Source organism: Natrialba swarupiae, from assembly GCF_008245225.1.
In the GTDB taxonomy this organism is placed as follows: Archaea; Halobacteriota; Halobacteria; order Halobacteriales; family Natrialbaceae; genus Natrarchaeobius; species Natrarchaeobius swarupiae.
Genome location: NZ_VTAW01000005.1, coordinates 1 through 115,343, shown reverse-complemented (window position 1 = coordinate 115,343; position 115,343 = coordinate 1). Strand labels below are relative to the sequence as shown.

Genomic DNA, 115,343 nt, shown 5'->3' with positions numbered 1-115,343 from the left:
AGCGGTACGAGATCCTCGGTCACCCGCGTCGCCTCCATCTGCTCGAGACCCTCGACGAGCGCAGTCACCTCTCGCTCGCCGAGCTGACGACGGAGCTGATCGACAGAGAAGGGATCGACGGCCCCGTCGGAAAGGCACGCCACGAGGTCCGGATCGATCTCGTCCATAACCATCTTCCCCGTCTCGCCGAGTTCGGGCTCGTCGACTGGAGCATCGAAGACGGCGTCGAACTCGTCGAGGAACCCCCGATCCGTACCGGCGTCGCCGGAGCGTTGATCGAAGAGTACGGCGCCGAGTCGGTCGACCGGCTGTCCGATCCCGTCCGTATCCGTCTCCTCCAGAAGCTCGATTCGTCGGACCGGCCGATCTCACTCGAGCAACTCGCGTCCGCGCTCGCCGGCCACGGGACCGGGAGCCTCGGTGACACGACGGAGTCGAAGATCGCCCTCCACCACAATCACCTTCCCGCGCTCGCGGATCTCGGCATCCTCGAGTACGACCGCGAATCCGAACTCGTCAGCCTCTTTGAAGACGTCCCGTTCGACGCCTGATCGGCGGTCGCCGCCGTCTGGACCTCTGCGGACGAACGTCGCGGGTTGAATGCGCTTCGAACTCGAGCAGTCGCTGACACCCGGTGTCATCTCTCTGATAGCTCACCCGATCGGGAGGGAAACGCGTTTTAGGAACCGGTCGGATTGCATGAGTATGACCGATCTGGGCGACTTCGGCGATTTCGATGCCGGTTCGGACGGTTCGTCGCCGTCGTCGACCGCTCCCGCCGACTCGAGTGCGGGCGAGGAGGCGACGAGCGACGACTCGAACTCGGCCGACGTCTCGACGGAACGCGACGAATTCGAGCGGACGGCCGTCGAACCCCGCGGCGACGACGTCGGAATCGGCGCACTCTGTGTCTCCCAGGGCCTGCGCGTCGCTGAGGACGGCGAGGACACTGCGTTGCGGGCGTACGTCACCCGCGGCAACCGATCGTCGATCCGCATCGGGAGCTATCTGCTCGCCCCCTACCCCGACGGGGAGACGCTGTTCTGTCGAATTACGGCCCTCGAGTACGCCCAGCAGTATCACGCCGACGACGCGACGGAGATCCACGCCCGGCGAGCGATGCGCACCGACGAAATCGAGGAGGCCGACTACAAGTTCGTCGCCGAACTCGAGCCGGTCGCCGTCCTGTATCAGGATGACGGCGAACTCAAACGGCGGATGACCGACCGCGTGCCGAAACCGCAGACGGTGATCCGGACCGCCGACGACACCGAGAAGATCAAGACCGGACTCAAGATCCCCGACGAGGGCGTCTTCCTCGGCCACCTCTCGGTCGGCGGCGAGAAGGTGCGGACGGCCGCCACGCCGCCGACGATCGACTACCGGCTGAAAGACGACTACGACTCCGGCGATCCGCTCGTGTTCAGACACACGCTGATCGCCGGCGGCACCGGATCGGGGAAGACCCACGGCGCGAAGAACGTTCTCCGGCAGTTCCTCGCGGACGAACGGACCTACCCCATGCCCGACGGCCGCGAGGTCGGCCCGGCGGTCGTCCAGTTCGATCCCCAGGACGAGTACGCCCAGATGCACGACGACAACCCCGACCTGGACGACGCATTCGCTCGACGCCTCGAGCGCGAGGGGGTCGCCTACGGCGGCGTCTCGGAGACGACCGCGTTCGTCCCGAAGATCGGCTCGGCGACGTACTCGGCGGGCCACCACCGCGCGGAACAGGTCGAGTTCACCATCCCGTTCGCGATGGTCCACGACAACCCCTGGCTGGTCGCGGGAAGCGGGTTGAACGACAACCAGTACGGCGCGCTCGTGAGCGTGCTCCTGCCGCGATTCCGCAAGCAGTACGGCAGCGGCGCGACCTACGAGGAGTTCACGACGTTCCTCGACGACCCTGCCTTGCGCGAGGAGTTAGACGAGTCCGGGCGGGTCCACGAGGCGACGTTCGACGCCGTCCGCCGGCGCGTGCTCGGCTTCGGGCACGTCTTCGACCAGGACGCCCGGCCGATCACCGACCTGATCCACGAGTTCGTCCGCCCCGGCGGACTCACCGTCGTCCCGACCTACCATATCAACGACACGCGAGCGACTGAGGCGGTCGTTCTTGCACTCTCCTCGCTTTTGATCGACGAGAAGCTCTCGAACGATCCGAGCTACGACCGGATCAAGGAGACGCCGCTGATCCTCGGGATGGACGAGGCCCACAACTTCCTCACCGACGCCGACAGCGTCCAGGCGGGCAAGGTCATCACAAAGTTCACCGAGGCCGCAAAGCAGGGCCGTAAAGAGCGACTCGGTCTCTTTCTCATCACGCAGGATCCCCAGGACATCGACGACGCCGTCTTCAAGCAGATCAACACCACGATCGTTCTCAACTTAGGCGACGAGGACGCCATCAAGAGCGTCAACATCCCCAGTAATCTCGAGTCGAAAGTGCCGTACATGGAGAAAGGGCAGATGGTCGTCTACTCGCCGGACAACTCCGAACCCGTCGAACTGATCGGCCTCCCACACTGTCTGACCCGCCACGGGCGGGACTGACGATGCTCGAGGACGCGTTTCGCTACCCGTTTCGCGGCGACCCAATCCGGCGGACCGCTGTCGGGAGCTTGCTCGTCCTCGGTTCCGTATTCGTCCTCCCCGCGCTCGTCCTCGCCGGCTACGGCGTTCGCGTCCTCGAGACGACGCTCGAGGGCGAGGAGGGTCCCCCGGCGTTCGACTCGTGGTCCGAGCTCGCCGCGACGGGCGTCGGGGCAGTCGCGATCTCGCTGGTCTACCTCCTCGGGCCGCTCGTCGTCGGGGGGGTCCTGGGGGTGATCCTGGGTGGCGTCGGCTACTACGGGCTCCAGACTGTGGCACCGGTTCTCGCCGGTTCCGAAGCGCTCGTCTGGGGGACGAGCCTCGTCGTCGCACTCCTCACGGGAGTGGTGTTACTCGCGGGTACCGCCGTGACGTTCGCGATCTACTACGCCTTCCCGGCCGGCATGCTCAACTACGCGCGGACGGGTCGTTTCCGGGCCGCGTTCGATCGAAACGCGCTGTGGCCGGTCGTCACGAGCGGCGAGTACCTGCTCGCGATGGCCGTGTTGCAACTGCTCCCGCTCGCGGCTCCCGTCCTCGTCGTCGCCGCCGCGATCACAGTCGTCGGCGTCGTCTTCGTTCCCGCGATTCCGTTCGTCGCCGCCGTCGTCTGCCTGCGGCTGCTCGCCGTCGCCGCGGTCCCTGCGAGCACCGGAGACCGATCGGTCGAGCCTGCACCGATCGGCGGTCGTGCATCTCGCCCGGGGTGAGCGTCGGGGACACTCGAGTCGCCCGATCCGATCGGAGAACAGGTCGTCTCGAGACTCGAGTTCGACCGGAGCACACTTGCCGATCGAACGCCAGCCACAGGACAGTGATCGAGAGTTCGCGAAGCGAGTTCGCGTTCGAACTCCGTACCTGTCGGTGGGCAGAACGGAACTGGCCGCCCGACGGGTCGACCGAGCACACGGCATTCGTCGCCCGCCAGTTGGGGACGAAACGACGCCGGTGGGACACGCTCGTCCTCGAGTGCGATCCCGACGCCCTCTACGAGCGTGCGAACTTCGGCCCGGACCGCCTCGAGGGCGACCTGTTGCACGTCGTCCGAAACGCACCCGCCGACTGGGCGTACTACCGCGACGTACTCCCCCACCCCGGCTACCCCTGGCGGTACGTCCGCGAGGCGATCCACCGCGCCGACGAGCGGGGAGTTCTCGAGACCCGGCGGGACGGAAACCGCATTCAGATCCGCCGAAAGTGGGCGTATCCAGACTGGCTCGAGCGGATCGTCGCCATCGAGAACAAGCCGGATCTCGACGCGAGCGCTGCCCGCTCGCTGGGTCGACAACTCGAGTACGACGTCGCGACGGGGCTCGCCGACGAGGTCTGGGTCGCCACCCGAAAAACCGGTGAGCGCGTCGAACCCGTCTTGCTCGAGGATCTGCCGATCGAAGCCGGCGTGCTCGCGCTCGAGCCCGACGCGCTCGTCGGGGAGGTCGAGTGGTACCCTCGGACGCTTCCAGTCGAGGAACCCGGGACGCGAATCCTCGAGCGCCCGGAGGGCGACGGCCGGGACGCCTCCGCTGCTCGGTTCGAGTACGTCGATTCGGAGGAGAAACGCGAGAAACGCCTCGAGATCGCCGAGCGAGCCTACGAACGCGGCTGGCGATCGTTCGTCGAGACGATGCGTCCCGACTGTCGTCACTTCGAGCTCCGAGCCGTCGACGGGTCGCAGTTGACGCCCCACTGTAGAGCGAAGAATCAGACCCAGACCGCCGCCGAGTGCTCGAGCACCTGCCCTCACGTCGAACCGGAGCCACCCACCTGGCGGACGAAGGGGTGGCCGATCGAAGGCGGGCCGGGGAAACGCTGTCGGCAGTTACTCGAGAAGCGACGCCGGCGACGGCGTCCGGGACTGTAGCGACGCGGCGAGAATTCCACACGCGGCGTCAATCCGAGACGCTGACCTCGAGTTCGTCTCTCGAGACGGCGAGTCGGAACGTCGGAACGGTCCGGTACTCGACCTCGACGACGCCCTTGCGGCGGAGACTCTGGAGGTCCGAGCGGACGTCCTCGGCCTCGGCGTCGACGTCGAACTCGTCTCTGAGCTTGTGGAGGACCGAAACGACGCTTTCGGACTCCCCGTCGGGCCCGGCGAGCACCTCGACGATCCGTGCTTGCCGTTCCGGGACACGGATCTTCGACGGAGCGCCGCCCTCTTCTTCCCCGCTCTCGACGCCTGGTTCGACATCGACGAGATCCGCCGCCTCGGCCGTCGCGCGGATCAGGCTGTTGTCGTCGCGAAAGTAGTAGTCCCCCAGCTCCCCTTCCAAGTACTGGTGGACCTCGCTGCCGCTTTCCATCCCCCACCGTTCCTGTAACTCGGCGTTTTTCGTCGGCTGTAGCTCCACCACGTCGGCCAGCCGTTCCGTGGCCTCCTCCGAGAGCGTCATCGTCGGATCGTACGCGGATCCGCTACTTTTGCGTTGCGTCCCGTCGCGCTCGGCGAGCGATACGATCTCCGGTATCGCTCGCTTCTCCCTGGTCAGTCACCACCGACGATCGGGACTGACGCGCTGGTCTCGAGGGTCTCCTCGATCTGCGTGTAGACCAAAATCGCGCCAAGCGTCGCGAGGGCGGCCCCGAAGACGAAAGGTGTTGCAAAGCCGTAGCCGATCAGCGCGCCGGAGGCCAGCGGGCCGACCGCGATCCCGAACCCGAACGCCATCGTCAGGATCGACAGCTTCGAGCCCGACTCGCCCTCCCCGGCGAGGTCGCCCGCGAGCGCGAGTGCTGGGGCGAACACCATCGCGCCCGCGATTCCCTGGATCAGTCGCGCGAGAAACATCGTCTCCGAGGTCGGGACGAACCCCTGGGCGAGCGTCGAGGGGATCAACAGGAGCATGCCGCCGACGATGAACGGTCGCCGACCGTACCGATCACAGGCCCGCCCGATCGGCGTCTGCAACAGGATCTGGGCGACGATGAACCCGGCGAACTGGAGGCCGAACCAGGTCGATCCCTGCGCCAGGCGGTCGTTCACCTGCGGCTGAATCGTCGCGAGCAAGGCGATCGAGGCGGCCATAAACAGCGACGCGACGCCCAGCGTGAAGATCGGATCGAGCAGGTGGTTGCCCGACGGATCGCGGATCGCGATCGAGAGGTCTGCGCCGGCGTTCGCCTCCGTTCCCTCGGGATCGGCGATGAGGACGGTCACGAGCAGGTAGCTGATCGCCGCCGTGATCGCAGCGATGGCGAAGGCGGCCTCGAACCCGCTCACCGTCAGGCCCGGAAGCGAGTACGGGCCGACGGTCAGGGCGGGGATCGAGTATGGGCCGAGGTTGACGACGGCCCCGGCCGCGACCGGACCGGCCCCGAAGCCGACCAGCCGAAACGTGTTGTAGACGCCCATGTTTCCGCCCCGGTCGCCCGTCGTCGCGAGTTCGTTCACGAGCGCGATCGACGCCGGGACGATGAACGCGACACTCACCCCCTGGAGTCCGCGGATCACCACGAGCGAAACATACGACTCCGCGAACAGGTACGCCAGGTTCGTCGCCGCGAGTCCGCCGAGTCCGAGCAGGATGAACGGCTTTCGTCGGCCGATCCGATCCGAGAGCCGACCGGTAAACGGCTGGAAACTACTGTTGAGAAAGCCAAACAGCGAGAGGACGATCCCGATGATCATCGCCTCCTCGAGGCCGAACGTCGCACCGCCGACGACGTCGCTCGCGACGTACAACGGGATGACGATGATCAGAAACGAGTTGCCGATCCCGTCGGCCATCCGCGCGAACGCGAGCGCCAGCACTCGGCGGTCGACGACGAACTGCGCGACGACTCGACGGAGGATCTCCCGCATCGCCTCGTATCTGGGCTACCCCGCCCGATTAGTATTTCGAACCGAAATACACCCGTACCGTCCGCGGAGCGGACACTCAGTCGAACCGACGACGAACTACAAGGACTCCGCCGTCGTCGGTTGAGCCGTGACTGGGGAGATCAAACTCAACGAAGTCGAATCGGCGTTCGAACGACTCGAGTACCCCGTGACGAACGACGCGGCGGCGGCCGAGTTCGACGACGTCACGTTGTTGCTCGCAGACGGCGAGCGAAATCTCGGCTCGCTCATCGAGGCGAGCGACGCCGAGCGCTTCGAGTCGACCGACGACCTCGGGAGCGAACTCCACAACGTCTTGCCTCGCGAGGCGGTCGGCGAGCCGTTTCAGTCGGAAGGCGAGGGCTAGCGCTTCGGCACGCCTGCACTGGAGGGTCGAATTCGGTGGCGTGATCCGAGTCGACCCTGCAGCCGACGCTTGTCGAAGTACTAATCGCGACCCACGCCCGCAGTCGACGCGTGGGATACTGGCGTCGTCCACCGCAGCGATCACCGAAGCGGCCGGGACCCACGGATGGTCGACTCGAGATGGTAAACGCGTCTCTTAAGTTACCTGGCGGACGTATCCCGGATACCATGGAATTTTGCGACGAGTGCGGTTCGATGATGAAAGCCGAGGACGGCATCTGGGCGTGCGGAAGCTGTGGCTTTACGAAGCCGAAAGGCGACACTGACCAGTACATCGTCACGGACAGTCAGGAAGCCAGTGAGATCATCGAGTCCTCCGAGGAGACGTCGTTGCCCGAGACCGACGCCCACTGTCCGGAGTGTGGCAACGACCGCGCCTACTGGTACATGCAACAGATCCGTTCGGCCGACGAGTCCGAGACGAGGTTTTTCATCTGCAGCGACTGTGAGTACAAGTGGCGCGAGGACGACAACTAGAACCGAACTTTTTCTCTGCGTGCGGTCGCAGAGCGACCGCACTCGGAAAAATCTCGAGAGAGCGAAGCTCTCTCGGACCTCGCGGGATCGAAGATCCCGCTTAGCTTCGATGAAAAGCACTCCTCCTTCCGTTCCGTGACGCTTCGCGTCACTCCACATCAGTCGTCGGCCCGCTCGCAGCCTTGCGACTGCTCGCGGTCGGTAACGGCGTGATAGCCTGCCCTTCCCCGAGTCGCGGACGCCTCGTGATACTCGGCATCCGCTCCCGGCCGACAAGACGACAGTAAAACTGCTATTCGTTCCGCGCGAGTGTCAGATACCCCGTGTGTCCCACGGGCGCCGTCGACGGCCTCGAGCCGCGGTCGTCGAACTGCATCTCGCGCTGAATAGTCTCGCGCGTGCGGACGTTCGCGAGGCCGACTTCGCGGGCCGTCTCGACCACCTCGCGAGTCGACTCGATGAAGGGGCTGTAGACCGCGACGAAGCCGCCCTCGACGAGCAACTCAGGGGCGTGTGCGACCGCGTCGGCCGCATCGCCTGTGTCGAGTGTGAGCACGTCGAACGAGGAAGGCTCGAGGTCGGCGACGTGCTCGAGCAGGTCGCCGGTGCGGACGTCGACGGCGTCTTCGACGCCGCCCAGTGCCATGTTCTCGCGGGCGACGTCGGCGAAGTCGGCATCGCGTTCGTAGGTCACGACGTCGGCACCGGCGCGGGCCATCGACGCCGCGAGGACGCCCGTTCCGGTGCCGGTATCGAGGACGCGGTCGCCCTGCGCGATTCCTGTCTCGCCGATAACCAGTCCGATATCGCGGGGTACCATCGGCGCGCCGGTGCGCTCGAAGTGATGGAAGAGATCCGGTCCCCGCAGTTGGCGCACCTCGAACGCGTCGCCGAGGTGCGTCTCGACGGTCTCGCCGGCTTCGACGTCCGCGGGCACCTCGAGGACGCCGAGGTCGGTACCCATCTCCTCGCCGGGTTCGACGAGGAACTCGCGGTCGCCGTGGACGAGTAAGACGGGGACGCGGTCGCTCGGCGTATCGCCGTCGCTGTCGTCACCGTCGTCCCGAGTCGCCCCGGCATCAGTCTCGTCGCTCACGCAGTTACTCGAGGTCGCTGATTGCGGCGGCGAGGTTGCCGTCGTTGTCCTCGAGTGCTCCACGGGCCTCGTCCTCGCTGACGTCGGCACGGGTCGCGACGAGTTCGACGTCGTCGTCGGGGATCGCCGATCCGGCGTCGTCGGTATCTCCTCCGGCGCTTCCGGCCTCGACCTCCTCGGGCGAGCCGATAATCTGGTAGGTCTCCTGGCCGCGAGCGTCCATCTTGGTCACTTCCGGATCCCCGAAGACGAGATCGTACTCCTCGGTCCGGATGATGACCTCTTCGGCCTCGATATCGTCGACGTCGATTCCCATCTGTTGCATCATCTGTTCCATCTTGCGCGGGTTGAGTCCGCCACCGCCTCCTCCAAACATACCCGACACGTCGACACCCGCAACCTTTTACCCTGCGGTCTTCGCCGCAGCTATTTTACCTACAATTACTTATGACGAGAGAAAATTACTGTTGACGTTGGACGGATCATACGGTATACTTTAGTTCGTCGAGTTCTCGGCATTACTCGAGATGACGAAGCTGAGCCACCAGAGCCAAGATCATCTAGAACGAGCGTTACAGACCGACGATCCATCCGAGAAAGACTTCTACGTCCGGCAAGTGATACAAGCTGAGGGCGTAGACCACCTTCCGATCGAGCCCGCCGAAGAGTAAGGGAGGTCCCATAACAGCTCGGATCGGAGAGGTTCTTCTCGACGTCCGGAGCTTTCCCGTCCGTCGATCGGCACACGGTGTCGACAGAGACGCCACGATACGTCCGGTTGGCTCCTACTTCCGTATCCCAACCCGTCTCAGCCGCCTTCCGGTACGCCTTCCCGTACGTTCACGGCCATTCCCGTCTCGAAGTCCGCGATTGCCTCGGCGTCGAGTTGTGCCGTCCCGACCGCGAGCAACTCGCCGCGCTCGTGAACGACGAGGACCTCGTCTCCCGGCCGAATCTCCTCGCCCGCCTCGAGGACGAACTTCGAGAAGACGTTCTTTTCATCCCGGACGAACGGTTCGCTCTCGTCGTCGACGACCACGCGATAGGCCGGATGCTCGAGTACGTCGAGCAGCCGACGGCCACCTTCGAGACCGAGAGTGAATCGGCCGTCGACGCCGAAGGAGACGATTCGGCCGTTCTCGGAGTGGACCTGCTGGGGCCGGCCCGACGTCGTCCGTTTGATCGACAGCGACTCCTCCGGTGGAAACAGCGCCTCGCCGGTTCCCGTCCCGAACTGATAGTCGGCGACCGTCCGCAGACTCGAGAGATCCGCACGTCCGTCGGCTGACTCGTTCATCGCATAGGAGTTCACCCGGTGGGGCGAAAGCCCTTCGGTCGACTCCGCGCGTCGACCGTCTCGGCGGCCTCCGTGTGTCATACGGTCTGCTGTAAATCGTTACCGGCGAAACCACGAGCCGTCTGTGGTTTCGTCGGTAAACCGTTGCAGCAATCCGTATCAAGCCACGCTGTTCGTCGAACCTGTCACTGACCGTGGCGTTTGCCCGATCACCGTTATTATATAGGTCGGACAAGTAATCGCTACCAGATGGACGTCGCGCAGATCGGTCTCGGTCTCGGTCTCCTGGCGGTTAGCAGCCTGACTTTCCTCGAGCCCACTGTTCTCACCTCGAACACCGTCGCCGCGTTGACCGGCCTCGCGCTGGTGATCGGGACGGTCGCAACGTTTGCGAGCGTAGCGCGAGAGACGTAGACGAACGCGCCACGAGAGCGCAGCGAACGTGCCACGGGAGACCTGACGTAATTCTCGAGCCAGCTGTCACAGCAAGAAGGTGTCGGTCCGTTCGCCCAGATCGAGAAACGTGTCGGCCTCGTCGATCAGTTCCTCGGCGGTCGAGGATTCGAACGCCATCACCTCGACCCGGACGCCCTCGTGGCGGAGGTGCGAACACAGTCGGGAGAAGTCGCCGTCGCCCGTACAGAGGACGATCGTATCGACGTGGTTCGCGAGCGTCACGGCGTCTAAGCTCATGCCGACGTCCCAGTCGGCCTTTTTCGTCCCGTCGGAGAACGTCTTGATGTCCTTGATCTTCGCCTCGAACCCGATGTCGATCAGCGCATCGAAGAAACTCTCCTCCTCCGGCGCGTCCGCACGGATGACGTACGCGATCGCACGGGTTAGCTGTCGGTTCTGTACGGCCTTCTCGAGCAGCGCGGAGTAGTCGATATTACGGCTGTGGAGGCTCTGAGCCGTATGGTAGAGGTTCTGTGCGTCGACCAGAACGGCGACGCGCTGCCCCGGGTGAATTTCCGTCACGACCGATAATGGGTTGCCCTCCCGTAAAAATGCAACCGTGACCGGGCCGTGAGTGTGGGGTGGATCAGTACCGGAGTTTCTCGATTCGCTTCTCGGTCGGCGGGTGAGTCGAGAACACCTGCTGGAGCATGCTCCGATCGGCGTTGAAGATACACAGCGCGTTGACGCCGCTGTCATCGATTCGCGACTCACGCCCCTCGGCACCGCGGGAGATCTTCTCGAGGGCGCGAGCGAGTGGTTCGCCGTTACCGATGTACTGGCGGGCGGTGTCGTCGGCGACGTACTCGCGGTACCGCGAGATGGCCATCACGAGGATCATCACGAGGAAGTTCGCGACGATCGAGGCGACCCACGCGATGACGAAACTCGCGGGGTTGTTCTCGCCGATCGCCTGGACGGCGAAGAACACGGCGTAGCCGACGATGGTCGCGATCGACTGTCCGAGAACCATCATCACCGTGTCGCGGTTTTTCAGGTGGGCGAGTTCGTGGGCGACGACGCCCTCGAGTTCGTCTTCGTCTAAGATCTGCATGAGTTCCGTCGAGACGACGACGACGCCTGCACCCTTTCGGCCGGTCGCGAACGCGTTGGGGACGCCCATGTCGGCGACCATCAGCCGCGGCTTCTCGAGGCCCATGTCCCGCGAGAGAGATTCGGTCATCCGGTGAACGCGGGCGTACCGTCCCTGGTCGGGCATGTCCTCGGCACCGGCGCTTCTGATTGCGAGCCACTTGCCGAGTTTGTACTGCCCCGCCGGCAACAGGACGATTCCGAGAACTACGAGCGGTGCCAGCGAGACGCCGAAGGCCTCGACGAGAAACCACGCCGCGACCAGATAGAGGCCGAACAGGATGCTTCCGACGAACGCCATCCGAAGCTGCAAGCCGGTCTTGTTCATGTACGCTACTCGGACACTCGAGCCTATAAATATCGTCGAAAGCGGATTCGAGTGATAATCTATTGATGAGTAAGGGTGAAAACTGCCGATCCGAGATACACACCGATCGAGGTGATCGGCTGTCGGTCCCGGTCGCACCACGTCCCGATTCGGCGGGCGTTCGTCACAGATGCCGAGAGAAGTCACAACGGATAAGTTCGTTCGGGTCCCTCTCTCGAGTATGCGCCGCGTCGCTCGTCCGAACGTCCGCGCTGCGGTGAGCGACGCCGCCCCCCGTTTTCCGAAACGTAAACGCGTCTGATTGTGCTCGAGGCGGGAGTGGCACCCCCGTCGCGGGCGCGTTTCGACGCGAAACCGCTCGACCGATAACCACGACCGACCAGCGAACCCACAGCTAACCAGCAACCGACAACGCACCCACAATGAGTTCAGAAATTGACTTCACGGGCGTCTTCCCGGCGATGTGTACGCCCTTCGACGAGGACGAACGAATCGACTACGAAACGCTGCAGGCCGACGCACAACGACTCGAGGCGGCCGGCGTCGACGGGCTCGTTCCCGTCGGCTCGACCGGCGAAAGCGCGACGCTGACCCACGACGAACACGTCCGGGTCGTCGAGGCCGTCATCGAGGCCGTCGACGACGTCCCCGTCATCGCGGGCACCGGATCGAACAACACCCGCGAGGCGCTCGAACTCTCCGAGCGTGCGGCCGACGCGGGCGCCGACGGCCTCCTGCTCATCTCGCCGTACTACAACAAGCCCGAACAGCGCGGGCTCGTAGAGCACTACCGAACGATCGCAGACGCGGTCGACCTCCCACAGATCGTCTACAACGTGCCGTCGCGAACGGGTCGAAACATCGAGCCCGACACGGCCGTTTCCCTGGCGAGCCACGAGAACATCGCGGGTTACAAGGCTGCCAGCGGAGATCTCGGCCAGATCGGCGACGTGATCGAGCGCACGCGCGACGAGGAGTTCGCGGTGCTCTCGGGCGACGACGCGCTGACGCTCCCGATGCTCTCGGTCGGCGCGACCGGGGCGATCAGCGTCGCCGCGAACGTCGAACCAGAGCGAACCTGCGCCATGGTCGGCGCTGCACTCGACGGCGATTACGACCGCGCCCGCTCGCTTCACCACGAACTCGGGTCGCTGTTTCGCGAACTGTTCGTCGAGACCAACCCGATCCCGGTCAAAGAAGCCATGGCGATCCGCGGCTACGGCCCCGCTTGCCTCCGCCCGCCGCTGTCCCGGCTCTCCGAGGAGTACCGCGACGACCTCGAGGCCGTTCTCGCGGATCTCGAGGACGAGCCGGCGGAAGTCGCCGACGCGGCGGAGGGTGATCGATGACGGTTCGGGTCGGCGTCACTGGCGCGACGGGCCGCATGGGCCAGGAAGTGCTCGCCGCCGTCGCCGAGCGTGAGGACTGTGAGGTCGTCCTGGCCGTCAACCGCGATCCCGATGGTGAGACGATCGACGGCGTCGAGATCGAGCCTGCCAGTGAGTTCGACTCGCTCGTCGTCGACCGCGAGCCGACCGCAGTCATCGACTTCACGGGCCCCGAGTCGGCTCCCGAGTACGCCGCGGCCTGTTCCGAGGCGGGCGTCCCGTTCGTCACGGGTACGACGGGCTTCGAGGACGACGAACGCGAGGAACTCGAGGCCGCAAGCGACGAAATCCCCGTCCTCCACGCGCCGAACTTCGCCCGCGGCGTCCAGACGCTCGTCGACGTCGTCGGCGACGTCGTCCAGAGTCTCGCAGGCTACGACGTCGAACTCGTCGAAACCCACCACAATCAGAAGCGTGACGCGCCGAGCGGGACCGCAAACCGGCTGCTCTCCGAGATCGAGGCGAACGGCGACTTCACGGGACGAAAGCATGGTCGCGAAGGCTTCGACCCTCGAGAGGAGGGCGAGATCGGCGTCCACGTCCTCCGTGCGGGCAACGTGACCGGCGAGCACGAGATCGTCATCGCGGACAACCACGAGGAGGTTCGGCTCACCCACCGCGCCGAGGATCGCGGTGTCTTCGCCGCCGGCGCGGTCGATGCTGCGGTGTGGCTCGCTGATCGCGACCCCGGCAGCTACGACTTCGCGGACGTACTCGCTGAATAAGTCGGCTCGAGGCCGGCCCGAATGGATGGAATTTTAGCCTTGCACCCGCCATCCTCGGACAGCCATGAGTACGCTCGAGAGCGAAATCGACGAACTGTGGGCGCGAAAGCAAGACGGCGAGGTCGACGCAGAGTCGGCCGGCGAGGACGAACTGGCGACGCTCGAGGCCTTCCTCGAGGCGCTCGAGGCGGGCGAGATCCGTGCTGCCGAGAAGCGAGACGGCGAGTGGGAGGCCAACGAGTGGGTCAAGCAGGGTATCCTCCTTAATTTCGGCCTGCGCGAGAACCGAAGCTACGAGTACGGCGGCGTCGACCACTACGACGTGCTGCCGCTGCGCGAGACCGACGACCTGGGCGCTCGCGGGACGCGAAACACGCCCGACGGGACGACGATCCGCCGCGGCGCCTACCTCGGCGAGGACTGTATCATGATGAGCCCCTCCTTCGTCAACATCGGCGCCTACGTCGGTGACGGCACGCTCGTCGACTCCTGTGACACGGTCGGCTCCTGCGCGCAGATCGGCGAAAACGTCAAACTCGGCGCCAACACCCTCATCGGCGGCGTCCTCGAGCCGGTCGAGAGCGCGCCCGTGATCGTCGAGGACAACGTCTCGCTGGGCGCCGGCTGTCGCGTCACGAGCGGCTTCGTCGTCGGCGAGAACAGCGTTGTCGGCGAGAACACGCTCCTGACGCCCCGGATTCCGGTTTACGATCTCGTCGAGGAAGAAGTGCTGTACGGCGAGCTTCCTGCAGATCGACGTGCGTTCACGCGGTTCGTCGAATCCTCCGTCAGCGACCACGACCTCTTCGAGGGTGGCGCGTACAAGCCTGCCGTCGTCGCGACGGATGTCGAGGAAGAGACGCTCGAGGCGACCGAGCGCGAGGACGCGCTGCGGGAGTGATTTCGCGACAGTAGCGTTCGATAGGCGATACGTTTTAGCTGTGTACGTACATACACAGCAGTATGGGCACGAAAACAATCTCGCTGGCAGACGACGCCTACGAGAAACTCAAAGCGCACAAACGAGAGGGTGAGAGCTTCAGTGACGTCGTCCGACGGTTGGCGGGCGGAGTCACGCTCGCCGAGTATCACGGCACCCTCGAGGAGGATACCGCCGACGAGCTAGCGGCGATCGTGGACCGTCGTCGTGAGGAACGTGCCGACACGCATCGAGAACGCGTCTCGGAGTTCGCTGACGAACTGAACGAATGATCCTCGATTCGACGTTTCTCATCGACGTGTTGCGTGGCTCGAGCGATGTAGCGGAGTTGATCGAAGACGTTGATGCAAGCGGCGCGCCGTTCGTGAGCGCTGTAACAGTAATGGAACTCCATGAAGGGATCCACCTTGCAGATTCGACGGACGACGAACGGGCGACCGTCCGGAAGCTGCTCACAGACATCGACGAACTCCCGTTCGACCGCGAGTGTGCGATACGTGCGGGTCGGATCAACGCGGATCTCGTTTCGTCGGGCGAACCGATCGACGAGACCGACGTCATGATCGCCGCGACGGCGCTCGTCCACGACTACCCGGTCGTGACGAGGAACGTCGATCACTTCGAGCGGATCGACGGTCTGACAGTGCGTTCGTACTGACGTCGATCGCTCGAGACCGAGACGCTCGAGGCGGCCGACGCGAGGACACGCTTTGGCAGTGAGGTTCCAGTAATCTGTTGTACAGATAGTCCAGTGTAACCGCGACCATTCTCGGTTGAACCCAGAGGGAGGTACAACGTCCCTTTCAGTCGTCCCGCTCGAGTTCCGGCTCCCTCTCGGCGGCCGTCTCGTCGGCGTTCTGGTAGAACGTCTCCGCATCGTCGATTGATTCGGTCTCGAGGAGATGCGTGACGCGGCGCTCGAACTCGGGTTCGTCGATTTCGCCGCTGGCGTATCGTTCTCGGAGGGTCTCGAGTGCCTGCTGTTGCTGTCGTTGCTGTTGTTGTTGCCGTTGCTCTCGTTGCTGTTGTCGGTGCTGTTCACTGCTGGGAGACGATTGCGATGGTTGTAAATCGGCTGTCACACCCGAGGCTTCGCCCTCGTACCACTGAGCAAGCTGGACAGCCGCCGGGAGGACGAAGGCGAATCCGACCACGAACACGATCCAGAAGTTCGACCATCCGAGAAACAGCAACCCCATCGCGAGTCCGACGGTCAGCATGCTGACGACGCTGCTGACGACTGAGGTGAGCGGCTGTGTCACTCCTCGAGATGATGTCGGTACAGAAAAAAGTCTATTGCCTTGTAGTATTCACTCTGCCAGAGCAGGGTGGCACGGTCCTCGGACGTGGAACGGCGTTCAACAGCAGATGGGCCGAAACAGCAGGTGGGTCGATCGAGCGGCCGACCGCGACGACCCTGAACCCAAACCCTTGAATCCTCGCGGTCACTTCCAGTGGGTAATGACCGACCTCGCGGATTCGCCGGCCGTCCGCCGGCTCGACGACTGGGACCTCGAGCGACTCGAGACACTCGCAGACGAGTACGACACGCCGCTGTACGTGATGGATTGCGATCGCGTGAAGGCGAACTACACCCGCTTCTCCGAGGCGTTCCCCGACGCCCACGTGATGTACGCCGCGAAGGCCCATACCGGGAAAGCGGTGCTCGAGGCGGTCATCGAGGCCGGCGGGACGATCGAGTGTGCAGCCTGGGGGGAACTGCAGCGATCGATCGACGCCGGCGCGGATCCCAACGAACTGCAGTACACCGCGGTCAATCCGCCGGATCACGACCTGGATTACGCCGCTGACCTCGCCGCGGAGAACCCCGGATTGACGATCACCATCGGCGCGCTCGACACGCTCGAGCGGCTGGCCGAACGTGGCTACGACGGGCGGATCGCCATCCGCATCAATCCCGGCATCGGGACGGGACACCACGAGAAGGTCGCGACCGGTGCCGACGCGAAGTTCGGCATCCCCTACGAGCGCGTCCCCGAGGTGGCGGACCGCGTGCGCGAGGGGTTCGACCTCGTCGGACTCCACGCCCACGCCGGCAGCGGCGTCCTCACGGAGGGGCTCGAGGATCACTGCCGGGCGATCGAACGCGTCGGCGAGATGGCCCGCCGCGTCGGTGACGACGAACTAGAATTCGTCGACGTCGGCGGCGGCTACGGCGTTCCCTATCGCGAGGACGACGACCCGCTGAACCTCGAGAAAACCGCGGACATGGTCCGCGACGCTGTGGGGGAGCTCGACGCGCAGCTGAAACTCGAGCCCGGCCGCTACGTCGTCGCCGACGCGGGGCTCATCCTGACGACCGTAAACACGATCAAGGAGGCCCCCGACACCACCGTCGTCGGCGTCGATGCCAGCCTCTCGACGCTGATCCGGCCCGCGATGTTCGGCTCCTATCACCCCATGCTGAACGTCAGCGCGCCCGGTCGCGACACACTCGAGGCGACCGTCGGCGGTCCGGTCTGTACCAGCGCCGACGTCTTCGCCCACGACCGCCCGATCGCCCGCCCCGAGCGCGGCGACGTTCTCGCCATCGGCAACGCCGGCTCCTACGGCTACGAACTCGCGAACCAGTTTCACTCCCAGCCCAAGCCCGCGGAGGTCGCACTCGAGGACGGCGAGGCCCGCGTCGCTCGTCGGCGTGAGACGCTCGAGGACGTGACGCGACTCGAGCAGTAATGACGTTCGATATCCAGAGCTTCCACGCCGACGCCGTCCGGACGCCCTCCCACGAGGACGTCTCCGAAATGCGCGAGTTGCTGTGCGAGACGCTTCGCGACGCCGGTACAGCCCCCACAGTCGACGACCTCGGGAACGTCCTGGCGACTCGAGGGGACGAAGCTGCCGACGGCCCGCACGTCGTCCTGAACACCCACATCGATACCGTTGCGCCGCACGTCCCCTACGAGCGCTCCGGCGGCGGCGGGTCGGACGGCGAGGATTCAGACGCCGGAGACGTCGTCCGTGGTCGCGGCGCCTGCGACGCGAAGGGACCGCTCGCGGCGTTGCTCGCCGCCTTTCTGCGCGTCGAACCGACGGCCGGCAAACTGACGCTCGCGATCACCCCCGACGAGGAGACGCTGATGACCGGCGCGGCCGGGTTGGAAGAGGAACTCGAGGCGGATGGCTACGTCGTCGGCGAGCCGACCGGCCTCGACGTCTGCATCGCCGCCCGTGGCCAGTGTGAAGGAACGATCACGATCGAGGGTGAGAGCGGCCACGCCGCGAGTGTGTCGGCCGACCGCAATTCGGTGTTCGGCCTCGAGCACGTTCTCGCGGCACTTCATACGTACGACGAGGAGGCGGGACCTGGCGAGGATCCGGTTCTCGGGGAACCCAAGCTGACGGCGACGGCGCTTGCCGGCGGTGAGGCGCCCAACCGCGTTCCCGAGTCCTGTCAACTCACGTTCGACCGGCGAAGCGTCCCCCCGGAGACGAGCGAGTCATTCCGGGCCGATTTCGACGGATACCTCGAAGAGCACGTTCCCGACCCGCTGTCGGTGAGCGTGGACCTCATCCGCCCGGACACGCCGTTCCCGACGGCATTCGTCACCGACGGGGACGAGCGGCTGGTGCGGACGTTGCAGGCGGCAAGCGGCGGCGAGGTCCGCCCGTTCGGCGCGGCGACCGAGGCAGGCTTCTTCGCCGCCGACGCACCGACGGTCGTCTTCGGACCCGGCGTATTGGCCGACGAGGAGGGTGCTGTCGCTCACGCCGAGCGCGAGTACGTCCGCCTGTCGGAGGTCGAGGCCGCGGCCGACGCGCTCGAGGAAGCAGTTTCGGAACTGCTCGCCTGATTCGGCAAACGCGCCGAGCGTGTTTCGTCTCGACGTTCGAATCGCCGGAGTGTGGGCACTCTTTTCGCGTCTCGAAAATCAACACTGCTGGAGGCTTGCTCATCAACTTCGGCGTGAACTCACCCCACGGCCCTGGCTCGTAGTCTTCGGGGTCCGACGTTCCGAGTTCACGCATTCGTTCGACGGCGAACCCCGAATCGACGAGCCCGTTGTAAATATCGCCCACAGTGTGACGATATACGACTTGATCGACGTCCGGCAACACCGAAGATAAACCGACCGGTGACGGCCATCCGCCGTCCGTCTCGAGACGGTGGCTTTCCGCTCGAAAACGGAACGAATCCCGGGTGACACTGTACGAAGCTCTGGACGGCGGTCGGTCGGAAGTATTGGTGTCGACACCGACTCGAGTCGACTGCCTCGTCAGGTCACCGATTCTGTCGACTGGCAACGACAAACACCGACTCGATCACACCCGCGAATGCGAACCCGAGGAGGTGTCCGACGTGGGAGATATGGGTTTGTCTGCCGGCCAGAACCATGATGGCGAGAAGCGCGAACGTCGTCGGAAACAGTACCCCAACGAGTGTGGCGATGAGGGTGTCCCTCGAGACACCTCGCATCGCGTACCCCGTTGCTCGAACGAGAGTCGCCGCAACGACGGCGAAGACCGCACCGCTTAGACCCCAGACGGCCATCCCACCGATAGCGAGCACTAGGCTCGTCAACACGTTGGTCCCCACGACGAGTCCCAACACGTGCCTGTTGCTCGTCATCCACGTCAGGAGAATCGCAAACGGCATCCACAGAAGCATATTGGTACGGAAGTGCGACCAGTCCAGATGGAGAAACATGTTCGTAACGTAGTAGAACGGATTGAGTACGACCCACAGCCCCTCCGTGGCTCCGAACAGGTGGATCGCCCTGGTATCGGTATACTCGAAGAGTCCACTCACGGCGACGACTGCAAACGCCACCACCGGAACGTACGGAAGAGCCATCCTCCCCACAACGCGGGACGCTCGACGAAGATCTATCGATTGCACGATTGCTAAGCGTTTCGAACGGTTTGTTCTCAACGCACCAAATATGTTTTGAATTTGAATTATGCTGGTGGGAAATTGACCCCGTCGCGACCGTCCCGATTGATCTCTCCCAGCGGATCCTCGAGCGTCTATTCACTGTTCTCGACGTGACAGATGTAACGATGGTGCTCGTCTCTGAACTCGCCGTTTCTCTCGAGTGGCTCCTCACCACGGAGGTCGTCTTTCGGGAACGTGATGTCGTACGAAGACAGTTTGCGACGCTCGCGAATTTGCTCGCGTCGCAGAATGATGGACTCGCCGGGATTGAGCAAACGCGAAGCGGTTGCGATGTTTGGCGAGTCCACGCCTTCACGTCGCTTCGCTCGTTCAGGCGTGGATTCGCCGGGGGTGGCACCTCGAGAGACGACTGTTGCACGTGGGTTGGCCCGCTCCGAGAATCGTGATCGGTCGGTGCAGGTCGAACGAGAACGAGTGGTAGTCGTTTCAACTCTCATCTGACAATTCCCTCTCAGTTTATGAAATATTACGTATGGTAGATTTATACGGGGAGGAATGATGTGTTTGACTGTAATGTCGTCCCGAGACGACCAGGATACGAACGCGAGTTCGCCCTCTAGCATCCTGCTCGTCGAAGATAACCCGGGTGACGCGCGTCTCGTCGAAGAGGTGAGCGAGGACCGGGGACTCGCGGACGTGCTCGCTATCGTTACGACCGGATCGGATGCGCTCGATTTCGTCCATCAACGTGGCGAGTACACTGACGCGCCGCCGACTGGCCTCGTCATCCTCGACTGGCACCTTCCAGGCGTCACCGGTGAAACGGTGTTAGCGGAACTGAATAGCGATCCGGCTACCGATCACATCCCCGTTATCGTAACGACCGGGACGGTGTCCGAACGAGAAGTCCGCACCATCTACGAACAGAACGCGAACGCATGTCTCACGAAACCCACAGACCCCGAGGAACTCGAGGAGATCATTCGAGCGTTCGAGGCGTTCTGGCTGTCGGCGGCTCGACTCCCTCCTGTTGACACCGGGACCGAACGGTATAGTGATCGTTGACAGTCATTGTACTCCCACTCGCCAATCAGCGGCCAGCACGGCCGGTGTTGGCCACTCGAGTGCGAGCGGTGAGTAAATCGTTTCAACGATTACGATAGGATCGATCACTCGAAGTCGACGACGACCCGGTGTACGATACGCTGCCGGGAAAGCGCGGTCAGAACGGAATCCGGAGGAAGTTCCAGTACCAGAGCAGCCAGCAGAAGCCGGCCATGCTGGCGACCACGACCGCGTAGTGGATCCTCGAGAGGTCCCCCCAGTCCCCCTCACGCCAGGCGAGGACGGCGTATCCCGCGGCGACCACCGTCCCGGCCGCGCCTAGGATCGGTAACACCGAGAGGAGTTCGTAGACGAGCGGTGGCCTGCTGAACAGCGTGTACGGGTAGACGAAAAACGCCAGCACGACGACCCCGAAGACGAACCCGAACAGGCAGGCGATGGCCCCACCGGCGATCCACCGCGGGCGGGCTTCCGGCGAGGGCGTCACCCGCGAGCGCCAGTCGACGGTCGATTCGTCCGTCGCGTTGTCGGCTGGGACGTCACCGCCATCACCATTCTCGTCCGAGTTATCTCCGCCATCCCCACCCTCGACCAAGTCACCTCCGCTACCGCCGGCCGCCACCGACACACCGGAGGTAGCCTCGGCCGCCTGCGCACCATCGCTCGAGTCGAAGTCGTCGTCGACTGCGCCTCGCGTCTCTCGTTCGTGCCCCCTCTCGTCCGTGCTTTCGTCGACACCGGCTGGCGACTCGCGGTCGACGAATCGACGTTTCGCCCAGGAGAGCGGCCAGGCCGCGACGCCCGAGAGCATCCCGAGGGTCGTGACCGCCGCGAGGCCGCCGTGAGTGACGAGCGAGTCGAGACGGGAGACCCGCTCGAAGGCGTGAAAGCCCAGACAGAGATATCGGATCCCGCCGTTTCCCTCGCGAAACGCGAGCGTGTCCACGCCGTCGACCGCCTCGAAGACGAGGGGTTCACGTTCGACCCAGCGGTCCGAACCGCCGAAGTCGGTGACGAGATAGCCGTCCTCGTCGACGGAGACGTCGACCGACTCGGCCTGGATCGTCGTCGAGAGCCGTGCGTGGGAGGTCTCCGCCACTCGAACGGCCCGGTAGGTGCCCTCGAGTTTGGCGGCACGCTCGGGGCTTCCGTCCGGCTCGAGCGTGTCACCGTTCCCCTCGAGTGCGCCCTCGTCCGCTTCGGGTTCGCCGCCGTCTCCCGGTTCGACCTCGGTCGTAGAGGCGTACTCCTCGAAGAACGAATCGAGAAAGTCACCGGTCGCGAGCGCGCCCGTGTTCGTGTTCGTCGCGACGAACAGTCCGAGATCGTACGCGGGGACCACCACGAGGAAGCTGGTGAACGAGCCGGGGATCGCGCCGTCGTGTTCGAGCGTCCGGACGCCGTTTCGCTCGCCCTCGATCAGCCCGAACCCGACGCCGTCGACCGCCTCGTGGTGAGAGAACCACCGCTCGTGCATCGCGTCGACTGACTCGGGCGCGAGTATCCGTCTCTCGGCGTCCGACCCGTCCGACTCCTCGGGCGCGCCGTTCCCGGTATCGCCGGTGTTGCCACCGCCGATCGCGCCGCCCTCGAGGTGTGCGCGGAGGAACTGCGCCATATCGGCGGCGGTCGACGTGGCAGCGCCGGCGGGACTGATCTCGAGGAGAAGGTCTGGAACGGACTGGGTCGTTCCCGCGAACGCCGTGTATCCGGTCGCCACGGTCGCGTCGAACCCCTCGGGGACGGGCTGGTCGAACGTCGTCGACGTCATCTCGAGGGGATCGAAGACGTTCGCTTCGGCGTACTCCGCGAAGCTGGTGCCGGCGACGTCCGCGACGAGCTGGCCCGCGAGGGAGGTTCCGTAGTTCGAGTAGGAGGCGACCTCGCCCGGCGGCCGGACTCGCGCTGGCTGTTCCTTCGCCAGCACGTCGGGCAGCGGCCGCACGTCGTCGGGGTCGACGACCCAGGTGCCCCGGGCTCGCTCCTCGAAGCCAGCCGTGTGGGTCGCGAGGTGGGCAGCCGTGATCGGCTCGTCGTACGTCTCGGGGATCGAGACCGACTCGAGGGAGCTTCGAATGTCTTCGTCGGGGTCGATCTCGCCGTCTTCGATCAGTTGCATCAGGGCAGTCCAGACGATCGGCTTGGAGACGGACGCGATCCGAAAGCCAGTCTCCTCGGGGTCGACGGGGGTGCCGTCCTCGGCGTCGGCCTCGCCGTACCCTCCCAGGTGCTCGACGGTGCCGTCGTGGACGACGGCAACCGACGCGCCGACGACATCGTGGGTCTCGAGCAGGTCGTCCATCCGCTCGTCGACGAACGACTCGAGGCCCTCGAGGTCGAGGTCCTGAGGTGGCTGTCTGGCGATTCGACTGGCGGGGGGCGTCTCCGTCGCCCCCTGGGATTCGGGTCCGGGGGCCGTCCGTTCCGCGTTCGGCGACTCTGCGGCAGTGGCGGCCGCCTCGCGGGGAAGGCGACCGGCGAGTGCCGTCGTTCCGAGGAGGGCCGATCCCGCGAGCACACGTCTGCGCGATGGTCTGTCCGACATCGATCGTACGTCTCACTTCTTGAGGGAGGCGCATATGTATTTGGAGCAATAGTTTCCTCCTAACGGTCGTCACCGACCGACGGTTCTAGACGCCGCCGTTCGTCGACGACGCGACGACCGATCAGATCTCGTCGACTAACTGTGAGAAGGCGTCGGTGTCGACGAGCTCCATCGTCTGCCCGGAGAGACCGTGTCGACGCAAGGTCAGGGCGGACTTGAACGCCGCCTCGCGGTCGTCGGCCTCGAAGACGATGAGGAAGTCGTGCTCGCCGAGGATCGCGTAGGAGTCCTCGAGCGAGGCGTTGTGCTGGTCGAACTCCGTTTGTATCTCGCCCCAGATCGACGCGAGTTCCTGGGCGTTCTGGACGTCGCGGTCCTCGAGTTCGATCAGTGACGCGTACGTCGGCATGGCGTCAGCCACAACGGATGGACGGAAAACGGTTGGCGTGGCACGGGAATGGACTGGGATAGGCGACCATCGCGATCGGACGACGGCGACGGTCGTCGAAAAGATGTATTCGATATCGAGTAAGTCACACATCTTTTTGGCCGTGCTCGCGCTACCTCGAGCCATGAGAAACGCGAAGATCGTCTGTACTCTGGGTCCGGCGTCGAACGATCGCCGGACGATCGAGGAACTCGCCGACGCCGGCATGTCCGTCGCACGCCTCAACGCGAGCCACGGCAGCCCCGAGGATCGAGCCGACCTCGTCGACCGGGTGAGAGCCGTCGACGAGAGTCGGGAAGAGCCCGTCGCGGTCATGCTCGACATGCAGGGGCCCGAGATCCGGACGGCACCCCTTCCAGAGGGTGAGACGGTCACGCTCGAGACCGGCACCGAGATCCAATTCGTCGAGGGTGAGACGAGTACGTCGGAGACCGTCGGGCTCTCGTTGCCGATCGATCCGGTCGAAGCAGGCGACAGCATCTTGCTCGACGACGGGTTGATCGAGACGACCGTCGTCGAACAGGACGGCGACGTCGTCAGGGCTCACGTCGACACCGGCGGCGAGCTCGGCGGCCGAAAAGGGGTCAACGTTCCGGGCGTCGATCTCGACCTCGATATCGTCACCGAGAAGGATCGAGCCGATCTCGAGTTGGCCGCCGAGAAAGAGGTCGACTTCGTCGCCGCGAGTTTCGTCCGCGACGCCGAGGACGTCTACGAGGTCAGCGAGGTGTTAGAGGAGCTGGGCGTCGAGATTCCGATCATCTCGAAGATCGAACGCGCCGGCGCAGTCGAGAACTTAGACGAGATCATCGAGGCCTCCTACGGGATCATGGTCGCCCGTGGCGATCTGGGCGTCGAGTGTCCGATGGAAGACGTGCCGATGATCCAAAAGCGGATCATCCGAAAATCCCGAAACGAGGGACTGCCGGTCATCACGGCGACGGAGATGCTGGACTCGATGGTCCACGCCCGCCGGCCGACGCGCGCGGAGGCATCCGACGTCGCAAACGCCGTCCTCGACGGCACCGACGCGGTCATGCTCTCGGCCGAGACCGCGATCGGCGACCACCCCGTGGCCGTCGTCGACGCGATGGACAGCATCGTCACCGAAGTCGAGAACTCCACGGAGTACGCCGAGTTACTCGAGCAACGGGTTCCCTCGGCCGGTGAGGCGCGGACGGACGCCCTGGCCCGGTCGGCGCGATTTCTCGCGCGGGACATCGGTGCCGACGCCGTCGTCGCGGCGACCGAGTCCGGCTACACGGCGTTGAAGACGGCGAAGTACCGACCCGGCGTCCCCGTCGTCGCCTCGACGCAACGCCACGAGATCCGCCGTCGGCTCGCGCTCTCGTGGGGCGTGACGCCGCTTTACGCCCGCGTCTCCGACCAGGGAGCCGACGCCGTCGTGGAGAAGGCCGTCCAGTCGGCACTCGAGGCGGGCATCGCAGAGAGCGGCGACACCGTCGTCGTCCTCTGTGGCATGATGACCGAACTCGAGGGGGCGAACACGACGAACATGCTGAAGGTTCACGTCGCCGCGGAGGCGCTGACGACCGGCCGGGTCGTCGTCGAGGGTCGGGTCACTGGCCCGCTCGAGCACGTCGACCACGGCGACCTCGCGGACGTCCCGGAGGGGGCGATCCTCGCGCTTTCGCCTGACTTCGACGAGGAGTTCGCCGGCGACGTCACAAAGATCGGCGGCATCGTCAACGCCCAGCGCGGGATGACCGGCTATCCGGCGCTCGTGGCTCGCGAGATCGGGATTCCGATGATAAGCGGCGCAGACGTCGCGGAGACCGAGTCGGGGGCGACCGTGACGCTCGACGCCGAACGCGGCGTCGTCTACGGCGGCGATACTGGCGATCGAGTGTAACGCCGACGCACGACCGCGGATTTTTGTCGATCCGGCCAGTAGCACTCGGCATGGCAGACGACTCGTCCGGTGTCGACGACGAGACGGGCCCTCGAGGCCCCGATTCCGAGCCGGACGTCTTCGGATCCAGAACCGACACCGAATCCGGCTGGGACCGTGACTCGGAGGAGTGGGACGGTTCGACGACCGACGGGGACGAATCGGACGCCGAGCGTGAACGGATCCCGATCGATCTCTCCGGCGATCCCGAACCGGACGACGAGGAGCCAGCGGACGACGATCCGTACGAACCCGAGCCCAGTTCGGCCCCGGTCGAGTCGGGAGATCCGAGCCTCGAGAACGTGTTGTTCGTGTTGTTGGGGGTCGTGGCGATGGTCGTCGTAATCGTCCGCGTCGTCTCGCTTTTGGTTTAGTCTCCGAGCGTGGAACCTCGCGGTTCCGACCGTCGACCACGTCCCCGGTTTTTTCGTCGCCGGACACACCATTCGGTCGACACAGCTATACGCACGCCGTGTGATATGTTGTGCCGTAGGAATGAATTCGGTCCAGCCGGTTCTCGATCGATACGCCGACGACGTCCCGGTCGAGGAACTCGTCCAGCCGTTTCTCGAGTTCGAGCGGTGGACCGGCGACGATACCCGCTTGCTCGTCGCCGAAGCCGCGGCCGCGACGACCGGACAGCGGTTCGTCGACGGCATCAAACCGGCCGTCACCCGGTTTCGCGAGGCGTTCGTCGCGACCGGGCGCGTCAGTTCCGTCGCCGATATCGCCGCACTTTCACTCGAGGACGACGACCTCGTGGCGGCGTTCGGTGCACGACGGAACCGTCACGTCTTGCTCGAGGCCGCCGCCGTCCTGGCGAGCCGACCGGAGGACGACGACCTCGCCGCCTTGCGGGGGTGGGCGGCCGAGGCCGATCAGTACCGACACGACGAGGATCCGATCGGATCGATCTCCGGCGTCGGCCCCTCGAGTTTTCAGTATCTCCGACAGCTCGCGGGCGTCGACGCGGTGACACCCGACCCGACGGTCACGGCGTTCGTCGAGGCCGTCGACGAGGAACTCGAGCACTCGCCGCTCGAGACGGCGACCGATCGGCTGACGATCGCCTCCTGTGAGTGGCTGTCGCTCGTCTCCACGTATCGGCCCCTCGCGATCGATCGGATCGCCTGGTGGGCGTTCACCGACGACGAGGACCGGCGGCCGGCCCTCGAGGCGGCCGGTCTAACTCTCGGTCAACTCCTGTAGCTCCTCGAGTTCGGGTTCGATCTCGTCCAGTTTCCGGTGCTGGTGACCGGCGGCGAAGTCAAACGGATTATAGTCGTCCCGTTCGGACGTCGGGACGATGGCTATGGACGTCTTCGGTCTGCTTGGCAATCCGGTCGGTCACTCGCTGTCGCCACCGATGCACGAGGCAGCCTACGACGAACTCGGACTCGACGCGCGGTACGTCACGTTCGAACCCGCTCCCGACGACATCGAGGCGGCGATCGACGGTGCCGACACGCTCGGAATCACCGGGCTGAACGTGACGATTCCGTTCAAACGGGACGCACTCGAGATCGTCGAACCCGACGAGTTGGCCGCCCGAATCGGCGCGGTCAACACGATCGACTTCTCGGGGCGGGGCGCGCCGACCGGTCACAACACCGATGCAGTGGGCGCGTTGCGCGCGTTACGGGATCACGACGTCTCCCTCGAGGGTGCACACGCCGTCGTCGTCGGCGCAGGCGGCGCTGGCCGGGCGATCTCGTTCGGGTTGGCCGACGCGGGTGCGACGGTTTCGATCGCCAACCGGACCGTCTCGACCGCCCACGACCTCGCGGACGACGTTCCCGACGCAACGGGGTACGGCCTCGACGAACTCGAGGCGCTGATCGCCGACGCCGACGTGCTGGTCAACGCGACGAGCGTCGGTATGGAGGAGGACGCGACGCCCGTCCCGGCCGATGCGCTTCACGGCGATCTCGCGGTGATGGACGCGGTCTATCGCCCGCTCGAGACGCGACTGTTGTCCGACGCCGCGGCTGCGGGTGCGACCACAGTCGACGGCGCGTGGATGTTACTGTATCAGGGGGTCGAGGCGCTCGAGTTGTGGACCGGGGAGGACGCGCCGGTCGAGGCGATGAACGAGGCGTTGCGGTCGAGCCTGTAGCCTCTCGAGTCGGCCACGTCGGCGACTGCCGGACCGACCGCCACCGGTCGCACTCACGATCGAGTCGTCTGCGGGGGAGAATCCGTCGGAGTCCGGAGTGTAGCGGGCAGACGGATCGACGATGTTCCACATCGGACGATTTTAAGTGAAGCAAACGTGTATCTCTTCCCGATGGGAATCCTCCAAACGTTGAAATCGCTGTTGGGGATCGACGACTCGGGTTCGCAGTCACAGGACGCCCGAGACGTCGGAGTAACGGTCGAACGCGAGCGCTCGAGCGAGGGCGAGGTGGGAGGGACGCCCACGGAGACGCCGTCGCTGGACGAGGAGGCGGCCGCCGCCGGCTCGACGGCCGCCGGTTCGACCGACTCCGTCATGGATCCACCGGACGAACCCGAGGAAGCTGCCGAGCCGGCGGAAGCGACGGGACCGGCGGAGACGGACGCGACACCTACCGAAGAGACGACGGTGGACGAACCGCCGGCCGAGGACGTTTCGGAGCGCTCGCCCGAGGAGATGGGTGACGAGTCCGCCTTCGAGGAACCGGACGACGAGCCGAGCGAGCCGGTCGACTCGATCAAAGGAATCGGTCCGGCGTACGCTGACCGCCTCGCCGACGCCGGCGTCGAGACGGTCGCGGATCTCGCCGATGCCGATGCCGGTGTACTGGCCGAGCAAACAGATATCTCCGAAAAACGACTTCAGGGCTGGATCGACCGGGCCGAAGTCCGGTAGCCTCGATCGCGGACTCGAGTTCCTCCACCGGGCGGACGGGAAACGAGATCGGGTCGCGGTCGGATCGGCATCCCGGTGTTGTCGGCCGCGTTATACGGACCGCAATGCGTCGGTCGCGGTCGATCGCAGCCCGTATCAGACCGCGAGGTCGGCTTTCGCTCGAGTCACGCTGACGTCCTCGGCGTCGACGTGGTCGACCTCGAGGAAGTGTGGAATGTAGTTTCGGCGTTCGTACTCTTCGTACTCGTCTTCTTCGCCCACGGTACACCACAGTTGGACCTCCTCGGGACCGTTCCACTCCCCGTTTCGATTGATCCCGAAACAGACCACCTCTTCGCCCTCGTACTCGATGATCGCGCCCGAACGAATGCCGGGATCCCCGTGGATGATGAGCTGTTTCATACGGGACGGTTCGACAGAAGACGGATTAAACGCTTCGACCGCGCCCGGCGGCGACTGATACGGATTGCTGTCTCTGTGTACCGTCTCCCTCGAGTCCGTTCTCCGAGAGTGACGGTAATAACGTACAGCAATCAGTATGCTAACAACCCCCAAGCCGAACCATCGTCGGACGGCGACGAACCAAACGGGTTTTAAACAGCCCTACCTTAGCCCACCGCAAGTGAGATAACCATGCAGATGCCACGCAGATTCAATACGTACTGTCCGCACTGCCACGAGCACCACGAGCACGAAGTCGAGAAGGCCCGAACCGGCCGCTCCTCGGGAATGAAGTGGGACGCTCGCCGAACGAAGCGCAACTCCGCGTCGATCGGTAACTCGGGTCGCTTCTCGAAGGTGCCAGCCGGCGAGAAGCCGACCAAGAAGACCGACCTCAAGTACCGCTGCAGCGAGTGTGGCAGAGCCCACCTCCGCGAAGGGTGGCGAACCGGCCGACTCGAGTTCCAGGAGTGATTTCAATGGCAGGAAACTTTTACAGCGTCCGATGCGGTGACTGTGAGAACGAACAGGTCGTCTTCGGCAAGGCCTCTACCGAGGTCGCCTGCGCCGTCTGCGGTACGACCCTCGCCCGACCGACGGGAGGGAAAGCCAACATCGAACACGAGATCTTAGAAACAGTCGAGTCACGATGAAATTCACCGGCTGGCCCGATCCCGGCGACCTCGTCGTCGGCAAGATCGACGAGATCGAGGACTTCGGCGTCTTCGTCGATCTCGAGGAGTACGAGGACAAACGTGGGCTGATCCACATCTCGGAGGTCGCAAGCGGCTGGATCAAGAACGTCCGCGACCACGTCCGAGAGGGCCAGATCGTCGTCTGTAAGGTGTTAGACGTCGACGAAGGACACGAGCAGATCGATCTCTCGCTCAAAGACGTCAACGACCACCAGCGCTCCGAGAAGATCCAGCAGTGGAAAAACGAGCAGAAGGCCGACAACTGGATGGATCTGGCGGTCACCGAGGGGATCGACGACGAGGCGTACACCGCGATCGCGAACGAACTGATCGGTGCCCACGGCAGCCTCTACGACGGCTTCAAGCAGGCGGCGATCCACGGCGAGGAGGCGCTCTCGAGTACCGATCTCACTGACGAGGAGATCGAATCGATCGTCGAGACCGCCCGCGAAAACGTCTCGGTCCCGTACGTCAACGTCACCGGCTACGTCGACCTCGAGAACCCGTCGCCGACCGGCGTCGACGGCATTCGTGACGCACTCGAGGCCGCCGAGGGCAACGGCGGCATTCCCGACGAAGTCGACCTCGAGGTCAACTACGTCGGCGCACCCGAGTACCGCATCAAGGTCAAGGCGCCGAACTACAAGACTGCCGAGGCCCAACTCGAGGAGAGCGCCCAGCGAGCGGTCACCGCCATCGAAGGCCACGACGGCGACGGCGAGTTCCACCGCGAGCGACGAACCGACGACGAGTGACGCCTTCGACATCGACTCTCGAGGAATGAAATCAGATATCCGGGTGTGTTCGGCCTGGCGCGAGCGACACGACCGCCCGGTCTACAGTCTTTCGTCGGAGTGTCCGGTGTGTAGCGCCAAAACGGAAAACAGCGCCCCGGCCCCGTTCGATCCCGAAGATCCGTACGGCGAGTACCGACGCGCTCTTAAACGTCGCAGTCGCTGATACGGTATGGACGAACTCGAGATCGACGCAGTCGCCGAGGCCGACTTGGACGACCCCGTTCTCGTCGAGGGGTTGCCGGGTGTCGGCCACGTCGGAAAGCTTGCGGTCGATCACGTACTCGAGGAACTCGAAGGGGAGAGTACGCTGGTTCGCCGCGTCTACTCACAGGAGTTTCCGCCGCAGGTGACCATCGAGGACGGCGTCTCGGAGCTGACCTGCGCAGAGATCTACGCTATCACCGTTCCTGAGGGGCGTGACGTGCTCCTGTTGACCGGCGACAACCAGGCACAGACCAACGAGGGCCACTACGTGCTGACGACCGCCTTTCTCGACATCGCCGAGGAGTTCGGCGCATCGGAGGCGTTCGCACTCGGCGGCGTTCCGACGGGTGAACTCATCGACGAGTACGCCGTCGTCGGCGCGGTCAGCGACGAGTCGCTGCTCGATCCGCTCGAGGAGGCCGGCGTCGAGTTCCGCGAGGACGAACCCGCTGGCGGCATCGTCGGCGTCTCCGGACTCCTGCTCGGACTCGGCGAACGCCGGGGCTTCGAGTCGGCCTGTCTGATGGGCGAGACCAGCGGCTACCTCGTCGACCCGAAAAGCGCTCGCGCGGTCCTCGAGGTGCTCGAGGCGGTCCTCGAGTTCGACCTCGACTACGAGTCCCTGGACGAACGCGCCGGCGAGATGGAGGACGTCATCGGCAAGATCCAAGAGATGGAACAGCAACAACAGAACATGGAGATGCCGACGGACGACGACCTGCGCTACATCGGGTAACGAACTGTTTCGCGATAGCGGCCCCGATCGCACGACGTGAGCGCGACTGGTGCGCGATGCTCTTGCGGTCGTCAACTATCGAGAGTATTCGCCCGACTGTGACGCCGCGACCCAATAGCTGTTACTCTCAAGATTCGATCCGAAACGTCCGGCGTCCGGTATCAGCCCTCGAGCACTTCGTAGGTGACGTCGGCGTCGCGCAGCGTGTCGGTGACACGACCCACCTCGTCGGTCGTGACGACGACGGTCACCGCGAGACCGCGTTCGGCCCCTTCGGCCGCGATTTCGCCGGCCGCAAACGGGACGGCTGGATCGGTTCCGGCCTCGCGACAGGCGACGACGGCCTCGACGCCGGCCGCGACGATCAGGTCCGCGTCTTCACAGTGGTCTGCGACGAACCGCGAGTCGACGGCACGGCTCCCTCCGGTACGGACCGCCGGCACCTGGAGGACGGTGGCCGAACCCGGCTCGAGGTCCATGACGCCCTCGAAACTGGTGACGCCGACGTCGGTGCCGGCCTCGGCATCGGTCGTCGCGACGCCGGTCGCCGGCCCCTCGTCGCCGGAACGAGCGTGGAGCAGGCCGTTCTCGACGAACAGGGAGACGGTCTCGCCCTCGTCGATGTCGTCGGTGGCGATGTACGCCGCTTCGCTCATCGCGTCGAGGACGTCGCCGGTGACGTGGTCGGCGAACCGGCGGACGTCGTCTGCGGTCTGGAACAGCCAGTCGACTCCTTCCGGGGTGACGCGGTACCGCGATCGCCCCTCCTTCTCGACGAGGCCCTCGTCGACGAGTTCGCGGATATACTCGCTGACGGCCTGACTCGTGACGCCGACCTCCTCGGCGATCTCGCCCTGGCTGACGGCGGGCTGGCGCTCGGCGATCTGCACGAGAATCCGAAACCGCGTCGCGGCTCGCTTGTTGTCGAGGACGTCGACCATACCACTCCCTTCTCACCAGCGTCGCAAAAGTTCCGCGGTCGTGGCCTCCGAACGCCGGCTCGAGGCGATTCGAAACGGATCGTCGGGATCGGTCGGTCGGCTCGATCGACCGGATCCCCACGTATGCGTTCGATCGGATCTTCGATCCATGGCCAAGAACGAAGCTCGTGGCCGTCGTCCGTAACGTCATGCACCTGACCGAGCCGGCCAACCGATATCTTCGCTTTCAAGGGCGTCTAACGCCCCGTCTACCGGAAAACGGGGGCGCGACGACGACTGAACAAACTCATTAGGGTTCGACACAGTCTCGAGAGCATGAACGACCGCTACGACGTGGTGATCGCCGGCGCGGGTCCGGCCGGTGCCCAGTGTGCGCGTGACCTCGCTGCCAGAGGCTACGACGTCGTCGTGCTCGAGACGGAGTCAGAAGAGGGGTTCCCCCGCCAGAGCAACAAATCGACCGCGGGGACGTTCCCCTCGATGATGGCCTCCTTCGGAATTCCCGACGACGTGGTGATGCAGTATACCGACAGCGTCGTCCTCGAGTCGCCGAAAGACCACTACGTGCGCGAACAGCCGGGTGCCGTCCTCGAGTTCGCCGACTTCAAGCGATATCTCGTGGCCGACGGCGAGGACGACGGCGCGGAGTATCGCTTCGAGGCGCGCGTAACAGCGCCGATCACCGAGGGCGGCGAGATCGTCGGCGTCCGATACAACGGCGACGAGGAAGTGTACGGCGAGATCGTGATCGACGCGACGGGACCGGCGGCCCCCCTCGCGAAGAAACTCGACGTCGTCGACCTGAAACGCGAGAACCACGCGGTCGGCATCGAGTACGAGTTCGAAGGCATCGATATCGATCGTCCCGGCTTTGCCGACCTCCACGACGCGATGATGCTCCGACTCGACCACGCGATCGCACCCGGCGGCTACTCGTGGATCTTCCACACCGGCGAGGATACGGCGAAGGTCGGTCTCTGTTACATCCAGAACGACATCCACAGCCGTTACGCCCGTGATGGATTTACCATCGACGACTATCTCGAACACTGGCTCGAGACCGATCCACGCTTTCGAAACGCCGAGCGACTCGAGGGGAAACAACACCGCGGGTCGGCACACATCCAGCCGCCAGGACAGATGCACACCGATCGGTTCATGGCTATCGGCGATACCGTGCCGACGGTCGATCCGCTCTGGGGTGAGGGGATCAACAAGTGTATGCAGTCGGGTCGGATGGCCGCCGCCGCAGCCGACAGCTGTCTCAAACACGGCGATCTCGAGCCGACTGCGGAGAACCTCGAGGTGTACGACACCCTCTGGCACCAGGAGGTCGCACCGAACGTGCGAAACCGGCTCTGGATGACGAAACTGCTCTATCTCGCGGAGAACGACCGATACGACGCGTTCATGCGGGATCTAAACCGGATGGACGACGAGACGCTGTCGAAGGCCAACCGTGGCAGTCCCATCGCCATCGCGAAACTGCTCGAACTCGGTGATCTGCCGCTTATCACCAGGCTCGCCCGCTGGGAGCTCGGGCTCGGCGACCTGAACTGAACTCGGTGTCAGCGACCGATGATCTCGGCCGCTCGAGTGATCGTGGCGAACTCTCCCTCGAGGTGGGCCAGTGCGGTCCGGTGGACGACGTCGGCGTCGAACTGTTCGCCCTCGAACCGCCGGTCGAACGTCGCGGTCGCGTCCGCGACGACGGTCACGTCGAAGCCGCGATTCTCGGCCATCCGTGCGGTCGTCGAGACGCAGTGGTCGGTGGTCAACCCCATCACCACGAGCGTCTCGTGGCCGCGTTCTCGGAGCCACGCCTCGAGGTCGGTGTCGACGAACGCCCCGTTGACGGACTTGACGAACACCGGTTCGTCACCGCGGGGCTCGAGGTCGGGCTTGAACGCGAATCCCGGCCGATCACCCCGAAGCGGCGAGTCGGGTTCGGTCGAGTCGTGTCGGACGTGAACGACGGGGCGGTCGGTCTTGCGCCACCGCGAGAGCACCGTCGCCGCCCGCCGTTCCGCGTCGGGATTGTTCCGAACTCCCCACGACTCGTCGTCGAACCCAGACTGGAAGTCGATCAGGAGCACCACGGCACGCTCGAGCGCCGAATTCGCCTCGGGGTCGAACACCGACGCTCCGTCGCTCATGAGAATCGACCGGCGCGAATCGCCGGGTCTCGAGCCACCTTGGGCGCCGTTTTCGATCGTAACTCTCCGGGCCGAACTCGTTGAATGGGGGCTTCCTGGTCCATTGCCGTCTGGAATCCAGGCTCGTTCATTGCGTACGACTTGGCGTTCGTACCAATGTATGTTTAGCTTTTCTCCGGAGTTGCCTTTCACTCTCTCGCGGTTAATATCAACCGATATTCATGTCGTTAGCTCCGGTACGAATACGGCACGTCTTGGGGTCAAACCGGGAGACCGGGACAGCGGTCCGTATCAGACGTCTTCGGGGAGCCAGCCGCCGTCGACTTCGATGTTCTCTCCGCTGACGTACTCGTTGTCGGGGTCGAGGAAGAAGTACAGCGGACGGATCAAATCCTCGAAACTCGCGGGACGGTTTCGAGGCAACTCGTCGGGAAACTCCGCGGAGTTCTCGACGACGTACGGTGAGATCGCGTTGACCGTGATTCCGTCGTCTTGCGTGTCCGCCGCGAGCATTCGCGTGAACATCAGGACGCCCGCTTTCGCGGCGAAATACGGGAAGTTCTTCGGGCTCACTAGTCCCTTCTCCGAGGAGGCGTAGCCGACGTTGACGATCCGTCCGAACTCGCGTTCGCGCATCGCGGGCAGCGCACGTTTCGAACAGAGGTACGTTCCGTTCAGGTTCGTCTCGAGTACCCGGTTCCACCGATCGAAATCCGTCTCCTCCCAGTGTTCGGGTGCGAACTCTCCGACGTTGTTCACGAGAACGTCGACGGAGTCCAGTTCCGACTCGACGGCCGCGAAGAGGCCGTCGACGCTCTCGGGATCGGTGACATCTCCCTGGACCGTCGTCGTCTCCGACGCGCCACGGTCGGCCGCCTCGTCGGCGACTCGACTGGCCGCGTCGGCGCTCGTGTGGTAGTGGACCGCGGTCTTCGCGCCGCAGTCGGCGGTCGCCAACAGTAGTTCGCGCCCGACGCCTCTCGCGCTTCCCGTGACGAGGACCGTTCGCCCCTCGAGGTCAGGTCCGTTCATACGGATTCCTCGAGAACTGTGCCGAAAAATCGCTCGGAACCGGACTCTCCGACCGGTTTCGGACTTCGACTGTTCGAAAAAAGTCCTGAATTTAAGTAGGACCCGGGCGATAGCCGACCCATGACACTGGAAACAATCCTACTCGCGATCGGACCCGGCGACGCGGAACGGAGCGACGAACTGGCCGAAGCGGTCGTCGAGGTCGCGGCACCCACCGATGCGACGGTCGTCCTCGCACACGTCTTCACCGACTCGGAGTACGACGAAGTGCTCACGCAACTCGAGTTCGACGTCGACAACGACGAGATCGATCCGGACGAGGTCGCAGCGCGCCACTCGACGGTTCGAAACCTCCGTTCGGTCTTCGACGACCGCGGCGTCGAGTACCGGATTCAGGGCGCGGTCGGCGAACACGGTCCGACGATCGTCGATGTCGCGACCGACGTCGATGCGGATCGGGTCGTCGTCGGCGGCCGCCGCCGATCGCCGACCGGGAAGGCGGTGTTTGGATCCACCGCACAGGAGGTGTTGCTGTCGGCACCCTGTCCGGTGACGTTCGTCCGGAGCAGCGAAGCGGAGTAGTACCAGGCGTCGACTGCAGGTTGTGACGCCAGCAGTCGACCGCCCCCACATTTTGGGGTTCGTGCGTCCCGACCCGACGCCCCCACAGGACAGTCACGAGTGTCGCCGTGGTGGCCGGCGACGACGGTCCGAGACGCCGGTCGGTCGTTCGAGGAAATCTAAACTCGTCGGCGAGTACAATATGTGCAGTTAAGTGTCGCGACGGACGTCTTTCAGGTAGCATGGTCTACTATGCGGGCGTCGATCTCGGCGCGACGAACGTGCGGGCCGTCGTCGGTGACGACGAGGGAACGACGATCGGCCGAAGTCGCAACGCTACGCCGCGTGGCCCGACGGGGATCGACGTGACGGAAGGCGTCCTCGAGACGCTTCGAGCGGCCTGTGTCGACGCCGGCGTCGATCCCGAGGAGATCGTCGCCGCGGGAATCGGCTCGATCGGTCCCTTCGACCTCGCGGAGGGAGCCGTGATCGACCCCGCGAACCTGCCGGATTCGATCGATCGCATCCCGCTGACCGGTCCCATCGAGAAGCTGGTCGACAGCGACGAGGTCTACCTTCACAACGACACGAACGCGGGCGTCATCGGCGAACGGTTCCACGCGAGTCGCAACCCCGACGACATGGTCTACATCACCATCTCCTCGGGGATCGGTGCTGGCGTCTGTTGTGACGGCGAGATCATCGACGGCTGGGACGGGAACGCCGGCGAGGTCGGTCACTGCGTCGTCGACCCGCGCGGCCGGCTGACCTGTGGCTGTGGCCACGACGGCCACTGGGAGGCGTACTGCTCGGGCAACGCCATCCCCGACTACGCCCGACTGCTCGCCGAGGACGACCCGACGATATCGACCGGACTCCCGCTCGAGGGCCCGGATTTCACCGCGAGGGACGTCTTCGAACTCGCAGGCGACGACGAACTAGCCGACTACGTGATCGACCAGCTCGCCCACTGGAACGCGATCGGCGTCGCCAACGTCGTCCACTCGTTCGCACCGATCGTCATCTCCTTCGGCGGCGCCGTTGCACTCCACAACGAGGAACTGGTCGTCGACCCGATCCGCGAGCGCGTTTCCGAGATGGTGATGTCGAACGTCCCGGAGATTCGGGTGACCGACCTCGGCGACGACGTCGTCCTCGAAGGAGCACTCGCGAGCGCGATGACGAAGGGGACGGGCGATCGTCGACGACTCAGGGGCTGAGCCACGGTTCGGCTCGCCACTCCTCACGCTCGCACACGCTCCTCGAGTCACTGGCCATCCCTCACGCTCGCACACGCTCCTCGAGTTGTCGGATAGCCGCACCGACACTCTCCGGCAGAACGACCCCGTCGCTATTTATTCGCTGGTCACCTGGGATGGGTATGCGGCGCAGATCGTTTCTCCAAACGAGCGGCGTCACCTCGCTCGGCCTGACCGTCCCAGCATCGACGAGTGCAGCCGGTCGATCGGCGGGACCGTCCGACCGGTCGACGCTCGCGTCGGCCCAGGAATCCTACGAACCGCTTGGTCGCGTCTCCGTCGAGGGGGCCGCCGAAGCCGTCCTCGGCGACGACGGCGCGGTCGCGTACCTCGCCGCGACGACCGGCTTTGCGATCGTCGACGTGAGCGACTCCGAGGAACCCGAACTCCTCGCGGAGGAACGTGCCATCGACGTCGACGGCGCGCCGGTTCTCCAGATCCTCGACGTCAAAGTCGACGACGAGATGCTGATCGTCCCGGGGCCGGCGAACCGCGGCTCCGACGAGTTTTTCCACGGGTTCCTCCGGTACGACGTGAGCGATCCCGCCGATCCGAGAGCGATCGGCGAACCGTACGAGACCGGCACCCACATCCACAACTGCTATCTCGACGGCGAGGTGCTGTACGTCGTCGCGAACGATACCGACGAGAACCCGCTGGTCGTCTACGACGTCGGGGGCGAGGTCGTCGAGGAGATCGGTCGCTGGTCGCTTCTCGAGCGTGAACCCGGCTGGCGCGACGTCGACTGGCTCGCACGATACCTCCACGACGTCTACGTCCACGACGACGTCGCGTACCTCGCTCACTGGAACGCCGGTACCTACCTGCTCGACGTGGGCGACCCCGCCGAGCCCGAGTATCTCTCACACGTCAGCGATACCGACCTCGAGTCCCAACGCGAGATGGACGACGACCGGGACGCCCGGCTGGGGCTTCCGGGCAACGACCACTACGCCGCGGTCGACGAGACGGGCGACCTCCTCGCGGTCGGCCGGGAGGCGTGGGCGACCGGCGGCGACGAGCCCGACGGACCGGGCGGGATCGATCTCTACGACGTGAGCGACCCCACCGAGCCGGCGTTTCGGGCGACGATCGACGCGCCGCGGGCCGCCGACGAGCGCTACTACGGGCCGCTGTGGACGACCGCCCACAACTTCGAGCTTCGCGACGGCGACCTCTACGCCTCGTGGTACCAGGGGGGCGTGACGATCCACGACGTGAGCGACCCTGCCGAGCCGACGGAACGCGCCTCCTGGCGCGATCCCGAGACGGCGGCGTTCTGGACGGCACGCGTCGCCGACCCCGGCGAGACGTTCGTGGCGAGTTCGACGCCCGCGATTCCCCACGGGCTGACCGACGGCGCACTCTACACGTTCCCGATCCGGACCGGCGAGCAAGCCGACCAGCCGTCGCTTACGGACCTCGACGCCCTCGAGTTCGAGGACGATACCGGCGCTGGCGAAAACGAATCGTCGAACGGCAGCGGATCCGACGGCACCGGAGCGTCGACAAACAGTACCGACGGCTCGGCCGAAGCGAGCAGCAATGCGGAAGACGACGGCGCGTCCGGCGGCGTGGATCGGACGCCTGGGTTCACCGCCGGCGGGACGGTCGGACTCGTCGGTGGGGTCGCCGCTCTCGAGTGGTTTCGACGCCGTCCTCGGGAGAACGATCGGGGCCGGCCGTGATCGACGCTCGTCACCGCTTCCAGGGTCTATAAGGGTCGTTCCTGACGATTTCGGTCGCGTGACCAAACCTATTCACCGCTCGAGTCCGTACGAAGACCAATGACCGAATCCGACACCGACTCGACGCTTCGCGAGCGGGTCGAGACGTGGCTCAGCCGCGAGATGCCGATCATTCAGATGCACGGGGGGACGAGTGCGGTCCGGGAAGCCGATCCCGAGACCGGCGAGGTCATCATCGAACTCGGCGGCGGCTGCAAGGGATGTTCGGTCAGCGACATCACGACGAACAACATCGAGGCCGAACTTCTCACCTGGCCCGAGATCGAGGAGATCACCGTCCGCGTCCCCGATGCCCGCGAGAGCCTCGGCGGCCCGGACCAGGCCGAGTCGATCATGGGGGTCGATCGCACGGAAGGGGGACGCGGCGACTGGGGATCGTCGAACCCCGGCAAAGACCATCTGTGAACGTCCAGCCGCGGATCAAACGCGACGGCGGCCGAGTGGTGATAGTTGACACGGGCGGACAGTTTTGGGAACGCCTATATGCTTTTACGCGTCAATTGCGGAGTCGTACACAATGAGGACGCGTGGATGCCCCAAAGCAGGAGGTGATGACGATGGTTGACGACGCTGAGGAACCCGTCGAATCCATCGAGGATGCCGCAGACGAATCCGCGGACGAACCCGAGACGGACGGCGGCGTTCGCGCCTACACAGTCCGGCTCGAACTGGTCGACGAACCGGGCGAACTGCTCCGCGCGCTCGCCCCGATTGCCGACAACGGCGGCAATCTCCTGAGTATCCACCACGAGCGTGGAAACATCACTCCGCGCGGACACATCCCGGTCGAGGTCGACCTCGAGTGTCCGCCGGACCGATTCGACGGAATCGTCGACGCGTTACGGGATGCAGGCGTCAACGTCATCCAGGCTGGCGCCGAACACTACGGCGAGGAGGTAAGCGTCGTGCTCGTCGGGCAACTCGTTGAGACCGATCTCTCCGATACGCTCTCACGGATCGAAGACGAGGTCGACGCCGTCGTCATCGACCTCTCGTTGGCCGCACCCGAGGGAACCGAGGGCGTCGCCAGCGCCCGCATTCGCCTCGCGATCGACTCCGGACGCGCCGACGCGGCGCTGGGAGCGATTCGATCGATCGGCTCCGACAAGGAACTCACCGTCGTCGAGCCGCTTCTGGGAGGTGAGACGGCGTGAAACTCGCGATCCTCGGTGCCGGTGCCGTCGGCCGTTCGGTCGCCGACCTCGCCGGCGAGTACGGCCACGACGTCGTCGCGCTCGCGGACTCGAAAAGCGCCGTCGCGGACGACGCCGGCATCGACGTCGAACGAGCACTCGAGCGCAAAGCCGGCGGTGAGCCCGTCGGCTCCGGCGCGCCCGAGGACGTCTTCGAGACGGACTACGACGCGCTCGTCGAGGCCACCCCAACCACGCTCGACGACGCCAAACCCGGCTTCTCACACGCGAGACGCGCCCTTGAGGCCGACCGCCACGTCGTCCTGGCGAACAAGGGCCCGGTCGCCGAACGCTACGACGAGCTCCGGGCACTCGAGTCCGACAGTGCGGGATCGGTCCGCTTCGAGGCGACCGTCGGCGGCGCGATTCCGGTGCTATCGACGATCGAAGACGAGACCCCACAGGCCGTGACGGCCGTTCGCGGCGTCTTAAACGGCACTGCGAACTTCATCCTGACTCGGATGGCCGCCGAGGGGCTCGATTATGAGCACGTCCTCGCGGAGGCCCAGGACTTAGGCGTCGCGGAGGCTGACCCGACGTTCGACGTCGACGGCACCGATGCCGCGCTCAAGTTCGTCATCCTCTCGAACGTGCTCGCCGACGGCGGCTTCTCGCTTTCCGACGCGGCCGTCGATGGCATTCAGAACGTGCCGGGAAGCGCACTCGACCTCGCCGCCGAGGACGGCCGGACGATCCGACTCATCGGCGAGGCAACCCGCGAGGGCGTCCGTGTCGGCCCCCGACTCGTCCCCGAAAACGGCGCACTGGCCGTCTCCGGGACGCGAAACATCGTCCAGATCGAGACCCGCCACGCCGGCTCGCTCCACTCGAGTGGCCGTGGCGCAGGCGGTCCCGAAACCGCAACTGCCGTGCTCTCGGACGTCGGCCGACTCGAGTAGGTCGTCCGGACGGTCCGGGGCGGTCGTCTGCGGACTGTTTCTCGCAGTACGACCCAGTCGGATGCGTTTCACGCCGTCGTTTCTCTGCGGGGTGGGTGGACGATCTCGGTGGCCCACAGACGGTCGCGGTTACGCCGGAAACGATTTACAACAGCCCCTACCACCACTCGTATGGAGAGTATCACGATAATTTACGTGATCGCGTTCGTTCTGCTCGCGGCCGGCGTAATCAACGCCTGGCGACGCGAACGCCGCCGGAACGCGATCGGTCTGTCGTGTCTGTTCGTCTCGGTCGCACTCATCCTCGCCAGCAGTTCGATTTCCGGACTGGCCGGCTGGATGGACACCGTAGTCACGATATTGTCGCTCGCCTTCGCCGCCGTCGGTGGCTATCTCGTCGTCACGGAATAACCGAACTGCCCCACTACTCGGGGCCACGGAGGCGACGAACGCAGAGATCCAATCCGTGTGAAACAAACACAAACCGCAAGAGGGCACCGGGTTCGACTGAACGAGCTTTCGAAATGGTTTTAACCGCAACGGGCGAACAAGACCGATATAAGCGCCTCTGCGCGTGAGCTACAACAATGAGCGAACAACACCAGAACCTGGCCATCATCGGCCACGTCGACCACGGGAAGAGTACGCTCGTGGGACGACTCCTCTACGAGACGGGGAGCGTACCCGAGCACGTCATCGAACAGCACCGCGAGGAAGCAGAAGAGAAGGGCAAAGGCGGCTTCGAGTTCGCCTACGTCATGGACAACCTCGCCGAAGAGCGCGAACGCGGTGTCACCATCGACATCGCCCACCAGGAGTTCTCGACGGACGCCTACGACTTCACCATCGTCGACTGTCCTGGCCACCGCGACTTCGTCAAGAACATGATCACTGGCGCGAGCCAGGCCGACAACGCGGTCCTCGTCGTCGCTGCTGACGACGGCGTCGCACCCCAGACCCAGGAGCACGTCTTCCTGGCCCGCACCCTGGGTATCGACGAGCTCATCATCGGCATCAACAAGATGGACATCGTCGACTACAAGGAAGACACCTACAACGAGGTCGTCGAGGAAGTCACTCAGCTGCTCAAGCAGGTTCAGTTCAACACCGAGGACGCCTCGTTCATCCCGATTTCGGCGTTCGAAGGCGACAACATCGCCGAGGCCTCCGACAACACGGGCTGGTACGACGGCGAAATTCTGCTCGAGGCACTCAACGACCTGCCGGAGCCGGAGCCACCGACGGACGCGCCGCTTCGACTCCCGATCCAGGACGTCTACACGATCTCCGGTATCGGTACCGTCCCAGTCGGACGTATCGAGACCGGTGTCATGAACATCGGCGACAACGTCTCCTTCCAGCCCAGCGACGTGGGCGGCGAAGTGAAGACGATCGAAATGCACCACGAAGAGGTGCCAAAAGCAGAACCCGGTGACAACGTCGGATTCAACGTCCGCGGCATCGGCAAGGACGACATCCGCCGCGGTGACGTCTGTGGCCCAGCCGACGACCCACCAAGCGTCGCCGAGACGTTCCAGGCACAGGTCGTCGTCATGCAGCACCCGTCCGTGATCACGGCCGGCTACACGCCGGTCTTCCACGCCCACACCTCGCAGGTCGCCTGTACGATCGAGTCCATCGACAAGAAGATGGATCCAGCAAGCGGCGAGGTCGCCGAGGAGAACCCCGACTTCATCCAGTCGGGCGACGCTGCCGTGGTCACCATCCGACCACAGAAGCCCCTCAGCATCGAGCCGTCCAGCGAGATCCCCGAACTCGGGAGCTTCGCCATCCGCGACATGGGTCAGACCATCGCGGCCGGCAAGGTCCTCGAGGTCAACGAGAAATAAATGCAGCAGGCACGCGTTCGACTCGCGGGTACGAGTCCAGAGGACTTGGACGACATCTGCGACGACGTCCGCGAGATCGCGAACAACACCGGCGTCAACCTGAGCGGTCCGATTCCGCTGCCGACCAAGACCCTCGAGGTGCCGACCCGAAAGTCACCTGACGGCGAAGGCACTGCGACGTGGGAGCACTGGGAGATGCGCGTCCACAAGCGCCTGATCGATCTGGACGCCGACGAACGCGCACTCCGACAGCTCATGCGCATTCAGGTGCCAAACGACGTCTCGATCGAGATCGTCCTCGAGGACAACTGAGACGAATTGCGGTCCCGATTTGCCGGTCCGACCACAAGACGGTCGCGGTCGTGCCGGAACTGACGGACTGCAGACCGTATGAGGCCGATCACGATCGCCGGTTCGCACGGATTTTCACGTTTTCTCGAGGCTGCTACCGTTCTCTGTAGCGCCGCTGCACTCGATCGAACTCCGCACGTAGCGAGGTCACGGGGACTTTTGGCGTTCGCCGTCGCAGTAGCGGTATGGACCGGTCGTCGTCGAACTCGAGTGTTCGAACTCGACAGCCGTCGGCCGACCAGCCGGGGTCGGGCTCCTCGAGTCCGATCTTCGAACTGCTGGTGGTCTTCGCCGTGGTCTACGTCCTCCAGGGGATCGCCACACTCGCGGGCGTGATGGGTGGACTGTTCGTGCTCAGTCCACCAGTAGAGCACAACCCGTGGACCATCGTGACGAGTGTCTACGCCCACGGCGGCCTCTGGCACCTCCTCTCGAACAGCCTCGCGCTCATCGTCTTCGGCTGGCCGGTCGCTCGAGCGACGACACGGTTGCGATTTCACACGTTCTTCCTGCTCACGGGATCGATCGCGGGTGTCTCCCAGATCGTCCTGACGGCGTTCGCCGCGTCGGTCCCGATGCTCCCCGTCACGCCGTCGCTGGGCGTCCTCGGTGCCAGCGGTGCGGTGTTCGCCCTCCTGGGATATCTCGTCGCCTCGAACCGACTCTCCGCCGGTCTAGCGACGTTCGTCGACGTTCCACGCTGGCTTGCGGTCGTCGTTTTCGTCGCACTCGCCGCCACAGTTACGATCGCGACCGCTGCACCCCGAACGGCGCTCGTCGCACATTTCGTCGGATTTCTGCTCGGGTTGATCGCGGGTCGTACTCGGCTCTTATCCGTTCGATCGAAGTCGACCACCGATCGACGGGCGGTCTGATCTCCCGATCCGAAATCATCAGCTAGGTCACAGCCGCCGGTTCGGTAGCGCCGACCGCAAGCGTATTGCAGTCTGTATTCTCGTCACAATCCCGTCGGAACCGCCGTCGCTATCGAGCTGTCACCGATGGGGCGTTGAGCCACACGAAAACGCTCGAGCCAAAGATAGTACCGTACGTTCCGTGGACCGCCACCGGCGTCGCTGCGATGTGTGCCGTTCTCGCGGTAAACGGCATCCGGAACGGACAAGTCTTTACCATGCGACGAATACGTTCGTTCACTCTGATTGGGCACAGTTCTCCGGGAACGTTCAGTTGTGGCCCCCGTTCGCTGCTGTCTTGGCTTGGCTCACGAGCGACAAACACGTCCCCGGTGAACGCGAACGCGAGGATCGAGCTCGCGACGTTCCGCGAGGAATCAGTCGATAACCTGACGCTCGAGTGTAGGAAACCCCGCTCGAACGACCCGACCGCTCGGATCTCGAGAAAGCCCCGCACGCCGTCGTTGAAACACAAGCTACAAATACAAACCGGAGTTAGAAGTGGTCGAGGGCTCGTAGATCAGTGGCAGATCGCTTCCTTCGCAAGGAAGAGGCCCCGGGTTCAAATCCCGGCGAGTCCACTCCTTCACGTCGCTTCGCTCGTTCAGTCGTGGACTCGCCAAACATCGCAACCGCTTCGCGTTTGCTCAATCCCGGCGAACGCATTCCCGCTGAGCTAACGGTCTCACGGCCTATCAAAATGGGTGAGCAACGTTCGACAAACCGCTTTCGTTTGCTCCGAGCGGTTTGGGTTGCCCGTTCTGTCAACCGACGTATTGGATTCTGTGCAAGTGCTATTATGTATAATTGATGGCGGTAACTCGTTCTGGGTCCTACGTGTACTGTTTCGGTCGAAGCTATACGGATTGTGTTTGATAGGGGGCTGATAGGTTATTTTTGTATAACATCTTTTCTCCAAAGTAATTGGGGAAAGAGTGAAAGAGAGACTCTGTCGTAGAGATACTCCCATGATCGAGGACGGCGTCGACGGGTTCTTCGAGGTCACCACTGACTGGCGATACGGTTACGTCAGCGAGGGAGGCGCGCGACTGGCTGGTCACCCCGGTGAGGAGTTGAGGGGTGAATGCGTCTGGGAGATCTTTCCCGAACTCGAGCAGGCGGAGCTTGCCGACGCCCTACGGACGGCGATGGACGAACGTGAACCGAGTACACTCGAAACGTACTATCCTCCACACGACACCTGGTACGACGTGCGGGTGTATCCGACGGAAAACGGCCTCTCGATATACGTCCGAGACGTTTCAGATCTCAAACACCGCGCCCAACAGTTCGAGGCGATCTTCGATAATACGTATACGTTCGTTGGACTGCTAGATCTACAGGGAACAATCGTCGAGGTAAACGATACCGCACTCGAGTTTGGAGACCTCGATCGAGAGAACGTAATAGGCAAACGTCTCTGGAACTCCTACTGGGTTCAGGAGAATCAAGACGCACAAACGGCTGCACGCAACGCGGTCGAGACGGCTCGACGTGGCGAGCTGTTTCAGGACGAAATCCGCATCCAAGGCGGGGACCGAGAAGCCACGATTGATTTCACTGTCAGGCCTATCACCAACGGGGACGGTGAGGTTACCCACCTCCTTCCGGAGGGTCGTGATATCACCAGGCGCGAAAAGTTGACACGAGAACTCCGGCGTGAACGTGATTTTATCGAGAAAGCGCTCGATACGCTCACCGACATCTTCTACGTCGTCGGCACTGGGGGCGAGATTCGTCGGTGGAACAGCCGAATGGCCGAAATTCTCGGCTATTCGAGCGAAGAGATCGCTGACATGGAGGCCATGGATTTCTTTCCGGACGACCAAACAGATCGCGTCTCTGACGCCATCGAAGAGACGATGAAGACCGGTGGAAGCGTCGTCGAAGCCGAACTACTAACGAAAGCAGGAGACCGCATACCGTACGAGTTAACTGGAGCACGGCTGACCGACCCCGAAGGCGAGCTAATCGGTCTCGTTGGTATCGGGCGGGATATCACCGAGAAAAACGCTCGAGAACGAGAACTACAAACGCAGCGAGAGCATCTGGAAGCACTGAACAACCTCAACACGGTTGTCCGAGAGATTACCGACGCGGTAATTCAGCAGTCGACTCGAGACGAGATCGAGGGGGTAACCTGTGACAAACTCATCGAATCGAATTCGTATGTATGCGCCTGGATCGCTGACGCAGATCCGCATACGGAGGAAGTTCGCCTCCGAACCAAGCGAGACGACGACAGTAGCGGTACGCATTCTGAACGGTTGGTCGAATTACTGCACCCTCTCGAACAGAGTCCGATACGAGCGACGTTCGAAACAGGAACGGTACGCGTCTGTCGAGACGTAGACGACAGCCCGAATTTCGAACCGTGGCGTGACGTAGCCAGAGAAGGCGAGTTCAATTCGTTCATGGCGGTGCCGCTCGTCTACGGCAACACACAGTTTGGCGTACTGGGGCTCCACTCCACTCGGACGAATGCGTTTGGCCGAGACGAACGCGAAATCATAGAACAGTTGGGTGAGGTCGTCGGCTACGTCTTCTACGCAATCGAGCGGAAAGAGATGCTTGACTCCGCCCTCGAACTCACGTTCCGCTCGGAGAAACTCGCGGACCCATTCGCTCACCACGGAGACGAGGACATCGAACTAACACTCGAAACGGTCGTCCCGCTCGATACAGACGAGAATAGATTCATCGAGTACTGGCACGTGAACGACGATTTCGTCGACTCTTTCCGGGACGCGGTCGATCAGCACGATCCGAAACTGGACGTTCGCCTCCTAAGTACCGTCGATGGGCTGGCTCGGTGTGAAGTGTCTGCTGGAGCAAAATCGATGAGCAGCGTCTTTGCGTCACAGGGTGGAAAACTTCGAACGGCATCGATAGACGACAACGCAGTGGAGATCGTCGGAGAATTTCCAGACGATGTCGACCCCGAACAGGTTACGAGCGGGCTCCGCGACGCGTTCCCAGATATCGAACTCGTCTCACAGCAACGCATTTTGACGCCACAGTATCTCAGACAGATCGTCGACGAAAACCTAACGGAGAAACAAAAGACGGCACTGCAACTCGCGTATTTCAGCAGTTACTTCGAACAGCCGCGCTCGAGCACCGGCGAAGAGCTGGCAGACAATATCGGTGTTACAAAACAAACATTTCACTACCACTTGCGAAACGCCGAAGAAACGGTGTTCGAAATCCTCTTCGAAGAGCCCGAGGACCCCCTCATCTGACGAGTCAGACGGGGGATACTTTTTCAACAATCTCTAGATTAGCATATATGGCCGGCTCCGTTTGGGACGACGAATCCTGGAACTCTCGCCAGTTCAATGTAGAGAACTGTTCACCGACGGTAGCAGTTATAAAGACAGTCTCTCAAGCTACTGGCAAATGTCCGACCGACCTTTCCCCGCTCGCGGATTACACCGAACCGGAAGCACTCGATCAGTTACTCGGGGCCACCGAAGCGGTGACGGTCCAGTTCGAATACGACGGAATCGACGTCCTGATCGTTGGCTCCGGTGTGTCCATCACGGTTCGATGTAACCCCTAAACGCGTGTCAAACCAGAACTGCCGAGCGAACTCATGCGGTGGGTGTCGATTTCGCGCAGCAGTCGACCTATATAGTAGCCTGGTCGTCGTCGGTGGCTTTCGAGATGGGGCCCGATCCGACGCGTCGAACCGGCGGGCCGTTCTCTCGAGAGTCGCCGCGACTCTCGGTGTCGGACTCGCAGGCTATCTCGACCGCGGCGAACAGTCGGTGGAGCGTCCCGATTCGACGGGCGTCGAGTGTTCGACCGATGCAACGAAGCGTACGGATCGACCGAGGTTCGGGTACCGACGCCGGGCGGCGAAAAACTGGGTTCGGTGTCGGCGGCGGTCGCCGACACGCCCGAACGGAAACAACTCGGGCCGAGTGACACCGAGTCGTTGCCCGAGACGTGTGCGATGCTGTTCGTCTACGACGACGTGGGCGAGCGCACGTTCGTCATGCCGGAGATGTCGTTCGGGATCGACATCGTCTTCGCCGACGATGAGGGCGTCATCACGGAGGTTCACCACGCGCCGGAACCCGGGCCGGACGAGGACGGACTCGAGCACACGTCTCCCGGGCGCGGACAGTACGTACTGGAGACCGTCTGCGAGTGGACCGCAGATCCCGATGTCGAGGAGGGGGACGTCCTGCGGTTCGCTCGGTAGAATTGGCGAAGGGATCGCCGGTGTGAACGGCGCGAATCCGCGACCCGTCGCAATAGAAATCGTTAAGTAACGGACAGAAGCTGTTCAGCATACGATGGTCGCTCTCTCCGGTTGGCGTCGGCGGGTCCCAGGGAGAGCGACCAGTGTCGTGTCTTCGAGGTAGTCGAGCCTCACTCGGCAACCCCGGCCGCGATGCTCCCTCGCTTTCTCGCTCGGATCGCCTTCGAATATCCAGCGACGACGACAGCATGTTATCGAACTGCAACACCGGAGAACTGACTCACAGAACCGCGAGAACCGACGCCGACATCCGTGAATCCCTCGAGCACCGTTGTCTCTCGACCGAACGGACGGATGGATTGACCCCGACGTGTGAACCGGATTCGCCTCGAGCAGGAGAGCGGTAGAGTGCCCGGCGCGTTGTTCCTCGCCGGCGAGCGAGTCGAACTGCGAACGATCGAATCCGAGGACATCGAGGCCGTCAGGCGGTGGATGAACCACACCGAGATCCGCCGGTACATCGACGAATTTCGCTACCCAACCTCCCGGACGGAGTACGAGGAGTGGGCGGACGACGGCGTCTCGAGTGGCCGTGTGGACCTCCTGATCTGTGTCGACGGCGACCCCGTGGGCCGAATTCGACTGGTCCCACTCGACGAGACACGGGGATGGGGGAACCTCGGGTTCGTGATCGGGCCCGACCACTGCCACAACGGGTACGCGACCGAAGCCGCGGACCTGATCGTCGAGTACGCCTTCACCGAACTTCGATTACACCGCCTCGAGGGGAAGGCCCTCGCGCCGAACGAGGGATCACAGCGCGTACTCGAGACACTCGGATTCGTCCGGGAAGGACGACGACGGGAGGTCGCCGTCGTCGACGGCGAGTACGTCGACGAGGTGTGGTACGGCCTCCTGCGTGCCGAGTGGGCCGATACGTCCGGCGATTCCGACGGCGCGTGATCGGGTTCGGTCCGCTGCTCTCGATCGCTCGTTCGGCTCGATTACCGGTCGGGAGCCAACCCCGCCAGATAGGGGTCCATAGCCGCTCGGGCGTCTTCCAGCCAGTCGGCGTCGTCCTCGCACAGCCGGAGGATGAGCGCCCCCTCGAGGAGGAGAAACAGGAACGCGGCGGTCGCTTCGGTCTCCGTCTCGCGGACGGAGCCGTCCTCAATTCCGGCCTCGAGTAACGTCGCGATCCGCTCGCGGATCACCTCGTCGGTCCGACTGACGTACTCACGCATCTCGGGATTTCGGATCGCCTGGGCGCGCATCTCCATGATCGTCGCGACGTACCCTGGCGCGAACACCTCCTCGAAGGTGACGCCGTCGTCGGTCTCGCCCAGAAAGACGAGATCGAGCAATCGATCGAGACTCTCCCGGGCGTTCCCCTCGCGCTCGAGTAACAGTCGGTCGATGTACCAGGTGAGCAACTCCTCGGAGAACTGCATGAGGAGGTCGTACTTGTCGTCGAAGTGGTAGTAGATCGTCGACTTGCTCAGCGAGGTCCGGTCGGCGATGCGCTGGATCGATACTCCGACGTAGCCGTGATCCCGGAGGACGAGGTACGTCGCCCTGAAAATCTCGTCCGTACTCGCCTCCGGCTCGGCAAACGGTTCGTCGAACGTGGTCATCCTGACCGACTGTTCGGTCGACTCGAATATAAAGGCAATCCGAACACTTAAGAACAGACCGAATGTTCGTTCAGTCATGTACCGAACGTTCGTTCAGTCGAGGACAACTGAGTTTGTCCCCCCGATCGAATCGCGACTCATCGATGACTCGAGGTTTACGCCCGACTCGAGGGGGAGGATGCGTCGCCGATGAGCAGCAAGGTTCCACGCCGGGAGGACATCCTGCGTCCGACTCGGCGGACGACGGGGGCGTTCTACCTCGCGTTCTGTCTCGCGTCGATCGCTCTGCTCGCGTGGCTCGTCGCGTGGGCGTATCAGCTCCAGCAGGGACTAATCGTCACCGGCCTCTCCGACTGGGGCAGCGGTGGCGGCGTTACGTGGGGACTCTATATCGGCGCGATGATCTGGTGGGTCGGAATCGCTCACGGCGGGATCATCCTCTCCGCAGCGGTCTGTCTGCTGGGCATGGACCGGTACATGCCGGTCGCCCGACTCGCGGAGATGCTGACGCTGGCCGGACTCTCCGCCGCCGGTTTCTACATTCTCGTTCACATGGGTCGACCCGACCGGATGGTCACGAGTATCCTCGGCCACTACCACATCACGGTGAACAACTCGCCGCTGGTGTGGGACGTGACCGTCATCACGGCGTATTTCGTGTTGACGGCGACCTACCTCGGGCTGACGCTCCGGTACGACATCACGCGGCTGCGTGACCAACTTCCATCGTTCGCGCCACAGGTCGGCGGCGTTCAGCTTCCGGACCTCTACGGGACGGTCTACGACGTGTTGACTCTCGGCTACACCGAGAGAGAGGACGAAGTGATAGAGCGGATGGTCTGGTGGGTCGCACTCGCGATCATCATCATGGCGCCGCTGTTGCTCCACGGTGGCGTGATTCCGTGGCTATTCGCCGTCCTGCCGAACTATCCGAGCTGGTTCGGTGCGGTCCAGGGACCGCAGTTTCTGACGATCGCGCTGACGTCGGCGATCAGCGGTGTGATCCTGGTTTCGTACGCGTTCCGTCGGGCGTACGACTGGGATCACATCATCACCGACGACATCTTTCGCGGTCTCCTGTTGTGGCTCGGCTTCTTCTGTCTGCTGTTCCTCTGGCTCCAGCTCCAGCAGCTCACCGCAGGCAGCTTCGCACCGACCGTCGATCACGCGGCTGCGACCGACTCGAAGTTCTCGCACCCGATGTACGTCGTCCCGATGCTGATGGTCGTCACCGTCCTCGCGTTCATCTTCGCGACGGTGCTCCGCCCGTCGCTGTTTAGCAAGATTCGGGCGATCGTCGCCAGTGTGTTCGTGCTGATGGCGACGCTCGTCGAGAAGACGTACTTCGTCCTCTCGGGCTTTTGGTATCCGACGTTTAGCATCTACGAGGGAACGCCGGGGGAGTACTTCCCGAGTGCGATCGAACTCCTCTCGCTGGTCGGCACCGTTGGGCTGGTTTCACTGTTTTTCCTAATCGTCTCGAAACTCGTTCCGGTCGTCGAACTCCACGCCGTCGAACACCTCCAGGAGGATGGGTCTGCCCAACACGAAGAATCGTAACTCTCGCCCGTTCGGCCGGACTGCGCCGCCCCCAGACCATCGGCTTCGCCACGTTTTTGGCTCGAGCGCGCGTGTCCTCGGCCATGGACGGAACGCTCGACCACGTGATGCTTCGCGTGACTGACCTGGACGAGTCTCTCGAGTGGTACCAGACCCACCTCGGGTACGAGGAGAAAGATCGGTACGAGGGTGACGGCTTCACCATCGTCTACCTCGGGCCGGAAGACATGCACGAGGACGGCGCGATGCTCGAGTTGACCCACAACGAGGGCGCAGACGACCTCGAGGTCGGCGACGCCTGGGGGCATATCGCCGTCCGCGTTCCCGAAGACGAACTCGAGGAGCGCTACCAGCAACTGATGGACGACGGCGTCGAGGACTACCGCGATCCCGAGTCCTGTGACTACAACTACGCGTTCGTCACGGATCCGGACGGCCACGAGATCGAGATCGTCAAACGCGATTACGGTGCGGAGTGGTCGATCGATCACACGATGATCCGCGTCGAGGACGCCGACGAGGCCCTTGGCTTCTGGACGCGCAAGTTCGAGTACGAACACACCGGCCGCTGGGAGGCCGACACGTTCTCGAATTACTTCGTGAAACCCGACGGGGCAGCCGACGAAGAGATGGCCGTCGAACTCACCTACAACTACGACGGCCGGAGTTACGAGATGGGCGACGCCTGGGGACATCTCTGTGTCCGCGTCGACGACCTCGAAGAAGACTGGGACCAGCTGCTGATCCGCGAGGCAGCGGACTATCGTGACCCCGAGAGTAACGACCAGATGTACGCCTTTACGAAAGATCAGGACGGCCACGAGATCGAACTGCTCGAGCGCGACCCCGACGCAGAGTCGTTGTTCCCGTTCTGACGCCGTCCGAAGGCGCTTCCGACCGGGTACGAGTCACGGCCGTCCCCAATCTCGCGTTTTGTGTCGTCCCCGACCGTCCGGTCTCGAGCAACTGAAACCGACGGTTCGAACGCCCTCACTCCAGGACGGGTTCGTCCCACACGACGGATGCCGTTACTCGGTCGTCGTCGAAACCGACGTCGCCGTCGCCGTCGGCGGTGTCGAGATCGGATTCGAGCACCGCTTCGGTCTCGTCGTCGAGGTCGTCGAACGTTGCGGCGAACGCTCCGTTCGTGACCGTCGAATCCGTCGACTCGAGTGAGATAACGATGCTGTTCGTCTCCTCCATCCAGTCCTCGCCGTTCCGGAACTCGGCGGACTTCGCGTGGTCGTAACTTCCGACGACGACGTCTCCGCGTCGGGCGGTCTCGAGGAGGAACTCGAGTTCCTCGTCGATTGCCGTCCCGTCGGATTCGGCGACTGCACCGACGGATTCTCGAACCCCATCCCGGCTGTCGGCGTCGATAAACTGACTGCCGATGATCGCCTCCTCGCTGACCGCGAGTAGCTCTTGAGATGACGCCAGGGGATAGCTGCTATCGACCACCTCGTAACACTCGTAATCGCCGATATCGTCCGTGCGTTCGTACTCGACTTTTGCGTCGGACGTGTCGCTTGGGTCGTCGGTTATCCTCTCGCCGACCTCCGCAACGTCGAATTCGCCCGTGATAATCATCGCGTCGTCGACTCGCAACAGCCCGTCGACCGTCGACTCGAACGATCGAATCTCGACTTCGACGTCCCCGAAATCGTCTCCGAACTCGACTGTTCCCTCGTTCGCCCCGTCTGCGGTGTACGCGATCCCTTCCAGCCCGGTGCCAAACAGCCCGACACCCACCCCGTGGGGAAGCATCTGGAGGGTGCGTATCGGCCGCTTGGGAACGAAGTCAAACGCTTCCCGAGCCAGATCCCTATCGACAGTCCCGCCGATCATCGCGTTCCTGAAGCCAGCGGTGACGTCCCCGAGTGGCCTCACCGAGTCCCAGCCGACGTACTCGAAGTCGATCCTGCCGTGGTCCGGTTGCATCCATCGTTCGTACCCGCGACTGTCGGTGCCGCGACTGTCGCTGTCGTCGAGTTCGGCCGTGTCCAGACAGCCCGAGACGAGACTGGTCGACGTCGTCGCCATCGTTCCGACTACTCCGAGCACACCGCGGCGGTTTACGCCCATATTAATTCGACCCGCACTATCGTATAAAAACTGTAGGCTATTGCCTACGGTGTTGGGGTGAAAACGTCTGAATCGAGCGATTTCGATCAGGCCCACGGAAGATGATCGGTCGTTGCGTGTTCGTTCTCGAGGCGGTCCCAGACGACGACCGTCGAGGGGAGGACGAGGATCGAACAGAGCCAGGCGTAGAAGACGCCGAGTGCGAGCAACATCCCGAACTCCATGATCAGCGGGATCAACGCGAAGTACAACACGCCGAGCCCACAGACCGTCGTGAGCATACTGCCGGTGAGCGCGCCGCCGGTCCCCCGGACCGTGACGAGCAACGCGTCGTGGGCATCGTTGCCCTCCTCGTACTCGTCGACGAACCGGTGCATGAAGTGGACCGTGTAGTCGACGCCGAGTCCGATCGACACCGAGAGGATCGGCGCATTGATCGGCGTAAGCGGAATGTCGAAAAACCGCATCGACCCCGCGAGCAACGCCACCGACAACAGGACCGGAACGAGGTTGAGCACCCCGTAGATCGCCCGGCCCTCGAGCCACCAGTAGGAGAGGATCAGGAAGACCGTCGTGAGGAGAAATGCCGCGAAGAGACTCTGGACGGCGGCGTCGGTCATCTCGTCGATCACCGCCTCGAAGATGACCAGTTGGCCGGTCGCCGTCGCATCCATCTCTATCTCGGAGGCAATCTGGCGGCCGTCGGCGACGGCTTCGTCCTGTTCGGCGTCGACGTCGATCGGGATGTCGATGCGCGTCGCGCTCCGGTCGGTCGTCAGCCGGTTCTCGGCACCGGCGTCGGTGGCGAACAGGTCGTCGTAGACGACGTCGACGTCCCGGTCCGGGATCCCGTCGCCGCTCGAGTCGTAGCGTTCGACGGTCCTCGCGAAGTCGGGATCGGCTGCGCGCTGGGAGTCGATGACCGAGAGGATGCTGTCGGCGTCGGCCTGGCGCCCGTCGGTCTGGAACGCGTCGGGCGGATCCTGGAGCGACCGATCGATCTCCCGGAGCGCGCCGTCGGACCGGAGATCGTTGTCCTCGACGTATATGGTCACGGTCCCGTCGAGACTCATCTCGAAGTCCTCCTCCATGTGGTCAAGGACCTGCATGAAGGTGTACTCGCCGGGAGCGAGCGGTCCGGGGAGGGATTCGTACTGTTCGATCCGATCCTCATCGGGGAAGAAGGCTTCCTGGTCGAACTCGGTGTCGACGCCGGTTCCGTACACGGCGGCGCTTCCGCCGACGACGAGCATCGCGACGAGGAACACGGCGGGTGCGGCGCGGGCGATCTTGACGCCGATCGGGAGGACATCGCCGAGAAACGAGTCCTCTCTGCCGAGTGGCGAGGTGCCGAACTCGGGGAACCGCGTCCCCTCGCGGAGGCGGTCGCAACCGACCTTCCCGGCGGGAAGAAAGACGCCGAACAGCAGGAAGGTGAAGACGATTCCCGCCGCGGCGACGAGTCCGAACTCCCGGTTTATCTCGCTGACCATGTTCGCGGCGAAGCTGAAGACCGTCGTGATGGTGACGATCAACAGAGCCGCCGTGAGCTGGTTCGTCGTAATCCCCATCGACTGCTCGATCGACCTACCGGTGGCCCGCTCCTCGCGATACCGGTTGATGATGTGGATGCCGAAGTCGATCCCGACCGCGAGCAACAGCGGGAAGACGGTGATCAGCGAGTCCGAGAACGGGATTCTCGCGAATCCCATGAAGCCGAACGTCCAGATCAGCGTCATCACGAGCGCGGCGACGCCGAGCCCGAGGTCGATCGGATCCCGGTAGGCGACGATCAGGAAGAACATGATCAGGATGATCGCCGCGGGGAAGACGACGATGGCGGTGTCGCCGAGCAACTGGAGGATCTCCTCGTCGAAGATCGCGTCCGCGAAGATGACGACGTTCTCGTCGGTGTCGAAGCCGTCGATGTCGTTCGCGATCTCCTGGGTCTGGAACTGGAGGTGTGCGTTGTCACTCGTATCCGCCATCGGCGCCGTGTCGTAGGTGACCGCGATCTGTGCGACGCTGGCGGACGCCGACTTCCGCGTAAAGTCCGTGCTCACGGGCAGTCCCGCTTGCTCGTCGGCGGCTGCGATCGCGGCGTCGATCTCGCGCTGGGAGGCGCGATCGATGACCCGATACTGTTCCTCGGGTGTCTCGGCCGTCGGATCGATCTGCTGGGCGGTCAACGACGCCGGACTCGTCGTCGACTCGACGCGCAGTCCACCCTCGTTTTCGACCCGATCCTGGAACTCGAGCATCCGTAACAGGCTCGGCTTCGAGAGGACGTTTCGGTCGTCCTCGACGAACAACTGCGCCGAGTCTCCGCCGGTGTCTCGGCTGTTGTCGGCGAAGTTCTCCTGCATGTCGTCGAACGCCTGTTGGGCCTCCGAATCCTCGGTGAACTGGTCGGTGCCGGCCTCCTGGTCGCCGCCGCCAACGAGGGCTCCGCCGAGGAAGACGCCCGTCAGGAGCACGAAGACGACGACGACCGTCCACGGCCGGTTCGTGACGACGGTGTTGATGCGGCGGGTGATGGGGTCAGTGTCGGTATCGGTCGCGGAGCTATCCCGGTCGACACGGGCCGAACCGCCGGGTTCGCGATCGCCACGGCTCGAGGAATCGCCCCCCTCTCCGCGGAGCGAACGGAGCAGACGACGAGGGTCGAGGCGGTCCCACCGACCACCGGACCGCTTCGGGGACCGGTGCTGTGGATCCGTCTCGGGGGATCGATCGCCCGAATCGCTGTCGCTTTGGATCGAACGGTCGGAGTCGGTCATCGGTCGGGGTTACCGTCTCCGAACCCACAGGCCGATGCCGAGTCCGGCGACGGTGAGAGCGGCCATGCCACGGACGACGATCGTTCCGAGGCTCGATCCACCGTCGTCGGAGACGGATTCGACCTCGACGGGCTGTGTGTAGGTGTCCGATACCTCGGTGTCCCCGCGTTCGGTGTCGTACTGGAAGTCGAGCTCGACCGGGTGGGTTTCCGCCGGCGCGTCGTCGGCCGCGGAGACGTCGAAGGTGATCGTGGCGGACTCGCCGGGCTCGAGTTCCGGGACGAACGCCTCGTCGTTGCTCGTATCGAGCGGACTGTCGGCGTACAGTTTCGCGTCGATGTTCGAGAGCGTCTCCGGGCGTTCGTTCGTGATCTCGAGGACGAAATCGGCCGTCTCTCCCTGGCTGACTGTCGCCGAGACGGTCTCGACCGAGAACTCGTCCTGTCGGTCGTCGACGACGACGCGTTCGGAGATCGGTCCGTCAGTAAGCATCGAGCGGTCGCCGCCCGTGTACTCGACGGTGAACCGAAGCTGGCGCGGACCCGCGTCGGCCTGTCCGCTGACGTCCGTCGGGTAGCTAAAGTCGACGGTCTCGCCGGGCTCGAACGTGGGGAGGGCGTAGCGGGTGTCCTCGACGTGCAGCGAGTCGCTCATCGGCTCGACGATCAACACGGCGTCGTCGACCGTCCGCGGCCCGTCGTTGGTGATCTCGCCGGTGACGACGCCGTCGTAGCCGACCGAGAGCGTGTCCTCGAGGTTCGCGATCGAGAACCGCTGTTCGGCTGCGGGTGCGAGACTCGCCGTCTCCGGGCGTGCCTCGCGTTCGATCCCCGACTCGTCGCGGTAGCTGACCGCGACCTCGAGTGGTTTGTGGCCCTCGCTGGTCGTCTCCGCGATGTCGACGTCGACCGTTACCGTCGTGCTGTCGCCGGACTCGAGGTCGCCGAGGACCTCCTCGGCCGCCTCGCCGTCGACGACGACCCCGCCGCCGCCGGTGATCGTCGCGCGGGCCTGAGTGGCGGTCTCGGAGCCGACGTTCTCGATCTCGAGGGTCGCCGGCCCGTCACCGCCCGGTTCGACGTCGGTTTCGACGTCGGTGATCTCGAAGCGGGCTTCCTCGGAGACGTCGATCGTGAGGTCGACGCGTTCGCTGCCGGTCCGCTCCTGGGCGGCGTTTCCGCCGTCGGAGACCTGTCGCGTGTAGGAGTAGTCGACCTCGACCGTGATGTCGTACGATCCGGGCTCTAGGTCGGCCGGCGCTTCGACTCGCTTGGTCGTCGTTCCGACCTGTCCTTCCTGTACCGACCCCAGACCGGACGTATCGGATTTCACGTTGAAGGGGCCGTCGTCGACGACGTCGACGGTGACGCCGCGGGCGATCGTCACTCGATCGCGGTTCGTCCCGAGGCGGAGTTTCCCCTTGTTCTGGACCTGAACCTCGAGGGCCTCTTCGGTCCCGGCGGCGAGCTCTGGTTCGGGAAGGAAGACGTCGATATCGGGCTCACCGCGTGTCAGTTCGCCGCCGCTTCCACCGGAACTCGGGAGTTCCTGGGCACCGACGCCAGTCACACCGACGGTCATCCCGAAGACGGCCACGACGAGCACCGCGGTCACGCCGACGGCCCGTCGATCCGGGATCACCGCCGACACCTCACTGTACGGGAATCGCTGGACGAGTCGACGGAGAGCACGTCCGGACGGGCGCGGTCGGACCGCCGGAACGTATCAGGGACGACGTAGCTCATTATCGTGTATCCTTTCGGTCGGCCTATAGCTTTTGTGATTGAACGTTCAATCACATCGTTTATCCGGATGTCCCTCGAGACCAGACGTAGAGACGTATGTCAGGCTACTCGCTGCCGTTCCGCCGGGACGGTTCGTCCTCGGTAATCGCCTCGCCCCCGCCCACTCCCGTTCGGCCCACAAACCCGGGATAACCGTGTCGGAGCCGTTCTTCTCGGATCCGGAGGGAACCCGCGAACAGATCCTCGCCGCGACCTACCGGGCACTCTCGAGACACGGGTACGCCGACCTCACGATCAGCGCGATCGGCGAGGAGTTCGAGAAGAGCCCGTCGCTCGTCTATCGCCACTACGACAGCAAGGACGACCTCGTCCTCGCCTGTCTCTCCTACATGCTCGATCAGTTCGAGACGCGGTTCACCGACGAGGAGATCACCGACCCCCGGTGCCGTCTCGAGTCGTTTCTCGGATGGGGGCTCGTCGAGGACCTCTCGGACGAGGAGGACGAGTTCATCGCGTCGCTCGTCGAACTGCGCTCTCTGGCCGTCCACGACGACGACTACGGCCGTCACTTCAGCCGCAGCGATCGGGTGTTCGAACGCCACCTCGCGACGATCCTCCGGGCGGGGATCGACCAAGGAGTCTTTCAGGACCGCGACCCCGACCGCGTCGCCGTCATCCTCAACACGTTGATGTTCGGGTCGCTGGTGCGTCGGGCGACCCAACAGGATACGGACCAGCCGTGGATCGAACACGTCCGCGCCGAACTGGCGACGTTTCTCGAGACGCAGGTATACGCCGACGGCGTGGCTGTTCGGCTCTTCGACGACGACTGAGACGGATTGCTGTCCCTGTGTACTGGCACACCTGGAGAACGGGCTCCGGGTGCGGCGGTACTACACGGACCGTACGATACGGACCGCTGTCCGTCGTCCCCGGTGTGATCCCGATCCGTTCTGTCATCGCGTCGGGACAGCGGTCTGACCACGCCGGTGTAGGGTCTGGCGTGTTCTCGGTTCCGTCCAGGCCAGATCCGCACAGCGGTTACACCGCCACCGGTCAGTACCGACTCTCCGGGGCGACTCTGCCGTGGGAACTACTCGAGCGAGACGAGCGAACGGAGTAGGCTGGGGCGACGAGTCGCGGATTCGTGGTCCACGGCTGTCGTTCGTTCAGCCGCCCCCTCGTCACAACGCCGGGACAGAACTGGCCCGATCGATTCCGCCTCGAGCCCGAGTCGTTCGTCGATCGCAACTACTATCCGAAACGGGACTGTCCGGAAATGAAAACTTATGCCGGGGTGATCGAAAACCCGGAGTACCCCTACCAGGTGCCCTGCATCGAGAATCGGCCACAGAGCCGGTGGTCTCTCGATCGGGCGCCGACAGCACGCGAACTACCATCCAGATAGACTCAGTATGACACGACACTCACGTTCGGATCGCACGACGGGACGGGCGACGTTCCTCGCTGCGATCGTGGTCCTCTCGGTCGTTGCAATGTCCTCCGCGTTCGCCGGCGCTGCCGTGGCGTCGGACGGCGTCGAGTACAGTCACGACGACACCTGGCAGGGCCAGGACGTCACGGTACAGGGTACAGCCATCGAATCGAACACCGCGTACAGCCTCGAGCGAGTCGACGAGTTCGACGGCGACGATGTCTCCAGTACGACGTTCGTCAGGGAGGTCGTCGCCGACGACGACGGCGTCGTCACGATCGACACCGACGACCTCGAGGGTGGCGACTACACCCTCCGCGTCGACGGCGTCGAGCCGGTTCGAGAGCACACGTTCCACCTCGACGTCCAGGTTCTCGGCGCATCCTTCGACGCCGACGAGGTCACGAACGCCGGCGACGAGTCGACGACCGACCTCGAGATCGAGTCGAACCGCGGCTTCTACTCCGTCAACGTCAGCGCCGACGGCGACCTCGACGCCGAGGAACTGTTCGCGATCGTCGCCGACGAGGACGACCTCGAGGCGGCCACGGAGAGCGAAAACCGAACCTCCGTCGAGGGCGACGACCTCGTCCCCGGCGAGAACCAGTTCGGTCCGTTCGGCGCGTCGCTGTACGCCACAGACGAGGACGACGCCGAGGAGACGATCGTCCTCGTCGACGTCCAGGATACGGAGGAGGCGGTCTCCTTCGCGGACGTCGACGGCGGCGAATACGAGTTCGCGTTCGAATCCGTCGACAGCGCGGCCGCGACCGGCGCGTCGATCACGGTCGCCGACGACGACGTCGGTGCCGCTTTCGACCAGAGCGTCTACACGCAGGCCGCCGGCGATATCGTCGAGTTCACCGTCGACCTCGAGGACGCCGACAGCACGTACCTCCAGCTCGGCGACGAAGACGCGGGTTACGCCGACGTGCTCTACCTCGAGGACGACGACGACAGCGGCGACGTCACGTTCGCGCTCAACACCCGCACCGCCGGCGCTCCAGGGGCGTCCGTCGACGAGGTCGTCCACTCCGAGGACGACGTCGTCCAGAGCCTCGTCCACGGCGGCGGCGACGAGGTCGAGTCCGCCGCGTTCTACGAGGACGAGGTCGATCCCGCGAACGAACTCGAGGGCGAGTTCGCCGCGTACCTCGAGGAACTCGATCTCCTCGAGAGCGGTGACGACCCCGACGAACAGCTGACCCGGCCGCTCCAGCCCACGGAGTACAGCCTCACGGCCAGTGGCTCCGGCGCGTTCGTCGTCGAGGACGGCGAGTCGAGCGTCGACGACGAGATCGGCTACGCGACCCTCGAGTTGGTCCAGCCACAACTCGAGAGCGTCAGTACGCACGTCGCACCCGGCGACGCCGCCGACGAGGACGACCTCGACGAGCTTCGGGACAGCCTCACCGAGCGCGCGGACGTCGCCGAGGGCGACCGACTGGTGATCGAAGTCGAGGCCACCGGCCTCTCCGGCGCCATGGTCGCCCACGAGGGCGACTGGGACGCACTCGAGGACGGCTTCTCGGCGACCACCCTCCACGAAGTTACCGAACTCGAGGGCGAGGGCGTCGCCTTCGACGTCGAGGCTCTCGGCGCGACGGGCAACGAGAACCCGGCCACCCTCGATCTCACGGCCGGCGACGAGGACGTCTTCGTTTTCGTCGATCCCGAGGCCGGCGAGTTGTTCGTCGTCGTCGACACCGACTCGAGTTCGGCGTTCGACCGCTCGGTCGACGTCGGTGACGAGTTCGCCGTCGACGTCGCCTACGAGACCGACGCCGACGACCGCTACGAGTTCGGCTCCGACGCCTTCGACGGCGGCGCGGGCGGCGGGGACGCCCCCGCCTTCCCGACCCTGCCCACCGACGCCGACCAGGCGGTGAGCACGACGGTCGCCGTCGTCGAACCCGCGGCGACGTTCCACAACGTCGACGAGACCGATCGCGTCCAGATCGAGATCGGCGACGAGGTCGTCCTCACCGGCGAGACGAACGTCGCACCCGGCTCGGACGCGATGGTTCGACTCTCCGATGCGGGCAAGACGGCGTCGTTCCTCATCAACACCGACGCCGAGATCGAGGCCGACGGCCACCTCGAGACGGACCCCGTCGACGTCAGCGAACGGACCGCCGACGACGAGACGTCGATCCAGCTCCGCGTCGGCACCGAGCCGATCACCGTCGCGGACGGCATCTTCGTCGACGTACTCGAGGGGTCGGACGACGAGCCGGCTGAAGGCGACGACGAACCGGTCGAGAGTGACGACGAACCAGCGGAGGGCGATGACGAACCCGCTGAGACGGACGACGAACCGGCTGAAGGCGACGACGAACCGACCGAGACCGACGACGGCATCCCCGGATTCGGCGTTGCGGTTGCGCTCGTTGCGTTGCTCGCGGCCGCGATGTTGGTGTTGCGACGACAGTAGAACAGTCCAAGAAACTCAGCAGGGTTGACGAGACGCCTCGCGTCCCGTTCGCACACCACAACTTCGATTTCTGGGAACGCTGTATCCACACCTCTGCGCGCTCGAGAGGAATAACGTCTCTCGATGCTGCTCGTCAGGGGAGAGCGTCTACCGTAAAGACACTCGTCGACGACTATCTTCGTGGCGAGACAAGGCGATCGGAGAGGATTTCGACACCACCCGACCCAGTGTTTATCTGTGGTTCGGCCGAACTAGGGACTAATGACCGGCCTGGCTGACGATGTCGATACGATCGCAGCTGTTGGCGGATACGACGACGCGGAGGACGTCCTCGAGGATGCCGTTCGCGAACTGTTACGTCGCCGTCCGGAACTTCGGATCTCCCTTGCAGTAGAAAAGTACCGTGGGGGAGACGTCAGTTTGAACCGAGCCGCCGAACTGGCAGGGATGTCAGCCGAGGAGTTTAAGGGTGAACTCTCTGACCGTGGGATTCATCGTGACGCAGGGTTCCTCGAGCACGACGATCGGGAGGCGGCGTTGGACGAGTTTCGTGGGTAGCTTTCACATCGATGACGATCGTCGACAACAATGTTTTGAGTGCACTCGCGAAGATCGAGCGACTCTCGTTGTTACCGGCGGTTCTCGACACAATTGGAACACCGACAGCAGTCGTCACCGAACTCGATCGTGCCGACGCTGCAGGCTACGGCTTCGTCTCTCGAATCGATACAATCAAAGCCTACAACGATGGCTGGTTGAACATCCTTTCTCCAACAGCATCCGAACTCGAGTTGGCAAACGAGATTCGTGATCATGCACTGTCGACAACCGATGCGCAGTGTCTCGCGATAGCAGCCAAACGCGATCGTCGGCTTGTAACCGACGATGCTCACGTCGGAACGGTTGGATCTCACTGTGACGTGTCAATTTGGGACCTCACGCTCGTTCTTACGGCAGCGATTCGAGTCGACGCGATCACAAGTGAAAACGAACTCAGAACAATCCTCGATGCACTTGCCGACCGCGATAACTATCGATTCGCTGCTTCGGATCGGGCCGCTCTTTTTGCGGAGTTCTAGGATTCAACTCAACCACTGTAAAACTGATTTACACGTGTTGATGGCCGTCGTAGAACGTGTATCGATTCATTGTGCTCCGTGGGGGTATGGCAACGGGCAACTGGGCCGTCGATCCGTGCTACGAATGGCCGGTGGGGCAGTCTTCGGTATCACACTGATCGACACGGCGTCGCCGACCGACCACGATGGTGACCGTTCTTGCTGGTCACTGTGACGTTCTCGAAGGATCTACCGGCGAACCTGTCGAGACCGACGACGACCCGACTGAAACCGACGACAGCGCTCCCGGATTCGACGTCACGGTCGCACTCGTTGGGCTACTCGCGGCCGTTATGGTGGCGCTTCGTCGGCAGAGTTAACGGCTACACCCGACCTCTCGGCTCTTTTCGAACCATATTATTCGTGGGCCGATCGACGGACAAGTTGTGGTCAGCTTTGGAATCGGGATGACAACGACTGGTTTGCATCGCACTCTCACAACTCGAGGCCCGAAACGTTATCTTGGCGGACCACAACTCGGGCAACCCGGCAGTACTCGACGTACCGGGGTTAGTGAATATTCGTCCGTCGGTTTCGCTCGAGCCCAGCTGTCAATTGAAGAGATGTCCGCGCAATAACGTGTAATCTCCACCAGTAACGGTAACGCCGTCGATCTCGTTGTCGCCGTCGATGAGCCTCCCGCGGAGGATCGTTAGATCCGCACCTGTCACCTGATCACTATCATCGGCGCTGAGAGTCGCAACTGCGTCGTAGACGTCGTCATCGACTGGTGGATCATCAGTCCTATCGTCGTCTCCACCACTGTCGGGCATCACACCCATCCACTCGTGGTGATGCCCAAGCGTACCCAGGTGGATTCGTGAGTCCACGCTGTTGCCGTTCTCGGGGTCGGCTACGACGGTTGGTGACGAGCGGCCTACCCCATCGTCCGTAGACCACAACTTATCGCCCGTATCGGCGTCAATCGCGAACAATCCCCCGGGACTGATACCCACGTATAGCGTCCCATCGTACACAGTGGGCGAAGACCAGACCGGACTGTCGGCAGGATTAGTGAAGGTCCACTGGTGCTCGCCCGTCGCTGCGTCGACGGCGTATACGTCACCATCGTTCGATATGTCTTTGTATTCGTGGTGTCCCTCACCGACGAAGACAGTTCCATTGGAGACGGTCGGTGACGACGTGACCGGTGCATCTGGTTCGGAAAACGTCCACTCGTGATCCCCCGTTGTCGCGTCGGCGGCGTGCAAGGCGCCGGTGTGAGTCGAGGTGTTGCCCTCACCGAAGTAGACGATTCCGTCGACCACGGTCGGCGACGACTGAACTCCCTGGATTTTATCCGTGACCGACCACTGTTCGTCGCCCGTGTCGGTGTCGAACGCGTACAGACCCGAATGGTCTACGCCGACGTAGACGGTGTCGTCGACCACGGTCGGCGACGCGCTGATCCGTCCCGTCGCTGGCTGGACGGACCACTCCTCGTCACCCGTTTCGGCGTCGAGCGCGTAAAGGTGACTGTCGTGGGAGCCGACGTAAACGGTTCCGTCGACTACGTGAGGCGAGGATTGGACGCGGTCTTCGACCTCGTCGAACTCCCAGACCAGATCTCCGGTTTCCGCATCGATTGCGAACACCGAGTAATCCCACCCATCGGTCGCAGATCCGCCACCCTCGCCCACGTAGACTGTTCCGTCGACCACGGTAGGAGAGGACCACACCCAGTCACCGGGATCCGTGAAGGACCAGATTTCGTCGCCGGTGGTCGCGTCGACCGCATAGAGCGTCGCGTCATCGTCGTCGTCGCCGTTGTCACCGGCGTAGAGAATCCCATCGACTACGGTCGGTGACGACCACGAACTCCCTTCCGTCGGAAACGTCCACACGTGGTCTCCTGTCGTCGCGTCGTACGCGTTGTAGCTGAGTGAGGTTCCGACGTACACGAGCGGTCCGTTGCTCGCGGTCGTCGTCACATTTCTGCCCGCGCTCGCCGTTCCCGACACCGTCCCCAGGCCGACGAGTCCAGCGACAGCCGTCTGCAACATCGTTCGGCGGTCCATCCTGAGGTCGCCTATCGATGACGCTTTCGCTCGGTCTCCAGTTGCCGCACCACTCCGCTCGGACGCCGTACCATTGTTGTCCTCCCCGCACGTTTCTGTTTCCGCCCCATCACGTCGACTATTTGAAATAGCCATACTCAAAATCTGTCAGAGATCTCTTATAATTCTTCAGCAAGAGTGAAGTAAGTGTGTAGGTTACTTTCGACTCATTAGCATACCCCGGTGACTCGAGAAACCGCCGGAAAACGGCTACAACTCAGGAAAGTCGGTTAGCGACGAACCAGTTCCTCATACGATTACTGTCGCTTTTCACCGATGAGACCGCCGCCCGGATCGCGGTCTCACCGGAACTGATCGACAGTAAACCGTATCTGTCAGCATATCTGCCTGCTCTCAATCTCCGTTACTCCCCAGCTATGTGTGGGTGAACGAAACAGCTAGCTCAGCGAACAAGTGTCACGTGACGTTACTGTTCGACGGACGGATGCGACCGACCATCCGTCGCTCCCTCGAGTCTAGGATCGATCGAGCAGATAGCCACGCAACAGCGTGAGATCCGATCCGGTCACCGTGACGCCGTCGATCTCGTTGTCGCCGTCGATGAGCCTGCCACGGAGTAACGTCAGATCGGCGCCGGTCACCCGATCGTCGTCTCCACCGCTGAGGCCGGCCACCGCGTCGTAGACGTCGTCGTCGACTGGTGACTCGTCGCTCGTCTCGAGGGCGTCTTCGACCGAACTCGGACACTTTTTGGGAACCACGTTTCGTGGATCGTTGCCGTTGCCGGACTTGAAGTTCACGGTTCCGTCGCCGTACGTGTTCCACCCACCGTGGAACTCGTCGTCCCACTCGGTGTCGCGGACGTCGATCCGGCTTCCCTCCTCGTTCGCACCCGCGACGAACGAGTAGTGGTGGCCGTTCATCGCGAACTGGCATCCGTCGACGTCGACGGGGCCGGGTGACCACGCCCAGAGGCCTCGGCCGCGGCGGTACTCCCGGTCGTCGGTGACGGCAGCGACGCAGTTCTCGAGGCTCCCCTCGGCGACCCGGTACTGAGAGACCCAGGAGTTCGCGGCGTAACAGTCGCGTAAGGCGACCGTCCCGCCGCGTCCCCAGTCGGTGCCCGGCGCGGAACAGTAGAAGGCGTTGTCGCTCATCTCTTGGACGTTTACCCGGTCGATCTCGAGGTGGCCGTCGTGGTCGGGGTCGACCCAGACGCCGGTCGCGCCCTTCTCCTCGTAGACGGAGCCGTCGCCGAGGTAGACGTTCTCGATGTGTGAGGTGCCGCCGTCGGTGTCGGCGACGCCGAGGATCGTGGCGTTGCCCATGTCGACTGTCCCCTCGACGGCGACGTTCCGGATCGTCCAGTCGGTTTCTCTCGCGATGATCGTCACGCCCGCGCCGGGTGCGGTGACGTCGAACACCGTGTTCTCGAGGGTTTCGCCCGCATCGATCTCGTGGACGTGGCGGGTTCCCTTCTCGACGGTGACGGTATCGTACGCCGACGCCGCGGCGGTGGTGGTCGCGCTCGCCCCGAGGACGGTCGCGCCGAGTCCCGCCAGATACGTCCGCCGGCCGATTCGCTCTGTGTGCCCCCGTTTCGACGACATACTGTCATCGGATCACGACGAACGTGTAAGAGCTACCGACAGTCATCAGTCTGTGAAACTCGTTCATGATTGAATTATTCTCGCGGCAGCTATTCGACGAACGCTCGAGTAGGTCCCGATTTCTCCACGACTCCTAGGAAATCCTGACTTTCATTACAGGAATTAAACAAGTTGATAAGCAGTGGTTACTAACGCTTCGGTGGCGGGGACGGATGGGGTACCGCCCTGCTCTCCCGCGTTTCGCCGATCCCCGCCGTAGTGGGTAGGGGTACCAGGGCGAGCTACCGGTAACCATCCGCCTTTCGGTGACAGTACCAGTCGTCTCTTGTCACAAACTCGTAACTGGTACTCCCTGCGGTTTTCAGAGAAAGATGGGTGGTGTGGATCGGCGACGTCGCTGTACTGATTGTTCCATGGTGAGGTCACTGTTGTCTTGGCCCGTGGTATGGACACTGTTACCCTCGCTACCGCACGGTAGGAACGCCGTTTTCCCGGCCGGGCCACGAAGGGTCGACGTTCCTCGAGTTGATCCAATTCAAGCCGATCGAGTTCGAGAAGTCAGACAATTGGTGTATGTCCGCCGTACCAGTTCGTAAAAGCCCAGTATTACCGTACCTGTGATACGAACTCGAGCGATCTCGCGGCTCCACTCGAATCGGCCTCGAGTAACCCAGGGCACGGAAAATCCCGGAGACGAATTTCGACGACGGGTGGAAACACCTCATTACGTATTCGATACCGATCATATGATTTGCAGAGAAAGACAACAAACTATATAAGACACGACTCTGAACATACGTGCCGTACCCCTACCCATGGTCAGGCAAGTAAGTACGATCGGTGATCGTCCATCCGGACGTTCAACATTACGTTACCGATCGGAACTCGAGCGTGGCCGCCCCGGCGAAAGGAACACGAACATAATTAATAACACATGACAAGAGACGACATAACTTATCGCGAGAAGGGACGTGCAGCGTTCCTCGCAGCGATTATGGTACTGTCTGTCATCGCCATGTCCACGGCATTCGTGGGCTCGGCGGTGGCAGATGCTGAAGATATTGACATCACTGTAGAAGATCAAGTGTTGTCAAGCGATGACGAGATCGTCGTTGATCTCGGTACTGATACGACAGATGATTCTGCAACGGTTGTCGTAACGGACAACGATGATCTTGTTGTTGCAGTTGAAGAGGGTGTTCCTGAGGATCAGGAATCCGATATTGAACTGACGGGAGATCTTCAGACGGACGAGTCTTCCGTTACTTACAACGCATACACCCTTGCAGATAGTAACAGTGGTACTGTCAGCGTTGGTGACGAGAATTATGATGGTACCGCTGGCGAGGTAATTGACGATGCTAATGCGGAAGTCTACCACACCGCGTACAGCATTGTTGAAGTCGAAGAACCAGCCCCTGCCTACTATGGACAGGTGGTTGACATCACGGCGACTGTCGAAAACCTTGGTCCTTACGACAATGAAGAGACCATCACTCTGAGTGATGGCGTCGACTATGATGTGACTGCCACTGCCGATGGCGATGGCGAGGTCACATTCGAAGATGTCGACACCGCTCAAATTGATGGTGTTGTGGATGACGATAATGTTAACACCGCCCAACTCACCATTACTACCGATGCGACTGAAGCTGGCATTGATGGTGCAAATGAAGGAGATGTGACCTTCGAGGTTGGTCTCGACGTTGAGGGTCAGATCACGGTTCAGGTCCAAGACAGAGAAGGTGACGGTATCCCAGACTCGTCAGTTGAACTCTACACTGCAGATGGCTATGGTGCCGGTGCGGAGCCAGTTGCTACCGCTACTACTGGCGAAGGAAGTAACACCCATACCTTTGAAGGCCTTGCTGTAGGTACCTCTGACGACCCCAGTAATTACGTCAACTACGTCCTCCGAGCAGAGAATGAGGAGCGCGACTTCAGCTCCGATACGACGCAGGTCTCGCTCCACACGCCGAACCAGGAGGGCCCCACCGAGACCTTGACGCTCGACTCTGCGCTTGATGCGCAGTACATTGACGTCGTCCAAATCGACGAAGATGACGGCGACTACGAAGTCGTTGGCGAAGACGCAACGCTGTTCGCGAACGGCGAGTTCGATAACAACGCCGAATTCGCTGTCGTAACCCAGAACCAGCAGGACTCGGGCATTAATGGCGACCTCGAGGTCGAACTCGAGTTTACGTTCCTTGACGGTGAGGAATTCCCGCTGACTGGCGACATCAATTCGGACTTCCACGAAGCAGCCGGTGAACCACCTGAAGCTGAAGCACCTGGTACCTTCGCTGGTGAAGACGAAGAAGGCGATGACGAAGCCGTTCGCTCCCTTACCGTTACGATCGACGGCGACGACGTGATCGACGTCGAGGATCTGGAAGGTTCCGATCACATCCAGAACCCTGACGGCGACGCACCCGAAGGCGCACTCAGCTACGCAACCTTCGACGTGACGTCGGAGTTCGCGAACGACACGACCCTCGAAGAACCGATCGTCACCGAGCGGTTCACTGCAACGGCGACGAACCAGAGCGGTGATCCGCTCTCGACCGACGACCGAGATTACAACAACGTCACCTACTTCCTGCAGGGTGACCAGAAGATCACCGGCGAGATTGTCGACATGGACGGCAACGAACTCTCCGGTGACGACGTCGACGTCTGGGTTGCCTACGACGACGCAGACCAGAGCCTCGACGCCGCACAGCAGTTCCAGGCCGACGGCGACGCGTTCCTCCACGACAACCCTAACGATGAGGACGCTCGCTTCACCATCACCGGACTCGCCGGTGACGATGGCGACCAGGACTTCAACGTCTACGTCAAGGCTAACGGATACAACACTGAGGACCTGAGCGACAACCCGAGCACGTCGCTCGAAGAGTTGGTCGCTGACTACCGACTCGACCTCACGACGAACGACCGTTCCACGCAAGGAACGAGTATCGGTGACGTTTCGTTCGTCCTTGACCAGCCACCACAGGACTACGACCTCGACGTGACCGTTGACGAGCAGAAATACGCGAACGTCGAAGCAAGTGAGTCCGCAACGATTGAGGTCAACGTGACCTCCGCTTCGGTTGGCTCCGATGCCGAGGACTTCACCCCGGCACAGAACCAGGATGTCAGTGCTGAACTGATCGACCACCACCCAGGTCACATCCTCGAAGCTGATGAAGACGGCGTTGCGACTGGTAACTCCGGCGATGACGGTATCGTCGAGTTCACCTTCGTCGCTAACGACACTGAAACAATTGAATCGCTTGGCGCTGGACTGTCCAACACCAACGTAACGGCTTGGACGACGAACAGCGACCACGACGACTACGTCACTGCAGATGACGAAGGCGAGCGAAACGACCTAAACAACCACTCCAGCCAGGCTAACGTCGGTGTCTTCACCACGGCACAGCTGACTGGTGACGTTGTGGACGCCGAGGACAACAACATCCCCGGTGCCACCGTCACGCTTCAGGTCTGGGACGCTAACAACGAAGAGTGGCTCAGCCTCGATGAATCCAACCTGTTCGATGACTACGACGACACGCGTACCACCGGTCCCGACGGATCGTACTCGTACGTTGACCTCCCAACCGAACAGGAGTACCGAGTGACGGCTGAGTTCGATGGCGAAGACGGGTTCGCAACCACTAACGAACTTACGCCAGGTACCACCAACGCTGACGTGGTGCTCACCGAAGTTGTGATTGAGGAGGCCTTCTTCGCAGTTGAAGACCTCGAACCCGAAACCGCTACGGCCGCACCCGGTGAAGACGTGACTGTCTCTGCAAACGTCACGAACACTGGTGTCGAACTCGACTCTCAGACCATTGACCTCCGCGTTGATGGTGTGACCGTCGCACAGACGGAGCAGCCAGTCGAACTCGTCGATGGAGAATACGAAGTTGTTGAATTCACCATGGAAGCACCCGACGAAGAGGGTGAACACGAATTCAGCGTCCACTCCGACGACGATTCCGCAACCGGTACGCTGACCGTCTCCGAGGACGACGGCAACGACGACCCCGTCGTTGACGAAGACGTCTACAACGCAGTTGCTAGTCTCACCGGCGACGCCGACGACGGCGTCACTGGTAACGACCTGACTGTGCTCCGTGGTCACCTCATCGACGGTGACAACGAGCTTGAAGACGGTGTTACCGTTACTGGTAACGACTTCACGCTCCTGCGTGGCGAACTGGCGAACTAACGCACGCTAACCACACGACTCCGACCGTCGGCGTCGTGTTTCCACTTTCTTTATTTTTCACCGGCCAGCGATAGCTCTCGCACTTGGTTCGAGCCCACCGTATACCGGCAGAGTCGTCTGTCCACACCCTCTCGAGCCGTCTCGAGCATCGAACCTCGAGCGATCGCTCGGTCAGTACGTATTTATCCTCGACATCGCTACTGGTCGGTATGGCAGATAGTCTCGTCTGGAAGATCCTCATCTTCTCCGTGATGACCGCGACCGTGACGACAGTCGCCATGACGCCCGTCGCGGTGGCCGACGAGTCTACCCACGATTCCTCGCCCATGAATGAGACGAAATCACTCGCACCAGTGTTGCACGATCTGACTGACGCGTCCGATCCCGAGGTATACGCGCACGCGAATGACATTACATACAAGAACGGTAGCGTCCTCGTCGTCGTCGAACTCGAGGGCGACCGAGAGCTTCCCTCGGGATACGACGCGACGGTCGAACGATCGTACAGCGGAGGCGGCAAGACCCTGATCGAAGCGTCGGTCCCCGTCGATCAACTCCGCGACCTCGCGGCGGCCGACGACGTCGAGTACGTCCGCCCACCCCAGGAAGCCGTCCCGATGGCCGACGACGACCCGTCGACCGAATCCGACGGCACCGATACGTCCAACGACCTCGAGACGGAGTCGATCGAGGTGGACCCTGACGCCGAATCCGACCCGGCTCGTGACGAAGCGGACACCGACTCGAACGACGATGCGCTCGGCAGCTGGACGCCGGCGATCGCGACGATCGCTCTGGTGCTGGCGTATTCGATCCAGCGAGCCGGTCGTAGGGGTGTTGCGGTTCGATGAACCGTCGCTTCTCGGTTGCCATCCTCCTGATTGCGATCGCCTGCATCGGGCTGGTCGCCGTCGGCGTATCGCCCGCTGCAGCCGACGACGGCCCGTCGATCAACGAGTCGGAACTCGTCGAGACGATCGAAGTCGACCACGAACTGCCCGACGCAGAGCCGTCGACGGCCACTGTCGAGGCCGACACCTTCGACGCCGACTCCAACGACGAGTCGGAACAACTGGTCGTCGAACTGACGGCGGTGACCGACGAACGAACGACGCGCCTCGAGGAGTACGGCGACGTTCGTGACACGCACGGTGATCGCGTAGAACTCGAGGTCGACGACGACGTTGCCGAGCCGATCGCAGCGATCGAGTGGGTGGTCGGCGTTCGTCCGACGTCGATTGCGACTCCCGGAACCGAGAGCGAAGGCGTCGAGACGATCAAGGCCGACGAGGTACACGCCGACGGCGTGACTGGTGATGGCGTTACGGTCGGAGTCCTCGATCCAACCGGGTTCGACGTCGAAAACGACGAAATCGCCGACAACGTCGTCGATGCACGATCGTTCACGGAGGGAACGGTACACAACGGCGGCGACAACGACCACGGGACCGCAACCGCGGAGATCGTCACCGACGTTGCACCGGATGCGGATCTGTATCTCGCCCGGATGGAAACCGAGGTCGGGTACGCGAACGCAGTTGAGTGGCTCGTCGAATCGGACGTCGACGTCATCGTGATGTCGGCTGGGTTCTACGCCCAACCAAACGACGGAAGTGGATTTATCGCGAGCGTCGCGGACGAAGCGGTCGAAGACGACGACGTCGTCTGGGTCAACGCCGCTGGAAACAGCCGAGATGAACATTATCTCGGATCGTTCGATGATCGGGGAACGAAACTGCACTATTTTGACGGGGAAAGCAACGTCAACCCCCTGAATAACGGGTTCTCGGTGTCTGCTGGGCAACGGATCCAGGCGACGCTTACGTGGGACGACTGGGAGTACACGAACGACCACTACAACCTCCTGTTGCTGGTGTACGATGGAAGCAACTGGGCCGTCGTCGAAGAATCGTCGACGAGCCACCTCTCCGGAACACCGACTGAACAAATCTCGCTCCCGGCTCCCGTAACCGGAACGTATGCCGTCGCCGTCGCCGACGTCGGCGCTGGTGGTGACCACGAAATACAGTTGTTCGCGAGCGGCGGCCGACCGGTGTACACGACACCTGCCTCGAGCGTTACCTCTCCCGCGGTCGGACACAGCACGATGTCCGTCGCAGCGGTGAACTACTACGATAGTTCGCTCGCGTCGTATAGCTCCCGCGGCCCAACACTCGATGGGCGCGACGGTATCGATGTTGCCGCACCGACCAGTGTATCGACCACGGCGTACGGCTCAAGGGGGTATGCGGGAACGTCCGCAGCTGCACCGCACGTCGGGGGCCTCGCAGCCCTCGTTCGAGGAGCCGACCCGTCGCTCGATGCGGACGAAACTGCTGACCGGATCCGTGACGGCTCGAACCCGAACTCGGTCGACTTCAGCCGGGTCGACGAACCAGCGACCGACCCACGACACGACGTGGGAGAGGGAATGATCGACGCTAGTAGCACAGTGGAATCACAGGGAGCCGCCTTTGAAATTACGGACGTCATCTCTGTGGGCTCGATTTTCGAGGGTGACTCGTTTACCGTCCAGGTGGCTGTTACAAACACTGGCGCTAAATCCGATACACAGGAGATCGTCGCTTCTGTCGATCATGCTACCGACAGTACGTACATCACTCTCGAACCGGGTGAGACCGACCAGGTGACGTTTACGTTCGCAGACGGTCTCGAATCTGGTGAACACGATCTCGTCGTCGAAACCGATGACGACTCGACGACGATCGAGCTGACCGTCGGGAGCGAATATCCAGTTGACAAACCCGTGTACGACGCTGTTGCCGGCGTTAGCGGGTTTGACGATACCAGCGTAACCGGTGCCGATCTGACACAGCTTCGTGGTGCACTCCTCGATGGCAATAACGTGATCGATGGCGTTACCGTAACTGGTGCCGACTATACGCGACTGCGTGGATACTTGCTTGGCTGATTCGTTCCCTCAAATCTGGTTGTATCGTTTGATTACCCCACGATAGCTGTCTCGGCCGGGATAGGTCGAGAGGGATAACGATCACTCTATGCTGTTCTTTGCTCGTTGTTCGTATCCGAACTCTCGAGTCTAAACTCAGGCTGCTAAGTTAGCTGATAATCTGATGCTACCGAAACCCAATCACCCATTGATCCACACCAGAAAACATATACCCACCCGTAGGCCTTGCACCAAATGGACCCAGGTGAGGTCGTCAAGGCTGGCTAACAGTAACAGAAAATATTTACCGTGTTGGTCTGTACCCTTGACTGTCCCGCCTTGGGAATCAACAGACAGAAACGACGCAGTAATCCCAAAATAAACATAATGACAGAAACAAAGAAGAAAGTAAACGCGGTCTTCATGGCTGTACTCATGGTACTCTCGGTTGTTGCCGTGAGTGCAGCGTTTGCCGCTCCCGCGGCAGCACAGGAGATCAGCGTTGAAGATCAAGACGTTCACGAGGACGGTTCCACGGTGGAACTGAGCTCTTCAGATACAGCATCGATTAACGTAGTCCTCCCTGACGGTTGGACTGCAGAGGACATCTCCGACGGCGGAGATTACTTCGAAAACACTAACGAAGTTAACTGGGACTGGGGTAGCGACCGAGCAGATCGCTCGGTTTCGTTCACGCTCATCCCGGCTGATGGTGCCGAAGATGGTGACTCTGAAACCGTCTCGGTCGTCAACGATCAGGCTTCTTCGGAAACCTTCACCGTAACGGTTGACGCAGACACTGACCCCGCACCGGGCAACGGTGGCGCACCTGCTGAACTCGAGATCAGCAACCACGACCCATGGCAGGGTGAAGAAGTAACCCTCACCGGTACCGCGATCGACGCGAACGAGGCCTACAACCTGATCGCTGTCGACGGCTTCGACGACGGCGACTTCGACGGCACCGAGCGCGTCCGTCAGGTTACCTCCAACAACGACGGCGAGATCGTCGTTGACACCGGTAGCCTCGACACCGGTTACTACTTCGTCGACATCGACGGCGTCGACGAATCCGAGGAGAACACGTTCTACGTCAACGTCCTCGACGTTGACGCGGCCTTCGACGACGACTCCGTCACCGACGCCGGTCCGAACTCGGTGACCGAGTTCGAGATCGAGACCGAACGTGGTTTCTACAGCATCGACGTCACCGCTGACGGCGATCTCGAAGACTACGAACTGTTCGGTATCTTTGTCGGCGACGAGGCCACCAATGACCTCGCTCAGGATGTTGTCGCCAACGATGACGACATCGACGACACCGAAGGCGTTACCTACGAGGACATCGTCGACTACCTCCGTAGCGATGGAGACCTCGACGAAGAGCACGGTGAGCTCAACGTCATGCTCCTCGACGAAGACGAGGACGACTACGACGAGATGATCCGGTTCTCCGGCATCTCGGACACTGACGAATACGACGTCGACTTCGCCGACATCGGCGAGGACGACTACGAGTTCGAGTTCGAAGAGACGGACACGGAAGCAACCGCGACGGCGAACATCACCGTCACGGAGTCCGACGCTGAAGCGAACTTCGACGACAGCGTCTACACGCAGTCGTCCGGTGACCTCGTCGAGTTCACCGTCGAACTCGAGGACACCGACGACGCCTACATCCAGTTCGGTGACGAGGACAGCAGCTTCGTCGACGTCTTCTACATCGAAGACGACAGCGACAACGGCGAAGTGACGTTCACGGTCAACACCCGAACGATCGGCGCTGCAGACGCCGAACACGACCAGGTCGTCTACTCCGACGACGACATCGTCGAGAGCTACCTCCACAGTGGTGGCTTCGACGACGCTGACGGCCCACACTTCTGGGCAGATGACGTCGACGAGGAGTACCTCACGTACGAGGAGTACCTCGACGAACTCGACCTGATCGACGAAGGCGACGGTGAGGACGGATTCGATCAGCTCCCACGACCGCTCCAGTGGGGAACTGACTACGACATGACTGTCGACAGCGACGGTCACTTCATCGTCGAGGACGGCGAATCCGATGTCAACAACGAGATCGGTCACGCCATCCTCGACCTCGTCGAACCGCAGCTCAACTCCGTCTCGACGTGGGTCGGACCGAGCGACTCGGCTGACGAGGAGACCAACGTTGAAGACCTGCAGGACAAGCTGACCGAGCGCGAGAACGTCGCGATCGACGACCAGCTCGTCATCAACGCTGAGGCCGAGGGTATCTACGGATACCTCGCCGCAGTCGACTACGCAGAGAACAGCAACGACCTCAACGACGGACTCGAGGACGGCTACGAAGTCGCAGTGCTCAACGAGCTCCTCGAGGACGACGGTGAGGGTGTGAACATGGTCATCGAGGACCAGGTTGCCCACGGCAACCAGGACCCGAACCAGATTGACCTGACCGCTGACGAAAGCGACGTCTACGTGCTCGTCGACAACGACGCTGGTGAACTCTTCATCATCGTCGACACGAGCGACGAGCCGTTCGACCGCTCCATCGAAAACGGTGACGAGTTCAACGTCGAGCTCGAGTACGAGACCGACGGTGACGACCGCTTCCGCTTCGATGAAGACACGAACGAACGTAGCTGGCAGGGTGGCGCTGGCGGTGACACGGACGCCGCAGCGTTCCCGTACTACCAGGCTGACTCCACGCAGTCGGTCTCGACGACGTTCACTCTCGAGGACGCGGAGGCTGTCTTCGACCACCTCGATGAGGACGAACTCGTCCAGATCGAAGCCAGCGACGACTTCGAGATCACCGGTACGACCAACGTTGCACCCGGCACCGACGGTCACCTCCGAATCTCGAACCAGCCAGGCGAGTCGAGCTTCGTCTACGACCCTGACGTCGAAATCGACAGCGACGGTAGCTTCACCGCCGAGTCGACCGACTTCAGCGAGCGCTCGACCGACACCGAGACGATCGTCAACTACCGCGTCGGCGGTAGCACGGTTGACTCCACCGACGGTATCTTCGTCGACGAAGTCGTGACTGACGACGACGCTGACGAAGCTGACGACGACGCTGACGAGGAGCCGCCAGAAACCGACGACACTGACGAGGAGCCGCCAGAAACCGACGACACTGACGAGGAGCCGCCAGAAACTGACGACACCGACGACGAGCCGCCTGCCGAGGATGACGACATCCCCGGATTCGGCGTTGCTGTCGCCCTCGTCGCGCTGCTCGCAGCCGCGATGCTGGCACTCCGCCGTCAGAACTAATCGGTAGCTAACCACCGGACTTCGTCCGGCCGTTCGTTTGCAGTTTATTTTTCGCGACGCTACGCAGGTAGCGACAGCGTCGATTTCGTACAGTTGCCCGACCCGCTCGAGTCGACGAGTGAATCGTTACTGACGCTGTTCTCGACTCGACGTGGAGCGCTCACGGACGAGTCAGTTCGGAACTCTCACGGACTCGAGTCGCGTGATCGTCTGCGTACAGTGAACCCGGTATACGGTAATTCGTCGCTCGAGGTGAGCGGGGATATCACGGTCGAAGCCGATTCGGTCGACGACGTCCCGGAGCTCGGGATCCGACTACCCGACTGCGATCGATCTCGTTCGGACGCATAGAACTGGCACAGGGTGTTCACATGAAATTGCGTTCGATTCCTCGCCGGTGAATAGCGCGGGCAGTGGGCCTGCTAGTTGGGTGAATCAGGGGTTGTCGTACGGCCAACCCCATCGTTGTCGTCTCAGCTCCCGGTCTCACCACGAAAGCCCTCGCCGCGCTCGCGTCCGCTGTGACGGATATCCTCCCTACGGTCGGATAGGGCCGCCACAGGGATCGCGACCCCGACTCGCCCTTTTAGTCCACCAGGCACCGCACAGCAGCCTGCCCTCCCCCGTTGAGCGGAAGCTTGCTTCCGCGATGCTCGAAAGAGCTTGCTCTTTCGCCGAGTCACGCGGCTCTCGAGATACTCGAGTCGCGTTCCCGGCCAAACGTTCCCCGGCCAGACATTCAACCGGGCAGACGTTTCCCCGGCCGAGTGGTGCGCTGGTGAGACACTCGGGCGGTCGGGTCGGCTGGGACACCATCGCTCCCTGGCGTCGCTCGTGAGAGTGTCACTCCCTATGGTTTGATGAGAGAACGACCCGATCGTGGATGTCGTCACTGGACGAACGCACGAAGGAGTGTTTACTTCGAACAATCACCAGTAGATATAAGCCGCTCTACGCGGTAATTTCGACCGGAAGCCACGCTCTACGCGTCGTCAGGGGCTACGCACAAATGCCCCGGGTGGTGGAGCACCCGAGACGTGGCTTCCAAACCAGCGGCTTGGTTGCCATGATTGCGTACATTCCATCGGGACATAAACGTCCCGCACGGCCGAGGACCCGCGTTCGACCGACAGCGACCGCGATAGCTCTGCAATCGTGGCAACTCCTAATGCGACGGGACATCGACGAGCCACGCGACTTCGAGCAACGCGATCTCGCCCTCGAGCGACGCACACTCGAGTCCGCGATTGGAGTCGCTTGCGCCTGCGGGGGATGGCGATGAGCGACGGGGGATTCACACTCGAGAGCGACGCGAGACGTGAGGCCCGCCTGCCGTCGTGTCCGGTCTGTGGGGCGGGCGTCTCGGTCGTCTCCGTGCGCGACCCGCTCGAGGGGGTGGCGATCCCGTGTGGCTGTCGCGTCTCGCCGGCGGTCCTCGGCCGTCCCGTCGCGTTCGAAACGAGACTCGGCGGTCGTCGCCGGGACGGGCCACGCTAAGTGCGGCCCGTCTCGAGGCGACACGCTATCGGCGGAAGCTGAGTCGGGAGAATCGACATTCAGTGGTCACTGAATGTTTCATCGGTCAGTACTCCCTCGAGCAGGAACGAAACGAAAAGTCAGATTGCCTCGAGAGAGTCGTCCGACCCAGGATACTGGCAGATCCGCGACCCGTCTGCGGTCGTGGTGGTGTTATCCGAGAACAGACCGGCTGGGAACTGCCGGACGTCGGTGCCCTAACCGCTCTTAGTCGTCGGCCGCGGCGGCTTCCATACCGGCGGCGTCGGCGCGCTCGACGTCTTCCAGATACTCGTCGACGTCGAGGGCGGCTTTCGAGCCCATGCCGGCCGCGGTGACCGCCTGCTGGTAGTGGTAGTCGACGACGTCGCCGGCGCCGAAGATGCCGGGGACGTCGGTTTCGGTCTGGCCGCCGCCGTCGCCGCCCTGGGTGCGCAGATAGCCCTCGTCGTCCATCTCGACGCCGGTGTCCTCGAGGTAGCTGGTGTTCGGCGTGTGACCGATCGCAAAGAAGACTGCGCCGACGTCGAACTCGAACTCCTCGGTTTCGGGGTCCTCGAGGCGGTCTGTGGGGTGGCCCTTCTCGTTTTCGACGAGGGTGACGTAATCGACGCCCTCGGCCTGGGAGCCGTGGATCTCGATCAGTTCGGTGTTTTTCATGATCTCGATCTCGCCCTCGGCGACCTTTTCGTGGACGCGGTCGACCCAGTACTGTTCGGCGCGGAACTCCTCGCGGCGGTGGGCGATGTAGACCGTGTCGGCGAACTTGGTGAGGAAGGTTGCCTCCTCCATCGCGGCGTCGCCGCCGCCGACGACGAGCATGTCCTCGTCGCGGAAAAACGCGCCGTCACAGGTCGCACACGTCGAGAGGCCGTAGCCCATGAGTTCGTCCTCGCCGGGAATCCCGAGCGTTCGGGCGCTCGCGCCGGAGGCGGCGATGATCGCGTCGGCCGTGTAGACGTCGCCGTTCGTGAGTTCGACGCGGAACGGGCGACTCGAGTCGTCAACGGAGTCGACGATGCCGTTTTTCAACTCGGCACCGAACTGACGGGCCTGTTCTTTCATGTTGTTGACGAGCTCGGGGCCGCTGATCCCGTCGGGGAAGCCGGGATAGTTCGCGACGTCCGTGGTGAGGGTGAGCTGGCCGCCGGGTTCGTCGCCCTCGATCACGAGCGGCTCGTTGTCGCCGCGGCCGGCGTAGATCGCCGCGGTGAGGCCGGCGATGCCGGTTCCAGCGATGATGAGTTTTCGGTGTTCGACGGCGTCGTCCGTCTCGTCGTCGGCGATCCCGAGTTTCTCGTCGAGTTCGCCGGTCTCCTCGAGCGCGCTGGTGTCGTCCCAGCCGCCGATCAGCTCGTCGTCGACGAACACTTCGGGGGCGGTCTTGCGGCCTTCGGCGCGGTCGACCATCTCGGAGAACAGCTGCTCGTCACCGGTAACGTTGTACTCCTCGTACTCGATTCCCTTGCTGTCGAAGAGGTCCTTGGCCTTGTCGCAGTACGGACAGTTCTCTTTCGTATAGATCTCGACGCGAGGCTGGTCGCTCATCTGTCTGAATTCGTGTAGGGATACGGAGCGTATACGAGTTGCGTTCCCTGCAGATGAGGGTGTAATTCCCGGTGGACAGGAGGCCAGTTCGCCCGCCCTGTCGTCCGCTGATCTCGCTCGAGTACAAGGTCGTTAATGTTCCCAGTGACTCCTGTCTGGGCGGTATCGTGGTCGATACGGTGGCCTCGTACGAACTGCGATGGGTCCCGCCCGGTCGATCGTTGAACCGTCGGCGATCGCCCGGCAATCAGTCCTCACAACCCGTCTCACTGCACGTCCGAGAGGCTGACCTCGGTCGCGGTACTTTCTTCAGAGCTGTGTTCGCGTGTACTCGTGGGGCCGTGACGACGGTTTTACGCACTCGAGCGTCGATGGTCCGATATGACCGCCGATCTCGAGGAGAAGACGGACCGCTACGGCGAACTACTCGCGGAGGCGCTCGCGGAGGCGACGATCGCCCCGCCCGAGGGAACGCCGATGGCCGAGGCTGCCGCGGAGTGTTACGAGATGGCCGACTCCTACCTGAGCGACGGCGAACACTTCCGGGAGAACGACGACCTCGTCAACGCACTCGCGTCGTTTTCCTACGGTCACGCGTGGCTCGATGCGGGCGCTCGTGTCGGTCTGTTCGACGTGCCCACGGAGGGGCACCTGTTCACGGTGGCGTAGACGGGCCGTCGACCGATCCGGACGTGGCCTACGGAACCCGAACCGTGTTCTCGAGCGTCCCGACGCCCTCGATTTCGATCTCGACCGTGTCGCCGTCGGAAAGCGGACTGACACCCTCCGGGGTGCCGGTCGCGATGACGTCGCCGGGTTCGAGGGTGAGATAGGTCGTAATCTCGGCAATCAGTTCCGGGATGGTGAAGATGAGTTGTGCGAGCGAGCCGTCCTGTTTGCGGTCGCCGTTGACGCGTGCACCGACGGTCGCGTCGTCGGGTACCTCGTCGGGCGTCGCGAGGACGGGCCCCATCGGCGCGGCGCCGTCGAACGCCTTGCCGCGGATCCAGTTCTGTTCTTGCTCCTGGTCGTCGCGGTTCGAGAGGTCGTTGACGCAGGTAAACCCCTCGACGACGTCCATCGCCTCGGATTCGGGAACGTGGCGACACTGCTCGCCGATGACGACGCCCAGTTCGGCCTCGTGGTCGATCCGATCCTTTCCGGCGGGGGCGGTAACGGTATCCCCGTGACCGGCGACGGCGTTCGGTCCCTTGAGAAACAGTAGTGGCCGATCCGGCGTCTCGGAGCCCATCTCGTCGATGTGAGCGGCGTAGTTGCGGCCGATGCAGACGACCTTCGACGGTTCGGACGGCGCCAGGACGTCGATCTCGTCGCTCTCGAGGCTGTAGCGTTCGTCCGCGAACTGGACGTGGCCGTTCTCGTACTCGCCGCGGCGAATCGCGCCGGCCGGATCGCGAAATCGGACGTATTTCATGACCGAGTGATGCGTCGCCGGCGTGAAAAGCGTTGAGATGGCGGTGGTGTCCCCGTCTCGAGTCGACGCTTCGACGGACGGCTATCGTTCGGCTCGGGTGTGTCGGTGCGTGTCACGACGCCTCTGGAACGGAACGCTTTTTATTAGCCCTCGGCAACCTGTGAGTGCGTACGAACGCACGCTCCGTTGGTGTAGTCCGGCCAATCATTTCGGCCTTTCGAGCCGATGACCTGGGTTCAAATCCCAGACGGAGCATTTTTCGGCGAACAAACTCGTGAGCCGAAAATGTAACCCTGGGTTTGAATTAGACCAGCCCACGCAGCGGAGCGCACGTCTGGGCGTGAGTCAAACCCCAGACGAAGCATTTCTCTCGCGGGTCAGAGTAGATGAGTGTGGATTGATGAGCGTATACGGATCGACTCGTTCCGTCGCGTAATCTAAGCCGGTAGTGAACGTAAATAGACAGTAAAACGATTCGGCATGGGGACTGCCGAATGTGGTGATACTAATAGTGATGGGTGGTGGTTCTCAGAAATCCTAAGAGTGAGCAACGAGTACACGGATCAATGAGTCTTCGCACGAATCAGTTCTTGGAAATCGGGGGGCAACAGTGGGAAGACGAATAGAGACGAGAAGTCGACACGAAGGTGACATTATCGGAGTTGATCAGTTCGCTGACCAGCAGGGCAACGGCGTCGTGGGCACAGTACCCACCCACGGGCCGACTGCAGGATCGACTCGACTCACGCCACCGAATTCGACCCTACAGTGCGGATCTCGGACGCTACCAGGCAATCACTCGGATACGTCTTCTGTCCCGGTGCCCGCTGGATATGCGGTGAGATGCGGTCTATCCAGTTTCCAGCCTGCGGGAAGCGTCGACGATGACCGTTTCGAGACGACCTCGAGAGCTAGCTCCGTCAGATGAGACGACGCGTCCTCTACGTCGACGACACTCCGTCGAGCCGTGATGCGCTGAGAGAGTACTGTACACGAGAGCTGCCCGGTGTGGACCTGATCACGGCAGCGACCGCGAGCGAGGGGCTCGAAATCTGTGCCGATCGAACGCTCGATTGCATCGTGAGCGCGTATCAGCTGTCGGGGATGGATGGACTGGAGTTTCTCGAGTACGTCCGTGATACCCATCCCGACCTCCCGTTTATTCTCTTTACCGCCGCGGGATCGGAAACTGTCGCGAGTGAAGCAATCGCTTCCGGTGTCTCCGAATACGTTCAGAAGGGAGGCGACGAACAGTTCGATCTGCTGGCCGCTCGTATCGACGACGCAATCGACCGATACCACTCGCGAACTGGCTACCGAGACCTGTTCGAGGCGATCGGTGACGCGATTATCGTCCACGATCCCGAGACCGGGGACGTCGTCGACGTCAATCGAGCGGTCTGTGAGCACTGGGGGTACTCCCACGAGCAAGCGTGTGAGTGTGCCATCGAAGAGTTGAGTGCAGCCGTCCAGCCAGCGTCGGAACGAACTGCCCGCGAATGGGTCCGCCGAACTGCCGAAGAGGGCCCACAACGTGTCGAGTGGGTGTGTGAAACCAGCGATGGCATGCAGTTCCGAGCCGACGTCCGGCTGAAGCCTGCCACCATCAACGGGCGGGATCGGGTAATCGCGCTCATCCGCGACATCACCGAGGAAAAACACCGCGAACAGGAGTTGAAAGCGTTCCGTGAAGCGGTCGAACACGCTGGGCACTCGATCTACATCACGGATTCTGACGAGGAGATCCTCTACGTGAACCCGGCGTTCGAAGAGGTTACCGGTTATACTGCAGACGAGGCAATCGGTCGTACGCCACGGCTCCTCCAGTCCGGCGAGCACGACGACGAGTTTTACGACCAGCTGTGGGAGACGATCCTCGCTGGCGAAGACTGGCAGAACGAACTGATCAACGAGCGCAAAGACGGGAGCCGCTACGTCGTCAATCAGACCATCGCCCCTATCACGGACGAGATGGGAGAGATCGTTCGCTTCGTCGCCGTCAATGCCGAAATCACCGAGCAAAAGCGTCGTGAGCGCCAGTTGCAGGCACTGTACACGGCGACAACCGAATGGCTGGACGCCGAATCGAAAGACGACGTCTACGAGTTGGTGAGCACCCAGCTGACCGATCTCCTGGAGTTCGACCTGCACGGGTTTTGTCTGTACGACGAGTCGACTCACACGCTGCAGTCAGTCGTCACCTCGGAGCACGCGGATGTTGTACTCGATGACTTCCCCGAGTTCGAGGAAGGCGAAGGAATCGTGTGGACGGTATTCGAATCGGGTAACGCAGAGCGATGTGATGACGTTCGAGAGCACCCGGACGTGTACAATCCCGACACCGAGATACGGAGTGAGCTGGTGCTTCCGCTCGGAGGTCACGGCGTCTTGTTGATCGGGTCGAAAGAGCCCAGCGCGTTCGACGACACCGACGAGACCCTCGCCAAAGTGCTCTCGTCGGCACTTACAGAAGTGCTCAGCCGGATCGAGCGAGAGGGAGAACTCGCGGAACGGAACAGCCGCCTCGAGGAGTTCGCTAACGTCGTTTCACACGATCTGCGAAATCCACTCTCGGTTGCCCGGGGACATCTCGAACTCGCTCGAGATACCGGCGACGAGACACACCTCGAGGAGGTCGAGCAATCTCACGATCGCATGGAGCGAATCATCCAGAATCTGCTCTGGCTAGCGCGTGAAGGGCGCGAAATCGGCGAGACACGTCGGGTCGATCTCGCTTACACCGTCGAGGATGCGTGGAGACACGTCGATACGAAGGAGGCACGGTTGGTCGGGAGCGTCGATCGAACAATCGAGGCCGATCCAGACCGACTCCAGCAACTGTTCGAGAACCTGTTTCGGAACGCGATTCAACACGGTGGATCGGACGTCACCGTTGATGTCGGTGTGCTGGACGATGGGTTCTACGTCGAGGACGACGGCCCAGGAATTCCGGAAGCGACACGAGAGCACGTGTTCGAAGCCGGCTATTCGTCGTCACCGGACGGAACCGGCTACGGACTTTCGATCGTTCAGACGATCGCCGAGGCACACGGCTGGAATCTCGACATAACTGATGGAACTGCTGGTGGTGTCCGATTCGAGTTCTCAGGTGTTGGGTTCGGTGGGGAGGCCAGAACTGAATACTGACGGTGATCGTGGGAGAGCGTCTCCTGTCGTTCGTGGCTGTACAGGCATACAGTGAGTGGTATCTGTGGCAAGCTGGTGGGGGAAACAGAATGTCTTTAGTTCGAACGTAAGTATTCGAACTCGTGACTGTAGAACAGTATCGTGAGCGACTCTATCAGACGTTTTTTGATTCGAACCGTGAACTCGAACCCGCCATCGAGGCGGCACTCCGGCTCGGCTGTGAATATTTGGAGCTTCCGATCGGTTTTCTCACGGAGGTCTCCCAGGGCTCACAGACGTTCGTTCACGTCGTGGCTGACCACGAACCGATTGAGGAAGGGGCGAGCTGTCCGCTCGAGAAGGCATACTGTCAACAAACGATAACCGAAGACAGTGCGTTGGCAATAGAGTGTGCATCACAGTCGGAGACGATCACTGATGAGGCAGTACGAACGTTCGGCCTCGAGGCGTATATTGGATCGAAAGTCCTCGTCAGAGACGACGTGTACGGCACCGTTTGCTTTGCTGGCGATACAAAACGCGAGACCAAGTTCGATACTGCAGAGAAAACGTTCGTCGAACTAGTTGCTCGACTGGCTGGGCAACGGATTGAACAAAAACGATACGAACAGGAACTGGAGGCACGGAGTCGCCATCTCGAACGTGAACGGGATCGGTTCAAAGCGATCGCGGATACAACCTCCGACCTCCTCTTTAGATTCGACCTCGAGGGACAGTTCACCTACGTCTCGTCTGCGTCCGAGCGAATTTTGGGTTACGAGCCCGAGGAGATGATCGGTGAGCCGTTTACAACGTTCAACACCGAGCGATCGGCCGAGCGTGCGCTGGCTGCGTTCGAATCTCTTCTCGAGGGAGACGATATCGACGCTGTCGAACTCGAACTAACCACGGCAACGGGCGAGACGGTCGTGCTCGAAGTCAATGGGACTCCAGAAACGGAAGGTGGAGAAATCGTCGGTGTACATGGTGTTGGACGTGACATTACCCAACAGAAGAGCTCCCAACGCGAGCTCGAACTCAAAAACAAAGCGATCGACGAGGCACACGTCGGGATCACCATCGCCGATGCCCAGCAGCCGGGAAATCCGATCGTGTATGCGAACCGAGGATTCGAGCAAATAACGGGCTACGATCCCGCCGACGTAACTGGTCGGAGTTATCGCTTTCTGCAGGGTGAACAAACCGATCCCACAGTGGTGACGGAGCTACGAGAGAGCATCGAAGCGTGTGAGCCAACCGTCGTGGAACTCGTAAATTACCGCAAGGACGGAGTTCCGTTTTGGAACGAGGTTCGGGTTGCGCCGGTCAAAAACGAGGCGGGAGATGTGACACATTTCCTCGGCATTCAGAACGACGTTACTGGTCGGAGACGGCAAGAGCACCTGGTCAGAGTACTCAATCGAGTGCTTCGTCACAACCTTCGCAACGACATGCAGGTGATTACCGGTCTCACTCGCCTCCTCGAAACCGATGACGATACGACGCCCGCCGAAATCGGAAACGACATTCGAAACGTCGGCGAGGAGTCGATCGAACTCGGCGAACGCGCACGAGAACTGGAAGACGCAGCTTCACGGGACGTGAAACCGTCACGACTCGATCCAGACTCGTTGCTGGCAAAGATCGTCTCATCGTATCGGGAGCAATTCCCACGCGTCGTCATCGACACGGACGTGCACACTGAGAAGGATATCTGTGCTGGTAGTGAAATCACCAGTGCAGTTTCGGAGCTCGTGGAGAATGCAGTAAAGCACAACACTTCCCGGGAGCCTCGCGTCGAAATCGAACTCGTCGCCGATGACGAGTGGATTATCCTGTCCGTCGAGGACAACGGGCCTGGCATCGACGAAATGGAAGCCGACGTGATTTCCCACGGCGAAGAACACGATCTAGAACACGGATCCGGCCTCGGACTCTGGTTGGTGAATTGGTGTGTGACTCGATACGGGGGCTCGTTCGAGGTTCATCCGAAGGACGGTACTGGTTCCTGTGCGACTATTCGTCTGCCAGCGATAGAGGCAGACCAGACGGTTGCGGATGCATCGAAGCGACCGACTGTTTTGTTCTGGTAGGACCAACTTCAAATACATCCGATCACCTACCCAGTATGATATTTTGTTTGTTACTCTCGAAGTGATTCCGGTCCGTTCCGTGGTGGTACCGGCTGTCCCCGCGGTCGGGAAGTGGATCGATCGCGGACGGGTTGCCGTCGGTCGCCGCCGATGTGAACGCCGGACCGCCCCTCGAGAACGCTGTCGCCGTCGATTTATCTTGGCATGCTGACGGATGGGGAACGTTTGGACGGATCTGTGAGAACCCTCTTTCAATACCTCGGTCATGCTTCGAGTGCAATGATCCGGAACAAACTACCCGCAGTCGCACTTGCATTGGTGCTCGTGATTGCCGCCGTTGGACCCGCTGCGGCGGCCGGCGAGGCGACCGCCGAGGAATCGATGACGGTCACGATCGAAACGACCGAAGAGCAGACGCTGGCAACGATCGAACGGTCCGGCTCGGCCGCCACCGGTGCGGATGTCACCGTTTCCGCGGTCGGTAACGGAAGCGCTGAAGCGGCCGGAACGTACGAGTCCGACGCCGAAGGGACCGTCGTCCTGCCGACCCCCGACGTCGACGAGACGGTCGCGTTCGAGATCGAGACCGACGATGCCGCCGTCTCGGGCGTCGTGACGCTGTCCGCCTACCACGGCGAGGAGCGTACGATCACCATCGAACTCGAGAGCGAAGGCTCCGCCTCGAGCGAGGCAGGGAACGACGACGATGAGGCATCCGACGACGCTGACGAGTCCGACGAATCGGAGAGCGACGACGCCGATGAGTCGGGAAGTGACGACGTCGATGAGTCCGAAGACGAGACCGAAGCAGACGAGTCGGAGAACGACGACAACGGCGACTCCGACGAATCACAGGCCGACGAGGTCGACGAAGACGGTGGCTTCGCCGCCTGGATCGCCTCGACGTTCCAGAGCACGGTCAGCGTCTTCACCTCGAGCGGATCGGCTGAGGCGGACGCCGAAAGCAGCGCATCTGTCGAGTCGGGTGCCGACGAGGCTAGCGACGGGGCTTCCGACGATGACGAGGACCGAAGTGACGACGGATCCTCGGCCGAAGCCGGTGGCTCCTCGAGCGCAGACGTCGATGTAGACGTCGACGACGGAGTCAGTACGGAAGCCGAGAGCGAAACCAGCGTCGAGGTCAGCACCGGCGACGCAGACGAAGACGAGAGAGACAGTGACGAAGGCGCTGATGACGGATCCTCGGCTGAAGCCAGCGGCTCCTCGAGCGTCGACGTAAGCGGCGAGTCCGACGGCGACGGAGTTGACGTCGACTCCGAGACCGAAAGCGAGGGTAACCTCGAGGTTGGTAGCGACGATGGTGCCGACGAGGACGAGAACGACGAGGACGCGTCGGCGACGAGCGAGACCGAGGGAGAGACTTGGACCCACACGAGCGGGTGACGCCCCCACACTCACCCCGAATCGTGGGATCGACCCGCTCCGTATGAACTGTTATCCCTGTCACTCGACGAACTTCTCACTTCGATTTTGGTCTACGTGTTACTGATTCGTCCAAAAACGACTTTCCGTTGGAACGCAATTTCCCCTCACGAGGAAGAACATCGGGTGAAACGAATGCGAGTAACCCAAACACTCGTTATTGCATCAGTTATTTGCCTTCTCTTCGCCGCTCCAGCGAGTACGTTCGGAGCGCAGGCGGGCGTCGCGTCGCTCGAGACGAGTGACGTCACTGACGAGGACGACACGGTCGCGACGGACGACGGTGATATCGACGATACAGACACTGACGACACGGATACCGACGGAGATACGGACGACTTCGATACCGAGATCGGCAGTGATACGGACGACTTCGATACCGAGGCCGGTTCCGACGATACCGATAGTGGAACGGACGACGTAGATACTGACTCCGACGATGTCGACACTGACGCTGATACGGACGGTGACACCGACGCTGGTACGGATACCGTCACAAACGGCGACACTGACGACAGTAATTCCGACACCACGGATGCGGGAGACACCGATACGGCCGCCGGTGATACGGACGACACGGATACCGACTCCTCCGGGACGACGGATGCAGCCGCTACCGACGGTTCGGGTCTCGACCCCATCGATTCGACGATTGACGACGACTCCGATTCGATAGCGACCAGTGAGAGCGACGACGTCGACGAGACGATCGGGGCACTCGAGGCCGACCTCGAGGCGATTCTCTCGAACGAGAGTGCGAACCGAACCGCCGAAGAACTCGAGACCGACCTCGAGCAGATCCTTTCGAGCGAGAGTACGAACGAAACCGACGAGGCGATTCGGACGGCGGTCGACGAGTTGCTTTCGGAGGTGGATCGAGTCGACGTTTCGGGGACGCTCTCGGAGGGCGATCGTGTCAACGTCTCGATCGAGGGGTCGATTTCGGCGAACGGATCGATTGAACACCCGTCGTCCGTGGACGCCGAACTGAACGCCACGACGAGTGCCGACGCCGACAGCGAACGACTGGAATCCACTGCATCCAAACGGACGGATACCGCCGACGAGTCGACGGACTGGACGGCGTCCGAACCGAGCGACGACGACTCTGGGGGCGGATCAGTTCCCAGCTCTGGCGCCGGTGCTGGCGTCGCGATCGGTGCCGGAGCAGCGGGCGCTGCCCTCGTGGCTCGACGAGTGGGGACGACTGCACTCCTTTCGGCGGGCTCGGTCGGCGGTGGGGGTGGATCACTGCTCTCGACGGCGACGGCGGTGCTTCGTGAGTGGGCGACGCGACTGTTCGCCCTGCTTGGCTATCAACGGTTCAGCGACGACGATCCCCTCGAGCACGAGACGCGTTCGGCGATCTACGACCACGTTCGGGACTCTCCTGGCACGTATCTCGCGGAAATTGGCGAGGAGACGGACGTCCCGATGCAGACCGCGCGATACCACCTCAGAATTCTCGAGTTCGAGAATCTGATCTCGCGAAAGAACATCCGGGGCCGTCGCCGCTACTTCCCGATCGGATCCGAGTCGGACGAACTCGACGCCGCGCTCAACGACGAGCCGACGGCCGCCGTCCTCCATGCGTTGGCTACCGAAGGGCCAGATTCGGTTAGCGGTCTGGCAGAGACGCTCGATCGTGATCCGAGCACCGTGACTCACCACCTCGAGCGTCTCGAGGAGGACGGTCTCGTCGAACGCGAACGGGATGGGCGTTCGGTCGTCAATCGACTGGCCGTAGACGTCGAGGGGATGCTGGCCGGCGATGAGGGTGTGGAGACACCGTCCGGTCCCGGTTCCGGTCCCGTTGGGCCCGATGTGACCGCCGGCGAGGGTGCTGATTGATCCGGGACGATCTCGTCGGAGTGTGGTCGCGACGAGGGGTCGTCCCGATGCAAAACGATATCGAAATCTATTAACTCGGCGTGTGGCGATGGGTGGCAATGAAACGGGTCTTCGAACTCGAGTCCGTCGGGATCTGTGACCGGATCGTCGTCGAAGTCGCGAAACTCGAGGGCGTCGACCCCATCGTGCTCCCGCCGCTTTACCGGACGATCGATCCCGATGCACTGTCGTCGGTCTTCGCGGAGACGCGACGCGGAACCGACCGGAGTGGCCGGGTCGCGTTTCGGTACGCGGGATACGACGTCACGGTCGAGTTCGGAACCACGGCCGTCGTGACGATCGAATAGCTCGGGGTTCTCACCGACGGACCGACCCGCGTCTCCCTGGAAACGCTTAGGGAGATGGCGTTCGCAGTACGACTCGTGAGCGAAAATCGCGTCGTTCAGGGTCGAATGGTTACCGCAGAGACGCTCGCCGAACTGATCGAGGGTGAGCCGGTGATGGAGGCCGAATCGATCTCGGAAGCCGACCGCGACTGCCCGGATTGCGGCGGTGACGTTCTATCGGTGGGGTACATGCCCTCGGTCACCGCCTTCGTCGTCGGCCAGAAGTGCCAGGACTGTTCGTGGAGCGACACCGATCGAGACTGATCTACCGGCTACCAGACGAGCCACTCGCAGACGAGGACGACCGCGGCGAGAAAGACGTGTTCGCCGTCGACGACGAACCCGTAGAACAGCGGCCCGCGATCCGGTGTCGCGAACGGAACGTAACAGAGGACATAGCCGTTCATCGCGAGAACGACGAGGTACCGACTCGAGAGCACACTCGCCGCGACGAGGGCGAGGACTGCCGCGGCGACGACGACGGTTGCGGCCGCCGAGAGGAGACGTGTTCGACGGGGACCGACCGTGTTGGGGACGGTTGCGATCCCCTCCGCGCGGTCGCCCGCGATGTCTTTGACGTCGAAGACGACCGCCGCGATGGTGATCATCACGCCGACGTACCCGGCGAGAAAGAGGATCTCGACGCTCGGGAGCTGCCCGTAGTAGTAGCCGACGCCGAGCGGGATCACCGCCCAAGCGAATCCGACAAAACAGTTCTTGACGAGGAAGACGCGTTTGATGCCGACCGAGTAGGCGACTGCTACCGCGGCCGGGAGGAGCAAGTACACCGCACCGGATATTCCGAGGACGACGGCGACCGCGATCGCACCGACGTAGAGAACCGACCCGACCGCGAGCCAGAGCCGACCGTACCGTTTCGTAAACGATGCACGCGCCGGAACGTTTCGTTCGTCTTCCTCGAGATCGGTGATTCGGTTGATGCTGTAGACGAACATCGTCGCGGCGAAGACGATAAACAGCGGGAAGGGATCGAACGGCAGGTCCGTGAGCGAGACCGTCGTAATCGCGACGCTGACTGTCGCGAGCGAGATGAAGACGTTCGTATGGACCAGCGTGCGGAGTACGGTCCGTATCGACGATGGCCACCGCGACCGAGGTCCACCATTTGGCGTTGTCACGTCGGTTCTGTCCGTGGTCGGTTCCGTTCGATCACGTAGTACCCTCCCAAGCGTCGGCTGCCGGGCCGAACTCGGTGGCGTGAGTCGGTTCGACCTCGCAGTGCAGGCTTGGAACGCCACTAGCGGCTGAACGGACTTGGCAATTATGTTGTCCCTGCGCCGGACTCTTTACCGCGGACCACGAATTATCGACAAGATGGTAACGATCGATCTGACGTCCAGCCAGCGAGCGATCCTCACCGCGCTGGTCAACGATTATCAGGGTGAGGGGTCTCCCGTGCCGGCGAAGACGATCGCCGAGACGGTCGATCGCGAACCGCGAACCGTCCGCAATCAGATGTCGAGTCTGAACTCGCTCGGACTCGTCGAGGGAGTTCCCGGCCCACACGGCGGGTACGAGCCGACCGACGCGGCCTACGATATCCTCGATCGACGTCCGGTCGACGACCCCGAAACGGCGGTTCTCGCGCGCGAGTTCGACCGAGTCGATGCGGTCGTCGACGGTATCACGTTTACGAACGTCCATCACCCGGAGCTCTGTCGAGCGAGAATTCGATTTCAGGAGTCGGTTCAGACGCTCGGGGAGGGTGATGCGATCGCGATCGGAGCGATACCCCACGTCGGTCTGTTGATCGCCGGCGAAATCGAGGCAGTCGAACCGTCTCGAAACCACGTCTTGCTCAACGTTGCGCGACTCGAGACCCCCGGTTCGTAGCCAGCCGCGCTTGTGCTTCGGACCGTCTTCGGTTCTATACGGTTCTCGTCTGCGTTTATCGTGTTTCTGTGCCGAATCGAGAGACAGCGACGACAGACGGGGAACAGAACCCGTCGGTTAGCGACGATACTCCCTATCGGATTCGGCCGGGAGATACCGATGAGTCCGGACGACTGGGCGCGTTTGTCCCGTCGACGTTGAAATACTGTTTGGAACCGCCCGAATAGTCGTGATTGTTCGCACAGATGTCGGTATCGGAGTTGAGACTCGGCGGCTGAATCGGAAAGCGAGTGGAAACTAACAGGATTTAAGCAAGGTGGGAACCGCCGTTCGAATGGCTATGAAACTCCACGAATATCAGGCGAAAGATGTCTTCGCCGACGCCGGGATTCCGACGCCGGCGTCAGCACTCGCCTCCGACGTCGACGGCGTCGTCGCCGCGGCCGAGGAAATCGGGTATCCAGTCGCGATCAAAGCGCAAGTACAGGTCGGCGGCCGTGGGAAGGCCGGCGGCATCGAACTCGTCGACGACGAAGACGAAGCACGCGAGGCGGCCGACACCATCCTCGGGATGGATCTCAAGGGCTATCACGTCGGACAGGTCCTCGTCGAGGAAGCGGTCGACTTCACCGACGAACTCTACGTGGGGATCACGATGGACCGCGGCGCGGGGAAACCCGTGGCGATGGTCTCGACCAAAGGTGGCGTCGACATCGAGGAGGTCGCCGAGGAAGATCCTGACGCGATCGCACAGGAACACATCGACCCGTCCTTCGGCATGCATCCCTACCAGGCGCGGAAAGCCGTCTACGATGCCGGCGTCGACAGCGCCGTCGCTCGTGACGTCTCGAGCGTGCTCACCACGCTCTACGATCTCTGGACGAGCCGCGACGGCTCCGACGCCGAGATCAACCCGCTGATGGTCACCGACGACGATGAGGTCATCGCGGCCGACGCCGTGATGAACATCGACGAAGACGCGCTGTTCCGCCAGCCCGAGTTAGCGGAAATGGAAGAGGAGGCCGCGAGCGGCGACGAACTCGAGCAGAAAGCCGACGAGTACGACTTCGACTACGTTCGCCTCGAGGGGAACACGGGTATCATCGGTAACGGTGCGGGACTCGTCATGACGACGCTCGACCTCGTCGACCACTACGGCGGCGAACCCGCGAACTTCTTGGACGTCGGTGGCGGCGCGAAAGCGGACCGAATCGCGAACGCGCTCGATATGGTGTTCTCGGATGACAACGTGGATAGCGTCGTCTTCAACATCTTCGGCGGCATCACCCGCGGCGACGAGGTCGCCAAGGGGATCAACGAGGCACTCGAGCAGTTCGACGAGATTCCGAAGCCGGTCGTCGTCCGCCTCGCTGGGACGAACTGGGAAGAAGGGATGGAGATTCTCAACGAGGACCTCGTGACGGTCGAACAGACCCTCGAGGATGCAGTTCAGCGTGCCGTCGAGTACGCTGCGGAGGTGGAAGCATGAGTGTGTTAGTCGACGACGAGACGCGCGTCGTGGTACAGGGTATCACCGGCGGGGAAGGCAAGTTCCACGCCGAACAGATGATCGAGTACGGCACCAACGTCGTGGCCGGCGCGGTCCCCGGCAAGGGCGGGCAGGAAGCCGCCGGCGTTCCGGTGTACGACACCGTCGACGAGGCCGTCGAAGCGGAGGACGCCGACACTTCCGTCATCTTCGTCCCGCCGGCGTTTGCAGGCGACGCCATCTTCGAGGCACTCGACACCGACCTCGAGCTGGCGGTCGCGATCACGGAGGGTATTCCAACCCAGGACATGGCTCGGGTGAACAAACGTCTCACCGAGACCGACACGCGACTCATCGGCCCGAACTGTCCCGGGCTCATCACGCCCGGCGAGGCGAAACTCGGCATTCTCCCCGGCAACATCTTCGCCGACGGCAACGTCGGGCTGGTCTCCCGTTCGGGGACGCTGACCTATCAGGTCGTCGACAATCTCACCAATCGCGGCATCGGCCAGACGACCGCGATCGGTATCGGCGGCGACCCGATCATCGGCACCGACTTCGTCGACGCCCTCGAGTTGTTCGAAAACGACGACGAGACCGAAGCCATCGTCATGTGCGGTGAGATCGGCGGCGAAGACGAAGAGGAAGCGGCCGCGTTCATCGACGAACACGTCGACACGCCCGTCGCTGGCTTCATCGCCGGCCGAACCGCGCCGCCGGGCAAGCGTATGGGTCACGCCGGTGCGATCGTCTCCGGCTCCGGGACCGGCACCGCAGAGAGCAAGATTTCGGCGCTCAACGACGCTGGCGTCCCCGTCGGTGACACTCCCGAGGAGGTCGCCGACCACATCGAAGAGTTCCTCTCGTAGACGCCCGACGACGCTCGTGTTCTTCTTTCACGCCGTCGACGTCCGATCGATCCCAGTCGGTAGGCTCTCTCGGTACTCGAGTCTGGTTTTTGGTGGCTACGATGGAGTGTCAACGACGTTCACGAGAGGGATTCGAGCAGGGTCGGGGCGGCCCCGTCGTCCATGACCGGTGGGGCCTAAAAGAGGCTCGCGAGCTTCGCGCGGAGTCGACCGAAAAAGCCCGTCGGGACGTCGTTTGCGCCCTCCGGCGAGTCGGATTCGGTACTGGGCTCGCTGGTCGAGTCGCCATCCGATTCGTCCGTCTCCGTCGGGTCGGCGTTGACTTCCGATCTGGTGGATCTGGTTGTCTCCTCGGGGTCGCTGTCCGCGAACCCGATCCCTTCGGGTTCGATGTCCGAAAACTCCGGCTCGGCGGGTTCGATTTCACCCAGATCGGGCTCGTCCGGTTCGTCTTCCGACTCGTCGGCTGCGAACGGGCTCGACTCGCTCGAGTCCGTCGAGGCATCGTCAGAACTGATCGCTCGATCGCCCTCATCGGGTCTGGCGTTCGTCTCGAGGACCGACCGCTGGGTCTCGGTTGCGGGCTCGTCGTTCGAGTCCGTGGACTCGGTCGCACCTGCGGCGTCTTCGGCCACGTCGCCCTCGGCTGTCGACTCCGCCGATCGGTCGTCGGTCGAAGGGGGTGCGTCCGACGGGGAGTCGTCCGAGTCGTTCACGCCGGCGGAGTCGCCGGCGTCGATCCAGAGGAACTCCTCACCTTTCGTTCGCTCGGTCAACAGGAGGTTCGTCAACGCCTCCTCGTCGGCGAGCAACTCGTCGTCGACCTCCGGCTCGGGTTCGGGTTCGTCCGCGCTCGCGATGATGTCCTCGGGACTCTCGTCGGCGAGCAACTCGTCGGTTCCGGAGCGATCGACTTCGTCTTTGAGCTGTCCGAAGACCGTCGCGGCGGTCTGGTCTTCGACGCCCTGGTCGTCCTCGGACTCGCCGTCTTCGTCTCGGTCGACGTCGGTCTCGAGGGGCTCCTCCGCGATCTCCCCGAACAGTTCGTCGGCGCTCGAGCCGATGTCGAACCCGCCGTCGCCCGGTTTGTTTTCGATCGTACTGTCGGTCATGGACTCGCTCTCTACCACTACATTATCACAGATAATTAAGTTTTGGAATTTTTTCAGTCACGTTACCTGAGAGACGGAGTGTATTAACGTGTCGGCCGATTTCGGATTCTCGACCGAATACTAGTTGACAAACGACCACTTTTCGGCAGTTTCCTGTATCATACGCCGGATACGGGCGTGCAACGATCGGTCGCGGTCGGTCGGTGGCGACGAGCCAGCGATCGGAGTTGGTTTTCGTCATTGCACTCGCGCTCGCGAACCAACGGCCAACTGATCGTTCTAGCCACTCGAGTGTGAGCGGAGCGGGTCGGTTCATCGAGTACTATCTCGAGGCACGCTCGGTCCGAAATGCGGGAACGCGAATTTCCGTCGGCTCGAGACCGATGCTCGGGCGGGGAACACTGTAGTCGTCCATGCGCTCGTCCAGCATCCTCGATTGACGACAAAACATTGGTCGTGTCCCAAGCTCGTCTAGAGTCGTAACTGACTCCTGTGGAAACAGGGTCACCTCTGGTACCTACCCCGAAGTGACCCATGCACGCCACAATCGACGCGCAGTTCACAGTTAGTCTCGACCCAGACAAAACGCTACCGCTTGCCACGCTCGCTGAATCTCTTACCGAGATTCAGCTCGAGGCCACTATCCTCGAGGAGATCGTCAGAAGCCTCGACGAGACGCTCGTCGAGGCGTATTGCGGGGAGAAACACGCGCGCGGAAACGGCGACCGCCGTTTCCAGCGCGCTGGCACCACGACACGAACAGCCGTTACAACTGCTGGAGAACACGAATTCACGCTCCACCACGTCAAAGATACCGCTGCTACTGAGGACGATCCAACCTACTTCCGGCCACTCGAGGATCTCGTCGAATTCGACGGACAACGTATCTATCAAGAGGATGTTTCGCTCCAGAGTACCGACCTCGCTACGTCGCTCAGCTTTCGTGATGCCGTCGCCCACGGCGACGGCTTCACTCCGATGCCTTCGAGAACCACGATCAACCGGCGAGTCCGCGAGTACGGCAGCAAACTCGGTGACTTCGTTCGTGATCGGCTTCCTGGAACGAACGCAGACACTGTCGTTCCTGACGGAACGAAGTGTCATAGCCAGGACGATCACTGCACGTACCACGACGTCAACGTCACCCTCGGACAGACCACCGAGGAAGACACGGAAACGACGCTTCTAGACGTCAATCTCAACGATTCTTGGGATGAAACAGCAGCGACTCTCGAGGAGACCGGGGCGATCACTGACGACGCGACGGTCGTCAGTGACGCCGAGAACGCGCTCGTCGATGCGTTCGAGAATGGTGACCGATCTCACCAGCTTGACCTTGTTCACGTTGGTCGAACGCTCGGGTACAAGCTCTGGCAAGACGATGCGTTTCCGCTCGGAGAGCGGAAAGCGATCGTCTCTGGCGTTACGAATGATCTCTTCCATCTGAAGAACTCTGTCGCATTCCATGCACCGGGGGATGAGCGTTTGGCGATCCGCGAGCGGATCGACCAAACGCTCGAGAACCTTCAGAAAGAAGCCTGGAGGTTAGAGCGCCAAGACTCCCCGAAAGCAGCGGTGTACCTCCGGGAATGGGCGGAAGCAACCGTGACGTTCGCGGAATTCGCGCTTGACCAACAGCAGGTTCCGTGGACATCAAACGTAGTCGAACGAGCGATGGGTGAAGTTTCGAAACGGTGTAAGAATCAATGGATGCGGTGGTCAGAAGCGGGGTTAGAGTCGCTTCTCTGGTTGAATCTGGTGCAGTACGCCGATCCCGAGCAGTTCGCGGCGTTCGCCGACGAACTGCTCGAGCGCTCAGCCAAAACAGCCATCACAATGGAGGTGTCAACTGAAGCTACCAGAGGCGAACTCTAGACGACTTTGGGACGGGACCAAAACATTTACCCGTTTGGCCAGGAGCATCGGTATGCGTCGCCCTCCTCGTCGTGCCTTCCTCACAGCAACCGGTGGAATCGTCCTCGCTGGCTGTTTCGATGCCGATGGTGGTTCTCCCACGGACGACTCCCGTCCGGGCTCCGGTGGCGCAATCGACGACACGGACGTCCCCGAGCCGGAAAACGACGAATACGGTTCCGGCGACGCGGACGACCGTTCGCTTCCGCCTGCGGGAACCGCGCCGGACGGTTATCCCGACTACGGGGTCGACCGACTGGTGGCGTTCGACGAGATCGACCCCGACGAGACGGCGATCTTCCTCGAGCCGTCGGCCGAAACGGTCGAGGAAGGCGATCGGGTTACGTTCGAACTGCACAACCGATCGGCCCACCGGTTCTCCCACAACCCGTATCGGTGGATAGTCCACAAACTCGTTGACGGAGGGTGGTTTTACGTTGGTCCGCGGGAGTTTCCGGAACCGGAGTCCAGGCTCGATCCGGACGAATCGCGGAGTTGGGAACTGAGGATCGAAAACGACGCGGTCGACAACGGCCGTTCGATCGGTAAACCCGGAACGATCGAACGCGACCCGCTCGTGGGTCTCGGCGGTGGGGAGTACGCCTTCGGAACGCGTGGCGGTTTCGTCGGCGACACGTACGACGGGTCCATCGGGTTTTCTGCCCGGTTCGAACTCGAGGCAGACGACCTCGAGCTCACGGCAACCGACGAGCTCACGGACGTCGAGTGGGAGGGCGATACCCTCGTTGCGAATCCGGATCGAGCACGGGATGAGGGCGCGCCTATCGCCTTCGAACTGGTTCGGACGGACGACGACGTGGTTGGAGAGCCGGTGATCACCGAAACGCTTCTGCGGGACGATCGGCTGCGCGACGCCGTCGCGTTATCGCGTGAATACGACGCTGGCCGGGTTCGACTCGAGGAATCAGACGCGAGTTCATACGTCTGGTATGAGGACGGCCACTACGAGTACGAGGGCGAGACGTACGCCGTTTCGACGCGCGATCTCGAGGAGTGATGGGGACTGTTGTCAGTCGGTACCGGTGAAATCACAGGTGGCTCGTGGTTTCGCCGTAAATTGTTCCAACAACCCCCATGAGTGCGCTCTGTCCGGCGATCGACGGTTCGTCCGTCGGGTACGGGAGGATCAACCACTTGACGAGACAGTCCACAACGCCAACAATTGTATCGTCGTCAACGGTACACTCTGACGTGGTTTACGAAACGGGAAACGAGACGGTCGACGCCTGTTCGATCGTTAACGCGAAGGCGGGGAACTGCGCCGAGGGCTGTGGCTTTTGTGCCCAGTCGGTTCACTTCGACACCGGCGTCGACACCCACGGCTTTCTCGGACCGGAGAACATCCTCGAGGCCGGTTCCGACGGCCTTCTCACCGGCGATTATCTCACGACCGGCGGACAGTCCGCGGTAGCGGATCTCGAGGTCGTCGACCGTGCGGGTCTCGAGCCAAACCGGGAGGTGAACGCGTTCGACCCCGACGAGATACGGGCGCGAGGGGCCGCATCCTCGGACGACGATTGACGGATCCCGCCCGCTCGATCGGAACCGTGAAAGTGAAACGGCGGCGATGACTCCGTTTACCCGAATGGAAGACCGCGGGTTTGACCTCGAGGATCGGCTGGCTGACCTCGGGGAAAAACGGAGGCTATCGCCCGCCGACAGGGTCGCCGAACGGGGGTACTTCGCGGAGCCCACCGGCGGCGAACTTCCGGTGCTCGAGTCGGCGGAGGCGCTGGTGTTCGGTTCGAACAACTATTTGGGCCTGACCGACGACCAGCGCGTACAGGACGCAGCCAGACAGGCCGCTGCGACGGTCGGGACCGGTGCCGGTGCGAGTCGACACGTGACCGGTGATACGATGGTCCACCGTGACGTCGAGCGGCTTCTCGCGGAGGCAAACGGCTGCGAACGGGCGCTTGCGTTTCCGTCCGGATACGCGGCGAACGTCGGGACGATTACAGCCCTCGAGCCGGACGTCGTCTTCGCCGACGAGTCCAACCACGCGAGTCTCGTCGACGGCTGTCGGCTCGCGGGCTGTGAGACGATCGTATACGACCACTGTGACGTCGACGACTTGCGATCGAAACTGGTCGAGCGAGTCGAACAGCCCGACGGGGTCGTCACCGATGGCGGCGACGAATCCTGGCTGATTCTTACCGATTCCGTCTTCGCCGCCGACGGCTCGGTCGCACCCCTCGAGACGATCTCTGACCTCGCGACGGAGTTCGGCGCGTGGGTGATGGTCGACGAGGCCCACGCGACGGGCTTGTACGTCGACGGCGGTGGCATCGTCCAGGCAGAGGGTCTCGAGGATCAGGTTCACGTTCAGATGGGTGTCCTCTCGGCGGCGCTGGCCAGCCAGGGTGGGTACATCGCTGGAAGCGACGCACTGATCGAGTACGTACTCGCTCGTGCGCGCCCGTTCGTTCACTCGACGGGGCTAGCACCGCCGGCGGCGGCGGCTGCGAGTGAAGCGTTGCACCTCGCGCGCCACAGCGACGCACGCGAACGACTCTGGGAGAACGTCTCCCACCTGCGAGACGGACTCGAGACGATGGGGTTCTCGGTATCCGGAGAGTCACAGATTCTTCCGGTCACTCTCGCCGACCACGAGGATGCACACGCACTCGTCAGAGAGCTTACCGAGCACGGCATCGTCGTTCCACCGGTGGTTCGACCGCCCACAGGGCCAACGACAGCCGACCGCGCCGACGCACAGTCCGTCGTCCGACTCGTTCCCATGGCAACACACGACCGGGATGACATCGTCGCCTGTCTCGAGACACTCCAGGACGCCAGCGAACGGGTTGGACTCCCCTGATCGAGTCGATCGGGTTCCGTCTGTGATCGGTCGGGACGGATCATAGTGGACCGTGCCAGTCGTCGAACGGCGTTGTACGCTGCTCGAGAGGCTGCTAGTGCGCTCGAGTGCGATCGATGAGTGATCGTTCTTACCGACTACGAACGGTCGCTACGAACGACGTGTCTATCCCGTCGCTGACTCGAATGAAACTGACGGGAACGACATTCTACCCAGCTTATATACTGCAGATATACACGGGATCCATTTCGAAACTGCCCGTGCTTCGGTTGTTGTGCGAGGATGTGGTGGCGTCTAGATCAACTGTTACAGCGAGATCGAACGCTCCGATTCTCGATCGACGTATCAGAAATAATTGCGGTCGTCGATTGGGGTTTCAGAAGCCTTTTCATTTACTGGGGGCAAGTTCGCCTTAACATGGCTGAGGATCTCAACTGGGCGATCGGAGGCGAGGCTGGCGACGGTATCGACTCCACCGGAAAGATTTTCGCTCAGGCCCTTTCCCGAGCCGGACGGCACGTGTTCACGTCGAAAGACTTCGCCTCACGGATCCGCGGCGGCTACACCGCCTACAAGATCAGGACCTCGGTCGAGGACGTCCAGAGCGTCGTCGATCGCCTGGACATCCTGGTCGCGTTGACCCAGCGAACCATCGACGAGAATCTCGACGAACTCCACGAGGGAAGTGCCGTCATCTACGACGGCGAGCGTTCGTGGGAGGCAGAGATTCCCGACGAAATCACCGCGGTCGACGTCCCTCTCAAATCGCTCGCGGAGGACGCGGGCGGGGCGATCATGCTCAACGTCGTCGCGCTCGGGGCGGCGTGTGAACTCGTCGGCTTCGACGTCGAGTACTTGGACGAGGCCCTCGAGAAGCGCTTCGGCGGAAAAGGCACGAAGATCGTCGAGAACAACAAACAGGCGGCCCGGCTGGGCCAGGAGTACGTCCAGGAGAACTACGATCTCTCTCATCTCGAGTACGACCTCGAGACGACCGACAACGATTACGTTCTCCTCAACGGTAACGAAGCGATCGGAATGGGTGCGATCGCTGCTGGTTGCCGGTTCTACGCGGGGTATCCGATCACCCCTGCGACCTCTATCATGGAGTATCTGACCGGACGGATCGAAGAGTACGGTGGTCACGTCGTCCAGGCAGAAGACGAGTTGTCGGCGATCAACATGGCACTCGGCGGCGCTCGAGCCGGTGCCAGAGCGATGACCGCAACCTCCGGGGCCGGGATCGATCTCATGACCGAGACGTTCGGGCTGGTCGCGACCAGCGAGACGCCGCTGGTCATCACCGACGTGCAACGCTCCGGCCCCTCGACTGGGATGCCGACGAAACAGGAGCAAGGCGACCTGAATATGGCGCTATACGGTGGTCACGGTGAAGTCCCACGGTTCGTCATTACGCCGACAACCATTCCGGAGTGTTTCTGGAAGACCATCGAAGCGTTCAACGTCGCCGAGAAGTATCAGACACCGGTCTTCCTGATCTCCGATCTGGCGATGTCGGTTACCGAACAGACCTTCGAACCCGAGACCTTCGATATGGACGCCGTCGAGATCGATCGCGGCAAACTCGTCGACGACGACAGCGTCGCCGAGTGGCTCGACGCACAGGATCGGTTCCGGGCCCATGCTGTCACCGACGACGGCGTCAGTCCGCGTGCGATTCCCGGCACGACCGACGGTGCACACATGTCCACCGGCTTGGAGCACGACGAACTCGGTCGCCGGACGGAAGACGAAGACGAGCGGGTCCGGCAGGTCGACAAGCGCAATCGAAAGGTCGAGACGGCCAAAGAGCAAGAGGAGTGGGATTACCGCGAGTTCGGCGACGAAGACGCGGACAACCTCGTCATCTCGTGGGGGTCGAACGAAGGGGCGCTCGTCGAAGCTCTCGAGTATCTCGAGGACGAAGGGATCGACGTGCGCATCATTTCGGTTCCGTACATCTTCCCCCGTCCGGATCTCACCGAGGAGATCCAGGCTGCCGACGAGACGATCGTCGTCGAATGTAACGCGACCGGCCAGTTCGCGGATATCATCGAACACGACGTCCTCGAACGCGTAAAACGGATCAACAAGTACACGGGTGTCCGTTTCAAGGCGGACGAACTCGCAGTAGAGATTACCGAAAAACTCTCCGAGGAGGTACCAGCATAATGAGCTCCGACGTTCGATTTACCGACTTCAAATCCGACAAGCAACCGACCTGGTGTCCCGGCTGTGGTGACTTCGGGACGATGAACGGCATGATGAAAGCCTTAGCCGAAACCGGCAACGATCCGGACAACACGTTCGTCGTCGCCGGGATCGGCTGTTCGGGAAAGATCGGGACCTACATGCACTCCTACGCGCTCCACGGCGTTCACGGACGTGCGCTGCCGGTCGCGACGGGCGTGAAGATGGCCCGTCCGGACATCGAGGTCATGGCCGCCGGCGGAGACGGTGACGGTTACTCGATCGGTGCCGGTCACTTCGTCCACGCCGTCCGCCGGAACGTCGACATGTCCTACGTCGTCATGGACAACCGCATCTACGGGCTAACGAAGGGACAGGCCTCGCCGACCTCGCGGTCGGACTTCGAGACCTCCACGACGCCCGAAGGACCGAAACAGCCCCCGGTCAACCCGCTCGCCCTCGCGCTCGCATCGGGTGCTTCCTTCATCGCCCAGTCCTTTGCGTCCGACGCGCTTCGCCACCAGGAGATCGTTCAGAAGGCGATCGAACACGACGGCTTCGGCTTCGTCAACGTCTTCAGCCCCTGTGTCACGTTCAACGACGTCGACACGTACGACTACTTCCGCGACTCGCTGGTCGACCTGAAAGAGGAGGGCCACGATCCGAACGACTACGAGGCCGCAAAGGAAGTGATCCTCGACAACGATAAGGAGTACCAGGGCGTGATGTACAGAGACGAGAACTCGGTTCCGTACCACGAACAACACGGCGTCACCGAGAACATGGCCGAGATCCCCGACGGCGCGCCCGAGGACGCGATGGACCTCGTCCGCGAGTTCTACTGATACGGATTGCTGTAACGATGTACCGGCGCAACCGTCGCTCGGGTCGCGGTTGCGCCGGAACTGACGTACAGTTAACCGTATGAGGCGGCCCGCCGACTCGATTCTTACCGAGTTCGCGACTGATTCTCTCGACGACGATTCACAGCCGTTGCACCCGAAGCATGCACGGTTCGCTAATCCGATTGTATTATTGTCGTACGTGTTGGGAACAAACCACACAACCGTTGTGAATCGATGCGCTCGGATGGGCGTTAGACACATCAAAAGTTATCGGGGTTGGCCACACTCATCTAAGCATGACGGAGTTTGCCAACCGGGTCGAGCAGGTATCGATCAGCGGTATTCGGGAAGTGTTCGAGGCTGCGGGCGAGGACGCGATCAACCTCGGTATCGGCCAACCCGATTTCCCAACGCCTTCACACGCTCGGCAGGCGGCGATCGAGGCGATCGAAAACGGTCGGGCCGACGCTTACACGTCGAACAAAGGGACACAGAGCCTTCGGGAGGCCATCTCTACGAAGTACGATCGGGAGTACAGCCTCGAGATCGATCCCGAAGACGTGATCGCCACGTCGGGCGGCAGTGAGGCGTTACACCTCGTTCTCGAGGCCCACGTCGATCCGGGCCAGGAAGTGATCATCCCCGATCCGGGATTCGTCTCCTACGACGCGCTGACCCACATTGCCGGTGGGACGCCGAAACCGGTCCCGCTGCGGGACGATCTGACGCTCGATCCGGCGACCGTCGAGGAGGCGATCACCGACGACACGGCGGTTTTCGTCGTCAACAGCCCCGCGAACCCGACGGGGGCCGTCCAGAGCGAAGCGGATATGCGCGAGTTCGCCCGCATCGCCGATGAACACGACGTGCTCTGTCTCTCCGACGAAGTGTACGAACATATCGTCTTCGAGGGTGAACACCACTCGCCGATGGCGTTCGCCGAGACGGACAACGTCGTCGTCGTCAGCGCCTGCTCGAAGACGTACTCGATGACCGGCTGGCGACTCGGCTGGGTAGCTGGATCGAATCGGCGGATCGAGCGCATGCTCCGGGTCCACCAGTACGGACAGGCCTGTGCCTCCGCGCCCGCCCAGTACGCCGCCGAGGCAGCCCTGACTGGCCCGCACGAGCCCGTCGACGAGATGGTCGACACCTTCGAGCGCAGACGCGATCTCGTCCTCGACGGCCTCGATGATGCCGGCCTCGAGGTTCCGACACCGTCGGGGGCGTTCTACGTCATGCCGAAGGTTCCCGACGGCTGGTGTGACGAGGTCCTCGAGCGTGGCGTGGTCGTCGTCCCCGGCGACGCCTTCGGTGCAAACGGCGAGGGATACGCCCGTCTCTCGTATGCCACCAGTACGGAGGACCTCAAGGAGGCCCTCGAGATCATCGACGACGCGACGACCGCCGTTCGGTAGCAGCCACACACCAGGTTTCCGGTAAAAACAACGGGTGCTGTCGGTTAATTTCTTTCAGATATCCTGTGTGTAGCCCCTCTCAGTGGTGTTATCGGCCCGCCGTGAGGAACTCCTCGCGGGTCGTCTCGCAGACTGCCTCGAGGTCGTCGTGGCTCCGGCTGGTGATCGACCCGTCGACGAGTGCACGTATTCTTATGCCGACGGAATCCGTCTCCCCGAACGACATGCGCGCTGTACGCCTCCACGAGCACGGCGATGCGGACGTACTGGGAGTCGACGAGATCGATCGGCCGGAACCCGGCGAGGACGAACTCCTCCTCGAGGTGGCCGCGGCGGGGGTCAACCCCGTCGACACCTACTTCCGGGACGGGTCGTACGAACCCGTTTCACTCCCCTTCACGCCCGGCGTCGACGTCGCCGGAGTCGTCACCGACCTCGGGGCCGAGGTCGAGGACTTCGAGACCGGTGACCGGGTGTACGGAACCGGGATCGGAAACGCCACCGAGCAGGGCGCCTACGCCGAGTACGCGACGATCCCTACGGATCGCGTCGTCCACCTGCCCGACGGCGCGGATCTGACCGAAGCCGGCGGTGCGGGTGTCGCCGCCGTCACCGCCTGGCGGGCGCTGATCGACCACGCCGACCTCGAGCCCGCAGAGTACTGTCTCGTCCACGGCGGCTCGGGCGGCGTGGGACACGCGGCCGTTCAGATCGCAAACGCCGTGAGCGCGCGCGTCATCACGACGGCCGCCGAGGAGTACCACGACGATCTCGAGGCGCTGGGCGCCGAGACGGTCCTCGACTACGGCCGGGACGACCTCGCTGACGCGGTGCTCGAGGCCTCCAACGGCGGCGTCGACGTGATCCTCGACCACCGCCTCGACGACTACCTCCAGTTCGACGCGGACGTGGCCACAACCGGCGCGCGCGTCGTGGGCATCGGCGAGAACAGTCCCGACCCGGCGTTTACGAACGACGGTGTCGCCCGCTCGAAGGACGTCTCCTACCAGTTTATGAGTATGTTCAACACGCCGGATCTGCGGGTGCCGCTGCGGAGCGTCGCCCATCTGATGGACGTCGGCGCGCTCTCGATCGACGTCTCGAGAGAGTACGACCTCGAAGAAGCGGCCGACGCCCACCGCGACGTGATGACCGAGAGTTTCCTCGGGAAACTCGTCCTCGAGCCCTGATCCGCTTCCCGACCTACGACGGTTCCTCGAAGTCGCTAACGCTCCTCGAGAATCTCCCGGCAGATTCGACGAGCTGCCTCGACGTGATCGTCGGCTTCCTCGTGGCCCGTCCCGTCGACTTCCGAGAGCAGCCGGTCGACCTGCCCGATCCGTTTACGGATCGTCTCGGCCTCGAGGTCACCTGCCGCGGCGTCGCTGGCGACCGCTTCCGCCTCGCCGAGCCAGCGACTCGCGTCGCGTTCTACGGGCAACTCGGCGGTCGCGGACAGGTGCTCGTGAACGGTGTTAACTTGGTGCTCGAGCGGCGTCGCGTCCTCGGTCACGCCATCGACTACGGGTTCGATGGGCCTGAGGTTTTCTCTCGGCAGACGTAGCGCTGTGGCGGCATCTCCGGTTGAGTCTGACAGTATCCACCGCTACGGTCTGGTGTCCCTCTGTTCGGGTGCGACGGCGCCCACGAGACGATTGCACCGATACAGCGTCCTCAAATGCGTAGCGCTCAAGGAACGCTGCCTCATAGGCCAACGCAGTGAGTCAGGACGCGTTCACCGTACTATTCGGTGATCCATTCGCCGTGATGAACACGATCGGGTTGGTCGCGTTCGCACTCGTCGGTTCGTCGAAGGCGATCCGTGAGGAGTTCGACCTGTTCGGAGTTGCCATCGTCGGACTGGCGATGGCGTTTGCCGGTGGCGTCACGCGCGATCTCCTCGTGATGCGAGTTCCACTGGCACTGCAGTCGCCGATCGAAATCAGTCTCGGGCTACTCGGAGTTGGATTGGCGATCGTCCTGAGCGTCGTGCTGTCGTCGCCGGAACGCCATCCGGTAACGCTCGTCTCCGACGCTATCGGGCTCGCCGCCTTCGCTACGACTGGTGCGATTGTCGCAACTGAGGTGGGTGTTTCCGCGTTTGGTGTCGTTGCGATTGCAACGATCAACGCCGTCGGTGGTGGCGCGTTTGCGGACATTCTTCTCGACCGCGCTCCGTTTATCCTCTTCGAGGATTTCTATGCAACCTGTGCAGTCTTGGGCGGAAGCGCTTACTGGCTCGTTGGATCGATCGGAGGTGCCGAGAGTACGGCTGCGGTCGTGTGTGCGGTCGTGACCGTCGTGACTCGGCTGGTTGCGGTCACGTACAACTGGAACCTCCCCACGGTGCACCATTGTGAAATGTTGGACAAATAACCAGTAACGACGCTCCGTGCAGCGGTATTGACTCTGGTTTACTGATGGTATCGTGAGCTGCCCTCGCAGTCCGACGCGAACGTTTGATACGTGTCCTCCACAACGGTCCGCTATGAAATACGACTGTTCGTTCCTCGAGGATCTCGACCTCGCAGACGACCAGCTATCGTTCACCGAGACGAGACGAGAGACACACGCCGCCGACTGGGGGGCAGAACAACAGGGTCGGGCCGTGGTGCCGGACGCGGTCGTCTGGCCGGAGTCGACCGCAGACGTCTCAGCGGTCCTTTCGGCGGCGACCGACCGCGACGTCCCGGTGACGCCCTACGCAGCCGGGACGGGACTCGAGGGAAACGCGGTGCCGGCCCACGGCGGCGTGAGCCTCGATCTCACGCGGATGGACGCCGTCGTCGACTACCGGCCCGAGGACTTCCAGATCGACGTCGGTCCCGGCATTATCGGCGACGACGTCGACGAGCACGTCGCCCGTGACGGCCTCTTCTTTCCGCCGCTTCCGTCCTCCGGCGATATCTCCACGATCGGCGGGATGATCGCGACCGACGCCAGCGGCATGCAGACGGTCAAATACGGCGAGGTCGCCGACTGGGTGCTCGGCCTCGAGGCGGTGCTCGCCGACGGGACCGTGATCGAGACCGGCACGCGGGCGGCGAAGACCTCGAGTGGCTACAACCTCACCGACCTCCTGGTCGGCAGCGAGGGCACGCTCGCGGTCGTCACCGAGGCGACGCTCGAACTCGCCGGTCGTCCGGAACAGATCCGCGGCGGCCGGGCCGTGTTCGAGTCGGTCGAGGACGCGACCGGGGCGATCGCCGAGGCGATCCGCACCGAGGTCGACGTCGCCCGGATCGAACTGCTCGACGCCCTCAGTGCCCGGATGACCAACGCCTACCTCGACACCGGCTTGCCGGACGCGCCGACGGTCTTTCTCGAGTTTCACGCCAATCACGGTATCGACGAGGAGATCGCACTCTGTCGGACGATCTTCGAGGAGAACGGCGCCGAGCGCGTCGAGACGAGCGCCGACCCCAGCGAGATGGCCGACCTCTGGGAGGCCCGCCGGGAGATCGCCTTCGCCGTCGATAGCTACGATCCCGACCTCGTCCCCTTCCACCCCGGCGACGTGACGGTACCGATCAGCGCCTACCCCGAGATCGTTCGCGAGACGAAACGAATTTCCGAGGCACACGACGTTCTCACGCCCTGCTACGGCCACGCGGGCGACGGGAACCTCCACTACAGCCCCCTCGTCGACTACGACGACCCTGACTCCGTCGAGCGCGGGAAAATCGTCTACCGGGCCGTCGTCGAACGAGCGCTCGAGATGGGCGGCACCGTCACCGGCGAACACGGCATCGGCGAGGGAAAACGCGAGTACCTAGAGGTCGAACACGGGGACGGCGCGGTCGACGCCATGCGCGCGGTCAAGCGCGCGTTCGACCCGACGGACACGCTCAACCCCGGAAAGATCTTCCCCGAGACGCTCGAGGGCGAGCGAGTTCGTGACGGGGGCGTCGTCGGCGAGGCCGACCGAGGCGGCGGTCGGTGAGCGTCTCGGCTACCACTCGGAGCCGTCGTGCCACGTCGCCCCGGAGAGATCGGCACCCGACGTTGTCGTACTCCTGAGGTTCGCGTTCTCGAGGTTCGCCCCGGAGAGATCAGCGTCGGTGAAATCCGCGACCGAGAGATCGGCCCCCTCGAAGTTCGCACCCGAGACGTTCGACTCGGAGAACTCCGCCCTCGTGAAATCGCTCTCGGCGAGGTCGACGCCCGGCATCTCCATGCCGGAGAAATCGACCTCGGAGAGGTCGACGCGTCTCGCGGTGATTCCGGCGAACGTCACGTCTTCGATCACCGCGTCCTCGACGGTCGCATCCGACAGCGTGGCGTCGGTGAAGTCGGTCCCGGACAGCGTGGCGTCCGAGAGGTCGCAATCGGAGAGGTCCGTCCCCGAGAAGTCGGCGTCTGTCAGATCCGACCCGGAGAGATCGCCGTCCTCGAGGACCACACCCGAGAGGTCGTCGCCGACGAAGTTTCGCCCCGAGAGGTCGGCTCCGCCGTAGTTCGTCTCCTCGAGTGTCGCCGCCGAGAGGGCGCTCACCAGGAGGTCGGCCCCACGGAGGTCGGCCCTCGAGAGGTCCGTACCGGCGAGGTCCGCCAGGAAGAAGTTCGCGTCCCTGAGATCGGCTCCCGAGAGATCGGCCCCCGAGAGGTCGGCTTCCGTAAAATCGGCGCCGGTGAGGTCACAATCGGAGAGGTCGGCCCCCGAGAGGTCGGCCTCCGGTTCGACCGTGTAGCCGTTACACTCCACCGGCTCGACCTCCGCGCTTGCGAGACAGCCCGCCAGCGCGACGACGGCTCCCGTCGTGCCAGCGGCTCCGAGTCGCTCGAGCAGTCGTCGCCTGGACGTCCGTGATTCCGTCGGTCGGCGGTCGCGATCGAATTGCATGAGTTGGGAGGGCGGGTTCGTCGTCGATGAGAGAACGTGGGCCATCTCCCAAGTTAGTTCCGGTCGACGACGCGACCGGTTCCGGTAGAGGCGTTGGGAACCCCCGCTCGGAGCACGATGGGTGGTCCGCTCGTGACACGGTGGCTGATTTCTCCTGTGTGATTTATGTCTCACCTCGTCGTCACGACTGGTATGTCCCTGGTTCGTGGCGGCTCCGGTCTCGAGGCGACGGCGCGGGCGTTCTGGTCGCAGGTCCACCCCGTGTTCATGCTCCCGCCGCTTGCGGCGTCGCTGTTCGGGGCGATCCTCGCCGGATCAGTCGATCCGCCGGTCGCCGCCGTCCACGTCGGCGCGATGTTCACGGCGGTCTACACCGCACACCTCAAGGACGGCTACGTCGACTTCCACGTTCGGGGGGAGGACGACGATCACCCACTGACCGAACGGGGCTGTCGGGTCGGCCTCGTCGCCTCGACGGCTGCGTTCGCCGGTTGCTGTCTCCTGCTCGCCGCGCTGGCCGATCTGCTCGCGGTCGCGCTCACGGCCCCGACGTGGGTGATCGCCTATCATCACGCGCCACAGCTCGATATGCACCCGCTCTCGGCGACGACGGGCTACCCGCTCGGCATCGCGCTGGCGGTTCTTGGCGGCTTTGGGGCCCAGACCGGAACGTTGACACCGGTTCCGGTGGGCTTCGCGCTCGTTTTCCTCGTCTTGCTCTCCGGGATCAAAGTGATCGACGACGCCCAGGACTACGAGTACGACCGCTCGATCGCCAAACGGACGGTCGCCGTCGTCGTCGGACCGGCGCGTGCGTACGGCGTCGCCTACGGGCTGATGATCGTCGCCCTGCTCGTCGTCGTCGCGCTCGTCGCCGCTCGCGTCTTCCCGCCCGGCGCCGTGGTGGCCGCGCTCGCGTTCGCCGCGGTCGCCGCAGTCGCACGCCGGGCCGGCCCGGAACTCGCGACGATGTTGCTCATCCGCGGCTCGTACGTCTTCCTCGCGGTCCTGGTCGCAGCGGTGTGGTTCGAACCGCTCTCGAGAGTCGGGTGAGCGCGACTCGGGGGCGGGTCGACGACGCACAGCCCCTCGAGTGTGCCAGTGGCCCCCGCGTCCGAGGCTGCGTCGCGTTGCGGTGGTGAATTGGTCAGTTGGGCGCTTTTCGACTGCCGGCTACTCTGTGAGCTGATATCTGTGTTCTCTTCGCTCTGTGTGATGCCGTCGACCGGGCGGTCGAATTCGTTCTCCGTAACCGACCGGTCTCGTTGGTGGGTGAATCATTTTACATCCTGGGTAGCGAACCATGCGGTATGATCGAGTTTCGCGGTCCGTGGACCGGTGACGACGTTGAAACGTTTCTTCAGGACGTGAGAGTTCCAATTCGCCTTGCGACTCGCAAACCGGACGGATCGCTCTGGATCGTCCCCCTCTGGTACCGCTACCGCGACGGGTGCTTCGAGTGTGCGACCGGAGCAAACGCCCATCTCGTGGAGTTTCTGCGCGCCAACTCGGACGTCGGGTTCGACGTATCGACGAACGAAATCCCATACCGCGGCGTGCGGGGGAGTGGAACGGCGACGCTCACGGCGGACGAGGATTCGACTGTGTTGCGGGAACTCATCGACCGATACCTCGATGGAACGGATTCAGCCCTCGCAGAACGGCTTCTCGACGACGACCGAGAGGAGGTTCGAATTCTGATCGAACCTAATCGAATCTACAGCTGGGACTATACCGAGCGAATGAGCGACGTTTCTTGACACGGACTGGAACGCTCTCTCGTTTGAGACGCAAGATCCTCCAAGACCAGGGCCTCGAGATTCTGATTCCCTCGACGGGTATCGGTTCACCTACAACGACGTAATCGAGACGATTCTCGAGCAGTTCGGCACCGATCAGGCAATCGTCGACGAAACGAACCCCCTCGAATACCTTCGATCTCACACCGAAGATTTTCTTTAATTAGTGCTGACGATCTTGATCACGTCACCCTCCTCGAGTTCGTACTCCTCACCGACCTCCCGACTCGACTTCGCGTTCACGGCGTGGAGATAGCCGTCGCCGATGTCTGAGTGGACGGCGTAGGCCAGATCGACGGGCGTCGAGCCCGTAGGCAAGAGGTGAGCGTCGGGCAAAATATTCCCGCTGCCGTCGGACCACTTCGCCGCGTCCTCGACCGGATACGCTGTAATATGCTCGAGTAGCTCGTAGACCGCGTAGTTGAGCGCGCCCTGAACGCCCGTCCCTTTCCATTCGCCCATCGTCTCGCGGAGCCCCTCGAGAGCCTCGCGCTGGGCGTCGTTGACCTCGGCGCTGATCTCGAGGGTCTGGTCGCCGGGATCGTAGTCGACCAGGTCGTTGTCGGCGGCCCGCCGGAGCGCGAGTTCGCCCTCCGCCGTCGTGGGGATCACAGGTTTGTCGAGCTCGAGGAGTTTCTCGACGTTCTCCTCGGGCGCGACGTCGATTTTGTTCGCCGCGACGACGATTGGCTTCGTCCGCTCGCGAACCAGTCGTGCGAGTTCCTCGCGGTGGTCGTCTTCCCACTGGATCGGATCCTCGGGGTACTCGAGTTCCCGGAGGACGGTCGCGATCTGTTTCGGCGATGCACCAAAGCCCGAGAGCATGTCCGCCAGCGCGTCGTCGATGTCGAAGTCGGGCGAGCGGGACTTGCGTTCGACGGACTCCCAGTTACGCTCGACGATGCCGGCCAGCCAGAGGTCCATCTCCTCCTCGACGAAGTCGATGTCCTCGAGCGGATCGTGTGCGCCGATGTCGACGGGTTCGCCCTTTTCGTTCGTGCCGCCGGAGGCGTCGATCACGTTGATAATTACGTCGGCGTTCGTGAGTTCGTCGAGAAACTGATTCCCGAGTCCTTTCCCCTCGTGTGCGCCAGGAACCAGGCCCGCGACGTCTAACAGTTCGATCGGGACGTAGCGCTTGCCGTCCTCGCAGTTGTCGGCGTTACACCGCTGGTCGCGCTCGAGGCAGGGACAGTCGGTGCGGACGTAGCTCACCCCCCGGTTGGCGTCGATGGTCGTAAAGGGGTAGTTGGCGACGTCCACCTCTGCCATCGTCGCCGCCGTGTAGAACGTGGACTTGCCGGCGTTTGGCTTCCCAGCAAGCGCGATCGAGAGCATGACGTTCCGTAACGCCTTTCGCTCAAACTGTCTTTCGATTCGGACCCCCGCGGCCGACACTCGCCGACGCCGTTGCGGAGAGCGTCCCCGCCTGCTCTCGACGGCGAACACCGGTCAACGTCACAGTGTCGTCGTGCTCACCGGTCCAGTTCGACTGCCATCATCAGTTCGTCGACGTATCGCCCGTCGAGCTTGTAGTGGTCCTTGCGGACCGCCTCGATCGTCCAGTCGTGTTCCTCGAGGAAGGCGATCGCCTCCTCGTTGACCGAGGGAACGCTCTGGTAGACCTTTTCGTAACCGTTCGCGCCGGCCCACTGGAGACCGCGAGCGAGCAACTGCGAACCGATTTCGTGACCGCGATACTCCTCTAAGACGCCGACGGTGAGTTCGGCGGTGTGGCTTAACTTCTCGGCTTCGGGCGCGTGGAGGTGGACCCAGCCGACGACCTCGTTGTCGACGGTCGCGACGAAGAACATCCGCGACTCGAGTTCGTTGTGCCGAAGGAGGGCTTCGTCGTGGTCGACTTCGTCGGCGACGCTTTCGGCCTCGATATAGGTTCGCTCCTGGACGACCTGACGAATCGCGCCAACGATTCCCGTCAGGTCCTCCTGTCTTGCCGGACGAATGTAAAATTCGAAATTCTCGGAGATGAACTCCTCTTCGACACCGGCGTCGACCGTCACTCGAAGCGTGCCGTGGTCCTCAGTGAGACGGCCGTCTCGCCTGAGAACCGCGACGTGGTGTCGAAACGCACTCGGTTCGATCTCGAGACGGTCCCTCGCCGTCTCCGGGTCGATCGAACCCCGGTGCTCGACGAACTCGTAGATCCGCTTTCGATCCGCGTGACCGAACTCGAGCGTTTCGTTGCTTTCCATGGCGTGTACTGGCGTCGCACGAAACTTAACCTTTCTCAGCAGGTTTCTATCGCGGATCGGAGCAACCGACGGAAACTGCCGTGGCTGTCGTTCGGTAATAGGTACTTAATGTCTCGATGCGTGAAGCCGCGAGAACTTCCGTCCCGCGTTCGTTCGATCACCTGCGTCGAGCGATACGGTCTGCCACCGGTCGCTTCGGGACACCGTAGATGGGTTGCGGTCGTCCCGACGTTGAGCACGAACGGGCCGCACGAGCCGAGAACGACGACAAAACAGGTGTGTACTGACAGACCGGGTGTGTATTCGGATGTGGGAAATACTCGAGGCGAACGTGGTGGTTGCTGGAGTCAGTCTCGTTCTCGCGGTGGTCGTCGGACTGGTGGTACACGAGGGATTACACGCGCTGGTACTTCGACTGGCACGCGTCGAGTACACCGTCGTCTACGGGCCCGATCGGACCGGCGGAATCGTCGGGTTGATCGCCAGTTGCCCCTGGGCGCTGGTCCAGCCGTATCCGACTGGGGAGGAGTCGCCGTTGGTATTCCGCGCTTCGGCACTCGCGCCGCTCGCGCTCGCAGCTCTCGTCTTCGGACTCGTGGGGTTCGATTTCGTCAGCCTCGAGTCGCCGGTCGCGACGGCGATGGCGATCGGGATCCTCGGCTGTTCGATTCCGAGCCCACAGGATTTCTCCGTCGCCTTCTACGCGCACCGACTGCTTGATACGGTTTGCGATGACTGATACGGATTGCTGTAACGGTTTACCGGTGAAACCACGAGCCATCTGTGGTTTCACCGGCAACGATTTACAGCAGACCGTATGATTGCCGGTCGACCGCAGATCGGCGAGCGATCGGCCGGGACCGATACATCGCAGTCCGTATGGGGGGAGAGACGGGACCGGTACGCTCCCGACGCGTTTCCGCGCCGATTGACGGTCACCACGTTCTTCACTTCTCTCGATCAGCTCGCCTCGGACTCGAACGGAAGGTTGGTGATGGGCCTCGATCTGAAGACGGCACAAAAGGATCACAGGAGCGGCCACACAGCCACGAGTGGCCGCAAGCGTCGGTACGAGCACGAGTGATCCACCGGCGCTTACAGGGGTAGTTGTCTGGCAGTTCGTCACGAGGTCGGTTACAGCACCGACAACCGTATTGTCGAACCGTCTAATAATAAATCTACTTGTTGGGGTAATTCCCATCCACCTGCGATATTCGGTGAAAAGGCGTCTAAAACATCCTCGATATATGGATATATTCGAAATACTGTGCGGGGCAGAGCCTCGATTTTCACGTGTGGCAATCGAACACCCTTGCAATTCGCTCAGCCGTGAACAGTAACGTATCTTCAGTACTTCACAAAGCAACTTGACGACACTGAGCTGTTCGTGAGAGCGTCCGCTAAATAGTAAGTAACTAGGAGGG

Annotated in this window: 106 protein-coding genes, 2 tRNA genes and 1 pseudogene (1 of these 109 running past the window's edge); 78 read left to right on the top strand and 31 right to left on the bottom strand. The window is 62.7% G+C overall.

All coding sequences use genetic code 11. The features are described from left to right. The 4 genes from FYC77_RS06205 to FYC77_RS06190 all read left to right on the top strand — a co-directional run. On the top strand, positions 1-551 hold the 3' portion of the coding sequence (locus FYC77_RS06205; RefSeq protein WP_149080632.1) for a DUF7344 domain-containing protein. 58 nt of this gene lie to the left of the window's left edge; only the last 551 of its 609 coding nucleotides appear in the window; its start codon lies off the left edge, out of view; the stop codon is at positions 549-551. Positions 552-705: 154 nt separating this feature from the next. Continuing rightward, the gene (locus FYC77_RS06200) at positions 706-2,556 is read left to right on the top strand and encodes an ATP-binding protein (protein WP_149080631.1); all 1,851 of its coding nucleotides are present in this window, start codon (positions 706-708) and stop codon (positions 2,554-2,556) included. A 2-nt stretch (positions 2,557-2,558) separates the two neighbouring features. After that, positions 2,559-3,305 carry a DUF4013 domain-containing protein gene (locus FYC77_RS06195; protein WP_149080630.1) on the top strand — a complete coding sequence of 249 codons (747 nt, stop codon included), beginning with the start codon at positions 2,559-2,561 and terminating at the stop codon, positions 3,303-3,305. Between the two features lie 107 nt (positions 3,306-3,412). Beyond that, positions 3,413-4,456: a DUF5787 family protein gene (locus FYC77_RS06190; protein ID WP_149080677.1), complete on the top strand. Its 1,044-nt coding sequence runs from the start codon at positions 3,413-3,415 to the stop codon at positions 4,454-4,456. A 28-nt stretch (positions 4,457-4,484) separates the two neighbouring features. Here FYC77_RS06190 and FYC77_RS06185 read toward each other — a convergent pair whose 3' ends face one another. Continuing rightward, positions 4,485-4,988: a DUF5797 family protein gene (locus FYC77_RS06185; RefSeq protein WP_149080629.1), complete on the bottom strand. Its 504-nt coding sequence runs from the start codon at positions 4,986-4,988 to the stop codon at positions 4,485-4,487. A 92-nt stretch (positions 4,989-5,080) separates the two neighbouring features. Further along, on the bottom strand, positions 5,081-6,397 hold the full coding sequence (locus FYC77_RS06180) for an MFS transporter (protein WP_149080628.1): 1,317 nt from the start codon (positions 6,395-6,397) through the stop codon (positions 5,081-5,083). A 127-nt stretch (positions 6,398-6,524) separates the two neighbouring features. On the opposite strand from FYC77_RS06180, the gene FYC77_RS06175 reads away from it, so the two are divergent. Both FYC77_RS06175 and FYC77_RS06170 read left to right on the top strand, forming a co-directional pair. Further along, positions 6,525-6,782 carry a DUF5789 family protein gene (locus FYC77_RS06175; RefSeq protein WP_149080627.1) on the top strand — a complete coding sequence of 86 codons (258 nt, stop codon included), beginning with the start codon at positions 6,525-6,527 and terminating at the stop codon, positions 6,780-6,782. A 227-nt stretch (positions 6,783-7,009) separates the two neighbouring features. After that, positions 7,010-7,318, top strand: a complete 309-nt coding sequence (locus FYC77_RS06170; protein WP_149080626.1) for a transcription factor S — start codon at positions 7,010-7,012, stop codon at positions 7,316-7,318. A 292-nt stretch (positions 7,319-7,610) separates the two neighbouring features. On the opposite strand, the gene FYC77_RS06165 is transcribed toward FYC77_RS06170, so the two are convergent. Together FYC77_RS06165 and FYC77_RS06160 are read right to left on the bottom strand one after the other, a co-directional pair. Continuing rightward, positions 7,611-8,414, bottom strand: a complete 804-nt coding sequence (locus tag FYC77_RS06165) for a methyltransferase domain-containing protein (RefSeq protein ID WP_149080625.1) — start codon at positions 8,412-8,414, stop codon at positions 7,611-7,613. Positions 8,415-8,418: 4 nt separating this feature from the next. Beyond that, positions 8,419-8,790: a nascent polypeptide-associated complex protein gene (locus tag FYC77_RS06160; protein ID WP_149080624.1), complete on the bottom strand. Its 372-nt coding sequence runs from the start codon at positions 8,788-8,790 to the stop codon at positions 8,419-8,421. Between the two features lie 151 nt (positions 8,791-8,941). On the opposite strand from FYC77_RS06160, the gene FYC77_RS20375 reads away from it, so the two are divergent. Further along, complete coding sequence (locus FYC77_RS20375) at positions 8,942-9,085, top strand: hypothetical protein (protein ID WP_200840383.1); 144 nt, start codon at positions 8,942-8,944, stop codon at positions 9,083-9,085. A 137-nt stretch (positions 9,086-9,222) separates the two neighbouring features. Here the strand turns inward: FYC77_RS20375 and FYC77_RS06155 are convergent, their stop codons facing one another. Beyond that, on the bottom strand, positions 9,223-9,711 hold the full coding sequence (locus FYC77_RS06155; protein WP_149080623.1) for a PUA domain-containing protein: 489 nt from the start codon (positions 9,709-9,711) through the stop codon (positions 9,223-9,225). Positions 9,712-9,960: 249 nt separating this feature from the next. On the opposite strand from FYC77_RS06155, the gene FYC77_RS20370 reads away from it, so the two are divergent. After that, the gene (locus tag FYC77_RS20370; protein WP_200840382.1) at positions 9,961-10,125 is read left to right on the top strand and encodes a hypothetical protein; all 165 of its coding nucleotides are present in this window, start codon (positions 9,961-9,963) and stop codon (positions 10,123-10,125) included. Positions 10,126-10,191: 66 nt separating this feature from the next. On the opposite strand, the gene FYC77_RS06150 is transcribed toward FYC77_RS20370, so the two are convergent. Then, the gene (locus tag FYC77_RS06150) at positions 10,192-10,689 is read right to left on the bottom strand and encodes a LabA-like NYN domain-containing protein (protein ID WP_149080622.1); all 498 of its coding nucleotides are present in this window, start codon (positions 10,687-10,689) and stop codon (positions 10,192-10,194) included. 64 nt (positions 10,690-10,753) lie between these two features. Beyond that, a complete protein-coding gene (locus tag FYC77_RS06145; RefSeq protein WP_149080621.1) occupies positions 10,754-11,587 on the bottom strand; it encodes a M48 family metallopeptidase in 834 nt (277 codons plus the stop codon). A 422-nt stretch (positions 11,588-12,009) separates the two neighbouring features. Here FYC77_RS06145 and dapA point away from each other — a divergent pair, with 422 nt between their 5' ends. From dapA to FYC77_RS06120, 5 genes are all read left to right on the top strand, one after another. Then, on the top strand, positions 12,010-12,936 hold the full coding sequence (gene dapA / locus FYC77_RS06140; RefSeq protein ID WP_149080620.1) for a 4-hydroxy-tetrahydrodipicolinate synthase: 927 nt from the start codon (positions 12,010-12,012) through the stop codon (positions 12,934-12,936). Further along, positions 12,933-13,700 (top strand): 4-hydroxy-tetrahydrodipicolinate reductase, encoded by a 768-nt coding sequence (gene dapB / locus FYC77_RS06135; protein ID WP_149080619.1) that lies wholly within the window; start codon positions 12,933-12,935, stop codon positions 13,698-13,700. Before dapA ends, dapB begins: the two co-directional genes overlap by 4 nt. 64 nt (positions 13,701-13,764) lie before the next feature. Next, complete coding sequence (locus FYC77_RS06130; protein WP_149080618.1) at positions 13,765-14,601, top strand: 2,3,4,5-tetrahydropyridine-2,6-dicarboxylate N-succinyltransferase; 837 nt, start codon at positions 13,765-13,767, stop codon at positions 14,599-14,601. Between the two features lie 62 nt (positions 14,602-14,663). Then, entirely contained in the window at positions 14,664-14,912 is a 249-nt protein-coding gene (locus FYC77_RS06125) for an antitoxin VapB family protein (RefSeq protein ID WP_149080617.1), read from the top strand. Continuing rightward, entirely contained in the window at positions 14,909-15,298 is a 390-nt protein-coding gene (locus FYC77_RS06120) for a type II toxin-antitoxin system VapC family toxin (protein ID WP_149080616.1), read from the top strand. The genes FYC77_RS06125 and FYC77_RS06120 overlap by 4 nt, the downstream gene beginning before the upstream one ends. Before the next feature lie 145 nt (positions 15,299-15,443). Here the strand turns inward: FYC77_RS06120 and FYC77_RS06115 are convergent, their stop codons facing one another. Next, complete coding sequence (locus tag FYC77_RS06115; protein ID WP_149080615.1) at positions 15,444-15,902, bottom strand: SHOCT domain-containing protein; 459 nt, start codon at positions 15,900-15,902, stop codon at positions 15,444-15,446. Between the two features lie 199 nt (positions 15,903-16,101). Here FYC77_RS06115 and lysA point away from each other — a divergent pair, with 199 nt between their 5' ends. Together lysA and FYC77_RS06105 are read left to right on the top strand one after the other, a co-directional pair. Beyond that, the gene (gene lysA / locus FYC77_RS06110; RefSeq protein WP_149080614.1) at positions 16,102-17,337 is read left to right on the top strand and encodes a diaminopimelate decarboxylase; all 1,236 of its coding nucleotides are present in this window, start codon (positions 16,102-16,104) and stop codon (positions 17,335-17,337) included. Beyond that, positions 17,337-18,455 (top strand): M20/M25/M40 family metallo-hydrolase, encoded by a 1,119-nt coding sequence (locus tag FYC77_RS06105; protein WP_149080613.1) that lies wholly within the window; start codon positions 17,337-17,339, stop codon positions 18,453-18,455. Before lysA ends, FYC77_RS06105 begins: the two co-directional genes overlap by 1 nt. A gap of 428 nt (positions 18,456-18,883) precedes the next feature. On the opposite strand, the gene FYC77_RS06100 is transcribed toward FYC77_RS06105, so the two are convergent. Beyond that, entirely contained in the window at positions 18,884-19,456 is a 573-nt protein-coding gene (locus FYC77_RS06100; protein ID WP_149080612.1) for a rhomboid family intramembrane serine protease, read from the bottom strand. 173 nt (positions 19,457-19,629) lie between these two features. After that, positions 19,630-19,845 carry a hypothetical protein gene (locus tag FYC77_RS06095; RefSeq protein ID WP_149080611.1) on the bottom strand — a complete coding sequence of 72 codons (216 nt, stop codon included), beginning with the start codon at positions 19,843-19,845 and terminating at the stop codon, positions 19,630-19,632. Positions 19,846-20,071: 226 nt separating this feature from the next. On the opposite strand from FYC77_RS06095, the gene FYC77_RS06090 reads away from it, so the two are divergent. Continuing rightward, positions 20,072-20,563 (top strand): response regulator, encoded by a 492-nt coding sequence (locus tag FYC77_RS06090; RefSeq protein ID WP_149080610.1) that lies wholly within the window; start codon positions 20,072-20,074, stop codon positions 20,561-20,563. A 157-nt stretch (positions 20,564-20,720) separates the two neighbouring features. On the opposite strand, the gene FYC77_RS06085 is transcribed toward FYC77_RS06090, so the two are convergent. Next, on the bottom strand, positions 20,721-23,081 hold the full coding sequence (locus FYC77_RS06085) for a serine hydrolase domain-containing protein (RefSeq protein WP_238386799.1): 2,361 nt from the start codon (positions 23,079-23,081) through the stop codon (positions 20,721-20,723). A 148-nt stretch (positions 23,082-23,229) separates the two neighbouring features. Beyond that, on the bottom strand, positions 23,230-23,517 hold the full coding sequence (locus FYC77_RS06080; RefSeq protein ID WP_149080608.1) for a GYD domain-containing protein: 288 nt from the start codon (positions 23,515-23,517) through the stop codon (positions 23,230-23,232). Positions 23,518-23,680: 163 nt separating this feature from the next. On the opposite strand from FYC77_RS06080, the gene pyk reads away from it, so the two are divergent. The 5 genes from pyk (at position 23,681) to FYC77_RS06055 (ending at position 28,319) form a co-directional block, all read left to right on the top strand. After that, positions 23,681-25,429 carry a pyruvate kinase gene (pyk, locus tag FYC77_RS06075; protein WP_149080607.1) on the top strand — a complete coding sequence of 583 codons (1,749 nt, stop codon included), beginning with the start codon at positions 23,681-23,683 and terminating at the stop codon, positions 25,427-25,429. A gap of 50 nt (positions 25,430-25,479) precedes the next feature. Then, positions 25,480-25,842, top strand: coding sequence for a DUF7312 domain-containing protein (locus FYC77_RS06070; RefSeq protein ID WP_149080606.1), 363 nt, complete (start codon positions 25,480-25,482; stop codon positions 25,840-25,842). Positions 25,843-25,963: 121 nt separating this feature from the next. Further along, on the top strand, positions 25,964-26,677 hold the full coding sequence (locus FYC77_RS06065; RefSeq protein WP_149080605.1) for a hypothetical protein: 714 nt from the start codon (positions 25,964-25,966) through the stop codon (positions 26,675-26,677). Between the two features lie 103 nt (positions 26,678-26,780). Beyond that, positions 26,781-27,584, top strand: a complete 804-nt coding sequence (locus FYC77_RS06060; RefSeq protein ID WP_149080676.1) for a shikimate dehydrogenase — start codon at positions 26,781-26,783, stop codon at positions 27,582-27,584. Positions 27,585-27,755: 171 nt separating this feature from the next. Continuing rightward, a complete protein-coding gene (locus FYC77_RS06055) occupies positions 27,756-28,319 on the top strand; it encodes a helix-hairpin-helix domain-containing protein (RefSeq protein ID WP_149080604.1) in 564 nt (187 codons plus the stop codon). Positions 28,320-28,454: 135 nt separating this feature from the next. Here the strand turns inward: FYC77_RS06055 and FYC77_RS06050 are convergent, their stop codons facing one another. Then, entirely contained in the window at positions 28,455-28,721 is a 267-nt protein-coding gene (locus FYC77_RS06050; RefSeq protein ID WP_149080603.1) for an HAH_0734 family protein, read from the bottom strand. A gap of 231 nt (positions 28,722-28,952) precedes the next feature. Between FYC77_RS06050 and FYC77_RS06045 the strand changes: the two genes are divergently transcribed. The 5 genes from FYC77_RS06045 to FYC77_RS06025 are packed head-to-tail and all read left to right on the top strand — an operon-like array spanning position 28,953 to position 31,192. Continuing rightward, positions 28,953-29,234, top strand: coding sequence for a 50S ribosomal protein L44e (locus tag FYC77_RS06045; RefSeq protein WP_149080602.1), 282 nt, complete (start codon positions 28,953-28,955; stop codon positions 29,232-29,234). A gap of 5 nt (positions 29,235-29,239) precedes the next feature. Beyond that, positions 29,240-29,413, top strand: coding sequence for a 30S ribosomal protein S27e (locus FYC77_RS06040; protein WP_149080601.1), 174 nt, complete (start codon positions 29,240-29,242; stop codon positions 29,411-29,413). After that, entirely contained in the window at positions 29,410-30,210 is an 801-nt protein-coding gene (locus FYC77_RS06035) for a translation initiation factor IF-2 subunit alpha (RefSeq protein WP_149080600.1), read from the top strand. Before FYC77_RS06040 ends, FYC77_RS06035 begins: the two co-directional genes overlap by 4 nt. A gap of 25 nt (positions 30,211-30,235) precedes the next feature. Beyond that, on the top strand, positions 30,236-30,415 hold the full coding sequence (locus FYC77_RS06030) for an RNA-protein complex protein Nop10 (RefSeq protein ID WP_149080599.1): 180 nt from the start codon (positions 30,236-30,238) through the stop codon (positions 30,413-30,415). A gap of 6 nt (positions 30,416-30,421) precedes the next feature. After that, on the top strand, positions 30,422-31,192 hold the full coding sequence (locus tag FYC77_RS06025) for a proteasome assembly chaperone family protein (RefSeq protein WP_149080598.1): 771 nt from the start codon (positions 30,422-30,424) through the stop codon (positions 31,190-31,192). A 161-nt stretch (positions 31,193-31,353) separates the two neighbouring features. On the opposite strand, the gene FYC77_RS06020 is transcribed toward FYC77_RS06025, so the two are convergent. After that, on the bottom strand, positions 31,354-32,133 hold the full coding sequence (locus tag FYC77_RS06020; protein ID WP_149080597.1) for a DUF7839 domain-containing protein: 780 nt from the start codon (positions 32,131-32,133) through the stop codon (positions 31,354-31,356). A gap of 315 nt (positions 32,134-32,448) precedes the next feature. Between FYC77_RS06020 and FYC77_RS06015 the strand changes: the two genes are divergently transcribed. After that, complete coding sequence (locus FYC77_RS06015) at positions 32,449-33,693, top strand: digeranylgeranylglycerophospholipid reductase (protein ID WP_149080596.1); 1,245 nt, start codon at positions 32,449-32,451, stop codon at positions 33,691-33,693. Positions 33,694-33,701: 8 nt separating this feature from the next. On the opposite strand, the gene FYC77_RS06010 is transcribed toward FYC77_RS06015, so the two are convergent. Next, positions 33,702-34,289, bottom strand: coding sequence for a cysteine hydrolase family protein (locus FYC77_RS06010; protein ID WP_149080595.1), 588 nt, complete (start codon positions 34,287-34,289; stop codon positions 33,702-33,704). Between the two features lie 291 nt (positions 34,290-34,580). After that, complete coding sequence (locus FYC77_RS06005; RefSeq protein WP_149080594.1) at positions 34,581-35,321, bottom strand: SDR family NAD(P)-dependent oxidoreductase; 741 nt, start codon at positions 35,319-35,321, stop codon at positions 34,581-34,583. 120 nt (positions 35,322-35,441) lie between these two features. On the opposite strand from FYC77_RS06005, the gene FYC77_RS06000 reads away from it, so the two are divergent. The 15 genes from FYC77_RS06000 (at position 35,442) to FYC77_RS05935 (ending at position 49,269) form a co-directional block, all read left to right on the top strand. Further along, the gene (locus tag FYC77_RS06000) at positions 35,442-35,903 is read left to right on the top strand and encodes a universal stress protein (RefSeq protein WP_149080593.1); all 462 of its coding nucleotides are present in this window, start codon (positions 35,442-35,444) and stop codon (positions 35,901-35,903) included. Positions 35,904-36,124: 221 nt separating this feature from the next. Continuing rightward, positions 36,125-37,102, top strand: a complete 978-nt coding sequence (locus tag FYC77_RS05995) for an ROK family protein (protein WP_149080592.1) — start codon at positions 36,125-36,127, stop codon at positions 37,100-37,102. A gap of 161 nt (positions 37,103-37,263) precedes the next feature. Next, entirely contained in the window at positions 37,264-38,829 is a 1,566-nt protein-coding gene (locus FYC77_RS05990; RefSeq protein ID WP_149080591.1) for an LVIVD repeat-containing protein, read from the top strand. A 99-nt stretch (positions 38,830-38,928) separates the two neighbouring features. After that, on the top strand, positions 38,929-39,294 hold the full coding sequence (locus FYC77_RS05985) for a NifU family protein (protein WP_149080590.1): 366 nt from the start codon (positions 38,929-38,931) through the stop codon (positions 39,292-39,294). Positions 39,295-39,446: 152 nt separating this feature from the next. Continuing rightward, positions 39,447-40,043, top strand: coding sequence for an amino acid-binding protein (locus FYC77_RS05980; protein WP_202911782.1), 597 nt, complete (start codon positions 39,447-39,449; stop codon positions 40,041-40,043). Further along, a complete protein-coding gene (locus FYC77_RS05975; RefSeq protein WP_149080588.1) occupies positions 40,040-40,981 on the top strand; it encodes a homoserine dehydrogenase in 942 nt (313 codons plus the stop codon). Before FYC77_RS05980 ends, FYC77_RS05975 begins: the two co-directional genes overlap by 4 nt. A gap of 171 nt (positions 40,982-41,152) precedes the next feature. After that, a complete protein-coding gene (locus FYC77_RS05970; RefSeq protein WP_149080587.1) occupies positions 41,153-41,392 on the top strand; it encodes a hypothetical protein in 240 nt (79 codons plus the stop codon). Positions 41,393-41,568: 176 nt separating this feature from the next. Continuing rightward, on the top strand, positions 41,569-42,831 hold the full coding sequence (gene tuf, locus FYC77_RS05965) for a translation elongation factor EF-1 subunit alpha (protein ID WP_149080586.1): 1,263 nt from the start codon (positions 41,569-41,571) through the stop codon (positions 42,829-42,831). Continuing rightward, positions 42,832-43,143 (top strand): 30S ribosomal protein S10, encoded by a 312-nt coding sequence (gene rpsJ, locus FYC77_RS05960; RefSeq protein WP_149080585.1) that lies wholly within the window; start codon positions 42,832-42,834, stop codon positions 43,141-43,143. Positions 43,144-43,367: 224 nt separating this feature from the next. Beyond that, positions 43,368-44,057 (top strand): rhomboid family intramembrane serine protease, encoded by a 690-nt coding sequence (locus tag FYC77_RS05955; protein ID WP_149080584.1) that lies wholly within the window; start codon positions 43,368-43,370, stop codon positions 44,055-44,057. A 548-nt stretch (positions 44,058-44,605) separates the two neighbouring features. Further along, positions 44,606-44,677, top strand: a tRNA-Ala gene (locus tag FYC77_RS05950). Between the two features lie 387 nt (positions 44,678-45,064). After that, positions 45,065-47,338 (top strand): PAS domain-containing protein, encoded by a 2,274-nt coding sequence (locus tag FYC77_RS05945; protein ID WP_149080583.1) that lies wholly within the window; start codon positions 45,065-45,067, stop codon positions 47,336-47,338. A gap of 47 nt (positions 47,339-47,385) precedes the next feature. Beyond that, complete coding sequence (locus FYC77_RS21010; protein WP_162354482.1) at positions 47,386-47,658, top strand: HalOD1 output domain-containing protein; 273 nt, start codon at positions 47,386-47,388, stop codon at positions 47,656-47,658. A gap of 237 nt (positions 47,659-47,895) precedes the next feature. Continuing rightward, positions 47,896-48,306, top strand: a complete 411-nt coding sequence (locus FYC77_RS05940) for a DUF192 domain-containing protein (RefSeq protein ID WP_338016484.1) — start codon at positions 47,896-47,898, stop codon at positions 48,304-48,306. 372 nt (positions 48,307-48,678) lie between these two features. Then, positions 48,679-49,269 (top strand): GNAT family N-acetyltransferase, encoded by a 591-nt coding sequence (locus FYC77_RS05935; RefSeq protein ID WP_238386798.1) that lies wholly within the window; start codon positions 48,679-48,681, stop codon positions 49,267-49,269. A gap of 41 nt (positions 49,270-49,310) precedes the next feature. Here the strand turns inward: FYC77_RS05935 and FYC77_RS05930 are convergent, their stop codons facing one another. After that, positions 49,311-49,940: a TetR/AcrR family transcriptional regulator gene (locus FYC77_RS05930; protein ID WP_162354481.1), complete on the bottom strand. Its 630-nt coding sequence runs from the start codon at positions 49,938-49,940 to the stop codon at positions 49,311-49,313. Positions 49,941-50,129: 189 nt separating this feature from the next. On the opposite strand from FYC77_RS05930, the gene nrfD reads away from it, so the two are divergent. Together nrfD and FYC77_RS05920 are read left to right on the top strand one after the other, a co-directional pair. After that, positions 50,130-51,500: an NrfD/PsrC family molybdoenzyme membrane anchor subunit gene (gene nrfD / locus FYC77_RS05925; RefSeq protein WP_149080580.1), complete on the top strand. Its 1,371-nt coding sequence runs from the start codon at positions 50,130-50,132 to the stop codon at positions 51,498-51,500. An 83-nt stretch (positions 51,501-51,583) separates the two neighbouring features. Beyond that, a complete protein-coding gene (locus FYC77_RS05920; RefSeq protein WP_149080579.1) occupies positions 51,584-52,375 on the top strand; it encodes a VOC family protein in 792 nt (263 codons plus the stop codon). A gap of 115 nt (positions 52,376-52,490) precedes the next feature. Here FYC77_RS05920 and FYC77_RS05915 read toward each other — a convergent pair whose 3' ends face one another. The 3 genes from FYC77_RS05915 to FYC77_RS05905 all read right to left on the bottom strand — a co-directional run bounded on the left by FYC77_RS05915 (position 52,491) and on the right by FYC77_RS05905 (position 57,946). Continuing rightward, complete coding sequence (locus tag FYC77_RS05915; protein ID WP_149080578.1) at positions 52,491-53,585, bottom strand: hypothetical protein; 1,095 nt, start codon at positions 53,583-53,585, stop codon at positions 52,491-52,493. A gap of 86 nt (positions 53,586-53,671) precedes the next feature. Further along, positions 53,672-56,365 (bottom strand): efflux RND transporter permease subunit, encoded by a 2,694-nt coding sequence (locus tag FYC77_RS05910; RefSeq protein WP_149080577.1) that lies wholly within the window; start codon positions 56,363-56,365, stop codon positions 53,672-53,674. 9 nt (positions 56,366-56,374) lie between these two features. Next, positions 56,375-57,946 (bottom strand): COG1361 S-layer family protein, encoded by a 1,572-nt coding sequence (locus FYC77_RS05905; protein ID WP_202911784.1) that lies wholly within the window; start codon positions 57,944-57,946, stop codon positions 56,375-56,377. A 358-nt stretch (positions 57,947-58,304) separates the two neighbouring features. Between FYC77_RS05905 and FYC77_RS05900 the strand changes: the two genes are divergently transcribed. The 5 genes from FYC77_RS05900 (at position 58,305) to FYC77_RS05880 (ending at position 63,417) form a co-directional block, all read left to right on the top strand. Continuing rightward, positions 58,305-58,943, top strand: coding sequence for a TetR/AcrR family transcriptional regulator (locus FYC77_RS05900; RefSeq protein WP_149080576.1), 639 nt, complete (start codon positions 58,305-58,307; stop codon positions 58,941-58,943). A gap of 582 nt (positions 58,944-59,525) precedes the next feature. Further along, positions 59,526-61,979: a DUF7827 domain-containing protein gene (locus FYC77_RS20855; protein WP_202911781.1), complete on the top strand. Its 2,454-nt coding sequence runs from the start codon at positions 59,526-59,528 to the stop codon at positions 61,977-61,979. A 261-nt stretch (positions 61,980-62,240) separates the two neighbouring features. Further along, positions 62,241-62,537, top strand: coding sequence for a UPF0175 family protein (locus tag FYC77_RS05890; protein WP_149080575.1), 297 nt, complete (start codon positions 62,241-62,243; stop codon positions 62,535-62,537). 11 nt (positions 62,538-62,548) lie between these two features. Next, positions 62,549-63,058 carry a hypothetical protein gene (locus FYC77_RS20360; RefSeq protein WP_202911780.1) on the top strand — a complete coding sequence of 170 codons (510 nt, stop codon included), beginning with the start codon at positions 62,549-62,551 and terminating at the stop codon, positions 63,056-63,058. Between the two features lie 185 nt (positions 63,059-63,243). Continuing rightward, positions 63,244-63,417 (top strand): PGF-CTERM sorting domain-containing protein, encoded by a 174-nt coding sequence (locus tag FYC77_RS05880; protein WP_149080574.1) that lies wholly within the window; start codon positions 63,244-63,246, stop codon positions 63,415-63,417. A gap of 231 nt (positions 63,418-63,648) precedes the next feature. On the opposite strand, the gene FYC77_RS21005 is transcribed toward FYC77_RS05880, so the two are convergent. Then, the gene (locus FYC77_RS21005; RefSeq protein ID WP_238386802.1) at positions 63,649-65,100 is read right to left on the bottom strand and encodes an outer membrane protein assembly factor BamB family protein; all 1,452 of its coding nucleotides are present in this window, start codon (positions 65,098-65,100) and stop codon (positions 63,649-63,651) included. Positions 65,101-65,630: 530 nt separating this feature from the next. Further along, positions 65,631-66,725 (bottom strand): hypothetical protein, encoded by a 1,095-nt coding sequence (locus FYC77_RS05870; protein WP_202911777.1) that lies wholly within the window; start codon positions 66,723-66,725, stop codon positions 65,631-65,633. Between the two features lie 934 nt (positions 66,726-67,659). On the opposite strand from FYC77_RS05870, the gene FYC77_RS05865 reads away from it, so the two are divergent. From FYC77_RS05865 to FYC77_RS05845, 5 genes are all read left to right on the top strand, one after another. Then, positions 67,660-70,953 carry a surface glycoprotein gene (locus FYC77_RS05865; RefSeq protein ID WP_149080572.1) on the top strand — a complete coding sequence of 1,098 codons (3,294 nt, stop codon included), beginning with the start codon at positions 67,660-67,662 and terminating at the stop codon, positions 70,951-70,953. A 209-nt stretch (positions 70,954-71,162) separates the two neighbouring features. Continuing rightward, the gene (locus FYC77_RS05860; RefSeq protein ID WP_149080571.1) at positions 71,163-71,804 is read left to right on the top strand and encodes a hypothetical protein; all 642 of its coding nucleotides are present in this window, start codon (positions 71,163-71,165) and stop codon (positions 71,802-71,804) included. After that, the gene (locus FYC77_RS05855; RefSeq protein ID WP_149080570.1) at positions 71,801-73,885 is read left to right on the top strand and encodes a S8 family serine peptidase; all 2,085 of its coding nucleotides are present in this window, start codon (positions 71,801-71,803) and stop codon (positions 73,883-73,885) included. Before FYC77_RS05860 ends, FYC77_RS05855 begins: the two co-directional genes overlap by 4 nt. Before the next feature lie 366 nt (positions 73,886-74,251). Then, positions 74,252-77,134, top strand: coding sequence for a BGTF surface domain-containing protein (locus tag FYC77_RS05850; protein WP_149080569.1), 2,883 nt, complete (start codon positions 74,252-74,254; stop codon positions 77,132-77,134). 1,278 nt (positions 77,135-78,412) lie between these two features. Continuing rightward, a complete protein-coding gene (locus FYC77_RS05845) occupies positions 78,413-78,631 on the top strand; it encodes a hypothetical protein (RefSeq protein ID WP_162354478.1) in 219 nt (72 codons plus the stop codon). A 246-nt stretch (positions 78,632-78,877) separates the two neighbouring features. Here FYC77_RS05845 and grxC read toward each other — a convergent pair whose 3' ends face one another. After that, on the bottom strand, positions 78,878-80,197 hold the full coding sequence (gene grxC, locus FYC77_RS05840; protein ID WP_149080567.1) for a glutaredoxin 3: 1,320 nt from the start codon (positions 80,195-80,197) through the stop codon (positions 78,878-78,880). A 381-nt stretch (positions 80,198-80,578) separates the two neighbouring features. Here grxC and FYC77_RS05835 point away from each other — a divergent pair, with 381 nt between their 5' ends. Further along, entirely contained in the window at positions 80,579-80,866 is a 288-nt protein-coding gene (locus tag FYC77_RS05835; RefSeq protein ID WP_149080566.1) for a DUF357 domain-containing protein, read from the top strand. A 28-nt stretch (positions 80,867-80,894) separates the two neighbouring features. Here FYC77_RS05835 and FYC77_RS05830 read toward each other — a convergent pair whose 3' ends face one another. Further along, entirely contained in the window at positions 80,895-81,632 is a 738-nt protein-coding gene (locus tag FYC77_RS05830) for a fumarylacetoacetate hydrolase family protein (RefSeq protein ID WP_149080565.1), read from the bottom strand. Between the two features lie 180 nt (positions 81,633-81,812). Between FYC77_RS05830 and FYC77_RS05825 the strand changes: the two genes are divergently transcribed. The 7 genes from FYC77_RS05825 (at position 81,813) to FYC77_RS05795 (ending at position 90,795) form a co-directional block, all read left to right on the top strand. Further along, a tRNA-Glu gene (locus FYC77_RS05825) sits at positions 81,813-81,887 on the top strand. A gap of 669 nt (positions 81,888-82,556) precedes the next feature. Next, entirely contained in the window at positions 82,557-84,779 is a 2,223-nt protein-coding gene (locus FYC77_RS05820) for a PAS domain S-box protein (protein WP_149080564.1), read from the top strand. Positions 84,780-84,901: 122 nt separating this feature from the next. Continuing rightward, positions 84,902-86,851: a PAS domain S-box protein gene (locus FYC77_RS05815; RefSeq protein WP_149080563.1), complete on the top strand. Its 1,950-nt coding sequence runs from the start codon at positions 84,902-84,904 to the stop codon at positions 86,849-86,851. 279 nt (positions 86,852-87,130) lie between these two features. Further along, positions 87,131-88,255, top strand: coding sequence for a putative sodium/potassium/calcium exchanger (locus tag FYC77_RS05810; RefSeq protein WP_149080562.1), 1,125 nt, complete (start codon positions 87,131-87,133; stop codon positions 88,253-88,255). Positions 88,256-88,429: 174 nt separating this feature from the next. Next, entirely contained in the window at positions 88,430-90,145 is a 1,716-nt protein-coding gene (locus FYC77_RS05805; protein ID WP_149080561.1) for a winged helix-turn-helix transcriptional regulator, read from the top strand. A 98-nt stretch (positions 90,146-90,243) separates the two neighbouring features. Further along, a complete protein-coding gene (locus FYC77_RS05800; protein WP_149080560.1) occupies positions 90,244-90,492 on the top strand; it encodes a HalOD1 output domain-containing protein in 249 nt (82 codons plus the stop codon). A gap of 75 nt (positions 90,493-90,567) precedes the next feature. Then, a complete protein-coding gene (locus tag FYC77_RS05795; RefSeq protein WP_149080559.1) occupies positions 90,568-90,795 on the top strand; it encodes a DUF5795 family protein in 228 nt (75 codons plus the stop codon). A gap of 8 nt (positions 90,796-90,803) precedes the next feature. Here FYC77_RS05795 and FYC77_RS05790 read toward each other — a convergent pair whose 3' ends face one another. After that, the gene (locus tag FYC77_RS05790; RefSeq protein WP_238386796.1) at positions 90,804-91,670 is read right to left on the bottom strand and encodes a UbiA family prenyltransferase; all 867 of its coding nucleotides are present in this window, start codon (positions 91,668-91,670) and stop codon (positions 90,804-90,806) included. 196 nt (positions 91,671-91,866) lie between these two features. Here FYC77_RS05790 and FYC77_RS05785 point away from each other — a divergent pair, with 196 nt between their 5' ends. From FYC77_RS05785 to sucD, 3 genes are all read left to right on the top strand, one after another. Then, on the top strand, positions 91,867-92,385 hold the full coding sequence (locus FYC77_RS05785) for an Rrf2 family transcriptional regulator (protein ID WP_149080558.1): 519 nt from the start codon (positions 91,867-91,869) through the stop codon (positions 92,383-92,385). Positions 92,386-92,725: 340 nt separating this feature from the next. Further along, positions 92,726-93,874 carry an ADP-forming succinate--CoA ligase subunit beta gene (sucC, locus tag FYC77_RS05780; RefSeq protein ID WP_149080557.1) on the top strand — a complete coding sequence of 383 codons (1,149 nt, stop codon included), beginning with the start codon at positions 92,726-92,728 and terminating at the stop codon, positions 93,872-93,874. After that, positions 93,871-94,743, top strand: a complete 873-nt coding sequence (sucD, locus tag FYC77_RS05775) for a succinate--CoA ligase subunit alpha (RefSeq protein WP_149080556.1) — start codon at positions 93,871-93,873, stop codon at positions 94,741-94,743. The genes sucC and sucD overlap by 4 nt, the downstream gene beginning before the upstream one ends. A gap of 176 nt (positions 94,744-94,919) precedes the next feature. Here the strand turns inward: sucD and FYC77_RS05770 are convergent, their stop codons facing one another. Further along, positions 94,920-95,855 carry a prolipoprotein diacylglyceryl transferase gene (locus FYC77_RS05770; protein ID WP_149080555.1) on the bottom strand — a complete coding sequence of 312 codons (936 nt, stop codon included), beginning with the start codon at positions 95,853-95,855 and terminating at the stop codon, positions 94,920-94,922. 534 nt (positions 95,856-96,389) lie between these two features. Between FYC77_RS05770 and FYC77_RS05765 the strand changes: the two genes are divergently transcribed. The 7 genes and pseudogenes from FYC77_RS05765 (at position 96,390) to FYC77_RS05735 (ending at position 105,064) form a co-directional block, all read left to right on the top strand. After that, on the top strand, positions 96,390-97,730 hold the full coding sequence (locus FYC77_RS05765; RefSeq protein ID WP_149080554.1) for an ISH6 family transposase: 1,341 nt from the start codon (positions 96,390-96,392) through the stop codon (positions 97,728-97,730). A gap of 52 nt (positions 97,731-97,782) precedes the next feature. After that, complete coding sequence (locus tag FYC77_RS05760) at positions 97,783-98,787, top strand: hypothetical protein (RefSeq protein WP_149080553.1); 1,005 nt, start codon at positions 97,783-97,785, stop codon at positions 98,785-98,787. Between the two features lie 209 nt (positions 98,788-98,996). Then, positions 98,997-99,143, top strand: a pseudogene (locus tag FYC77_RS21000) (biotin synthase BioB); the annotation flags it as partial. Between the two features lie 232 nt (positions 99,144-99,375). After that, complete coding sequence (locus FYC77_RS05750) at positions 99,376-100,611, top strand: aminotransferase class I/II-fold pyridoxal phosphate-dependent enzyme (protein ID WP_149080552.1); 1,236 nt, start codon at positions 99,376-99,378, stop codon at positions 100,609-100,611. Positions 100,612-101,028: 417 nt separating this feature from the next. Continuing rightward, positions 101,029-102,783, top strand: a complete 1,755-nt coding sequence (locus FYC77_RS05745) for a 2-oxoacid:acceptor oxidoreductase subunit alpha (RefSeq protein ID WP_149080551.1) — start codon at positions 101,029-101,031, stop codon at positions 102,781-102,783. Continuing rightward, the gene (locus FYC77_RS05740; RefSeq protein ID WP_149080550.1) at positions 102,783-103,646 is read left to right on the top strand and encodes a 2-oxoacid:ferredoxin oxidoreductase subunit beta; all 864 of its coding nucleotides are present in this window, start codon (positions 102,783-102,785) and stop codon (positions 103,644-103,646) included. Before FYC77_RS05745 ends, FYC77_RS05740 begins: the two co-directional genes overlap by 1 nt. 296 nt (positions 103,647-103,942) lie before the next feature. Then, positions 103,943-105,064: a pyridoxal phosphate-dependent aminotransferase gene (locus tag FYC77_RS05735; RefSeq protein WP_149080549.1), complete on the top strand. Its 1,122-nt coding sequence runs from the start codon at positions 103,943-103,945 to the stop codon at positions 105,062-105,064. Between the two features lie 88 nt (positions 105,065-105,152). Here the strand turns inward: FYC77_RS05735 and FYC77_RS20125 are convergent, their stop codons facing one another. Beyond that, positions 105,153-105,290 (bottom strand): hypothetical protein, encoded by a 138-nt coding sequence (locus FYC77_RS20125; protein WP_162354480.1) that lies wholly within the window; start codon positions 105,288-105,290, stop codon positions 105,153-105,155. Here FYC77_RS20125 and FYC77_RS05730 point away from each other — a divergent pair. Continuing rightward, positions 105,289-106,254 carry an NADPH:quinone reductase gene (locus FYC77_RS05730; protein WP_149080548.1) on the top strand — a complete coding sequence of 322 codons (966 nt, stop codon included), beginning with the start codon at positions 105,289-105,291 and terminating at the stop codon, positions 106,252-106,254. The two genes, FYC77_RS20125 and FYC77_RS05730, sit on opposite strands and share 2 nt — an antisense overlap. 35 nt (positions 106,255-106,289) lie before the next feature. Here FYC77_RS05730 and FYC77_RS05725 read toward each other — a convergent pair whose 3' ends face one another. Next, on the bottom strand, positions 106,290-106,577 hold the full coding sequence (locus FYC77_RS05725) for a hypothetical protein (protein WP_149080547.1): 288 nt from the start codon (positions 106,575-106,577) through the stop codon (positions 106,290-106,292). Between the two features lie 206 nt (positions 106,578-106,783). Here FYC77_RS05725 and FYC77_RS05720 point away from each other — a divergent pair, with 206 nt between their 5' ends. Further along, positions 106,784-107,440 (top strand): trimeric intracellular cation channel family protein, encoded by a 657-nt coding sequence (locus tag FYC77_RS05720; RefSeq protein ID WP_149080546.1) that lies wholly within the window; start codon positions 106,784-106,786, stop codon positions 107,438-107,440. Between the two features lie 112 nt (positions 107,441-107,552). Then, complete coding sequence (locus tag FYC77_RS05715) at positions 107,553-109,007, top strand: FAD-binding oxidoreductase (RefSeq protein ID WP_149080545.1); 1,455 nt, start codon at positions 107,553-107,555, stop codon at positions 109,005-109,007. Between the two features lie 9 nt (positions 109,008-109,016). Here FYC77_RS05715 and FYC77_RS05710 read toward each other — a convergent pair whose 3' ends face one another. Next, complete coding sequence (locus FYC77_RS05710) at positions 109,017-109,907, bottom strand: pentapeptide repeat-containing protein (protein WP_162354479.1); 891 nt, start codon at positions 109,905-109,907, stop codon at positions 109,017-109,019. Positions 109,908-110,099: 192 nt separating this feature from the next. On the opposite strand from FYC77_RS05710, the gene FYC77_RS05705 reads away from it, so the two are divergent. Both FYC77_RS05705 and FYC77_RS05700 read left to right on the top strand, forming a co-directional pair. Further along, the gene (locus FYC77_RS05705) at positions 110,100-110,960 is read left to right on the top strand and encodes a UbiA family prenyltransferase (protein WP_149080543.1); all 861 of its coding nucleotides are present in this window, start codon (positions 110,100-110,102) and stop codon (positions 110,958-110,960) included. Positions 110,961-111,217: 257 nt separating this feature from the next. Next, positions 111,218-111,667: a pyridoxamine 5'-phosphate oxidase family protein gene (locus FYC77_RS05700; protein WP_149080542.1), complete on the top strand. Its 450-nt coding sequence runs from the start codon at positions 111,218-111,220 to the stop codon at positions 111,665-111,667. A 198-nt stretch (positions 111,668-111,865) separates the two neighbouring features. Here the strand turns inward: FYC77_RS05700 and FYC77_RS05690 are convergent, their stop codons facing one another. Both FYC77_RS05690 and FYC77_RS05685 read right to left on the bottom strand, forming a co-directional pair. Further along, positions 111,866-113,044 carry a redox-regulated ATPase YchF gene (locus tag FYC77_RS05690; RefSeq protein WP_149080541.1) on the bottom strand — a complete coding sequence of 393 codons (1,179 nt, stop codon included), beginning with the start codon at positions 113,042-113,044 and terminating at the stop codon, positions 111,866-111,868. 137 nt (positions 113,045-113,181) lie between these two features. Beyond that, a complete protein-coding gene (locus FYC77_RS05685) occupies positions 113,182-113,919 on the bottom strand; it encodes a GNAT family N-acetyltransferase (protein WP_149080540.1) in 738 nt (245 codons plus the stop codon). Between the two features lie 307 nt (positions 113,920-114,226). On the opposite strand from FYC77_RS05685, the gene FYC77_RS05680 reads away from it, so the two are divergent. Continuing rightward, entirely contained in the window at positions 114,227-114,658 is a 432-nt protein-coding gene (locus FYC77_RS05680; protein ID WP_394349014.1) for a hypothetical protein, read from the top strand. Positions 114,659-115,343 lie beyond the last annotated feature (685 nt).

Coding starts and splice junctions, on each gene's coding strand:
- FYC77_RS06200 (WP_149080631.1), top strand. CDS start 706: ATGACCGATCTGGGCGACTTCGGCGATTTCGATGCCGGTTCGGACGGT.
- FYC77_RS06195 (WP_149080630.1), top strand. CDS start 2,559: ATGCTCGAGGACGCGTTTCGCTACCCGTTTCGCGGCGACCCAATCCGG.
- FYC77_RS06185 (WP_149080629.1), bottom strand. CDS start 4,988: ATGACGCTCTCGGAGGAGGCCACGGAACGGCTGGCCGACGTGGTGGAG.
- FYC77_RS06180 (WP_149080628.1), bottom strand. CDS start 6,397: ATGCGGGAGATCCTCCGTCGAGTCGTCGCGCAGTTCGTCGTCGACCGC.
- FYC77_RS06170 (WP_149080626.1), top strand. CDS start 7,010: ATGGAATTTTGCGACGAGTGCGGTTCGATGATGAAAGCCGAGGACGGC.
- FYC77_RS06160 (WP_149080624.1), bottom strand. CDS start 8,790: ATGTTTGGAGGAGGCGGTGGCGGACTCAACCCGCGCAAGATGGAACAG.
- FYC77_RS20375 (WP_200840383.1), top strand. CDS start 8,942: ATGACGAAGCTGAGCCACCAGAGCCAAGATCATCTAGAACGAGCGTTA.
- FYC77_RS06155 (WP_149080623.1), bottom strand. CDS start 9,711: ATGAACGAGTCAGCCGACGGACGTGCGGATCTCTCGAGTCTGCGGACG.
- FYC77_RS20370 (WP_200840382.1), top strand. CDS start 9,961: ATGGACGTCGCGCAGATCGGTCTCGGTCTCGGTCTCCTGGCGGTTAGC.
- FYC77_RS06145 (WP_149080621.1), bottom strand. CDS start 11,587: ATGAACAAGACCGGCTTGCAGCTTCGGATGGCGTTCGTCGGAAGCATC.
- dapA (WP_149080620.1), top strand. CDS start 12,010: ATGAGTTCAGAAATTGACTTCACGGGCGTCTTCCCGGCGATGTGTACG.
- dapB (WP_149080619.1), top strand. CDS start 12,933: ATGACGGTTCGGGTCGGCGTCACTGGCGCGACGGGCCGCATGGGCCAG.
- FYC77_RS06130 (WP_149080618.1), top strand. CDS start 13,765: ATGAGTACGCTCGAGAGCGAAATCGACGAACTGTGGGCGCGAAAGCAA.
- FYC77_RS06125 (WP_149080617.1), top strand. CDS start 14,664: ATGGGCACGAAAACAATCTCGCTGGCAGACGACGCCTACGAGAAACTC.
- FYC77_RS06120 (WP_149080616.1), top strand. CDS start 14,909: ATGATCCTCGATTCGACGTTTCTCATCGACGTGTTGCGTGGCTCGAGC.
- lysA (WP_149080614.1), top strand. CDS start 16,102: ATGACCGACCTCGCGGATTCGCCGGCCGTCCGCCGGCTCGACGACTGG.
- FYC77_RS06105 (WP_149080613.1), top strand. CDS start 17,337: ATGACGTTCGATATCCAGAGCTTCCACGCCGACGCCGTCCGGACGCCC.
- FYC77_RS06100 (WP_149080612.1), bottom strand. CDS start 19,456: ATGGCTCTTCCGTACGTTCCGGTGGTGGCGTTTGCAGTCGTCGCCGTG.
- FYC77_RS06090 (WP_149080610.1), top strand. CDS start 20,072: ATGTCGTCCCGAGACGACCAGGATACGAACGCGAGTTCGCCCTCTAGC.
- FYC77_RS06080 (WP_149080608.1), bottom strand. CDS start 23,517: ATGCCGACGTACGCGTCACTGATCGAACTCGAGGACCGCGACGTCCAG.
- pyk (WP_149080607.1), top strand. CDS start 23,681: ATGAGAAACGCGAAGATCGTCTGTACTCTGGGTCCGGCGTCGAACGAT.
- FYC77_RS06070 (WP_149080606.1), top strand. CDS start 25,480: ATGGCAGACGACTCGTCCGGTGTCGACGACGAGACGGGCCCTCGAGGC.
- FYC77_RS06065 (WP_149080605.1), top strand. CDS start 25,964: ATGAATTCGGTCCAGCCGGTTCTCGATCGATACGCCGACGACGTCCCG.
- FYC77_RS06060 (WP_149080676.1), top strand. CDS start 26,781: ATGGACGTCTTCGGTCTGCTTGGCAATCCGGTCGGTCACTCGCTGTCG.
- FYC77_RS06055 (WP_149080604.1), top strand. CDS start 27,756: ATGGGAATCCTCCAAACGTTGAAATCGCTGTTGGGGATCGACGACTCG.
- FYC77_RS06050 (WP_149080603.1), bottom strand. CDS start 28,721: ATGAAACAGCTCATCATCCACGGGGATCCCGGCATTCGTTCGGGCGCG.
- FYC77_RS06045 (WP_149080602.1), top strand. CDS start 28,953: ATGCAGATGCCACGCAGATTCAATACGTACTGTCCGCACTGCCACGAG.
- FYC77_RS06040 (WP_149080601.1), top strand. CDS start 29,240: ATGGCAGGAAACTTTTACAGCGTCCGATGCGGTGACTGTGAGAACGAA.
- FYC77_RS06035 (WP_149080600.1), top strand. CDS start 29,410: ATGAAATTCACCGGCTGGCCCGATCCCGGCGACCTCGTCGTCGGCAAG.
- FYC77_RS06030 (WP_149080599.1), top strand. CDS start 30,236: ATGAAATCAGATATCCGGGTGTGTTCGGCCTGGCGCGAGCGACACGAC.
- FYC77_RS06025 (WP_149080598.1), top strand. CDS start 30,422: ATGGACGAACTCGAGATCGACGCAGTCGCCGAGGCCGACTTGGACGAC.
- FYC77_RS06020 (WP_149080597.1), bottom strand. CDS start 32,133: ATGGTCGACGTCCTCGACAACAAGCGAGCCGCGACGCGGTTTCGGATT.
- FYC77_RS06015 (WP_149080596.1), top strand. CDS start 32,449: ATGAACGACCGCTACGACGTGGTGATCGCCGGCGCGGGTCCGGCCGGT.
- FYC77_RS06010 (WP_149080595.1), bottom strand. CDS start 34,289: ATGAGCGACGGAGCGTCGGTGTTCGACCCCGAGGCGAATTCGGCGCTC.
- FYC77_RS06005 (WP_149080594.1), bottom strand. CDS start 35,321: ATGAACGGACCTGACCTCGAGGGGCGAACGGTCCTCGTCACGGGAAGC.
- FYC77_RS06000 (WP_149080593.1), top strand. CDS start 35,442: ATGACACTGGAAACAATCCTACTCGCGATCGGACCCGGCGACGCGGAA.
- FYC77_RS05995 (WP_149080592.1), top strand. CDS start 36,125: ATGGTCTACTATGCGGGCGTCGATCTCGGCGCGACGAACGTGCGGGCC.
- FYC77_RS05990 (WP_149080591.1), top strand. CDS start 37,264: ATGCGGCGCAGATCGTTTCTCCAAACGAGCGGCGTCACCTCGCTCGGC.
- FYC77_RS05985 (WP_149080590.1), top strand. CDS start 38,929: ATGACCGAATCCGACACCGACTCGACGCTTCGCGAGCGGGTCGAGACG.
- FYC77_RS05980 (WP_202911782.1), top strand. CDS start 39,447: ATGGTTGACGACGCTGAGGAACCCGTCGAATCCATCGAGGATGCCGCA.
- FYC77_RS05970 (WP_149080587.1), top strand. CDS start 41,153: ATGGAGAGTATCACGATAATTTACGTGATCGCGTTCGTTCTGCTCGCG.
- tuf (WP_149080586.1), top strand. CDS start 41,569: ATGAGCGAACAACACCAGAACCTGGCCATCATCGGCCACGTCGACCAC.
- rpsJ (WP_149080585.1), top strand. CDS start 42,832: ATGCAGCAGGCACGCGTTCGACTCGCGGGTACGAGTCCAGAGGACTTG.
- FYC77_RS05955 (WP_149080584.1), top strand. CDS start 43,368: ATGGACCGGTCGTCGTCGAACTCGAGTGTTCGAACTCGACAGCCGTCG.
- FYC77_RS05945 (WP_149080583.1), top strand. CDS start 45,065: ATGATCGAGGACGGCGTCGACGGGTTCTTCGAGGTCACCACTGACTGG.
- FYC77_RS21010 (WP_162354482.1), top strand. CDS start 47,386: ATGGCCGGCTCCGTTTGGGACGACGAATCCTGGAACTCTCGCCAGTTC.
- FYC77_RS05930 (WP_162354481.1), bottom strand. CDS start 49,940: ATGACCACGTTCGACGAACCGTTTGCCGAGCCGGAGGCGAGTACGGAC.
- nrfD (WP_149080580.1), top strand. CDS start 50,130: ATGAGCAGCAAGGTTCCACGCCGGGAGGACATCCTGCGTCCGACTCGG.
- FYC77_RS05920 (WP_149080579.1), top strand. CDS start 51,584: ATGGACGGAACGCTCGACCACGTGATGCTTCGCGTGACTGACCTGGAC.
- FYC77_RS05915 (WP_149080578.1), bottom strand. CDS start 53,585: ATGGGCGTAAACCGCCGCGGTGTGCTCGGAGTAGTCGGAACGATGGCG.
- FYC77_RS05910 (WP_149080577.1), bottom strand. CDS start 56,365: ATGACCGACTCCGACCGTTCGATCCAAAGCGACAGCGATTCGGGCGAT.
- FYC77_RS05905 (WP_202911784.1), bottom strand. CDS start 57,946: ATGACCGTCGGTGTGACTGGCGTCGGTGCCCAGGAACTCCCGAGTTCC.
- FYC77_RS20855 (WP_202911781.1), top strand. CDS start 59,526: ATGACACGACACTCACGTTCGGATCGCACGACGGGACGGGCGACGTTC.
- FYC77_RS05890 (WP_149080575.1), top strand. CDS start 62,241: ATGACCGGCCTGGCTGACGATGTCGATACGATCGCAGCTGTTGGCGGA.
- FYC77_RS20360 (WP_202911780.1), top strand. CDS start 62,549: ATGACGATCGTCGACAACAATGTTTTGAGTGCACTCGCGAAGATCGAG.
- FYC77_RS05880 (WP_149080574.1), top strand. CDS start 63,244: ATGGTGACCGTTCTTGCTGGTCACTGTGACGTTCTCGAAGGATCTACC.
- FYC77_RS21005 (WP_238386802.1), bottom strand. CDS start 65,100: ATGTTGCAGACGGCTGTCGCTGGACTCGTCGGCCTGGGGACGGTGTCG.
- FYC77_RS05870 (WP_202911777.1), bottom strand. CDS start 66,725: ATGTCGTCGAAACGGGGGCACACAGAGCGAATCGGCCGGCGGACGTAT.
- FYC77_RS05865 (WP_149080572.1), top strand. CDS start 67,660: ATGACAAGAGACGACATAACTTATCGCGAGAAGGGACGTGCAGCGTTC.
- FYC77_RS05860 (WP_149080571.1), top strand. CDS start 71,163: ATGGCAGATAGTCTCGTCTGGAAGATCCTCATCTTCTCCGTGATGACC.
- FYC77_RS05855 (WP_149080570.1), top strand. CDS start 71,801: ATGAACCGTCGCTTCTCGGTTGCCATCCTCCTGATTGCGATCGCCTGC.
- FYC77_RS05850 (WP_149080569.1), top strand. CDS start 74,252: ATGACAGAAACAAAGAAGAAAGTAAACGCGGTCTTCATGGCTGTACTC.
- FYC77_RS05845 (WP_162354478.1), top strand. CDS start 78,413: ATGAGCGACGGGGGATTCACACTCGAGAGCGACGCGAGACGTGAGGCC.
- grxC (WP_149080567.1), bottom strand. CDS start 80,197: ATGAGCGACCAGCCTCGCGTCGAGATCTATACGAAAGAGAACTGTCCG.
- FYC77_RS05835 (WP_149080566.1), top strand. CDS start 80,579: ATGACCGCCGATCTCGAGGAGAAGACGGACCGCTACGGCGAACTACTC.
- FYC77_RS05830 (WP_149080565.1), bottom strand. CDS start 81,632: ATGAAATACGTCCGATTTCGCGATCCGGCCGGCGCGATTCGCCGCGGC.
- FYC77_RS05820 (WP_149080564.1), top strand. CDS start 82,557: ATGAGACGACGCGTCCTCTACGTCGACGACACTCCGTCGAGCCGTGAT.
- FYC77_RS05810 (WP_149080562.1), top strand. CDS start 87,131: ATGATCCGGAACAAACTACCCGCAGTCGCACTTGCATTGGTGCTCGTG.
- FYC77_RS05805 (WP_149080561.1), top strand. CDS start 88,430: ATGCGAGTAACCCAAACACTCGTTATTGCATCAGTTATTTGCCTTCTC.
- FYC77_RS05800 (WP_149080560.1), top strand. CDS start 90,244: ATGAAACGGGTCTTCGAACTCGAGTCCGTCGGGATCTGTGACCGGATC.
- FYC77_RS05785 (WP_149080558.1), top strand. CDS start 91,867: ATGGTAACGATCGATCTGACGTCCAGCCAGCGAGCGATCCTCACCGCG.
- sucC (WP_149080557.1), top strand. CDS start 92,726: ATGAAACTCCACGAATATCAGGCGAAAGATGTCTTCGCCGACGCCGGG.
- sucD (WP_149080556.1), top strand. CDS start 93,871: ATGAGTGTGTTAGTCGACGACGAGACGCGCGTCGTGGTACAGGGTATC.
- FYC77_RS05770 (WP_149080555.1), bottom strand. CDS start 95,855: ATGACCGACAGTACGATCGAAAACAAACCGGGCGACGGCGGGTTCGAC.
- FYC77_RS05765 (WP_149080554.1), top strand. CDS start 96,390: ATGCACGCCACAATCGACGCGCAGTTCACAGTTAGTCTCGACCCAGAC.
- FYC77_RS05760 (WP_149080553.1), top strand. CDS start 97,783: ATGCGTCGCCCTCCTCGTCGTGCCTTCCTCACAGCAACCGGTGGAATC.
- FYC77_RS05750 (WP_149080552.1), top strand. CDS start 99,376: ATGGAAGACCGCGGGTTTGACCTCGAGGATCGGCTGGCTGACCTCGGG.
- FYC77_RS05745 (WP_149080551.1), top strand. CDS start 101,029: ATGGCTGAGGATCTCAACTGGGCGATCGGAGGCGAGGCTGGCGACGGT.
- FYC77_RS05740 (WP_149080550.1), top strand. CDS start 102,783: ATGAGCTCCGACGTTCGATTTACCGACTTCAAATCCGACAAGCAACCG.
- FYC77_RS05735 (WP_149080549.1), top strand. CDS start 103,943: ATGACGGAGTTTGCCAACCGGGTCGAGCAGGTATCGATCAGCGGTATT.
- FYC77_RS05730 (WP_149080548.1), top strand. CDS start 105,289: ATGCGCGCTGTACGCCTCCACGAGCACGGCGATGCGGACGTACTGGGA.
- FYC77_RS20125 (WP_162354480.1), bottom strand. CDS start 105,290: ATGTCGTTCGGGGAGACGGATTCCGTCGGCATAAGAATACGTGCACTC.
- FYC77_RS05715 (WP_149080545.1), top strand. CDS start 107,553: ATGAAATACGACTGTTCGTTCCTCGAGGATCTCGACCTCGCAGACGAC.
- FYC77_RS05710 (WP_162354479.1), bottom strand. CDS start 109,907: ATGCAATTCGATCGCGACCGCCGACCGACGGAATCACGGACGTCCAGG.
- FYC77_RS05705 (WP_149080543.1), top strand. CDS start 110,100: ATGTCCCTGGTTCGTGGCGGCTCCGGTCTCGAGGCGACGGCGCGGGCG.
- FYC77_RS05700 (WP_149080542.1), top strand. CDS start 111,218: ATGATCGAGTTTCGCGGTCCGTGGACCGGTGACGACGTTGAAACGTTT.
- FYC77_RS05690 (WP_149080541.1), bottom strand. CDS start 113,044: ATGCTCTCGATCGCGCTTGCTGGGAAGCCAAACGCCGGCAAGTCCACG.
- FYC77_RS05685 (WP_149080540.1), bottom strand. CDS start 113,919: ATGGAAAGCAACGAAACGCTCGAGTTCGGTCACGCGGATCGAAAGCGG.
- FYC77_RS05680 (WP_394349014.1), top strand. CDS start 114,227: ATGTGGGAAATACTCGAGGCGAACGTGGTGGTTGCTGGAGTCAGTCTC.